This is a genomic window from Amycolatopsis sp. 2-15, from assembly GCF_030285625.1.
Classification (GTDB): domain Bacteria; phylum Actinomycetota; class Actinomycetes; order Mycobacteriales; family Pseudonocardiaceae; genus Amycolatopsis; species Amycolatopsis carbonis.
In genome coordinates this window covers 3,314,149-3,423,877 of sequence record NZ_CP127294.1, presented here as the reverse complement: position 1 = coordinate 3,423,877, position 109,729 = coordinate 3,314,149, and the positions used below count along the sequence as shown (strand labels likewise).

Genomic DNA, 109,729 nt, shown 5'->3' with positions numbered 1-109,729 from the left:
GAATTGCTGCAGCGGGGTCCTTGGGGTCCATAGTGGACGTTTGCCGGCGTCCGGTGGCGAGGTTTGTGCGCTGGAGCCAGTCGAGCGCTGGGCTCGGATTGTCAGGCTGCAGAGGCCGGGCTTCGGGGCCACAGCTCTGCGCTGCGGGTGTCGGGGTCGTGCTGCTGGCGCCCAGGCTCCAGGCGTCGGCTTTGGCGCCACGGCCCGACGCTCTGGCTCTGGCTTCGGCGCCTGGCTTCACGGCTTCAGGGCTTCGGGGCTTTAGGGCTTCGGGGCTTCAGACGCCGAGGCGACAGCCCTGCGCTGCCGGGCGCCGAGCTCCGAAGCCACGGGGCTCCGGACACCCGACCAAAGCCTCACCCCAGCGGCAGGCACCACCGACGGTGGCGGTGGGGCAGCCGGTCCCCTGAACACCTCAGGTGCTGCAACGATCGCCAGCACGGAAGGAGGGCGCGGGTGTTTCTGCCGGGCCGTGTCACTCAACGGCCCGGACGACGACGAAGCCCGCGCACCCCTACTCCCCGAAGTTCGACTCCACCAATCCGGTCACCTTGGCGAGCGCGTCCGAAGCCTCCGGCCCCCGGGCGCGCACCAGGATGCGGTCGCCCTGGCGGGCGCCGAGGGACATGAGGGCCAGGACGCTGTGGGCGTCGGCTTCCTGGTCGCCCAGGCGGATGGTGACCTCGGCTTCCACGGAGGCCAGGCTGCGGACCAGGACGGCGGCGGGGCGGGCGTGGAGGCCGACCTCGTTCGTCAGCGTGAGTTCCTTCTCCTGGGAGTCACTGGGAGAGTCCACGGCGGCGAGGTCGGGGGCCAGGCCGGCGCCGGCGGCAGCGGAAGCCACCGCTTTGCGGTCCGCCCCGCCCTGGGCGGCGACGGCGGCCGCGATGGCGCCTTCCACGAGGGGGCCGTCGGCGACCACCGCGGCGAGGCCGCCGGACAAGGACTCCACCGCGAGCTCCGCCGTCATCTGCGCGCTGCCCAGGTCGTACAGCAGCACCACACCGTCGCCGGCGTCGGCGCGTTGGGTGGCGGCCACGACTTCGTCGTAGTCGGTGCCGATGCCGCCGTCGTCGGGGAGGCCGCCGGCGGGGATGATGCGGACGTCGGGGGCCATTTGGGCGGCCAGGTCGGCCAGGCCTTGGGCCAGTTTGGCGCTGTGCGAGACGAGCACGATCCCCACGGTCACCGGGCGGCCTCCGCGAACGCGCGCAGCAGCAGCGCCGTGGAGCGGGCGCCGGGGTCCATGTGGCCGACGGCGCGTTCGCCCAGATACGAAGCCCGGCCCTTGCGGGGCACCAGGTCCACTGTGGACTCGGCGCCGCGGTCGGCCGCGTCGGCGGCCGCGGTCAGCACGTCGGCGATCGAGGCGTCCGCGGGGCAGGCTTCGGCCGCCGAAACGGCCGGGATCAGGGCGTCGACCATCGTCGCGTCGCCGCCCACCGCCTTACCGCGGGCCTGCACACCGTCCAAAGCGGCCTGCAGAGCGGCCACCAGCAGCGGCACGTCAAGCGAATCCGCGTCTCCCAGACGGGTCGACGCACGCAGGAAAGCCGTGCCGTACAACGGTCCCGCCGCGCCGCCGACCTTCGAGATCAACGTGGTGGCCGCCAGCTTCGCGACGCCCGCCGGGGTGGCGGGCACCTCCGTCTCCAGGGCGGACACGATCGCGGTGAACCCGCGGCTCATGTTCTCGCCGTGGTCGCCGTCGCCGATGGCGCGGTCGAGCTCCACCAGCTCGGAGCGGTGCTCGGCCACGACTTCGGCCGCGGCTCGCAACGCAGCCGCGACTCCTTCGGAAGAACAACCCATCAGATCCCCCATCGCAGCGCGGGCGTCCACACGGGCGCGTCCCACAGCTCGGTCAGCTCGTCGTCCAGCTTCAGCAGCGTCAGGCTCATCCCCTGCATCTCGAGACTCGTGATGTACGGCCCGACCAGCCTGCGCTCGACCACGATCCCACGCTCGGCCAGCAGCCGCTCGGCGATGCCGTGGGCGAGGTAGAGCTCCAGCAACGGCGTGGCGCCCATGGAGTTCGTGAACAGCAGCACCTTGTCGCCCGACTCGTACGGCAGGTCCGAAACGATGGCCTCGACCATGCGCGCCACCAGCGCGTCGGCAGGCTCGGCCGGGATGCGCTCGCGGCCCGGCTCACCGTGGATGCCGATGCCGAACTCGATCTCGTCCGGCCCCAGGTCGAAGCTCGGCTCGCCGACGTGCGGCACGATCGGCGCGCTCAACGCCACCCCGATCGACCGCACCTGCCCGACGACCTTGCGCGCCAGCGCCTCCACCGCGTCGAGCGAGTCGCCTCGCTCCGCGGCCGCGCCCACGATCTTCTCCAGCAGCACAGTCCCGCCGACGCCACGGCGGCCGGCGGTGAACGTGGAGTCCTTCACCGCGACGTCGTCGTCGATCACGACGCTGCGCACGTCGAGGTCCTCGGCCGCGGCCAGCTCGGCGGCGGTCTCGAAGTTCAGCACGTCACCCGTGTAGTTCTTCACGATCAGCAACGCACCGGACGGCCCGGTCGTCGCGGCGACCGCGGCCTGCACCGCGTCCGGCGTCGGCGACGTGAACACCGCGCCGGGCACAGCGGCGTCGAGCATGCCGCGGCCGACGAACCCGCCGTGCAGCGGCTCGTGGCCGGCGCCGCCACCCGAGATGACGGCGACCTTGCGCGCCACCGGAGCGTCGGCCCGCACCACGACGGCCGGGTCGTCCCGGACACGGAGGATATCGGCGTGGGCGACGGCGAGGCCTCTCAAGGACTCCGCGACCACGGTCGCCGGATCGTTGATGATCTTCTTCATGGCGGGCCTCCGACACATCGGCGTGGTGGGTGCTCCCAACCTAGCCGCCGAGACCGGCCCGCCGCCAAGCTTCAGGGCCGCGGCAAGTTCCCCGCGACGCTTTTCGCCAGCGTCGTCGCCGTCGCACACGGGTCGCCGGCGCCCGGCTTGAGGTCGTAGTCGGTGAACCCCACCTGGACGACCTCCACGTGGTCGCCCTGCCACGGCCGGTGCTGCCACTCGACCTTGCAGTCCGTGCCGGCCGTGCCCTTCTTCGCGTACGCCTGGTTCGCACCGCCGACGTCGGCCTTCAGCCAGCCGTCGCCCTCCAGCGGCGGGAAGGCCGGGAAGAACATCACCGTGAGGTTCGGGCTGTTGCCCCATTGGCAGCTGTGCAGGCCGGTCGCGCCCCCCTTCGTGCCCTTCAGCACGGCGTCCACCGCGGACTGGTCGAGCACCGCGCACGCGTCGGCCGTGAGCACGGATCCCTTGACTTCCGGGTATTTCTGCGGGGAGTTGTGGAGCTTGTCCACGGCGGGAGCGAGCAAGGTTCGTCCCGCACGACACGGATCGCCACCCGGGTAATCGATCTCGAACGCCACCCCGAGACTCGGGTCGCGCGAGGTGAGGGCGCTGACCTCGCACGAACCGCCGGTGGTGTCGGGCACCTCGACCTGCGGCAGGCCGCCGACCTGGCCCGTCGTCTTGTCCGACGCGAACAGCACGATCGCGCCGAGCTGCACGTCGACCGAAAGCTCCTTGCCGCCGGCGTCGCGCACCTTGGTGCTGCACTCGTCGAACCGGACGCTCGACGCCATCGGCTCACCCTCGGGCGTGCCCAGTGCGGAGAGTGACGTGTTGTCGAGGAACTGGCACGGCAGCACCGGGCGCAGCGCGCCCGTGGTGACCGCCGCGTCGGTGATCGGTCCGCTGCCACCGTCCCCGCTCGCGGCGGGGACGGTGGTGCGAGGGAAGTTCTCCTTGCCCAGCTGCGGGCCACCACAGGCCGTCAGGACGAGAACACCGGCCACCACCAGGGGAAACAACCGGCCGAGTTTGAGATCGTGCGCCACGCGGAGCACGGTAGCGGCAGCCGGCCCCGGCTGTCCGGACAACCCGCTTATCCGGCTGCCGGCGGCTCGCCGGTGACGCCCCCGTCACCGTCGTCGCCCTCGTCGGGCTGGTCGGTCTGCTCCGGCACGACGATCGGGCGCAGCCGCGCCCACAGGATGAACAGCGCCGTGAAGATCAGCAGGGCGATGCCGGACCACAGGTTGATGTTCACCCCGGACGACTTCACGCGGTCGGCCTCGGTGTCGAACGCGGCGCCCATGACCGTGAGGATGATGCCGTAGACGCCGGTCAGGAGGGCGATGATCAGGCGGATGTCGAACGCACCGGCCTTGTGCGCCCGTGGTGTGGATTCGGTTGCCATGGCGGTCGTCCTCCTAGAAGGCGAAGTTCAGGACGAGGGTGATGACGGCCGCGATCCCGGCCAGCAGCACCGGCTTGCGGTACCAGCCCGCGTCTTCGCCGGTGGTTTCGGTCTTGAGCGAGCCGCGCGGCGTGAGCGAGTAGACCAGGCCCACCAGCTCCGACTCCGGCTTGGGCGGCGTGAAGTACGTGACGCCCACGCTCACCACGATGTCGACGAGGAACGCCACGATCGCGGCCACAAAACTCACGCCCTGCCCCGGCAGGGTGAACACCTCGAGCTTGCTCATCACGAAGATCGCGATGGCCGCCAAGGTCCCGAACACCAGGCCCGACCAGCCGGCCGCCTTCGACATCCGCTTCCAGAACATGCCGAGGATGAACGTGGCGAACAACGGCGCGTTGAAGAACGAGAACAGCGTCTGCAGGTAGTCCATCAGGTTCGCGTACGTCGACGCGATGAACGCCGTGCCGATCGCCAGGACTGTCGCGACCATGGTCACCACGCGGCCGGTGTTGAGGTAGAACTTGTCCGGCCGGTTCTTCACGATGTAGGTCTGGAACACGTCGTAGGTGAACACCGTGTTGAACGAGCTCAGGTTCGCCGCCATGCCGGCCATGAACGACGCGAGCAGACCCGCGATCGCCACGCCGAGGATGCCGTTCGGCAGCACGTCGCGCATCAGCAGCAGGAGCGCGTCGTTGAACGTCGCGCCGCTGGGCGCGGGCTTGCCGTCGAGCAGGGCCTGCTTGTTCGCACCCTGCAGCTCGGTCACGGTCACCGCCGCGACCATGCCCGGGATGATCACCACGAACGGGATGAACATCTTCGGGAACGAGCCGATGATGGGCGTGCGCCGCGCGGCCGACATGCTCTTCGACGCCATCGCGCGCTGGACCTCGACGAAGTTCGTGGTCCAGTAACCGAACGAGAGCACGAACCCGAGGCCGAACACGAGACCCAGCACCGACAGGAAGTTGCTGCCGAAGCCGGTCAGCTGGTTGCCGGGCCACGAGTGCGTCTGCGCGACGCCGCCCGGGCTGTTGGTCACCTTCTCGATGAGGCCGTTCCAGCCGCCGACCTTGTACAGACCGACGATCGTGAGCGGGATCAGCGCCGCGAGGATGACGAAGAACTGCAGCACTTCGTTGTAGATGGCCGCAGACAGGCCACCGAGCGCGGTGTAGGTGAGCACGATGACGGCCGCGATGATGATCGAGACCCAGATCGGCCAGCCCAGCAGCAGGTTCACGACGCTGGCCAGCAGGTACAGGTTCGCGCCGGCGATGAGGATCTGCGCGAGCGCGAAGCTGGCGCCGTTGACCCAATGGGCGGCCGGACCGAAGCGGCGGAGCATGAACTCGGGAACGCTGCGCACCTTTGAGCCGTAGTAGAACGGCATCATCACGACGCCGAGGAACAGCATCGCGGGGATCGCGCCGATCCAGAAGTAGTGCGCCGTCGGCAGGCCGTACTCGGCGCCGTTGGCGGACATGCCCATGACCTCGATCGCGCCGAGGTTCGCCGAGATGAACGCCAGGCCGGTCACCCATGCCGGAAGCGAGCGCCCGGACAGGAAGAAGTCGAGACTGCTCGACACCTGCCTGCGGGCGAGATAGCCGATGCCCAGCACCAGCACGAAATAGAACGCCAGCTCGATGTAGTCGATAGCACTCGCGTCGAGCCGCAGGTTCGCGTCGGCAAGGACCTCCACGCGAGCCACCTCCGAATCAAACAATTTCCCACAGGAAACACCAGCGTCCTGTCAGATCCGGACAGTACTGCATGGATTCCGAAGCGGCACCCCGACACGGGGGATCGGCGAAAGAGCCCTCGGCTCACGCCGGTGAGCTGAGGAAACGCCGGTTTCCGACGAGTGTGATCTTGACAGCTCCCGTGCCGGTGACCGGTTCCCCACGAACGCGCAGGCGCGATCACGGGCCGACGACGCGGTCTGTTTAGGACGGTCGCCGCTCACGAGACGTGATAGTGGCCCCGGTGGCTCAGAACAGGCGGAACTCGTCGGATTCGATGCCGCGCAGGGCGTCGTAGTCCAAGGTCAGGCAGCGGATGCCGCGGTCTTCCGCGAGAACGCGGGCCTGGGGCTTGATGATCTGCGCGGCGAAGACGCCCTGCACGGGGGCGAGCAGCGGGTCGCGGTTGAGCAGCTCGAGGTAGCGCGTGAGCTGCTCGACGCCGTCGATCTCGCCGCGGCGCTTGATCTCCACGGCGACCGACTTGCCGTCCGCGTCGCGGGCCATGATGTCGACCGGGCCGATGGCGGTGGGGAACTCGCGGCGCACGAGGGTGTAGCCGTCGCCGAGGGTCTTGATGTGCTCGGCGAGCAGTTCCTGCAGGTGCGCTTCCACGCCGTCCTTCTGCAGGCCCGGTTCGGCGCCCAGCTCCTGCTCGTGGTCGTGGTAGATCTCGTCGATCGAGATCACGAGCTTCTCGCCCTGCTTGTTCTCGACGATCCACAGCTTGCCGTCCTCGATGAGCCAGCAGGGCGGGCTCATCCAGTTCAGGGGCTTGTACGCGCGGTCGTCCGAGTGCACGGACACCGAACCGTCCGACTTGACGAGGAGCAGGCGCGTGGCCATCGGCAGGTGGGCGGTGAGGCGGCCGGCGTAGTCGACCTGGCAACGAGCGATCACGAGACGCACCCGCCGAGGGTAGGACAGGCTCGGCGATACTGGGCGAGTGGACCCCATTCAGCGTGTCGCGACCCGCGAGGTGTACCGGAACAACTGGATGACGGTGCGAGAGGACGCCATCCGCCGCGCAGACGGCAGCGAAGGCATCTACGGCGTGGTCGACAAACCGACCTACGCCCTGATCATCCCGATGGACGGCGACCGCGTGCTCCTGGTCGACCAGTTCCGCTACCCCGTCAGCGAGCGCCGCTGGGAGTTCTGCCAGGGCACCGCCCCCGACCTCGCCGAGACACCGCCCGCCGAGCTCGCCCGCCGCGAGCTGCGCGAGGAAACGGGCCTGCGCGCCGAGACCGTCACGGAGATCGGGCTCCTGGAAGTCGCGCCCGGCATGTCGAGCCAGCGCGGCCACGTCTACCTCGCGACGGACCTGACCGAAGGCGAGCCGGAACGCGAGCTCGAGGAACAGGACATGACCACGGCGTGGTTCACCCGCTCGGAGATCGAGAAGATGATCTCGACGGGCGGCATCACCGACGCGCAGTCGATCGCCGCGTACACACTTCTGCTGCTCCACAAGCGTCGTTGAGCCCCAGCAGTCGAACCCTCAGTCCGGCCACTCCGCCTTGCGCTTCTCCAGGAACGCCGCCATGCCTTCCCGCGCGCCCGGGAGCTGCGACGCCGAGGCCATGACCTCCAGCGCGATGGCGTAGGCGTCGGCTTCCGGACGGTCGAGCTGCGCGTACAGGGTCTGCTTGCCCATGGCCTTGCTCGCCCGGCTGCCGCGCGTGGCCCGCGCGAGCAGGGCGGCGACGGCGTCGTCCAGCTCCTCGTCCGGGACGACGGAGTTGACCAGGCCCCAGTCGAGCGCGGTGGCGGCGTCGACGACGTCGCCGGTCAAAGCCAGCTCCATCAAGCGTTTGCGGCCGATCGAGCGCGCCACCGGGACGGCCGGGGTGTGGCAGAACCAGCCGCCTTTGCCGCCGGGCAGGGCGAAACCGGCGGACGACGCGGCGACGGCGAGGTCACACGAGGCCACGAGCTGGCAGCCCGCCGCGGTCGCCAGGCCGTGCACGCGCGCGACCACGACCTGCGGCAGCGACTGCATGGTGCGCATCAGCTCCGTGCACAACGTCAGCAGCTCGCGCACGCCCATGAGGTCGCGCGCGGCGACGTCGCCGAAGTCGTGGCCCGCGGAGAAGACCGGGCCGGCGCCGGCGAGGACGATGCCCGTCGCGTCGGTGGTGCCGGCTTCGCGGAACGCCGCGAGCAGCTCGGTCAGGTGGTCGGCGGACAGCGAGTTGCGCCGCGCGGCGCGGTTCATCGTGACGGTGATCGTGTCGCCGTCACGCTTCACGAGGATGTGCTCGTATTCGGCCATACCCCGACCGTAACGCCGCCGGGCGCGGAACGGAACGTGCGCCGGTACGAATCGGGCCCGACGCCGACCTCCGCGCGCAGCCGGCGGCGCAGGTTCGCCGCCGTGCCCAGCCCCGACCGCTGCGCGACGCGCTCCACCGGCAGCTCGGTGGTCTCCAGCAGGCGTTGCGCCAGCCGCACCCGTTGCACGCGCAGCCATCGCCCCGGCGTCACGCCCGTGGCCGCGGCGAACTCGCGGTGGAACGTCCGCTCGCTCATCCCGGCGTGGCCACACAGCTCGGCCACACCGATCTCCTCGGCCAGCCGCGCCAGCGCCCAGTCCATAGTGGACGACAGACCCGGCCGGGCAGGTGCCGCGGGCAAGGGATTCTCGACGTACTGGCGCTGGCCGCCTTCGCGGGCGGGCGGCATCACGAGGCGCCGCGCGAGTTTCGCCGCGACGTCCGCGCCGTGGTCGCGGCGCACGAGGTGCAGGCAGAGGTCGAGACCGCCGACCACGCCCGCCGAGGTGAGCACGCCGTCGGCCTCGGTGTAGAGCACGTCGCGCTGCAACCGAGCGAGGGGCGCGGCGACGGCGAGTGCGTCGAGGTCCCACCAGTGGGTGGTCGCGGGGCGGCCGTCGAGCAGGCCCGCGACCGCGAGCGTGAACGCGCCGGAGCACAACGCCGCCACCGTCGCGCCCGCCCGGTGGGCCCGGCGCAACGCGGCCGACGCGGCGGGCGGCACCGGGGTGTGCGGATCGTCGCGTCCGGGGGCCAGCACGAGGTCGCAGCCGTCGAGTCCGGACAGCCCGTGCGTCGGCGTGACCTCTCCGAACGGGGACAACGAGGTGCGCCGCCGGCCTGCCCCGCACAGCCGCACGGTGAACGGCTCGATCCCGCTCTCGCTGCGGTCCTGCGCCCAGACCTCGGCGATCACACCGAGGTCGAACGCGCGGGTACCCGGCAGGAGCAACACCCCGATCGTCCGCATGGCAGAAAAGTACCGGATCGCGCACCTTCTGCCACTCCCCTCTGAACCGCGCACCCGACGAAACTCAGGGACATGGCCGCACTCATCCTCATCGACGTCCAGCGCGGGTTCTCCGACGCCGAGTACTGGGGCCCGCGCAACAACCCCGGAGCCGAGGCGAACATCAAGGCCCTGCTCGACGCGTGGCAGCAGCGCCGTCTGCCCGTGGTCCTCGTGCACCACGACTCCGTACACGCCGATTCGCCGCTGCGCCCCGGCCAGCCCGGCAACGACTTCCTGGCGGAACTCGACGGCGCCCGCCCCGACCTGGTCTTCGGCAAGAAGGTGAACTCGGCCTTCCTCGGCGACGTCGACCTCGACGCGTGGCTGAAGACCCACGGCATCACGGACTTCGTCCTAGCCGGCATCCAGACTAACTTCTGCTGCGAAACCACGGCCCGCATGGGCGGCAACCTCGGTTACGACGTGACCTTCGCGCTCGACGCGACCTTCACGTTCGACCTGCCCGCCCTCGACGGCACCACCGTGACGGCCGAAGAGCTCTCCCGCGTCACCGCGGCGAACCTGCACAACCGGTTCGCGACCGTGCGCTCCACCAAGGAGATCCTGGGCTAACGACGATCGATCACGGCCCGGAGGAACTCCTTCGTGCGCTCGTGTTCGGGAGCGGTGAACAGCTTCTCCGGCACTGCGTCCTCCAGCACCCGGCCGTGGTCGAACATCATCACCCGGTCCGAGACGTCCTGCGCGAACTGCATTTCGTGCGTCACGCACAGGATGGTGATGTCCGTGGTCGTCGCGATGTCCCGCAGTACTCGCAAAACGTCGGCGACGAGCTCCGGGTCCAGCGCCGACGTGACCTCGTCGAGCAGCAGCACGTCGGGTCGCATCGCCAGCGCCCGGGCGATCGCGACGCGCTGCTGCTGCCCGCCGGACAGGCGCGTCGGGTGCGCGTCCGCCTTGTCCTCGAGCCCGACGAGGCCGAGCAGCTCACGGGCGCGCTGCTCGGCTTCGGCCGGTGCCAGGCCCAGCGAGCGGACCGGCGCCTCGGTGATGTTGCGCAGCACGTTCATGTTCGGGAACAGGTTGAACTGCTGGAACACCATGCCGATCCGGCGCCGCATCACCCTCAGGTGCTTCTCGTCCGCGGGCACCCGGCGCTCGCCGCGGCGCACGTGGCTCAGGCACTCACCGCCGACGTGGATGGTGCCTCCGTTCACCTTCTCCAGGGTCATCAGCAGCCGCAGGATCGTCGTCTTGCCGGACCCGCTCGGGCCGATCAGCGACACGAACTCCCCCGGCGCGACGGTGAAATCGAGCTCGTCGAGCACCACGTGGTCCCCGAACTTCTTGACCACACCCGAGAACCGGATCATCGCGTCAGACTCGTTCGGCACGGCGTTCCCATCGTCGGACCAGCACGGAGGCCGGCAGGCTCACCAGCAGGAACAGCACGCCGGCCAGGGTGTAGGGCTCGACGACGCGGAACGTCTCCGCGCCGACCTCCTTGGCGCGGTTGAGCACGTCCAGCACGCCGATCGCCAGCAGCAGCGGCGTTTCCTTGAACATCGAGATGGTGTAGTTGCCCAGCGCCGGCAGCACCCGCGGTATCGCCTGGGGCAGCACGACCGCCGTCCACACGCGCGACCGTGGCAGGTTGAGCGCGACCGCCGCCTCCCACTGTCCTTTCGGGACGGCTTCGATCCCGGCCCGGTACACCTCGGCGGTGTAGGTCGCGTAGTGCACGCCGAGCGCGATGACACCTGTGACGAAGGCCGACAGCGTGATCCCCGTCAGCGGCGGCACCAGCCAGTACAGCACGAAGACCTGGATCAGCAACGGCGTGCTGCGAATGAACTCGATGAACAGCCACGCCACCCGCGACAGCACCGGGATCCGGGCCCGGCGCAGCAACGCCAGCACCAGCCCGAGCGCATACGCGAGAGCCGAGCCGAGCAGCGTCAGCTCGACCGTGACCAGCAATCCCTCCAGCAGCAGCGGGATCGCGTCGGCGGCGGCCTGCCAATCCCAGTTCACCCGGCACCTCCGCCGCCGACGGTGAGATCCAGTTCCGTGCGCGCCACCGGCGCGCGGCCGAGGCGGCGCCCCGCCCAGCGCTCCAGCGCCCGCATGCCGGTCGTGATCAGTACGGCGAGCAGGAGGTAGAGCACCAGCTCGGTGCCGTAGATCCAGCCGATGTCCGCGCCGAACACCGGCCGCAGCAGCTCACCGCGTTCGGTGATCTCGCCCGCCGAGATGAACGACAGCAGCGCGGTGCTCTTCAGCAGCTGGATGAACAGGTTGTTGAACGGCGGCAGCATCTCGGCGAACGCCTGGGGCAGGAGCACCCGCACCATCCGCTGCGTCGGTGAGAGGTTGAGCGCGACCGCGCCTTCGTACTGCGCCTTCGGCACCGACCGCAGGGCGCCGCGCACGACCTCGGCCCCGTACGCGCCGTGGTTCAGACCCAGGACCAGGATGCCGGCGAACAACGGCACCAGCTGGAACCCGACCAGCACCGGCAGCACGAAGTACAGCCAGAACAGCTGCACGGCCTCGGACGTCCCGCGGAAGACCTCCACATACACCCGCGCGACACCCCGGACGAACCGCCTCGGTGACAGCAGCGCGAGCCCGGCGATCAGGGAAAGGACGATGGTGACGATGATCCCGCCGACCGCGGCCTCGATGGTCGTGGCCAGGCCGGCGAGGATCGCCGAGACGATGTGCGGCACGTTCGACACGGCGCACCACCCGTCACGCGGCGCAGAGCTTCTCGGTGGTCACGTCCGGCTTCGGCAGGTTCGCCTGCGTGAAGCCGAAGGGCGCGACGATCCTCGTCCACTCCCCGCTGTCGTGCAGTTTCTTCAGTTCTGTGTTGAACGCGTCGACCAGCGACTTGTCGCCGGTGCGGAAGACGAACCCGCCCGCCGAGATCACCGGCTGGCCGTTCTCGACCGGGTCGAACCCGGGCGTCACCTCGGCGGCCGCACCGGGGTTCTTCTTCAGCACGTCCTTCAGCGAGATGTCGGTGAGCGCCGCCGCGTAGACGCGCCCGTCGGTGACCGCGCGCAGCATGTTGTCCTGCGAGTCCAGCGTCTCGATCTGGCTCTCGGGCACCCCGGCGCTGGTCGCGTAGCCCTTCTCCACCGCCGCGGAGAGCACCGCGACCTTCACCTTCTTCGCCGCGATGTCCTCGAACTTCAGCACCTGCTGCGGGTTGCCCTTCGGCACCAGCAGCGCCGTCAGCGCCGAGTAGTCCGGGATGGAGAACGCGGCCTGGCCGCAGCGTTTCGCGGTGATGTTCATGCCCGCCGCCACCACGTCGTACTGCTTCGCGTTGAGCGCCGGGATCAGCTGGTCGAAGGAGACCGCGCTCGCCTCGACGGTGTCGATCCCCATGTTCCGGAATACGACTCTCGCAACTTCAGGGGCCTCGCCGGTGACTTTTCCGCTTTGATCAGTGAATCCGTAGGGGGATTCGTTGGCGATTCCGATTTTGATCTTCTTGGCGGACTGCGCCGCCTGCAACGTGTCTCCGGACGACGTCGACGTACACGCGGAAAGCAACACCGGACCACCCAGTACGGCTGCTCCCACCAGTGCGGATCTCCGGAACAACTGCCGTCGCGACCATTCGTCGTGCTTCATCACAGCACCTCGTCTCGATCACATTTCCGTGCGTCGAACGTAGGTGTCCTCCGCGAACGAGGCACGCCAAGCGCAGCAAATAGGTACCGGCCGTTACCGTAAATTGACCAGGCGGAACAATGCGTGTTCGAAAGCTCTCAGTCCGTGGCCCGCTTGTCCTGGTTCGCGGGACGCACGATCGCCACCCCACGGTCCAGGTCGATCATTCCCAGCGGCGGCGCGCCCTGCGCGTCCTGGTCGAGGGTCATCTCCACGGAGTCGCGATGCTCGAGCTCGTTGCGCTTGGTGCCGTAGAGGAACGAGGTGACCTCGTCGAGGTACGTCGAGGACAGCCGCCGCTTCAGCCGCGACGGCTTGCGGCCCGGCCGCACTTCCCATGCGCCCACGATCACCAGCAGCAGCGTCGCGGCGGGCAAGGCGATCGACATGATGACCTGCACGTCTCACCCAACGTACGACGGGCGGGCCGCGTTCCGCGCGATCAGGTCCGCGACCTGGGCGGCATCTCGGACGGCGACCAGCTCCGGCAGCATCGGGTGCCACGCGGGCCGGGGCCGGTACTCCTGGTCCTTGACCCACTCCCACCAGGTCGGGCTGAAGTCGATCGTGCCGAGGCCGTCGCCGAGGTCGTGCACCCGGGCCGCCCCGAGCGCCGCGAGCGGCACCCAGCGGAACTCCGACCCCGACCCACCGTGGGCGGCGAACACCAGCCGACGGTCGGTGACGAAGTAGGTCGTAACGGCCAGCAGCTCGCGGCGTTCCTTCGGACGTTCGACGGCGAACCCGGCCACGAGCGCGATCACGATGCCCCACGGGTACAAGGCCACCTTCAGCACGTCGAGCACGGCGATCACGAAGCTCCCGCCCACCACGAGGACCGCGAGCACGACCCACCAGTAGTAGTCGCGGAACCGCCGGTGACAGCGCTGCGGCCGGCCGGACCACAACACCGTCTCGCCCTCTTCGATCGGAAACATCGCGCCCTCCCTTTCCCGAAATGAGCACGCTGCCCGGATCGCCGGGGTTGCCCCGCGCGCAAACTCACTCGCGGATCGAGGCCTGCCCGGCGTGGCGCTCGATGAGCTCGGCGACCTCGTGCGCGTCGCGGATGGCCACCAGTTCCGGGTAGATCGGGACAAGGGTCGACTGCCGCCATGGATCCAGCCTCAGCGTCGCCCGCAAGACAGACTTCTTGAAATCGACGGTGCCGAGCCCGTCGTGCAGCTCGTGCACGCGCGGCGTGCCGAGCACGGCCATCGGGACCCACCGGTAATCGACGCCGTGGGCGAAGTGCATGGCGATGATGAGCCGCCGATCGGTCACGGGGTACGACGTCGCGGCGTGCCGCTTGGATCGAACCGAACCGGAGTGGATCGCCACACCGACGGCGAGAGCGATCATGTAGAACCAGATCATCCACAGGGAGAAGTCCGCGTAGAACGCCAGCACCACACCGTCGCCCACGATGAGAACCACGACCACCGCCCACGGCAGGTAGTCGTGGAAGCGACGGTGCCGTCGCTGCGGGCGGCCGGTCCACAACACCGTCTCGCCGTCTTCGATCGCATTCATCGCGGCCTCCCCCAGTCCCCGCACTGAGCACGCTGCCCGGTTCGCCGGGGTTGCCCCGCGCCGCGAAGGGCTGTGACCGAAATCCGCGAGACTCAGCCGTGAGCGGCGATTACCGTGGAACAACGTGACTTGGAGTGGGTACGGCAGTTATCTCGTCATCGTGGTCCTCATCGTCCTGGCGCCAGGGCCGGACACGATGGTGATGCTGAAGAACGCGCTGTCCGGTGGTGCCCGCGGTGGGCTGCTCGCGACGGCCGGGATCTTCGCCGGCAACGCGTTGCAGGGCACGGCCGCGGCGCTCGGGCTCGGGGTGGTCATCGCGCGGTCCCAGCCGGTGTTCATCACGCTCAAGTGGCTCGGCGCGGCGTACCTCGTGTTCCTCGGGTTCCAGGCCCTGCGCGGCGCGTGGCGCGGCAACTACGCGACCGTCGAAGAAACGCAGCGCAAGCGGACGAGCAGCTTCCGGCGCTGGCGCGAAGGGTTCCTGTCCAACGTGACGAACCCGAAGGTCCTGGTCCTCTACTTGTCGGTGCTACCGCAGTTCCTCGACCCCGTGCGCACCACCACGTGGGACGCGCTCGTGCTCGCCTACACCGTGGCGGTGCTGGGCACAGTGTGGCTGCTGGTACTGCTGTTCTTCGTGCACCGGGTGCGCGCGTGGCTCAAGCAGCGGAAGGTGCGGCGCGCGCTCGACGGTGTGACCGGCACCGCGCTCGTCGGCTTCGGGGCGGCCCTGGCCCTGGAGTCCTGACCCGGGTTAACGTTCGCCGCATGACGTGGGGTGTGTACGGCGGGTTCCTCGCCATGATGGTGGTGCTCGCCGTGGCGCCCGGGCCCGACAGCATGGTCGTGCTCAAGAACGCGCTGTCGGGCGGCGCCCGCGGGGGTGCGTGGGCGTGTGCCGGCATCGCCGTCGCGAACTTCCTGCAGGGCACCCTCGCCGCCCTCGGCCTCGGGGCCGTGATCACGAACTCGCGCCCGATCTTCGAAACCGTGAAGTGGCTCGGTGTCGCCTATCTCTGCTACCTCGGTTTCCAGGCGCTGCGCGGCGCCTGGCGTGGTGACTACCAGTCGCTCGCCGAGGCGAAACGCGCCCGCCAGAGCGCGTTCCGCCGCTGGCGCGAAGGATTCCTCTCCAACGTGACCAACCCGAAGGTGCTGGTCCTCTACCTGTCGGTGCTGCCGCAGTTCCTCACGCCCGGCGTCACCACCACGGGCGACGCCCTGCTGCTCGCCTACACCGTCGCCGCCGTGGGCGCGGTCTGGCAGGTTCTACTGCTCCTGCTGGTGCACCGCGTGCGCGGCTGGCTCGAGCGCCGCCGTGTGCGCCGCACCCTCGACGGCGTGACCGGCACAGTCCTGATCGGGTTCGGCGCCGCGTTGGCCCTGGAGGGCTAGATGTGATGTTCAGGCAGGTTGGTTAGTCGGGTGATGGGTGGGTGGCCTCCGAGGGCGGAGTGGGGTCGATGGTGATTGTAGAAGTGAAGCCAGCCTGGTAGGGCTGCTCGGCGTTGCTGGTCGCGGGTGTAGAAGCGGGCGTAGGCCCAGCCGTCGGCGAGGGTGCGGTGGAAGCGTTCGATTTTGCCGTTCGTTTGGGGCCGGTAGGGGCGGGTGTGTTTCGGTGTGATGCCGAGCTCGGCGCAGGCTTGATGCCAGGCGTGGGAGCGGTAGGCCGAGCCGTTGTCGGACAACACACGCTCGACGGCGACATGGTGCTGGGCGAACCAGGCGACGGCGCGGTGCAGGACACCGATCGCGGTGGCGGAGGTTTCATCGGTGCAGATTTCTGCGTAGGCGACGCGGGAGTGGTCGTCGATGACGGTGTGCAGGTAGCTGATGCCGGGGCGGGGTTCGTAGCGGTGGTTGCGTCGGCCGGTGCGTTTGGCGGTGGCTTCCCGGTTGCGTTTGCCCTGACCGCGTCCGACGAAGCGGTGGCCACCGCCGTCGGGAATGTTGCCGAACTTGGTGACATCGACATGGATCAGCGAGCCGGGGTGGTCGTGTTCGTAGCGGCGCAACGGCTCGCCGGTGACCCGGTCGATGCGGGAGAGGCGGTTGATCCGGCAGCGCACGAGCACCGCGTGCACCGTCGAGGCCGGTAGTCCTGTCCGGCCGGCGATCTGGACGGGGCCGAGCCGGTGGCGCCACCGCAATCGTGCGATCCGGCGCACGAGTGTGGGTGCGGTCTTGGTGGGGCTGTGGTGCGGGCGGCTGCTGCGGTCGGTCATGCCGCCTGGGCCTTCGTCGCGGTAGCGGGTGGCCCATTTCTTTGCGGTGGGCGCGGCGACCATGAACATTTTCGCTGCGGCGGTGTAGGTCCATCCGTGGTCGACGATCAGACGGGCCAGCCGCAGACGAGTGATCGGGGTCAGCGTGGCGTTAGGGTGGGACACGAGGCCCTCCAGCTGGTGAAACGGTTCCTAGGCAGTTCCACTTCACAACCGGAGGGCCTCACCTGTCAGGTGACACCACCCTCGAACTGCTGAACAACGTCCCCGGACATCACAGCTAGAGCGTCTCGTCCAGCCAGTCGAAGACGCGGGCCGTCACGAGCCGCTGCGCGCCGACGTGGCAGTGGGCGGCCGCGCCTTCCTCGGCGGTGAACGAGAGCAGCGTCTTCGGGCCGGTGAGCCGTTCGTGGAGGCGGCGGGGTTCGGGCTGGGTTTCGCCGTCTCCGTTGAAGAACAGGTCGTCGGTGGCCTCGCAGACGAGCGCCCGGCACTTGATGCGCTCGGCGACACCGCCGTCGAGCGTGTAGGTCAGGTACTTCGCGAGGAACTCACGGTCGGTCGCCGCGCCCATCACGTACCGGCCGTGGTCGGTGGCCAGCGCAGCGTGGGGCTCGCGGCCCGGCCGGCGGCGAGCAGCTTGTCGAGCTCCTCGTCCTCGACCGCGTTGGCGCGACGTTCGATCTCCGCGCGGTCCCACGGCAGGAAAGCCGTCACCGCCGAGCCGGCGTCGAACACCCCGTCCACGGCGACGACGGCCTTGATCCGCGAGTCGAACGCCGCCGCACGGGGCGCGAGCATGCCACCGAGGCTGATGCCGAGCAGCGCGACCTTGTCCGGGTCGACGCCGGGGTCGGCGAGCACGAAGTCGAGCACCGGGCCCACCACGTGCTCCCAGTCGGGCCGGAAGACGAGCCCGTCGCGGTGGATCGCGCTCGGCTGGCCGGGGCCGTCGAACGCCAGCACGTGGTAGCCGCGCTCCTGGCCGCCAGCCGCGCCGAAGAAGTGCACCTCCTCCGCACTGCCGTCGAAACCGTTGTGCGCCAACAGAATCGGGCGACGACCCGTGCCGGGCGCGCGGTAGAAGTAGCCGCGCAGCACGTGGCCCTCGTACGGAATCTCGACCCGCTCGACGCCCGCGAAGCCTTCGATCGCGCGGTGGAAGCACTCGACGCTGCGGTCATAGGCATAGGCGATGCGCGAGTCGGCGGGGTTTCCGTGCAGGAAGAACTCCGCCGAGCGGTAGTAGGTGGACGCGCGCAGGTAGGCGTCGCGGGCGCTGATCGGGTGCACCGCGGCCACCCGGTCGGCCTCGGCCGCGAGACGCTCGGCCGCGGCGAGCCACTCGTCGTGCCAGCTGTCGTAGTCGCCGGGCTTGATGCGCGAAGCGGTGGCGGCGACTTCGCCGAAGTCCGAGCCGCCGTAACTCGCGTGGCCGAACACGCGAAGCGTCTCGAACCAGAACTGGGGGTCGTCCTCGAACAGCAGCTGCTTCATCGGGCCCTCCTTGGCGTAGGACGATACGGTACCGTCCCGTCGGGAAGCTACACGGAACGGTACCGTCCCGTCCACCCGCTAGGATGCGATCATGACAACCCGCCGCACGCCCACCGGGGCGGCTGTGCTGCAGCCCGACGTCACGCAGGCGATCACGGAAGCGGTGCTCGACGAGCTCGCGGAGGTGGGCTACGGCCGCCTGTCGATGGAAGCCGTGGCCAAGCGCGCGGGCGTGGGCAAGAGCGCGCTGTACCGCCGCTGGCGCTCGAAGCACGAGATGATCTCGGCGGTGGTCTCGGAGTTCAGCGTGAGCCGCGCGCCGACGTCCGACACGGGATCTCTACGCGGTGACCTGCGCGAATCGATACAAGCCGTCTACGACTGGCTCACGCACCCACGGTTCGCGCGGATCCTGCCGGACCTCATCGCCGAGAGCGCCCGCGACCCCGAGCCGGCCGACGACCTACGGTCTCGCATCGGCGGCCCGCGCCGCGACGCCGCGCGGCCGCTGTTCGAGCGCGCGATCCAGCGTGGTGAGCTCCCGGCCGACATCGACGTCGAGCTGGCCATGGACCTGCTCGCAGCGCCGATCTACTGGCGGCTGGTGGTGCGCCGGGAGCCCCCGAGCCCTGATTTCCTGGACCAGGTCACCGAGCACGTGCTCCGCGCGCTCGGCGCCCGGCCCGTGGACTGACTACGCGCGTTCGGGCTCCCCCGCCACGCGCTCGATGCGCGCGCCCAGGCGGTTGAGGTTCTCGACGAAGTGCGGGTAACCGCGGTCGATGTGGAAGACGTCCCAGACCTCGGTGACACCCTCGGCGCACAGGCCGGCGAGCACGAGGCCGGCGCCGGCGCGGATGTCGGAGGCCCAGACCGGGGCGCTGGAGAGCTGCTGGACCCCTCGGACCACGGCGTGGTGGCCGTCGGTGCGGGCGTCGCCGGAAAGCCGGATCATCTCTTCGATGAAGCGGAACCGGGCTTCGTAGACGTTCTCCGTGATCATCGACGTGCCCTCGGACACAGCCGAAAGGGCGACCGCGAACGGCTGCAGGTCCGTGGCGAAACCGGGGTAGGGCAGCGTCACCCAGTCGACCGCCTTCGGCCGCTCGGGCTGCACGACGCGGAAACCCTTCTCGTCGAACGTGGTCACGTCCGCGCCCGCGAGCCGCAGCTTGTCCAGCACCAGGTCGAGGTGGTGCGGGTTGACACCACGCACGGTCAGGTCGCCCCGCGTCATCGCCGCGGCGAACGCCCAGGTGGCGCCGACGATCCGGTCGCCGATCACCCGGTGCTCGGTCGGGCGCAGCTGCTCCACGCCGTGCACGGTCAGCGTCGACGTGCCCGCGCCCTCGATCTTCGCGCCCATCTCGATGAGCATCGTGCAGATGTCGGCGATCTCGGGCTCGCGCGCGGCGTTGTCGATCACGGTCGTGCCGTCGGCCAGCACGGCGGCCATCAGGATGTTCTCGGTGGCTCCGACGCTCGGGAAGTCGAGCCAGATCTGGGCGCCGACGAGGGATTCGGCGTTCGCGACCACACAGCCGTGCTCGATCGTGCTGGTGGCGCCGAGCTTGCGCAGGCCGTTCTGGTGCATGTCCAGCGGCCGCGAGCCGATCGCATCACCGCCGGGCAGCGCGACCACGGCCTTCTTGAGCCGCCCGACCAGCGGCCCGAGCACACAGACGGACGCGCGCAGCTTGCCCATCGCCGCCGAGTCCGCGCGGTGCGACAGCTCGGCGGGTGTGGTGATGCGTGCCGTGTCGCCGTCGATGTCGACTTCGCAGCCAACGCTGCGCAGGACGTCGCCCATCAAAGGCACGTCGAGGATCTGCGGGCAGTTCGTGATGGTGGTGGTGCCCTCGGCCAGCAGGGCCGCGGCCATCAGCTTCAGCACGCTGTTCTTGGCTCCGACCACGTCGACCTCGCCGACCAGCCGTGCCCCGCCGTGCACGTCGAAGTGCTCGCTCATGGCCGCCAATCATGCCCTCTCGCCCAGTTTCGGCACACGCGGGGCCGGTAGAGTCGAGTGCATGGTCGTTCGCATCAACCGCGTCTACACCAAGGTCGGCGACAGCGGCACCACGGCGCTCGGAGACGGCTCGCGGATCCCCAAAACCTCGCCCCGCCTGGGCGCTTACGCCGACACCGACGAGGCCAATTCCGTCATCGGGCTGGCCATCGCGATGGGTTCCCTCGGCGATGAGATCGCCACCGTGCTCAGGCGTGTGCAGAACGACCTGTTCGACGTCGGCGCCGACCTGTGCCTGCCGATTCAGGAAAATCCCCCGTACGAGCCACTGCGCATCACCGAGGCCTACCTCGAACGCGTGGAGGGCTGGTGCGACGAGTTCAACGAGCGGCTGCCGAAGCTCACGTCGTTCATCCTGCCGGGCGGTACGCCGGGCGCGGCCTATCTGCACCAGGCGCGCACGGTCACGCGGCGCGCGGAGCGGTCGGCGTGGGCGCTTGTCGAGGCGGAGCCGGACACCACGAACCCGATCGCCGTGAAGTACCTCAACCGGCTGTCCGACCTGCTGTTCATCCTCGGCCGGCTCGCCAACCCGGACGGCGACGTGCTGTGGAAGCCGGGCGGCTGAGCAGCGCTCAGCGCATCTCCCGAGCGGTCCAGTACCGCTCGTAGTCGACGTCCCACGTCGAATCGGCCCCCGGCTCGACGTCCTGGGCCGTGGTCATGTCCTCGAGCCGCACGTGCTCGGGCAGCTTCGCCCAGCGACGCTTGCGGTCGGCCTGCTCCTCGGGCTCCATCACCCCAGCGTAACGCGCTATCGGTTACCAATCCGACCACAGTCACGGCGGGAATAGTCGCCATCCGCAGAAACGTCCGGCCCGTTCCCGCCTGCTTTTGGCCGGATTGGTAACAGGGATCAGGACGCGTGCGGCAGCATTCGTCCCGGCGGAGCCGACTCCAGCCAGGACAGGAACCCGGTGAGCGCACCGGGCCCCATCGCGATCTCGATCGCCTCCTGCGTGGGCGACTCACACCGCAGGACAGTGGCTCCTTCCGGCACCGCGTACGCCTCCGTGCCGGACGGGTCCCGCCGGTCGGCGATCTGCATGCTCTCGCGCTGGAACACGCGGTCCGGGCCGCTGCGCAGGCTCCACACGCGGTACCAGACGAACTCGTCGCCCTCGTAGCGCCCGAGCCCGAGGTGCCAGCTGGCGCGCGGGTTGTCCGGACGCCACCGCAGCGCGACGCTCACGCCACCGCCGCGGCGCATCCGGATCCACCGCTGGCCGTACCAGGCCGCCAGCACGGCGAGCACGATCAGGAGCCCCAGCACCACGATGGCGATCTTCACGGCCCGGCTCCTGCTCGTCGCTCGATCAGATCAGACCGACTGACCGGCTGCGCGGAGCTGGGCTGTTGCCCTCGTCCGCTCTGCCTCGTCGTCCGCGGACAGCGCCGCCTTCGCCGCGTCGATGTCGATCTCGTCGGAAAGCTCGGCGCTCTCGGCGAGCACGCTCACCCCGGTGGCGGTCACCGACAGGAAACCACCGTGCACGGCGGCGGTGAGGATCTCGCCGTCGGTCGTGGTCACCTTCACCACGCCACCCTCGACGAGCTGGCCCAGCACCGGCTCGTGGCCGGGCATGATGCCGATCTCGCCCTCGGTGGTCTGTGCCACCACGAAGGTGGCGGTACCCGACCAGAGCCGGCGCTCCACGGCCACCAGCTCCACGGACATCTCAGCCACGTAGCACTCCTTCGCTCGGGGTGTCACCACCGAGTGTAATAGGTCCGGCTTCGGTTACGAGAACGGCGGGGGCGGGTGTCCACAGTGGACCCAGCCCCCGCCGCGCTCAGAAGATCACTTCTTGGTGATTTCCTTGTACTTCTTCTCGAGGTCCTCGAGGCCACCGATACCCAGGAACGCCTGCTCCGGGTAGTGGTCGAAGTCGCCCTTCGAGATGCGGTCGAACGACTCGATCGTCTCCGCCAGCGGCACGGTCGAGCCCGGGATCTGCGTGAACGCCTCGGCGACCAGCATGTTCTGCGACAGGAACCGCTCGATGCGGCGCGCGCGCTGAACGGTGAGCTTGTCCTCTTCCGAGAGCTCGTCCATACCGAGAATCGCGATGATGTCCTGCAGTTCCTTGTACTTCTGCAGGATCCGGATGACCTCGGAAGCCACGCGGTAGTGGTCCTCACCGACGATGGCCGGGTCGAGGATCGTCGACGTCGACGCCAGCGGGTCCACCGCCGGGAAGATGCCCTTCTGGAAGACACCACGCGAAAGCTCGGTGGTGGCGTCCAGGTGGGCGAACGTCGCGGCCGGGGCCGGGTCGGTGTAGTCGTCCGCGGGGACGTAGATCGCCTGCATCGAGGTGATCGAACGACCACGCGTCGAGGTGATCCGCTCCTGCAGCTGACCCATTTCGTCGGCCAGCGTCGGCTGGTAACCCACGGCCGAAGGCATGCGGCCCAGCAGGGTCGACACCTCGGAACCGGCCTGGGTGAACCGGAAGATGTTGTCGATGAAGAGCAGCACGTCCTGGTTCTGCACGTCGCGGAAGTACTCCGCCATCGTCAGCGCGGACAGGGCGACGCGCATACGCGTGCCCGGCGGCTCGTCCATCTGGCCGAACACGAGGGCGGTGTCGTTGATGACGCCGTCCTCGGACATCTCCAGGAAGAGGTCGTTGCCCTCACGGGTGCGCTCGCCGACACCGGCGAACACCGAGGTACCACCGAAGTTCCGGGCGACGCGGGTGATCATCTCCTTGATGAGCACCGTCTTGCCCACGCCGGCACCGCCGAACAGGCCGATCTTGCCACCCTGCACGTACGGGGTCAGCAGGTCGACGACCTTGAGGCCGGTCTCCAGCATCTCCGTCTTGCCCTCGAGCTGGTCGAAGGGCGGCGGGTTGCGGTGGATGCCCCAGCGCTCGAGGTCATCGCCGTAGCCGGGCTCGTCGAGGCACTCGCCGAGGGCGTTGTAGACGTGGCCCTTGACCTTGTCGCCCACCGGCACGGTGATCGGGCCGCCGGTGTTGGTGACCTCGGCACCGCGGACGAGACCGTCCTGCGGCTGCAGCGAAATGGTGCGGACAAGGTTGTCGCCCAGGTGGCTGGCGACCTCGAGGGTCACCGTTTTGCGCAGCTGCTCGAACTCGATCTCGACCTTGAGCGCATTGTACTGGTCGGGCACGGAACCGCGCGGGAACTCGACGTCGACGACCGGCCCGGTCACCGACACGATGCGCCCCTTGGCACGCGGGGTTTCAGTACTGGTCATCAATCATCACTTCCTGCTGCAGTGAGCGCGTTCGCGCCACCGACGATTTCGGAGATCTCCTGGGTGATCTGCGCCTGGCGGGCCTGGTTCATCTCCCGCGTCAGGTTGCCCACCAGATCGTTCGCATTGTCCGACGCGGCCTTCATCGCCGTGCGGCGGGCTGCCAGTTCGGACGCGGCCGACTCCAGCAGCGCCGAGTACAGACGCGTGTTGATGTACTTCGGCAGCAGCGCACCCAGCAGCTTGTCGGCGCTCGGCTCGAACTCGTAGCTGGGGAGCAGCTCGCCCGTGGGCTTCTGCTCCTCACCCTCGGTGTACTCGACCTCGAGCGGGGCGACCCGCTTCGCGATCGGGCGCTGCGTCAGCATCGAGACGAACTCGGTGTAGACGATGTGGATCTCGTCGACTCCGGCGAGCGTGCCCGGCGCGCCCGCGTCGGTGCCGCCGAGGAACGACTCCACCAGCGTCTCCGCCGCCGCGACCGCGTTGGTGTACGCCGGCTGGTCGGAGAAGCCCGTCCAGCTGTCGACGACCTCGCGGCCCCGGAACCGGTAGTAGTTCAGGCCCTTGTTGCCGGTGACGTAGACCTCGGGCTCCTTGCCCTCCTCACGGAGCAGGGCGAGGAGTTCCTCGGTCGCCTTCAGCACGTTGGTGTTGTACCCACCGCACTGGCCTTTGTCGCTGGTGACGACGAGGACCGCGGCCCGCTTCGGGTTGGGGCGCTCGACCAGGAGCGGATGGTCGAGGTTCGCCGCCGCACCGGCCAGCGCCGAGAGCACCTTGGTGATCTCGTCCGCGTACGGCCGGGAAGCGGCGACCTTCGCGCGCGCCTTCGTGATGCGCGCGGTGGCGATGAGCTCCATCGCCTTCGTGATCTTGCCGATCGACTTGGTCGCCTTGATGCGCGACCGAAGTTCCCGGAGTTGTGCGGCCATGAGCTATCAGCTCACTTCTTCGGGGCGGGCTTGTTGACCTTGACGGTCTCCTGCCCGACCTTGTCGGCGTCCATCGCGTCGGCGTTCGCCTCGAGGGGCTTGCCCTCGGAGGTGGTGAACTCCTTCTTGAACTCGTTGACCGCGGCCACAAGCGCGTCGCGGGTGTCGTCCTCGAACTTGCCGCTGTCGCGGATCGCGCCGAGGACCTCGGTGTGCTTGCGCCGGGCCGAGTCCAGGAACTCCTGGTTGAAGCGGCGCACGTCCTCGGTCGGGACCGAGTCGTAGTGGCCGTTGGTACCCAGCCACACGGTGCAGACCTGCTCCTCGACCGGGATCGGCGAGTACTGCGGCTGCTTGAGCACCTCGTACAGGCGCGCGCCACGCTCGAGCTGCGCCTTCGAGGCGTCGTCGAGGTCCGAGGCGAAGGCGGCGAACGCCTCCAGCTCGCGGTACTGCGACAGGTCGATGCGGAGCGAGCCGGAGACCGACTTCATCGCCTTGACCTGCGCGGCACCACCCACGCGGGACACCGAGATGCCCACGTCGATGGCCGGGCGCTGACCGGCGTTGAACAGGTCCGACTGGAAGAAGCACTGACCGTCGGTGATCGAAATGACGTTCGTCGGGATGTAGGCCGACACGTCGTTGGCCTTCGTCTCGATGATCGGCAGGCCGGTCAGCGAGCCGGCACCCAGCTCGTCCGACAGCTTGGCGCACCGCTCGAGGAGACGGGAGTGCAAGTAGAAGACGTCGCCGGGGAACGCCTCGCGGCCCGGCGGGCGGCGCAGCAGCAGCGAGATCGCGCGGTAGGCGTCGGCCTGCTTGGTCAGGTCGTCGAACACGATCAGGACGTGCTTGCCCTCGTACATCCAGTGCTGGCCGATGGCCGAGCCGGTGTAGGGGGCGATCCACTTGAAGCCGGCCGAGTCGGAAGCCGGGGCGGCGACGATGGTCGTGTACTCCATCGCGCCCGCGTCCTCGAGCGACTTCTTGACCGACGCGATCGTCGAGCCCTTCTGGCCGATCGCGACGTAGATGCAGCGGACCTGCTGCTTCGGGTCGCCGGTCTCCCAGTTGGCCTTCTGGTTGATGATCGTGTCCACGGCGACGGCGGTCTTGCCCGTCTTGCGGTCACCGATGATCAGCTGGCGCTGGCCGCGCCCGATCGGCGTCATCGCGTCGATGGCGGTGATGCCGGTCTGCAGCGGCTCGGACACCGGCTGACGCTCGACCACCGAGGCGGCCTTGAGCTCCAGCGGACGCCGGGTCGTGGTCTCGATCTCGCCGAGCCCGTCGATGGGCGCGCCCAGCGGGTCGACGACCCGGCCGAGGTAGCCGTCGCCGACCGGCACGGACAGGACCTGGCCGGTCCGCTTGACCTGCTGGCCCTCTTCGATCGTCTCGAAGTCGCCGAGGATGGCCGCACCGATCGAACGGGCGTCCAGGTTCAGCGCCACACCGAGGACGCCGCCCGGGAACTCGAGCAGCTCGTTGGCCATGGCCGAGGGGAGGCCCTCGACGTGGGCGATACCGTCACCGGCGTCGGCGACCACGCCGACCTCTTCCCGGTTCACATCCGGGGCGTAACTCGAGACGTAGTTCTCGATCGCACTGCGGATCTCGTCCGAGGAGATCGTCAGCTCCGCCATTTCGTTCCCGCTCTCGCTTCTGTTCTGTCCAGTGTGCAAAGTCTGTGGTGCGGGCGCACCCGTCAGGCGCGGCTCAGCCTGCGGCGGACCGCTGCCAGCTGGCCGGCCGTGCTGCCGTCGATGACCTCGTCGCCGACGCGGACGACGAGCCCGCCGCCCAGCCGGGGGTCCACCTCGACGTGCAGCGCGAGGGTCCGCCCGTAGATGCCGTTGAGCCTCGACCCGAGCTGGGTCTGCTGCTCTTCGGTGAGAGCGTTGGCGCTGGTCACGTATGCGACCGAACGCTCACGCCGTTCCGCAGCCAGCGCGACCAGCTTGTCGAGCCCGTTGCCGACCCCGCGCCCCTTGGCGCGGCGCACGACCTGCTCGACGAGGGTCTCGGTGACCACGTCGACCTTGTCCGCGAACAGCCCGCGGACCAGGGTCCGCTTGGCGTCGGCGGGAGCGGCCAGGTCGGACAGCGCGGCCTCGAGTTCCGAGGAACCCGAGACGATCCGCGCGACCTGGAACAGCTGGGACTCGACGGTCTCGACGTTCCCGGTCTTCTCGGCGGAGGTGAGCAACGCCGAGCGACCGAGGGACTCGATCCCGTCCACCAGCTCGCGAGGGCTTGACCAGCGGCTGCCCGCCACGGCGTCGAGCACCTTCAGGGCCGGTTCGCTCAGCTTCCCGTCGAACAAGCGGCGGACGAGGCCCTGGCGGCTCTCCGGGCTGGCCGAAGCGTCGCTGACCGCCCGGCGCAGGCCGATTTCGCGGTCAAGGAGGTCGACGACCGAGAGCAGCTCGTCCCCGGCCGTCGCGGGGTCGGTACCCGCGTCGGCCAGAACCTCGCCGAGACGGGTCTCGGCGAGGTCGAGCGCTTCACGGCTCGCAGCATGCAGCGTCATCTCTGGTCTACTTCCCCGCTCCGTTGGTGGCGGTCTCCAGCTCCGCGAGGAACCGGTCGACCGTGCCGCGGCGGCGCACCTCGTCCTCGAGCGACTCGCCGACGATGCGGCTCGCCAGCTCCACCGCGTTGCGGCCCATGTCGGCCCGCAGCTCGGCGATGATCTGCGCCTTCTGGGCCTGCAGCTGAGCCTGCCCCTGCGCGACGATCCGCTGGGACTCGGACTCGGCCTCGGCCCGCAGCTCCGCCTTGATCTGCTCGGCTTCGAGCCGGGCGTCGTCGCGGATCTTCGCGGCCTCGGACCGGGCCTCGGCCAGCTGCGCCTTGTACTCGGCCAGCGCTTCTTCGGCTTCGGCCTGGGCCTTCTCGGCCTTCTCGATGCCGCCTTCGATCTTCTGCGCCCGTTCCTCGTACGCAGTCTCGAAACGCGGGACCACGTACTTCTTCAGGATGAACAGCAGGATCAGGAAGGCGACGATGCCGAGGATCAGCTCCGGGATGTCCGGGATGATCGGGTTGACGTGCTCCTCGGCCGCCAACACCAATTCGGTCTTCAGCACAGCGTCTCCTTAGATGGCGAGAGTGGGATGACTCAGGCCGCGGAGGCGATGAAGTAGATGACGATACCGATCAGCGCCAGAACCTCGGTGAGCACGAAGGTCGAGAACCCGATGCCCTGCAGCTTGCCCTGGGCCTCCGGCTGACGAGCGGTGCCGTTGATGACCGCGGCGAAGATCAAGCCGATGCCGATGCCCGGGCCGATCGCGCCCAGACCGTAGCCGATGGCGGCGAGGCCGGGGTTGATGTTGACAGCCTGCTCGGCAGCCTGGGCCAGAACGATGTTGCTCACGTGCGTTTCCCTTCACTTCGGTCCGCGCACTCACGCGGATCGGGGGCTTGTGCGTTTCTCAGTGGTCCGCGGAGAGCGCGGCGCCGATGTACCCGGCCGACAGCAGGGCGAAGATGTAGGCCTGCAGCACCTGGATGAAGGCCTCGAGGAAGGTCATCAGGATCGCCAAGACCCAGGCCAGCAGCGAAACCGGCTTGAGGGCCCAACTCGAGGTCTCCGTGAGCAGGAAGGTGCCGCCCAGCGTGAACACGATGATGATCAGGTGGCCGGCGAACATCGCGGCGAAAACACGGATGGCCAGCGTGATCGGCGTGATGAAGAACTTCTGGAAGAACTCGATCAGGCCGTAGAGCGGAAGCACGAACTTCGGGATCCCCGCCGGCGCCAGCTGGTTCTTCATGTACCCGCCGAGGCCGTACTTCTTGATGCCCACGTAGTGGTACACCGGGTAAACCACGAGAAGCGACATGGCCAGCGGGAAACCGATCCGCGCCATGGTCGGGAACTGGAAGAACGGAATGATCCCGAAGAGGTTGTTCACCAAGATGAAGGTGAACAACGCGAGAACCAGCGGGATGAACGGCTTGAACTCTTTCGAGCCGATCTGGCTCCGCGTGATGTTGTTGCGGCTGAAGTCATAGAGCGACTCCGCGATGAACTGGCCCTTGGTCGGCACGATCTTCAGCTTGCGCGACGCCACCAAGAAGTAGACGGCGACGATGACCAAAGCGATGATCACCAGCAACTTCGGTTTGTTCAAGGCCCACTCGCCAGACCCCAAAAACGGCGGCAGCTCGAAGGCATCAGTACCAGGGGGCGTGAAAACTGCACCCTCGGTCAGTACCAGCGCGATCACTGCGCTCCTCCCGGTTCTCCCGGCCGGCGTTCACTCCGCCGGGGGAATCGTCACGATCTGGACTTAACGTACCCGATGCACACGAGCACGCTGGAGGCGGCCGGACCCACCGCGCAGTGAATGATTTTCAAGCCCTGCACTGAGGTCGTCTCGCGTGAGCACTGCCCTGCAATCCACTTCGGACCAGCGGATGAGAAGGCGGAACCATCGGATCGCCACACTGCTGGTCGCGGTTCGTTTGAGGGAGTACGCGGGCGAGGCCGCCACCCTTGACGCGGACCCTACCAGCAGGTCAATCGGTGCCGTACAGGCGTACTTCATACCAACCGATCAGCTCAGGACTTAGGTCCCGAGTCCATCCAGGACCCAAGTCCGGGACGCGCGCGACCGGTTTCGCAACACCACAGGTGAGCGCGTCGCCCGACTGCGGCGAGCACCCGGAAGTCGGTCAGCGTGTTTCAGGTCACACTCGATTGCCGCAGTGCGCTCTCACTGCCAGTAGCCGAGGGCCCGAGCGCCCCGTCAGGACGGGAGGATCGTCGGGATCTTGGTCTTGCGGAAGGCCGCGAACTCGGCCGCGGCGGACAGCAGAATGGCCACGATCATCGTGAGCCCCAGCGACAACGGGTGCAGCGCGGTCACACCCTTGAGCAGCGTGAGCGCGCCGAACAGCAGCACGACCTTGACCACATACCCACCGAGCGCGATCACCATGACGAACATCGGGTCCTGGCCCGCGCTGAAGCGCATCAGCCCCAGCGTCGACAGCATCGCCACCATCGCGAGCACCGCGCCGACCAGCGACCCGAGAAATCCGGGCAGGCCGAACACGATGCTGAACACCACGATGCACACGAGCAACGCCGGCGGTGTGACCAGCAGCGAAGCCTTCGTCATCGCGCGAGCGGCCTGCAGCACCACCTTGGCGTGCGGGTTCTCCGTCGCGTCGGTCGAGGTTTCGGTTTCGCTCACAGCTGGGCTCCCTACTCGGTTCGACATCGAGTGTAGAGAACCTGGTGAGCGGCGGGCCAAGCCCCCAACCTGCCACTTCCGGTGGACGCGACCTGCCCCGGGTTCGCGAAAACGCGAACCCGGGGCAAGCACCATCGAATTCGGCCGCTTTCCGGCGAGATTTTTTCCCGAAGGTCCACTTCGATCACCGATTCACGACAATTCCCGGCGACCCGAAATCAAGCCGCCCACGTTTGACCCGGATTGGTGCACGTCTGACCGTTCCAGTCCATGCTGTACGTCCTGGTGACCTTGACCGTCACCGTCTGGCCCGGGCCGACACACGCATGGTGTTGCCGACGAACACGAATCGCGCCAGGACCTGGATCGGCCGTCCGTCGTTCGTGCAGTGGTGATAGTAGCGGTCCCAGCCCGCCACGGTCGCCCCACAGCCGCGACCATCGGAGGACACGTAGGAAACGATCCCGTTCCTCAGGTTCGTCACCGGCTTCGTCGGCTCCGACGTGGCCGCGGAGCCGACGCCGGGAACAGCCGTCATCATCGCGCCGGCAGCAAGCAGACCCAGCGCAGCCTTGGACACGTTCTTCATTTCGATTTCCCTCCCCATTCGACAACCGAAAGGAGGCAAAAAGAGAAAGGCCAAAACACGCCGAAGGCGCGCCGAAAAGGCACCCCTTGGACTCCCCAGTCCCCCTCAAACCCTCGGGTCGAAGATTAGCCGCCGAAAGTGATCATGGTCAACACTTCACCGGCTTTCACCCGATCGGGGAGCCTTTACTGAAAGCGAAACGAACTCGCGAGGACGTCAGCCCGCTCGGTGTCGCGCCCTCAACCTGGGCACCAGCGACACCAGCACAGCCGCCACCAGACCCGCCCCGATGACCCAGAACACGGCCGTGTCGTCGAACAGCGTCACGGACACCGCGCCGAACGCCAGGATGCCGGCCCACAAGTAGATGAGCAGGACGGCGCGGCGCTGGGAATGGCCGATCTCGAGCAGCCGGTGGTGGAGGTGCATCTTGTCGGCCGCGAAGGGGCTTTCGCCGCGGCGGGTGCGGCGGATGACGGCCATCACGAGGTCCAGGACGGGCACGAAGAGCACCGCCACGACCACGACCAAGGGCGACAGCAGGGCGAGCGCGTCGGAAGCCGAGAAGCGCGTGTAGCTGACGCGGCCGCTCGCGGACGTGGTCGCGCCGGCGAGCATGAGGCCGATCATCATGGAGCCGGAGTCGCCCATGAATATCTTGGCGGGTTGGAAGTTGTACGGCAGGAAGCCCAGACAGGCACCCGCCAGCGTCGCGGCGATCAGGGCCGGCGGGTAGGTGCCGAAGTCGCCGCCGGTGCTGTCGAGCAGGCCCAGCGAGAAGGCGCACGTCGCCGTCGCGGCGATGAAGCCGAGGCCGCCTGCGAGGCCGTCGAGGCCGTCGACGAAGTTCATCGCGTTGACCATCACCACGACCATCACGACGGTCAGCAGCGCGCCCTGGTTCTTGTCCAGTACGAGCACCGAACCGAACGAGTCGCCGGTGCCGCCCCACGGCACCCAGAACGACACCCACTGCACGCCGAACAGCACGAGGATCCCCGCGCACATGACCTGGCCGGCGAGCTTCGTCCACGCGTCGAGCTCGAACCGGTCGTCCAGCGCGCCGATGAGCGAGATGACCCCGGCCGCCAGCAGCACGCCGACGGAGTCGAGCGAGGCGTCGAACCCGTGGCTCAGCGCGGGCAGCTGGTGCGCCAGGCCCATCGCCGCGGCCACGCCCAGGTAGATGCCGACGCCGCCCATGCGCGGGATCGGCGTCACGTGGACGTCACGGGCGCGCGGGTTGGCGATCGCGCCGATGCGGATCGCGACGCGGCGGACCACGCCGGTGAGCAGGTAGGTCACCGCCGTCGCGGTCAACGCGACGAGGAGGTACTCCCGGATGGGGAGAAGTCCTTGCACAGGGGGCATGACCGCGTCACGCCTGCCGAAGGGTCCGAGTCACCGCGTCACGCTACCGCGACCGGATCGGGCACTCGTCAACGGAGCCTCCCGCGCGAGGGCCACTGTGGACCGCTCAGGCGAGCGACTCGATGGGCACGCCCATGACCTCGGCGATCGCCGCGCGCGTGACCGCGCCTTCGCGCAGCACCACCGGATTCTCGCCCGTGAGGTCCACGATCGACGACGCCACGGCCTCGCCGCTCGAACCACCGTCGAGGTACACCGACACCGAGTCGCCCAGCTGGTCCTGCGCCTCGGCCGCGGTGGACGCGGGCGGGCGGCCGGAGACGTTGGCGCTCGACACGGCCATCGGGCCGACGTCGCGCAGCAGCTCCAGCGCCACCGGGTGCAGCGGCATCCGCAGCATCACGGTGCCGCGTGACTGCCCGAGGTCCCACTGCAGGCTCGGCGCGTGCGGGAGCACGATCGACAGGTCGCCCGGCCAGAACGCCTCCACGAGCGCCCGCGCCTGCGGCGGCAGGCCGAGGACGAGACCGTCCACTGTGGACCACGAACCGACGAGCACGCCCACGGGCATGTCCGGGCCGCGGTTCTTCGCGCGCAGCAACGCCTGCACGGCGCCCGCGTCGAAGGCGTCGGCACCGATGCCGTAGACGGTGTCGGTCGGGAGGACCACCAGCCGGCTCGACCTCACCGCCGACGCCGCGGCGGCCAGCCCTTCGGCCCGGGATTCGCGCTTGCTGCAGTCGTACACCGCACTCATGCCGCGAAGCCTAGCCCTCGTCCCCGGCACCCGAATGCGGTGGTCAGGTGCCGGGGACGCGGGGTCAGAACCCGATGGCCGTGCAGGTGGTGGTGCTCGTCTTCGCCGGATCGCTCACCGACGTGGCGGTGAGCTTGACCCGCGCCGTGTACGGCGCGCCCGGTGCCCGTTTCGCATAGGCGGCGATCTGGGCGGTCTGCCCGAACTTCGCCGTCGCCAGCTCGTTGGGCAGCCGGACCTCCCAGCCCTTCGCGTCGGTGCTCGCGCTCAGCCGGTAGGTGTCGCTGTCGTACGGTGCCTTGGCCCCGCGCGCGGAGCCGGTGTTGAGCAGCCGGAAGTCGCACGTGGCGAGCCCGCCCTTGGTGAACGCGGGCAGCGCCGGCCGCAGGTGCGCGCCGCGCACCTGCGGGCCCGAACCGTCGAGCGAGGCGACGGTGACCGTGTACGACAGCACGCCGCTGTGCCCCTGAGAAGAGTGGTCCCGTGCGAGGTCGGTGACCAGGAAGTGCAGCCGGTTGGCCTCGTCGGTGTACTCGTAGGCGCCCGAGGAGCCCGTGCCGGCCTTGAACGCCGCATCGTTGAGCTGCCGGTAGTCGCCGACGGTGATCTTCACCGGCGTGCCGTCCGGCTTCACGTAGTCGGTGAGGCCGATGTCCTGCGGGTTCGCGTCGACGACCCACTCGAACGGCGCCGCGTCCTTGTTCTTGGTCTTGGCCAGCAGCACGCCGGAGTCGGGCGCGAAGGAGTCCGAGCCCATCCGGTCGACGACCTCGAGCGTGTAGTTGTCGTAACCGCCGCCGTCGCACAGCGGGTCGGTGTTGCGGTCACACTTCGGGGACTTGTCGCCGCCCGGCAACGCGATGTTCAGCCCGGTGTACGAGCCCGGTTCCGGCGCCGCTTCCCGCGCGGTGATCCGAGCCGTGACGGGACCGGTCTCGGCGAGCTGGTCGCGGTCGAGCTGCAGCACGTCGGCGGGGTCGACGATGCCGAGCTTGAGCTTGTTGCGCAGCATGTGGTGCGCGCCCATCGAGCCGCCCTCGGTGGCCGGGATCTGCCAGCGCGTGTGCGGGCCGCCGGGGCCGTTGAAGCTGCCGCGCGAAAGCATCTCCCACGGGCCGGTGTACGCGCGCTGCGGCGGGACACCGAACGGGTTGTTGTAGTTGTCGCCGATGCCCAGGATGTGGCTGAACTCGTGGGCGTAGGTGCCCTGGCCGGACGATTCGGCCTGCGTGGAGGAGCCGTTCTGCGCGTTGGGCCAGATGCTCGACGCCGAGGCCCACGACGTCCACGGGACGTAGCGGGTGTCGGCCCAGTTGGGCAGGCTCTCGTCGCCGGGCGGGCCGAACTCGTCCGGCACCGCGTCCTGGCTGCCGAACTTCATCTCGCCGAACTCCTGCCACGTCGAGCTCTCGTCCTGGCCCGCGGAGAGGAAGAAGACGAAGTCGAACTGGTCGGCCAGCGCGCCGACGTCGGCCTTCCACGCGGCGCGCGCGTCGGTGCGCAGGTCGCGGTCGCACGTCGAGCCCTGCGGGCACGCGTTGTCCTGGAACTCCATGCCGTACTCGAAGGACTTGCCCGGCATGCGGTAGGGCCCGAACGCGGTGAGGTCCACGCCGAAGCGGCCGCCGGAGTCCTCCATCCAGTACTCGTTGATGGTGTGGCCGTGGTTGAGGGTCTCGGGCTTGTTGAGGAAGTCCTGGTAGTACTGCGCCACGTTCTCGCGGGCGAGGTTGCTCGCCGACGGGCCGGGGTTGCCGAACACGGTCGAGTGCGGCGGCTTCGTGACCACGAAGTCCTCGTCCGGGTAGTCCGCGAGCACGACGGCGCCCTTGAAGGTGCGCTCGGTGGGCTTCCGCGACGGGTCGGCCCAGTTCGTGCCGGGGACCTTGCGGTAGTCGTTCCACGTCATGGCCGCTTGGTCGGCCCAGTGCGCGGAGTCCAGCGGCACGGGCCAGCCGCGGGTGAACGTGTCGGCGTTCGCCGTGCCGGCCGCCAGCCCGGGCAGCAACGCGACGGCCGCGACGACCGCGGCCACCTTCGAGACGCGCCGCGTCGTGCGCCGGACAGGGATCCAGGAGGGTCTCATCCACACTCCCCTTCACGATCGGGCCGCCCCGGGGCGGGCGGGCCCGAAGATCGACGGTATTCAGTCGACCGCGGATCGTTAGGGTTGCGAACGAAATCCGCCCCATTGCCTCACGACGAAAGTCGGACAGAGGTGGCGTACCGGCCGAATGTGTCGTTCGAACGGCAGACGGGGACGAGCCGGGCGGGCTTCGGGGCAGTCGCTCCAGGCCGGATCAGTCGGCGGCGCCGGGGCTGTCCACCGCGTCGACCCGGCGGCGGAGCAGGCAGAACTCGTTGCCCTCCGGGTCGGCCAGCACGTGCCAGGACTCCTCGCCCGTCTGCCCGACGTCGGCTGGGCGCGCGCCGGCAGCCAGCAGGCGTTCGAGCTCCGCGTCCTGGTCGCGGTCGGTGGGGTTGACGTCGAGGTGCAGCGGCAGTTTCCCGCGCTTGGGCTCGTCGCTGCGGCTGAGCACGAGGGTCGGCAGCGGCCCGCCGAAGCCGCCGGGCGGGCCGATCTCCAGGTCGGCGCCGTCCCAGCCGAGTTCGACGTAACCGAGGACCTCGCACCAGAAGTCCCCCAGGCGCTGGGGGTCGGCGCAGTCGATGACGAGTTCGGTGATCCGGCAGGCCATGCGCGAGAGACTACGGCGAACCGCACGGCTTCAGCCCAAGCGGCGGGCCGTGACGTAGCGGGCCCGGCCTGTGAAGTCGGGGTGGTCCTCGACGGCCGTGAGCACGCGGCGGGCCCGCACGAGCGCCGGGACGGCCGACCCGTGGGTGTCGTCATGCTCGATGGCCAGGCCGCCGCCGGGACGCAGCAGGCGGGCGCCGGCCGCGATGGCGTGGCGGATCACCGCCAGGCCGCTCTCCTCGGCGAACACCGCGCGTGCCGGGTCGTGCTCGGCGACCTCCGGGGGCACGGGCGTGCCTTCGGGGACGTACGGCGGGTTGCAAAGCACCAGGTCGACGAGGCCGTCGAGCTCGGCGAACATCGTCGGGTCGCCGATGTCACCCGAGTAGAGGCGCACGGGGGTGTCTCCGGCGTCGGAGTGCACGTCGGCGTTGTGCCGGGCCCAGGCGAGCGCCTGCGGGTCGACGTCCACGGCGTATACGACCGCGTCCGGCCGCTCGTGCGCCAGCGCCAGGGCCAGCGCGGCGGACCCGGTGCACAGGTCGACCACCACGGGGAACTCGCGGCCGTGGAGGAACTTCAGGCCCCAGTCCAGCAGCAGCTCGGTCTCCGGCCGCGGCACGAACACGCCGGGGCCCACGTTCACCGTGATGTTGCCCAGCGCGGCCCACCCGGTGAGGTACTGCAGCGGGATCCGCTTCGCGCGCTGCGCCACCAGCTGCCCGATCGCCTCGATCACCGGCGGGTCGACCAGCGGCACCATCGGCAACCGCCCGCGATCGACCCCGAGCACGTGCGCGGCGATCAGGTCCGCGTCCGTCCGCGGCGACTCCACGCCCGCCTCGGTGAGGATCCGGGTGGCCTCCATGATGGCCAGGCGCAGCGGCTGCCGATTCACAAGTCGTCCTTCACGTCGTCGAGCCTGGTGTCCAGCGTATCCACCCGGCGGCCCGCACCGGTGGCGCCGGGCCGCGAAGGCCGGCCGGGGCCTGTGACCAGGAGCGGGCGACGCGGGTGCCGGAACCCCTTTACCTGAGATCTCCTAAGATGCCGATGTTCCCCGGGCCGCGGATCATGGCCGTTCGCCCGCTTCTCCGAACAGCCGGAGCCCCAGTGCCGACGAGTCCTCTCACGCTGCCCCAGCGACGCCGGATCGCGTTCGTGTTCCCGATCTACAACGAAGAGGGGAACATCGACCTCCTGCACCGCACGGTCGCCGAGGTCACCGCTCCCCTGGCCGACCGCTACGACTTCAGCTTCCTCTACATCGACGACGGCAGCCGCGACACGTCGCTGGAGAAGCTCACCGAGTTGTCCCGGCGCGACGAGCGGGTGACCGTGATCGAGCTCGCGCGCAACTTCGGGCACCAGATGGCCGTGACCGCGGGCCTCGACCTGGTCGACGCCGACGCGACGATCATCATGGACAGCGACCTGCAGGACCCGCCGCGCGTCGCGCTCGAGCTGATCGAGCGGTGGGAAGAGGGCTACGACGTCGTCTACGCGCAGCGCCGCTCCCGGCAGGACAGCGCGTTCAAGAAGTTCACCGCCGGCGCGTTCTACTGGTTCCTGCGCAAGATGGCGGCCGTCGACATCCCCAAGAACACCGGCGACTTCCGGCTGATCGACCGCAAGGTCGTGGACGAGCTGCGCAAGTACCGCGAGCGCGACCGCTTCCTGCGCGGCCTGGTCTCCTACATCGGGTTCCGCCAGACCGCGGTGCTGTTCGACCGCGACAAGCGCCACGCGGGTGTCACCGGTTACCCGCTGCGCAAGATGCTGCGCTTCGCCGCCGACGGCATCCTCGGTTTCTCCGTCACGCCGCTGCGCATGATCAGCCGCCTCGGCTACCTGATCTCCGCGCTCAGCTTCGTCGGCGTGCTCTACGTGATCGGCGTGAAGCTGTTCGCGCCGTCGACCGCGGTGCCCGGCTGGGCGTTCATCACGATCGCGATGTTCTTCCTCGGCGGCATCCAGATCATCATGCTCGGCGTGCTCGGCAGCTACATCGGCCGCACGTACTCGCAGGTGCAGAACCGGCCGCTCTACGGCGTCGCCTCGGTGCGGACGGGTCTCGCCTCCGACGCTCGCGTCCCCTCGAACCCGGCCGGGCGCGGCGTGGACACAGTGGACACGGTCGACACCGTCGACCGTGTCCAGGCGGAGAGCAGGGCCTGATGAAGCTCCTCACCGCGCAGCAGATCCGCTTCGGTGTGGTAGGCATCGCCAACACGCTCGTCGACGCGGTCGGCTTCGCGTTGTTGTACTCCAGCGTCGGGCTGCCCCTGTTCGTCGCGAACCTGTGCTCGACGACCGCGGGCATGCTGCTGAGCTTCGTGCTCAACCGCAACTTCACCTTCCGCGCCCAGGACGGCGACGTCCGCAAGCAGGTGGTGCTGTTCTTCGCCAGCACCGCGTTCGGGCTGTGGGTGGTGCAGGCCGCGGTGATCTTCGCGGTCGGGTCGCTGCTGCCCCACGTGACCGTGCTCGTGCCGAAGTTCGCCGGCATCGCCGTGGGTCTGGTGTGGAACTACGTGCTCTACCAAAAGGTCGTCTTCCGGCAGCGGACCGCGGTCCCGGTTGCCGCCACCGAACCGCCGGGAGGCACGGTATGACCGCCACGGTGACCGCCGAGGAGCTCAGCTCCGAGGACGAGCCGAAGCAGCCCGTCGCTGCCTCGCGCGTGCCGCGCTGGCTCACAGGCGACTTCGCCCGCGTGCTGGCCGTGGTGCTCGCGTGGAACGTGGTGCTGATCGCGGTGGCGTGGCTGTTCGGGCCGTCGTCCCCGGTGAGCGAGGGCGTGCCGAAGACGGGCATCGGCTCGACGTGGAGCCTGCTCGCGCACACCTACCGCTGGGACGCCGGCAACTACGGCGACATCGCGCAGCACGCCTACACCAGCAGCTACGTGCCGCTGCGCGCGTTCTACCCGGTGTTCCCGATCTGCGTGTGGCTCGTGCAGACGATCAGCTTCCACCTGATCGGGATCCTCGTCGCGGGCTTCCTGGTGAACGTAGTCGCGACGTGGCTCGCGACCACGGCGCTGCTCAAGATCGCCCGCTTCTACTTCACCGGCGCCCGCGCCCAGTGGCTCGTGGTCGCCGCGTTCCTCACCGCGCCCACGGCGTTCTTCCTGCACTCGTTCTACAGCGAGGCGGTCTTCTGCGCGCTGGGCTTCTGGGCCTACCTGTTCGCGCTGCGGCGCCAGTGGCTGTGGATGGGCCTGTGCCTGATCCCGCTCACCGCCTCGCGGATCACCGCAGCCGTGTTCGTGGGCCTGTGCTTCCTGGAGTTCTGGCGCTCGAAGGACTGGCAGGTGCGCGGCCTGCTGAACTGGCGGCTGCTGTGGTTCCCCGCCGCGTTCCTCGGCCTCGGCGCGCACATGCTGTACATGAAGATCCAGACCGGCAGCGCCATGGCGAGCTTCAACGCGCTCAAGGGCGTGGCGACCTGGTCGTACCACAAGTTCAACCCGAACATCTTCGCCACCGGCTGGACCGAGGCGAAGCTGACGGCCCACGCCCTGCTCGGCGACATCCCGATGGACGGGTGGACGCTGATGAGCCACGTGCTGCCGACCATCGGGCTGGTGCTGCTGCTGGTGTCCTCTGTGTACATCTTCATCGCCTTGCGCGCCAAGGGAATCCCGCTCGCGGTGTTCGGCATCGCGTCGATCGTGATGCTGACGATCAACAACAACGTGGTGTCGGTACACCGCTACCTGCTGCCGTGCCTGGTGATGTACCTGTCGCTGGTGCTGTTCGCCGAACGCCGGCCGAAGCTGCGCGGCGTGGTCTACGGCGTGCTGTACGCGAACACGACGATCGGCGCGCTGATCTTCCTGCGTTTCGTGTCGGGGTACTGGGCCGGCTGACCGCGGGGCGCCCTGGTACGGCCTGGTGGCGGTGGCGGTGACCGGGGTGCCTGCACACGCTGCGCCCCGGCACCGCCCTGCCTACACTCGGCCGGGTGCGAACCAAAGACCTCCGCTTCGGTCTCGCGATCTTCGGCGCTTCCCTCGCCCTGCTCCTGGTCCGTTTCCTCGTCCCCAGACCCATCGGCATGGCCGACAACGGCGACGGCTGGCGGCTGCTCTGCAAACTCGGCGGCAAGCAGCTCGATCGCCCGTCGGAGGGCTTCGTCCGGTTCGGCTACGGCGCCGGGGTCCCCTGCACGAGCGACTACGTCTCGAGCCAGACCTGGCTCGACTGGCTCGCGAACAAAGCCGGTCATCTCTTCGGCTCGAGCGCCATCCTGAACCTGCTGGTACTCGGCGTCGGTACCTGCGTGCTCGTCGCGGTGGCCATCACCGCGACGGTCACCGGCCTCGACCTGGAGCGCCGCGGCAAGGTCGTCGCGACGGTCCTGCTGCTGCTCGTCATGGGCGACTCCGCGTTCTTCGGCTACTTCGCCTCCACGCTCAGCGAGGGCGCGGCCTTCCTCGGCATACTGCTGATCGCCGGCGGCCTCCTGCTGATGCACCGCGACCGCGCCCGGCGCTACGCCGGCGCCGTCATCACCGTCCTCGGTGGACTGATCGGCATCAACGCGAAGTCGCAGACCCTGTTGCTCATCCCCGTTTTCGTGCTCGTGGTGCTGCTGGTGAAGCCCAAGGGCGAGCGCGGCAAGGCCCGCTGGGCGCTGCCGCTCGCGGTGCTCGTGCTCGTGGGCGGCGGGACGCTCGCGGTGCAGTCACACGGCGACCCGGCCAACGCGGAGTACCGCGAGGCCAACGTGTACAACGCGATCTTCGACTCCATCGTGGACGGCAAGCACGACACGAACGCCGACCTGGCCGCACTCGGGCTTCCACAATCGTTCGCGAAGTACATCGGCACCGGCTGGTGGACCCCGGGCGCGGCCAGGACCGACCCGCTCTACCCGCGGTACCGCGACAAGATCAGCCGCCGCAACGTGCTGGCGTACTACGAGTCGCACCCCGTGCGCGTCGCGCAGATCCTGCAGCAGGGCGGTGTGAACACGCTCACCGCGCGCCCCGACAACCTCGGCAGCTTCGGTGAGCTCTCCGGCCAGCCGCGGCTGTCGAAGGAGTACCGCGTGCCAGTGTTCTCCGGGCTCGCCGCGCCGGCCGCGCCCATGGGGCTGTTCGTACTCGTTCCCCTGTGGCTGCTGATGATCTGGGCCGCGGTGCGCGCCTTCCGGCGCGGGCGGCGCGAGTACGGCCTCGTGGTGCTGATGCTGACGTTCTTCGCCATCGGGCAGCTCGGGCTGTCCGCGCTCGGCGAAGGCGTGGAAGGCGTGAAGCACCAGCTGCTCACGCTGTTCCCGACCGTGCTGGCGCTCGCGTTCGCGAGCCTCAGCCTGCTGCCGCGCGCCGAAGAGCCGCCGAAGCCGCAGGGAGAACGCGAGGACGACGAGCCGCTGACCGAGGAGATCGCGGCCGCCGTCTGAGGCGTCTGAGGCGTCTGAGGCGTCGGGACAGGCTCAGCCGGACTGCGCGGCCAGCCGCTCCTCGCGGTCGGCGGTCGCCAGGGCGTCGAGGACGCCGTCGAGGTCGCCGTCGAGGACCTGGTCGAGGTTGTAGGCCTTGTAGTTCACGCGGTGGTCCGAGATGCGGTTCTCGGGGAAGTTGTACGTGCGCACGCGCTCGGAGCGGTCGACGGTGCGGACCTGCGAGCGGCGGGCGTCCGAGGCCTTCGCGGCGGCCTCTTCCTCGGCGATGGCCTGCAGGCGGGCCTGCAGGACCTGCAGCGCGCGGGCGCGGTTCTGGATCTGGGACTTCTCGTTCTGGCACGAGACGACGATGCCGGTCGGCAGGTGCGTGATGCGCACGGCCGAGTCGGTGGTGTTCACGCTCTGGCCGCCGGGGCCGGAGGAGCGGAAGACGTCGATGCGCAGGTCATTGGGGTCGATCTCGACCTCGACCTCTTCGGGCTCCGGGTAGATCAGCACGCCGGCGGCGGACGTGTGGATGCGGCCCTGCGACTCGGTCGCCGGCACGCGCTGCACGCGGTGCACGCCGCCCTCGAACTTCAGGCGCGACCAGACGCCGTCGACGTCCGCGGTCTTGCTCTTGATCGACAGCGTGACGTCCTTGAAGCCGCCCAGGTCGGAGTCGGTGGAGTCGAGGACCTCGGCCTTCCAGCCGTGGCGCTCGGCGTAGCGCAGGTACATTCGCAGCAGGTCGCCCGCGAACAGCGCGGACTCCTCGCCGCCTTCGCCGGACTTGACCTCCATGACCACGTCGGTGCCGTCGTACGGGTCGCGCGGCAGCAGCAGCTCCGTGAGGCGGGACTCGAGGTCGGGGATCTTCGCGGCCAGCTCTTCGGCCTCTTCAGCGAACGCCGAGTCCTCGGCCGCCAGCTCCTTGGCCGCGGCGAGATCGTCGCGCGTCTGGTCGAGCTCACGCACGGCGCGCACGACGGGGCTCAGCTCCGCGTAGCGGCGGCCCAGCTTGCGGGCCTTGGCCTGGTCGGCGTGCACGGCCGGGTCCGCCAGCTGCTCTTCCAGCTGGGCGTGCTCGGCGAGCAGCCCCTTGAGCGAAGTCGAATCCACTTCCGCGCCTTCTTCCCGGCCTAGTACCACCAACGACAGAATTTCACCGACAGACAGCAAACGGCGCCCACTCGCACGTGCGAGTGGGCGCCGTGGGCGAAGCTACTTGGCGTCGTTCTTCTGCCGCTTGCCGTAGCGCTTCTCGAAGCGCGCAACCCGGCCACCGGTGTCCATGATCTTCTGCTTGCCGGTGTAGAACGGGTGGCAGTTCGAGCAGATCTCGACGTGGATCTCGCCGGAGTCCTTGGTGCTGCGGGTGGTGAAGCTGTTCCCGCAGTTACAGGTGACCTGAGTCGTCACGTACTCAGGGTGAATACCGCTCTTCATGGTGTCCTCTCTCGTTGGCCCCGGGTCCCCAGGAACGGGGTGAACCGGTGCCGGACTTCAGCGGGTCATTCTGCCAGACGGGCTGACGGTGAGTTCAACCAACCCTCCTGGCCTGGTATTCCTCGGCCCCGGCGCCGTCGGCCCCCAACGCCGTGAAGGGCACTTCGAGGGAACTGGGTCCCCTCGAAGTGCCCTTCACGGACGGTGAATCGGTGGAGCTCAGTCCTCGTCGTTCGCCCCGAGGGCCGTCTTCGAGACCTGCATGAGGAACTCGATGTTGGTCTTCGTCTTGCGCAGGCGCGAGATCAGCAGGTCGATGGCCTGCTGTGAGTCCAGCGCGTGGAGCACGCGGTGCAGCTTGTGCGTGACGGCGAGCTCGTCCGGCGAGAGCAGCAGCTCTTCCTTGCGGGTACCGGACGGGTTGACGTCGACCGCGGGGAACACGCGGCGCTCGGAGATCTTGCGGTCGAGCTTGAGCTCGGCGTTGCCGGTGCCCTTGAACTCCTCGAAGATCACCGTGTCCATCGTGGAGCCCGTCTCCACCATCGCCGTGGCGAAGATGGTGAGCGAGCCGCCGTTCTCGATGTTGCGCGCGGCACCCAGGAAACGCTTCGGCGGGTACAGCGCGGTCGAGTCGACACCACCGGACAGGATCCGGCCCGACGCGGGCGCGGCCAGGTTGTAGGCGCGGCCGAGGCGGGTGATCGAGTCGAGCAGCACCACCACGTCGTGGCCCATCTCGACCAGGCGCTTGGCGCGCTCGATCGAGAGCTCCGCGACCGAGGTGTGGTCGGCCGGCGGGCGGTCGAAGGTCGAGGCGATGACCTCGCCCTTCACGGACCGCTGCATGTCCGTGACCTCTTCCGGCCGCTCGTCGACCAGCACGACCATGAGGTGGGCCTCAGGGTTGTTCGTGGTGATCGCGTTGGCGATGTCCTGCATGATCGTGGTCTTACCGGCCTTCGGCGGGGACACGATCAGGGCGCGCTGCCCCTTGCCGACCGGCATGATCAGGTCGATCACGCGGGTGGTGAGCTTGTGCGACTCGGTCTCGAGACGCAGGCGCTCGTTGGGGTAGAGCGGGGTCAGCTTGGTGAAGTCGGGGCGGCGCTTGGCCTCGTCCGGCTCCAGGCCGTTGATCGAGTCGACGCGCACCAGCGGGTTGAACTTCTGCCGCTGCTGCTCGCCGTCCCGTGGCTGACGGACGACACCGGTGATGGCGTCACCGCGGCGCAGGCCGTACTTGCGGACCAGCGAGAGCGAGACGTACACGTCGTTCGGCCCGGCGAGGTAACCCGAGGTGCGCACGAACGCGTAGTTGTCGAGCACGTCCAGGATGCCGGCGACCGGCAGCAGGACGTCGTCCTCGCGGATCTCGGTGTCCGGCGAACCGCCTTCGGCGCGCCCGCCCCCGCTGCCCCGGCGACGGCGGTCGCGGAAGCGACGGCCGCGACGGCCGCCCTCCTCGTCGTCCTCCGGGCCCTGCGAACGGTTGTCCTGCTGGCCGCGGTTGCCGCTGTCCTGCTGGTTGTTGCGCTGGCGGTTGTCGCGGTTGTCCCGGTTGTCCGAGCCACCGCGGTTGTTGTCGCGGCCGCCCTGACGCTCAGCGCGGTCACCACGGTCCCCACGCTGTTCACGGTCACCACGCTGCTCACGGTCGCCACGCTGGCCACCGTCACGCTGCTGGCCACCGTCACGCTGCTCGCGCGGCTCACGCTGGCCGTCGGGCGCGCCCGCGGCCCGGTTCGAGCCGCGGCGGCGACGGCTGCGGCCGCCTTCCTCCTGCTGCCCGTCGGAGTTCTGCTGGCCGCCGTCGCGGTCCTGGCGCTCCTGCTGCGCGGGCTTCTCGGCCGGCGCCTCGGCTGCGGGAGCCGAACCGTTGGTCTCGGCCTGGGGAGCCGGCGCCGCCTCGGCGCTCGGGGTCTCCCCGCGCTTCTTCTCGGCCCGGGCCGGCTCTTCGGTCTTCGCGGCCTTCGAGGCCTTGGGAGCCGGAGCGTCGCCGACGCCGTCGAGCGGGAGAGTCTCCGCCGTCGCGGTGCGCTTCTTGGTCTTGCCCTGCCGCTCGCGGATCGCGGCGATCAGGTCACCCTTGCGCATCCCCGTGGTCTCGCCCACACCCAGTTCGCCCGCCAGCTGGCGGAGCTCGGCGATGACCATTCCGGAAAGGCCCCCGGTGCGGCGCTTCGGAGCGGCCGCGGCCCCATTCGTCTCAGCGGCCGCGGCGGGGGTCTCCACGTCGCCGCTCAACAGATCGGTGTTGCTCACACATGTCCTTCCTGACCGATCCACGCCTCCAGGTGGATCAGCGGACTGCCGCCGATCGCGTCTGATCGCGAAACGGCATTTGCTTCCGATGCGGGCGAGTCGCGCCTAGCCGTGCGGAACACAGCGAGAGCGTCGCCAGCACAGGATGTTTGCCTCCCCCAAACGGAGGAAACGGAATTCGGCACCGCGCCGAAACCGGAAACCCGCCTGCGTCCCTCCGCGTCCCGCTTGCCAGGCGGAGCGGATCTGGCGGATCGACGAAGGATGCGGACCGGAGGCTCGCGAGGAGCGAACAGGACCGGCATCGGGTGCGGAAACGCACGGTGATCGAACGCCCCCGAGGGTAGACCGCCCTGTGGGTAGGTGCAACAACCACCCCCCGCGTGGCGCACGTTCCGCCCGCCACGTGACCGGGGCTTTACTGAGCCGCAACCTGAACACCCGTCAGGTCCACGCCCAGCTCGGCGACGTCGAACCCGTCAACGTCGCATTCCGGCGGCAATATTCCCGTCGTGGTGAGGGCGAGCACCGTGGGACCGGCACCGGAGATCGTCGCCGCCACCCCGTGAGCACGGAGTGTGCGCACCAGCTCGGAGCTCGCGGGGTACGCGCTGGCGCGGTATTCCTGGTGCAGCCGGTCTTCGGTGGCGGCCAGCAGCAGCTCGGGTTTGGTCGTCATCGCGAGCACCGAAAGGGCCGTGCGGCCCGCGCTGTGCGCGGCGTCGGCGTGCGGAACGTGCTGGGGCAGCAGGCCGCGCGTGGCGTCGGTGGACGACTTCAGCGCCGGGATCGCCACCACCGGACGGATCTTGGTGCTGGGCTCCACACGTTCGGCGTGGAAGCGCCCGTTTTCGCACCACGCCACCACGAGCCCGCCGAGCAGGCTGGCGGCCGCGTTGTCCGCGTGGCCCTCGAACTCGGCCGCGAGCTGCAAAGCCTCGTCGTCGAGCGGAACGCCCGCCAGCGCGTAACCCAGCGCCACGCCGGACACCACGGCGGCGGCCGACGAACCGAGCCCGCGCGCGTGCGGGATCTTGTTGAAGCAGCGCAGGCGCAGGCCCGGCGGGCGCACGTCCAAGTGCGCGCACGCGCGGCGGATCGCCCGCACCACGAGGTGCGTCTCGTCGGTGGGGACATCGGCGACCCCGCCGGCGCCGGCGTCGACCACCTCGACCTTGAGGCCGTCCTCGGTCACCTGCAGCTCGACGACGTCGTGGCGCGCCAGGGCCAGGCCCAGCGCGTCGAATCCCGGGCCGAGGTTGGCCGTCGAACCCGGCACCACGGCCCGGAACGACGCGCCCACCGGCAGGCCCGAGGAGCCCGTCACCGCAGGTCCAGTGCGGCGGCGACCGCCGAAGGATCGACGGCCAGCGGCTCGACCTCGACGTTGCCCTCGAGCGCGGTCGCGGGGTCCTTGAGGCCGTGGCCGGTGACCGTGCACACGACCGTGCTGCCCTTCGGCAGCCGGCCGTCGGCGGCGGTGGCGAGCAGGCCGGCGACGCTCGTGGCCGACGCGGGCTCCACGAACACGCCCTCGCGCCCGGCCAGCAGGCGGTAGGCCTCGAGGATCTTCGCGTCGGTGATCGCCTCGAACAGGCCGGCCGACTCGTCCTTCGCCTTCACTGCACTGGCCCACGAAGCGGGGCTGCCGATGCGGATCGCCGTCGCGATGGTGTCCGGGTCGGACACCGGTTCGCCCAGCACGAGCGGCGCGGCGCCGGCCGCCTGGAAGCCGAACATCCGCGGCGTGTTCTTCACCACACCGTCTCCGGCGTACTCCGAATACCCGGCCCAGTAGGCGGTGATGTTGCCCGCGTTGCCCACCGGCAGGCAGTGGATGTCGGGCGCCTGGCCGAGCGCGTCGCAGACCTCGAACGCCGCGGTCTTCTGGCCCGCGATGCGCACCGGGTTCACGGAGTTCACCAGCGTCACGGGGTAGTCGGCCGCGGTCTTGCGCGCGAGTTCGAGGCAGTCGTCGAAGTTGCCGTCGACCTGCAGGATGCGCGCGCCGTGCAGCACGGCCTGCGCGAGCTTGCCCATCGCGATCTTGCCCTGCGGCACGAGCACCGCGCAGGTGAGCCCGGCGCGCGCCGCGTAGGCGGCCGCCGACGCCGACGTGTTGCCCGTCGACGCGCAGATCACGGCCTTGAGCCCGCTCGCCAGCGCGTGAGTGATGGCCACGGTCATGCCGCGGTCCTTGAACGAGCCGGTGGGGTTGGCGCCCTCCACCTTGAGGTACACCGTGCAGCCCGTGAGCTCCGACAGGTGCGCGGCGGGCAGCAGCGGGGTGTTGCCCTCGCCGAGCGTCACCACCTGCGCGCCGTCCGGCACAGGCACCCGGTCGCGGTACGCCTCGATGATCCCGGGCCAGGCAGTCAATCCGGCTGCATTCACGCCGCCACCTCAATTCGGAGTTGCACGCTCGTTACTGGTGAGGCGGCGGCGTGAATAGCGATGATTCGCTTGCAAGCTGCGCTCATTGGTCTTCGCCTTCCACGCGCATCACGCTCACGACTTGGCGCACGACATCGAGCTTCGCGATTTCGTCCACAGTGGACTGCAGCGCCGCGTCGGGCGCCAGGTGAGTGACCACCACGAGGCTCGCCGTGTCGTTGGCGTCGCGCTGGCGCACGGCGGCGATGCTCACGCCGTGGCCCGCGAACGCTTGCGCCACCTGGGCGAGCACGCCCGCGCGGTCGGCGACGTCGAGGCTCACGTGGTAGCGCGTGGGCGTCTGGCCCATCGGGCGCATCGGCAGCGCGGCGTGCGCCGACTCGCGCGGGCCGCGGCCGCCGACCACGCGGTTGCGGGCCACGGCGACGAGGTCGCCCAGCACCGCGCTCGCCGTGGGGGCACCGCCGGCGCCCTGGCCGTAGAACATCAGCTCGCCGGCCGCGTCGGCTTCCACGTACACGGCGTTGAACGCGCCGCTGACGCCCGCGAGCTGGTGGCTGCGCGGGATCATCACCGGGTGCACGCGCGCCGAGACGGACTCGGCGCCGTCGTCGGCCGTCACGCGCTCGCAGATGGCCAGGAGCTTCACCGTGCGGCCCAGCACGCGCGCGGCGACCAGGTCGGCCGCCGTGACGTCGGCGATGCCCTCACGGTGCACGTCCTTCGCCGTCACGCGCGTGTGGAACGCGAGCGAGGCGAGGATCGCGGCCTTGGACGCGGCGTCGTAGCCGTCGACGTCGGCGGTCGGGTCGGCCTCGGCGTACCCGAGGCGGCCGGCCTCGTCGAGCGTCTCGGCGTAGCCCGCGCCCGTGGTGTCCATGGCGGAGAGGATGTAGTTGGTGGTGCCGTTGACGATGCCCATCACGCGCGTGATGCGGTCGCCGGCCAGCGATTCGCGCAGCGGGCGCAGCAGCGGGATGGCGCCGGCCACGGCGGCCTCGAAGTACAGGTCGACACCCGCGGCGTCGGCGGCTTCGAACAGGTCCGCCGAGTGCTCGGCGAGCAGCGCCTTGTTGGCCGTGACCACGGCCTTGCCGGCGCTCAGCGCCGCGAGCAGCCAGCCGCGCACCGGCTCGATGCCGCCGACCAGCTCCACGACCACGTCGACGTCTTCGCGGACCACGAGCGCGGCCGCGTCGTCGGTCACCAGCTCCTGCGGCAGCTCGGGGTGCTTGTCGGGGCGGCGCACGGCGATGCCCGCCAGCTCCACCGCCGCCCCGGCGCGGGCCGCCAGCTCGTCCGCCTGCTCGGTGAGCAGCCGCACGACCTCACTGCCGACCGTGCCGCAGCCGAGGAGGGCGACCTTGATCGCTCGTCGGTCCGATGGAGACATGCCCGTCGGAGACACGCCTTTTGGAGACACTGTGGACACTTCTCAAACCTCCAGGCGCAGCATGTCGTCCGTCGTCTCCCGCCGCAGCAGCACGCGGGCGCTGCCGTTGCGCACGGCCACCACCGCCGGGCGCGGCTGCCGGTTGTACCCACTCGCCATCGAGTAGCAGTAGGCACCGGTCGCCGCGACGGCCAGCAGGTCGCCGGGAGCAAGAGTGTCGGGTAGCCAGCAGTCTCGGACGACGATGTCGCCGGATTCACAGTGTTTTCCCACGACTCGGGACAGAGTGGCGAGAACGGGCTCGTCACCTTCGCTCGCGGAGCGGGAAACCACCCGGCAGTCGTACACCGCGTCGTAGAGCGCCGTGCGGATGTTGTCACTCATGCCGCCGTCGACGCTCACGTAGCGGCGGGTGCTGTTGTCACCCAGGGCGACGTCCTTGATGGTGCCGACCTCGTACAGCGTGATGGTGCCCGGCCCGGCGATCGCGCGGCCCGGTTCGCCCGCGATGCGCGGCACGGGCAGGTCGGCGTACGCGCACTCCTTGCGGACGATCTCGCGGATCTGCGTGATCATTTGCGCGGGCGGCGGCGGGTTGTCCTTCTCGGTGTAGGCGATGCCGAAGCCACCGCCGAGGTCCACGAGGTTGAGCTGGTCGAGCAGCTCACGGCCGTGCTCCTTGGCCAGGTCGGCAAGCAGGCCGACCACCCGGCGGGCGGCGACCTCGAAGCCGTCGGCGTCGAAGATCTGCGAGCCGATGTGGCTGTGCAGGCCCACGAGCTTGAGCGACGGCGCGTTGAGCACGCGGCGCACGGCCTCGGCCGCGTCGCCGGAAGCCAGCGAGAAGCCGAACTTCTGGTCCTCGTGCGCGGTCGCGATGAACTCGTGCGTGTGGGCCTCGACGCCGACCGTCACGCGCACGAGCACCGCCTGCACGACCTCGCGGCGCGCGGCGATCTCGGCCAGGCGGGCGATCTCGTAGTACGAGTCGACGACCACGGTGCCGACGCCGGCCTCGACCGCCGCGTCGAGCTCCGCGAGCGACTTGTTGTTGCCGTGGAAGGTGATCCGCTCGGCCGGGAAGTTCGCGCGCTGCGCCACGGCGAGCTCGCCGCCGCTGCACACGTCGAGGCTCAGGCCCTGTTCGGCCACCCAGCGGGCGATCTCGATGGACAGGAACGCCTTCGACGCGTAGTGCACCAGCGCCGGGTCGTCGAACGCCTCGGCGTAGTCGGCGCACCGGGACTTGAAGTCGGCCTCGTCGACCACGAACAGCGGCGTGCCGTAGGTCTCGGCGAGGTCGCGCACGTCCATGCCGGCAATGCGCACGATGCCGTCGCCGGCGCGATAAGTGTTGCGCGGCCACACTTTCGCGGGCAGCTTGTCGAGCTCTTCGGCGCTCGCGGGCGGGAACCCGGAGGCGTCGGCATGGGGGTAGACGTCGGCGTGGCGAGGGCCCGCGGGGTGCGCCATTTCTTACATCCGTTCCGGAGCTGAGACACCGAGCAAGGACAGGCCGTTCGCCAGCACCTGGCGCGCGGCCTCGCACAGCGCGAGCCGTGCGAACGTGAGCGGGGTGGCCTCTTCGTCACCCTGTGGCAGAACCCGTCCCACCGTGTAGAACTTGTGGTACGCGCCGGCCAGCTCCTCGAGGTAGCGGGCGATGCGGTGTGGTTCCCGCATCTCGGCGGCGCGGCGGACGGTGGCGGGGAACTCGCCGATGGTGCGGATCAGTTCGCCCTCGGCGGGAAGAGTCAGTAGTCCGAAATCGACGTTCGCGGCGTCCTTTTCGGACTTCAGCCCGAGGTCGGCGGCGTTGCGCTGCAAGGAAGACAGCCGGGCGTGCGCGTACTGCACGTAGTAGACCGGGTTGTCGTTGCTGTGCTTGCGCAGCAGGTCGAGGTCCACGTCCAAAGTGGAGTCGACGGAGTAGCGGATCAGCTCGTAGCGCGCCGGGTCGACGCCCACGGCCTCCACGAGGTCCTCCATCGTGATCACGGTGCCCGCGCGCTTGGACATGCGCACCGGCTTGCCGTCGCTCACGAGGTTCACCATCTGGCCGATGAGGACCTCGACGGTGTCCGGGTCGTCGCCGAACGCGGCCGCGGCGGCCTTGAGGCGCGCGATGTAGCCGTGGTGGTCGGCGCCGAGCATGTAGATGCACAGGTCGAAGCCGCGGTTGCGCTTGTCCTTGAAGTAGGCGAGGTCGCCGGCGATGTAGGCCGGGTTGCCGTCCTTCTTGATGACGACGCGGTCCTTGTCGTCGCCGTACTCACTGGACTTGAGCCACCAGGCGCCGTCGGCGAAGTAGAGGTTGCCGGAGTCCTTGAGCTGCTGCACGGCGGCGTCGACCGCGCCGGACTCGTGCAGCGAGTTCTCGTGGAAGTACACGTCGAAGTCGGTGCCGAACTCGTGCAGGCTCTGGCGGATCTCGGTGAACATGAGCTCGATGCCGACGCGGCGGAACGTCTCGTGCCGCTCGGCCTCTGGCAGCGACAGCGCGCTGGGCTCCTGCTTGAGAACCTCGGCGGCGATGTCGTTGATGTAGCCGCCGGCGTAGCCGTCCTCGGGAGCGGGCTCGCCCTTGGCCGCGGCGATCAGGGACCGGACGAACCGGTCGATCTGGGCGCCGGCGTCGTTGAAGTAGTACTCGCGCGTGACGTCGCCGCCCTGCGCGGCCAGCACCCGGCCCAGCGCGTCGCCGACCGCGGCCCAGCGGGTGCCGCCGAGGTGGATCGGGCCGGTCGGGTTGGCGGAGACGAACTCGAGGTTGATCTTGCGGCCGGTGAGCGCGTCGCCGCGGCCGTAGGCCTCACCCGCGGCGAGCACCTGGCGCACGACCTCGCCCTGCGCGCCGGCGGCGAGGCGGAAGTTGAGGAACCCCGGACCGGCAACCTCGGCCGCGGTCACACCGTCGGCGGCCGCCACGACCTCCGCCAGCGCCTCGGCGAACTCCCGCGGCTGGAAGCCGGCCTTCTTGGCCACCTGGAGCGCGAGGTTCGTCGCGTAGTCGCCATGATCGGGGTTACGCGGGCGTTCGATGGTCACCTGCTCCGGCAGCACGGCGGCGTCGACGCCTCGGGCGTCGAGCACCTGCACGGCGGAGGCGCGGACCAGGTCGGCGAGAGCGGCGGGAGTCACTCGCCGAATTCTAGGTGTGCCCAGGTCGGACGCTTACGCCGGTCCGACCTGCGGTTGCCCGCGTCACCCGGGAGTGATCGTGAGAGGCGTTCACGGTGATCAGACGCCAGGTCTCTACACTGGCCGACGGGCAGGGTCCGTCCGGATCCCTCCATCATCTCACGAGGAGATCGCGGCAAACCATGGCGAAAGGGACAACCAGTAAGAAGGGGACGTCCGCCGGCAAGTCCGCGAACGCGGTGAAAGCCGCGCGCGGCAAGTCCGTCGTCGGCAAGAAGGGCACTCCGTGGGGCACCATCGTCGGTGTCGTCGTGGTGGTGGCCCTCCTGGCCAGCGTCGTCACCTATTACATGGTCAAATCCGCTCCGCAGCGCGACCAGAAGTCCCGCGAGGAGGCGGCCTCGTCGTTCGCACCGACGGCCACCAACCCGGACCCGTCCAAGAAGATCCCGGGCGTGATCACCGCGACCTACACCGGTTCGGTGCACGTGCTGCCCACCGAGCGCGTGGCGTATGACCACAGCCCGCCCTTCGGCGGACCGCACGACGGCAACTGGGCGGCCTGCAACGGCGTCGTCTACCCGACCGCGGTGCGCACCGAGAACATGGTCCACACGCTGGAGCACGGCGCCATCTGGATCGCCTACAACCCGGACCTCGTCAAGGGTGACCAGGTGGACCTGCTGGCCGCTCGCGTCAAGGGCAAGACCTACATCTCGATGTCGCCCTACCCCGGCCTGGACAAGCCGATCTCGCTGCAGTCGTGGGGCCACCAGCTCAAGCTGGACAAGGCCGACGACCCGCGCATCGACGAGTTCATCGCCGCGCTGCGGACGAACCCCAACGGCGTGTACCCCGAGATCGGCGCCTCGTGCGACGCGCTCGGCCCGGGCCAGTTCGACCCGAGCAACCCGCCGCCGTTCGACCCGAGCAAGCCGGGCCCCGACGCGAAGCCGATGAACTACGGCGGCAGCTCCGGCGCCGTGCCGGAGGGCGGTATGCAGCAGGGCGCCCCGGGCCAGCCCAGCGCGCCCGTGACCGCGCCGTCGGCCCCGGCGGGACAGTGATCTCACGGTGAGCACCGAAGCCGACTTCGAACCGGACGTCGACGAGCCCGGCGAGCGCCCCACGTGGTCCCGCTGGGTCGTCATCGGCGGGTCGATGCTCGCCGTGCTGCTCATCGGCGTGGCGATCGGCGTGTTCGCCTCGCGGCTCACCGACGGCAGCGACGCTGCGCCGGCGACCCCCGGCGCGGGTTCGGTCGAGGTCGGCTTCGCGCAGGATATGTCGACGCACCACCTGCAGGCCGTAACCATGGCCAACTGGGCCCGTGACCACAGCACGGACCCGGAGGTGCGGCAGCTCGCGTTCGACATCGAGTCGTCGCAGACCGAGCAGGTCGGGCGCATGAAGGGCTGGCTCATGCTGTGGGACCAGCCTGAGCAGGCGCCCGGCGCGTACATGACGTGGATGACCGAGCCGATGGGCCATGCGGGCATGCAGATGCCCACCAGCTCGCCGGCCAACGGCGCCCCGATGCCGGGCATGGCCACCGACGCGGAGATCGCCAAGCTGCGCTCGCTCACCGGCCGCGCGATGGACGTCGACTTCCTCCAGCTCATGCTGCGCCACCACAAGGGCGGCACGGCGATGGCGGAGTACGCGCAGGACCACTCGAACCTGCCGGCGCTGAAAGCGTTGTGCCGCAGCATCCTCGTGTCGCAGGGCGCGGAGATCAACCAGATGAAGCTGATGTTGCAGGCGCGCGGGGCGGCTCCGCTTCCCGCGTCCTGAGGTAGTTCTTTCCGGGGGCCGCTCCTTCTTGGGGTGGCCCCCTTTTTATTACCGGTTCCAGTCGGCGAACCGGATGCGCGAAATCTCCTTGACGTCGCCGACGGTGCCCCACTCGTCGCCGCCGAGGCGCGCCAGCGGCCGCAGCCGCCCGATCACGGGGTGGTCGCCGTCGAGCATCTCCTCGGCCACCGCGACGTGCACGACGCGGCCGAACACCACCGTCGACGTGCCGAACCCGACCGTGCTGTGCAGCTCGCACTCGAACGCCACCGGCGACTGCGCCACCCGCGGCGGCTTGACTTTCGTGCTGGGCTCGCGCGTGAGGCCCGCGGCGTCGAACTCGCTGTGGTCGGGCGGGAAGTCGGTGCCCGTGTCGTTGATCTTCTCGAACAGGTGCTCCGGCGCGAGGTTCACCACGAACTGCCCGGTGGCCTCGACGTTGCGCAACGTGTCCTTGCGCCCGACCGACGTGAACTGCAGCACCGGCGGCGCGGCCGAGGCCACCGTGAAGAACGAGTGCGGTGCGAGGTTGTCGACGCCGCTCGCCGAGGTGCTCGACACCCACGCGATCGGCCGCGGCACCACGGTGGCGGTCAGCAGCCGGTAGAAGGCGAACGGGGCGACGTCGGCGGGATCGAAGTCCTTGCGCATGGCCATTGGTCTACCAGGTCGCCGCTAAGCTGCCGAACGCCGATCGATGGGGGTGCGTGTGGATCCGATCGCCTTGTACTACCCGTACATCCACGTCCGGGACGACCGGTGGCTGAAGTACGCCGCGTTGTACTGGCCCAAGCTGGCGCGGCTGCGGCCGGCCGGCTATCCGACACTCGATTCGCCGGTGTCGCGGGCGCTGCGCTCGGAGGCGAACTGGCTGGTGGACGTCACACCCCCGGCGTGGGCGGCGCAGGAGGTCGGGCGCCCGTTCCTCGAGTTGCTGGAGTCGCACGAGCAGAGTCTGCGGGACCGGTTCGCCCTCGACCGGATCCACCGCCGGGTCGGGTACCGAGGTTCCCGCCGGAGTGTGCGCAGGACGTCCCTGTCGGCCGGCTCCTACGGCCGGGACCTGCCCGATTGGCTCGACTACGTCCACGTCGGCAAGATGTCGCCCGAATGGCTCGGCGCCGCAATGGTGGCCGACCTGGCCTCGACGTACGAAGGCCGGGGCGAGACCTGGGTGGGCATGCACCCGGAGCTGGCGGCGGTCTACACGTGTGCGCTCGTCGAACGCATCGCGACCGAGAACCGACTCCACCCGGTCACCGACCAGGAGCTCCCCCACACGGCCGCGTCGGGCTGGACACTCGACCGCCTCGCCGACGTGCTTCTCGGCACGGCGCCGACCTCCGCGGCCCGCCCGGACGCCGAAGACGGGTTCGTGTTCTCGGCTTTCGAGACCGTCGTGCCCGCCGGGCTCGACACCGTGCCGGTCGAGAAGATCATCGAGGTCCGCACGAAGTTCGGTGCCGAGCTCGACGCCTTTCGCCGGTACGTGACGGAGCAGTCCGAAAAGCTCGCGCAGTTGCAGGACGTACGGGATGTGGAGGTGTTCCGCGAGTACCTTCGCGACGAGGTCGACCGCGCCGTGACGGATCAGCTGAAACAGCTGCGCGATCGCTTGCGCAGCGTCGGCCTGGAGTCGGTGCGCGGGGTGGTCAATGTGAAGTCCGTGGCCCCGCCCGCGCTGGTCACGATCGCGGCCGACACCGTCGGGCTGTCGCCGGCCATCGCCGGCTCCGCCACGATGGCCGCGTGCGTGGTGGCCGCGCCGGCGCAGTGGCGTCGGCAGCGGCGAGCCGCCATCCGCGAGTCACCGGTGGGCTATCTGTTCCAGCTCGACCGGGAGCTCAACCCGACCGGGCTGATCGATCGCCTGCGGCGCGCCTGGCCGGGGTGATCGCTCATCGTGAGGCCGGCGGACACGACGACCGTGGCGCGGGCCCGGCGAACGAAGCGCGCTCGCTCACCGGGCCCCGCTCGGAGCAAGAAACCGTCAGGACTGCTTGCCCACGACGTTCCACTCGCCCGGCTCGGCCAGCGCCAGCACGTGGGCCAGGCCGGCGTCGTCGAAGGCGGGCCGGAACGTGTCGATGCCCTCGGAGAAGTGGGCCCAGCCCTGGATGTGGGCGGGCAGGACGGTCTTCGCGCCGAGCACCGCGGCCACGGCGGCGGCGCGCTCGGAGGTGAGCGTCAGGGGACGGCCGTCGAACTTCGCCGCGACGCGGGCAGCGCCGGCGAAGAGGACCGCGACGTCGATGGGCTGCACCTTGTTCGCGATCTCGGCCGCCACGCGGACGGACGCGTTGTCGCCGCTGAGGTACACCGTCGGCAGGTCGGTACCCGAGAGCACGAAGCCGATCACCTGGGAGTTGATGTAGCCGCTGTCGTCGCGGTCGCCGTCGGAGGGGCCGTGTTCGGCCGGAACGGCCTGCACGGTCAGGTCGCCGTCGCCGTCGCCGCGGGGGATGGTGATGGTCTCCCAGGCCTCGAGGCCCCGGGCGTTGTCGCCGAGCAGCTTCGCGGAGTTGACGCCGGTCAGGAGCGTCTTGGCGGCGAGGGCGTATTCCTTGCCCTTGGCGTCCAGGTTGTCGGGGTGGGCGGCGTGGCTCACGAGCACGACGTCGACGTCGCCGAGCCCGGCTTCGTCGACGGCCGGACCCTCGAGCTTCGTCAGGTAGGCGTGCGGGCCCGGCTCGTCGAACGTCGGGTCCACCACGAACCGCAGGCCCGCGATGTCCACGACGGTGGTCGGCCCCCCGATCACGCCGATCCCGAACTCCTGCCGCTGCGAACTGATGCGCTCACTCACGAGCATTCCCCTCGATGGTCTGTTCCGCAGGCGCACTCATGCCCGCCTGCTTATCCTTTGCGCCGCTTGAAGATTGCCCCGAAGCGCGGGAACCGGCCACCGGTGAACGGGTCAGATCCCGCCGGATTCGGCTCAGCGCCAAGGCAGGCGTTCGCCCATCCCGGATGAAACCGACTACCAGGACAGTTCCTGACACCGGCGCGCGCACTGCGGTCCTTCGACCTGCAGCGTCGCGTGGTTGATGGAGTACCGGGCCGCCAGGAGGTCCTGCGCCTTGGTGAGCACGGTGGACTGCTCGGCCTCGTCGTTCATCGTGAGGTGCGCCGACGCGACCTCCATGCCGGAGGTGAGAGTCCAGACGTGCAGGTCGTGGACGTCGGAGACGCCCGGCAGGGCCGCGAGCTCCGTGCTGATCGCGCCGACGTCGACGGTGTTCGGGGCGTGCTGGAACAGGATGCGCAGCGCGCGGCGCGCCAGGGTCCACGTGCGGGGCAGCACGAACAGGCCGATGGCGACACCGATGATCGGGTCGGCGTAGCGCCAGCCCGTGGTCAGGGTGATCGCGCCGCTGATCAGCACGCCGACGGAGCCGATCAGGTCGGCGAGCACCTCGAGGTACGCGCCGCGGACATTGAGGCTTTCGCGCGCGCCCGAGCGCAGCACGAAGAACGACACGATGTTGGCGACCAGGCCCGCGCCGGCGGCCAGCAGCACCGGCAGGCCCGCCACCTCGGGCGGGTCGGTGAGGCGGCCGATGGCCTCCACCAACACGTATCCGGCGACGCCGAACAGCAGCACCGCGTTGCCCAGCGCGGCGAGCACTTCGGCGCGGTACATGCCGAACGTGCGGCTGAGCGTCGGCCCGCTGCGGCGCGCCAGGACGATCGCGGCGAGCGCCATACCGACGCCCAGGACGTCGGTGAACATGTGGGCGGCGTCGGAGATCAGGGCCAGCGAGCCCGTGGTGAAGCCCACCACGAACTCCAGCACCATGAAGCCCGCGCCGATGACGAGGGCGATCAGCAACGCGCGCAGGTAGCGGCCGGACGCGCTCGCCGGGGCGGCGGTGTGCCCATGTCCGTGGCCGTGGCCCATGACTTCGCCTCCCGTCGTTGCCGCAGGTCACCACTGGTACAGGGCCTGTCGCCAGGCCCGCTCGCAATATATAGTCGCATGCGCATATGTGCAATACAGGTAAGCCTAAGTCACTGTAATCGGACACACCGGCGGATACCCATCCCCCGGATGAGCACTCCCGTCTGGTGGGATCAGCGCACCAGGCGGAAGAACCCGCGCACCTGCTCGACGAGCGACTCCGGCTCCTCCATCGCGGCGAAGTGCCCGCCGTGCGGCAGCTGTTCGAACCAGCGCAGGTCGGTGAACCGCAACTCGGCCTCGCGGCGCGACGGCCGCGTGATCTCCTTGGGGTACAACGAGATCCCGGACGGCGCGGTGATCTTGCCCCGGAACCCGGTGCCGAAGCTCTCCCAGTACAGCCGCGCCGACGACGTGGCCGAGGCCGTGAACCAGTACACGGAGATCGCGTCGAGGATCTGGCGGCGGGTGAGCGCGTCTTCCGGGTGGCCGTTGTTGTCGGTCCACGCCCAGAACTTCTCGGCGATCCAGGCGGCCTGGCCGGCGGGCGAGTCGGTGAGGCCGTAACCGAGCGTCTGCGGGCGCGTGGACTGCTGGCCGGAGTACCCGCGGCCGGTGCGGCCGAACTCCTGAGCTGCGGCGAGCGCCGCCTGCTCCTCGGGCGTCGGGTCGTCGAACTGCCCCAGCGGCGCGGCCGCCATGTTCACGTGGACGCCCGCCACCCGCCCCGGCGCGACTTCGCCGAGCACGCCGGTCACGGCCGAGCCCCAGTCGCCGCCCTGGGCGCCGTAGCGTTCGTAGCCCAGGGAAACCATCAGGCTGTCCCAGGCCCGCGCCGTGCGCTCCACACCCCACCCGGCCTTCACCGGCTTGTCACTCCACCCGTACCCGGGCAGCGACGGCGCGACCACGTGGAACGCGTCCGCCGGGTCTCCCCCGTGGGCGCGCGGGTCGGTGAGCGGGCCCAGCACGTCGAGGAACTCGAGCACCGAGCCGGGCCACCCGTGCGTGATCACCAGCGGAAACGCGTCCGGCTCGGGCGAGCGGACGTGCAGGAAGTGGATCCCGAGCCCGTCGACGGTGTCGCGGAACTGCGGGAACGCGTTCAGCCGGGCGGCGAAGCCGAAGTCGTAGTCCTCGGCCCAGGTGCGGCACAGCTCCTGCGCGTAGGCCAGCGGCAACCCCTGCGACCAGTCGTCCACGGTCTCGGCCTCGGGCCACCGCGTGCGGCGCAACCGTTCCCGCAGGTCCGCGATGTCGGCCTCGCTCACGTGGGCCTCGAACGGTTCCGCAACCACCCCTGCTCCCTCCGTCGGCAAGATCAACGCTAGCAGTGTCGACCCGAAGGTGACCCCCTGCGGAACACCGGGCGAACCGGGGTGCGCTAAGCTTGCCTCGTCGCGCAGCGATGCGCCCTTGTAGCTCAGGGGATAGAGCACTGCCCTCCGGAGGCAGGTGTCGCAGGTTCGAATCCTGCCAAGGGCACATTCTTCAGAAACAAATCGGCGGTTCCCACTCGCGAGTGGGAACCGCCGATTTTGTTGTGCGGTCGTCAACCGCCGAGGGTTTCGAGCACCGTGCGCGCGACGCCGGTCGCCTTGTCCAGCACCGAACGGGTGAGCGCCAGCATGTCCTCACCGGACGCGCGGGCCGGGCCGACGCCGGCTTCCAGGGTTGCGAGCATCGCGGTGCGGAGCTCGGTGTTGACGTTCACCTTGCCGACACCGGCGGCACCGCAGCGGCGCAGGTCGGCCGGCGACAGACCGGACGCGCCGTGCAGGACGAGCGGGACGGGTCCGGCCTCGGCGCGGATGCGGGCCAGCCGCGGCCAGTCGAGGTCGGGTGCGCCGCGGTAGCGGCCGTGGACGTTGCCGACGCCGCACGCGAGCAGCCGGGCCCCCGAGGCCGCGAGGAACGGCCCGACCTGCGCCGGATCGGTTTTGCCGGACACCTCAACGGCTTCCGCTCGGTCTTCGGCGCCGGGAACGCTGCCGAGCTCCGCTTCCACGACGACGCCGCGCGGCGCGGCGAAATCCCGGACCGCGCGGACGAACGCCGCATTCGCTTCCGGCGGCAGGTGGGAGCCGTCCGCGAGCACGGCGTCCACACCGTGCTCGATCGCCATGCCGATCAACGCCTCGTCCTTCGCGTGCTCGAGCTGCACGCACACCGGGACGGCCGCCGCGTCGGCGATCGCGCGCAGCGTCCGGATCAGGCGCGGCTCGGCGGCCGAGGGCGCCACCAGCAGGATCACGGGCAGGCCGGGCTCCTCCGCCGCGCTCACCACCGCCAGCGCGGTGTCCGCCCCGTAGCAGGTGAACGCGGGAATGGCCGCCTGGTCGGCGTGCGCGAAGTGTCGCCCCAGGAGGTCGAAGACCTCTTCGAAGTCCGCCTCGGCCTGGAGACGATCGCGGCGCGGCGGCTGTGCGAGCGGCGCGACCGGTCGTCGGTCGTCACCGAGCTGACCGAACACCTGGAGCGGCTTCGCCGGCCGGAGTCCCTCGCCGCGGACCTCGACGCCGACCTGGAGTTCCACGGCACCATGTGCCGGCTGGCCGGCAACCAGCTGCTGCTGCAGTCGCGGGAGGGCATCAGCAGCCTGGCGCGCATCACGATGCTCGCGGCGGGGCCAACATGGCCTACGAGCGCCACGCGCCCATCGTCGACCTCATCGCCCGCGGCGATTCGGCCGCGTGCAGCGAGTTCCTGGCCGACCACATGGCTTCCGCACGAGATCGGCTCATCCGGAGCATCTCGACCCCAGCCGTGAACGAAGCCGAAGTTCGTTCGTAGCGCGGGAAAACACCGCACGCGCCCGTGACACAAACGGCGCCGCCGGGCGAGTTCACCCCGGCGGCGCCGTTTGTGTGTCGGTCAGCTGTGCGAGATCGTCAGCCCGTAGAAGGCGACGCGAGCGCCCTTCGTCGTGCTGCTCGACGAGGACTGGTTGTACGAACCGGCCTTGAAGTACTGCTTGTACGCCTTGAACGACGACGGAATGCTGTAGTGCGTCGTGCTTCCGTTCACGGTGAGGTCGATGGTGTTGCCGCCGGAGATCCCGATCGTGTAGGTCCAGGTCTTGCCCACCGCGACGTGGCCGACGGTGTGCAGGGTCTGGCCGCCGTCGGGCGAGTTCTCCGTGCCCAGCACGATGTCGCCGCTGGAGCGATAGTACAGCTCCAGCAACGGTTTCGTCGACGAGCCGCCGGTGCCGAGGTGGACCTGACCGACGCACACGTTCGACGTCACCGACACCACGCGCAGTGTGGCGTTGAGCTTGTGGGATCCGCTCAGCGACCAGTTGGCGGCCGAACCGTCGCGGTTCATCTCCCTCAGCTCGGATCGGGCGTAGTTCGAATTGGGGGTGGTGACGCCCTTTTCCGGCGCCCAGAACGTCATCGCGCCATCGCGCGTGTCGGTGTAGAAATAGCTGTCCTGAAACCCGTTCGGCCCTTGCAGCCGGGACGACGAGATGGTGGTCGGCGAGCCCGGTGAGCCGACGGGCTCCTGGAGCTGCCAGGTCGACAGGTCGAAGTTGCCGCCAGGAGCCACGGACGGGCTGCCCAACACGGACTGACCGGTGGCCGGCGCTGCCTCCGCGGACAACGCGGTTGCAGCCACGAAGGCGGGAATCGCCAGCACGACGAGCGCGGCGCGCATGCGCATCGCAGTTTCCTTTCGCACGGTGGGGACCTCTGTGCCATTTATTCAGATATGTGAATTAATGTTGCGGAAACCCGGCGGCGAAAGGAAACGTTAAGGTTGTGATCGCATCAAGTCAAGGATTGACCTGATGCCCGACACGCCTCGGCGGCCCGTCACGACAAGGCGACGGACCGCCGGGTTCCGATTACCGGAACAAGCTAGAACGCGTTGCCCGCGTCACGGGCGGCGACCAGGGCCGCGTCGCGGTCCTGGTTGCGGGTGCCCGTGAGGATCGTGGGCTGGAAGCGGACCTCGGTGACGTCGGTGACGCCGACGAAGCGCAGCCAGTCCTTCACGTACGTGGAGTGGAAGTCGGCGCCGAACTGGATGGGAACGCCTTCGGAGTAGACGCCGCTGGTGTAGATCGTGGCGGCCTTCTTGCCGTTGACCAGCCCCGAGTAACCGGCGGCCGGGTCGAAGCCGAAGACCGTGCCGCGCTGAGTGATGATGTCGACCCACTGCTTGAAGACGTACGGCACGCCCGCGTTCCACATGGGAATGCTGAAGACGTAGGCGTCGGCCGAGGTGAACTGGTCGGTGAGCGCCTGGGCCTGCGCCCACACCTCGGCCTGCTCGCCTTCGGGTGCCCCGCCGGCGAACACGGCGAGCTTGGCACTCGCGCCGGCCGGTCCGAACTGCGGCAGCGAGCCGTCCCAGAGGTCCAGCGTCTTCACGACCGTGCCGGGGCGGGCGTCCTGGTACGACTCCAGGAACGCCGCGGCCAGCGCACCCGAATCCGACGCGGCACCTCGCGGACTGGCCGAGATGTGCAGAACGGTTGTCATGACAAGCCTTCCTGATGTGTTTGCCCACCGGTCCGGGGCGATGACTGTAACCGATAAAAGAGCCGATCAACAGTTACAGCGGGCCCGGTAACCTCTCAACGAAGGCGGACCGGACGGACAGGAAAGGAGGGCCGATGGAGCCGGAAGTGTTCCCGCTCGGGTTGAGCGACCATCCGGCCCTCGCGTTCCTCAACACCGCGGCCACCGCCGAAAGCCGCGAGCTGATCCCCCACGGAGCGGGTTTCGTGCAGTGGCTCGAGCTCACCCGGCTGATCGACGAACAAGACCGGAACGCGGTGCTCGATCACTTCGCCCCCGCCGAACTCGACGCCGCGGCCCGCGAAGCCGTCGACCTGCGCGAGCGCCTTCGTCCGGTGGTCCAGACGTGGGCGGGCGGCGATCCCACCGCACCGGACGAGCCGTTTTTGGCCGCGTTGAACGCCATTCTCGCCGAAAGCGGCCGCAGCCGGCAGGTCCGCCGATCCGGCGCCGACCTCGATCTGCAGGACCGGTGGACGTGGACCACGCCCCGGTCGCTCCTCTCCCCCGTCGCGGAAGCGGCAGCCGACCTGTTCGTCCACGGCGACCGGTCCCTGGTCCGCAACTGCGAGGGCCCGGAGTGCCCCCTGTGGTTCTACGACCGCACCAAGGCGCACCGCCGCCGCTGGTGCTCCATGGCGACGTGCGGGAACCGGGCCAAAGTGCGGGAATTCCGAGCTCGGGCCACGAAGGAAGTCCCGTAGCCTCACCCGGATCTTCGACGAGCCAACCGTTTCAGCGTTCCACCGGCGTGATGCGGGTGTTGCGCAGGTGTTCGTAGACGATCGACGTGCGGACGTCGGCCACTTCGGGGCGCGCGGTGAGCTGGTCGATCACGAAGGCGTAGAGGCTGGCGTTGTCGGGGACCGCGACGTGGAGGATGAAGTCCTCGGTGCCGGTCGTGACGTAGAGGCCGAGGATGTCGGGCAGGGTGGTGACCCAGTTGCGGAAGCCTTCGATGACGCGGCGCGACGGCGGGCGCACGCGGACCGCGACGAGGGCCTGAACCGAGCGGCCGATGGCGGGCAGGTTCACGTCGAGGGTCGCGCCCTGGATGATGCCACGCTGGCGAAGCGCGCGGGTGCGGTCGAGGGCCGTGGTGGGTGAGACGCCGACGGCGGCGGCGACGTCGCGGTTGGTCTTCCGGACGTCTGACTGCAGTTCCCGCAGGATCGCCTTATCAAGTTCGTCCACGTCCACCTCCAGGAAACCCAGTCCGATACTTGTACGGATTCTAAGCGATCCTGCTGGTTGTTCGTCTAACTTGCTGAAGCAAGAGCAGTACGAACAACCAGGGAGGCCCGGCTTTGACCGAGGAAAGTTCGCGGATCGGGTTCGCTCCGGACGAGGTCGATCCGACCGTGTCGACGCGGGCGGCTCGCTTGAAGTGGGTGGTCGTGGTCGACCGCGGTCTGCCGCCGGGGCGCGCGATGAACGCGGCGATCTGCGCGGCCGCGGCGACGGCGACGAACGTCACCGGGCTGCTCGGGGACGACGCCGTGGATGCCGACGGGCAGGCGCACCCCGGGCTGCCGTGGGCGGGGTGTTCGGTGCTGGCCGCCGACGGTCCGGCGCTGCGCACCATCCGCGCCAAGGCCATGGCGTCGCCCGGGTGCTTCGTGGCGGACATGCCGGCGGTCGCGCAGCACACGCTGGTGTACGCGGAATACCTCGCCGGTGTCAAAGAAACCACCGGCGAGGCACTCGACTACTACGCGGTGAGCATCATCGGCCCGCGCAACCGGGTCGCCAAGATCGTCGGGAAGCTGCCGTTGCTCCCGTGACCCGCTAGCGCACAGCGGCCGAGGCGTAGTCCCACAGGCGATCCGCCGCGACCGGGTCGAGGGCCCAGCGCGCGACGCCGGCCATCGCGTCCACGCCGCCGGCGGCGAGGTGCGCGCCGCCGTCGATGACCGGCGACTCCTGGTTGTCCTCGAAGTAGCGGCCGGTCACGCCGTCGAGCAGCGGCGACACGGCGAGCAGCGTGGGAGTGGCCGCGCCCTGCTCGGGAGTCTTGAAGTAGGCCGGGGTGATGGCGTTGCCGTCGGCGTCGAGGGCGCCGAGCAGGCGCAGGGCGTCGGGAGCGAGGTGGCGCAGGAGGTTCGTGCGGATGACGCCCGGGGCACACGCGTTGGCGTAGATCCCTTCGCCGGCCCAGCGGCGGCTGATCCCGACGGCGAGCAGCACACTGGCGGTCTTCGACTGCCCGTAGGCGACGAGCGGGTCGTAGGGCCGCCGCTCGAAATGCGGGTCGGCGAAAGAGAAGTCGGTCAGCAGGTGCGCACCGGAACTGAGGACGACGATGCGGGCTCCGCCGCCGGAGCGCAGAGCGTCCCACAGGCCGGTGACAAGCGCGAAGTGGCCCAGGAAGTTGATGCCCAGGTGCATTTCCCAGCCCTCGGCGATGACCTCGCGCTCGGGCAGCGCCATCACACCGGCGTTGGCGACCAGCGCGTCGACCGGCTTTTTCCACTGCGCGCAGAAGGCCCGCACCGAACCGAGGTCGGCGAGGTCGAGCGCCGCGACGTCGACGCGCGGGAACTCCTCGACGAGCTGCTTGGCGTGAGCCGGCGTGCGGGTGGCGATGGTGACGTGCGCGCCGGCCGTGGCGAGCGCGCGGACCGTCTCGGCGCCGAGGCCTGAGGCACCGCCGGTGACGATCACGCGGCGGCCAGTCAGGTCCACTCCGGCGAGGACCTCGGCGGCCGTGGCTCGCGCGCCGAACGGGGTGGTGATGGTGGTCATGGAGTCCTTCGCGGGAAGAGTCCGGTATGGACGGTGAGAGGCACGCCTGCGCGGGGGAAGGCGGCAGCGAGCCGGCGTCAGGACGCGGTGGGCGTGTAGTGACCCGGCACCATGCGGGTCGACACACCGAAGCGGTTGAACGCGTTGATCGTCGTGATCGCCGCGATGAGGTGGGCGAGCTCGGTCTCGTCGAACTGCTGCGCCGCCTTCGCGTAGACCTCGTCGGGCACGAAGCCGTCGGTGAGCACGGTGACGGTCTCGGTCAGCTCGATCGCCGCGATCTCGCGCGCGGTGTAGAAGTGCTTCGACTCGGCCCACGCGTCCAGCTGCAGGATGCGTTCGGCCGACTCGCCGGCGGCCAGGGCGTCCTTGCTGTGCATGTCGAGGCAGAACGCGCAGTGGTTCAGCTGCGACGCGCGGATCTTGACCAGGTTCACCAAGCCCTCGTCGAGGTGCTTCTTCGCCGCGGTGTCCAGGCGCAGCATCGCCTTGAACACGTCGGGGGCGAGCTTCATCCAATCCAGGCGCGGGGTGTGCTCGGGCAGGCGTTCAGTCGTCATGAGACCACGCTAGGCACCGTCGCCCGCGCGGACGTGGTCCAATTCCGGCTGCGCATCGTGGGCCAATCACGGGTGGCGCGGTGCACAGTGGACGGGCCCGGAATCGTCCCTACAGTGGGAAGAACCGACTCCCCTGGAGGATCCCGTCATGACCGCACCGTCCTGGAAGGACACCGGACCGTGGCTCGTCGCGCTGGACATCGACGGCACTCTGATCCGCGAGGACGGCTCGCTGAGCGAAGCCGTGGTCACCGAGGTCCGCCGGCTCGACGCGGCCGGGCACCACGTCGTGCTCACCACCGGCCGCTCCGCCGTGAGCACCGTCCCCGTGCTCGACCGACTGGGCATCACACCGCGGTTCCTGGTCTGTTCCAACGGCGCCGTCACCCTGCGCGAGTCCGGATCCGGCTTCCGGCGCCACTACGTGGAGTCGTTCGACCCGGCCGAGTCCCTGTGCGCCATCCGCACGCACCTGCCGAACGCCCGCTTCGCCGTCGAGGACGAGCTGGGCCGCTACCGCTGCACCGAACCGTTCCCCGACGGCACGACCGGCCTCGACGACGCGCAGGCCGCGGTACCGTTCGAAGCCCTGCTGACCACGAAGGCCACACGCGTCGTCGCGTTCGCGCCAGGCCACGACATGGCCGATTTCCTCGCTCTGGTACCGAAAATGAACCTGCGCGAGGTGAGCTTCGCCCTCGCCTGCACCCCGTGGCTCGACCTCGCCGCCGAGGGCGTGAACAAGGCCGCGGCGGCCGAACGCGTCCGCGCCGAGCTGGCGGTCCCCCGCCACCGCGTGCTCGCCGTCGGCGACGGCCACAACGACATAGAGCTCCTCACCTGGGCCGCCGAACGCGGGCGCGGTGTCGCGATGGGACAGTCCCCCGCCGAGCTGATCGCCGCCGCGGGCGAGCTCACCGGCACCGTGCTCGAAGACGGCCTCGCGCAGGTGCTCGCGACACTATGAGCGCGGCAGCACCGAGCACAACGCCGCCAACGCCCCCGACCACGCGCTGTCCGACGGAGTCGCGTACCCGACGACCAGCCCGTCGCGTCCGCTGTCCGGCCGCGCCGACGGATGCGCGAAGTCGCCCAGTCCGTCGAGCGCCAGGCCCACCCGCGCACCCGCGGCGATCACCGAACGCTCGGTGCCCGGCGGGAGGTCGAGCACCGCGTGCAGCCCCGCCGCGATCCCGGAGACGCGGATTCCCGGCGCGTGCTCCGCGACGGCCGCCACCAGCTGGTCGCGCCGGCGCCGGTAGCGCAGCCGCATCGCGCGGACGTGGCGGTCGTAGTCGCCGGAGGTGAGGAACTCGGCGAGCGCCAGCTGGTCGAACGAACCCGGCGCCCAGTCGACGTGGCCCTTCGCGGCGATCACCTCGGGCGTCACCGAACGCGGCAGCACCAGCCAGCCGAGCCGCAGCCCCGGCGCCAGCGACTTGCTCGCCGTGCCGAAGTAGCAGACGCGCTCGGGATCGAGGCCCTGCAACGCACCCACGGGCTGGCGGTCGTACCGGAACTCCCCGTCGTAGTCGTCTTCGAGCACCAGCCCACCCGTCGACCGGGCCCAGTCGACCACGGCCGCGCGGCGGTCCGGACGCAGAGCGCCCCCGGTCGGGTACTGGTGCGCGGGCGTGAGCAGAACCGCGCCCGTGTCGAGGGAACGCAGCCCTTCGGTGCACGTGCCGCCCTCGTCGAGCGGCAACGCCGGGGTCTCCAGGCCGGTTTCGGTGAGCAGGTCGTTGTACTGCGGCACGCCGTAGGTCTCGACGGCGACCGTGCTGACCCCACGCGCCCGCAGCACGCGGCCGATCAACCTCAGCCCGTGCACGAACCCCGCGCAGATCACGATCCGCTCGGGCGAGGCGTAAACACCGCGGGCGCGTGCGAGGTAGTCGGCGAGCGCCGTGCGGAGTTCGACTCGGCCACGCGGGTCGCCGTAGCCCAGGGCTTCGTGGGGCGCGGCCATGATCGCGCGCCGGGACGCCGCGAGCCACTGCGCGCGCGGGAAACTCGCCAGATCCGGGTTGCCGGGCAGCAGGCTGAACCGCGTGTCCGACGTGCGGATCGGCGTCGGACGGCGCAGCGCGACGCGGTCGGAGCCGGGCGTCGGCGCGCGGCGGGGCTCCGCCCGACGAGCGACGCGCGTACCCGAACCCTGCCGGGCGGTGAGCCAGCCTTCGGCCACGAGCTCGGCGTAGGCGTCGGCCACGGTGTTGCGCGCGATCGACAGGTCGGCGGCGAGCGTGCGTGACGAAGGCAGCTGCGCGCCGGGCAGCAACCGGCCCGTGCGCACGGCTTCGCGCAACGCGTCCATCAGCGACGTCCGCAGGCCGTGGCGGCCGCGAAGGTCCAGGTGGTCGAGGTGCAGGTCGGCGCCGAGGCCCTCGGTGGAGCGCCTGCCCTCGGGTGAAGTGGCCCGTGTTCCCACCATGGAAATGGACCATACACCTGACCCAATCGCAGCCTAGCGTGGGTTTTGAGCCCAGCGCGCGGGCCACCGAATCTGGTTGCGATCTACTACCACTATGGCCCGATACTCCTTAGGAACGCCATGACCTCCCTCGACGTCCGGAAAACCCCCGGACCACCACGCCCCGGCATCAGCACCGGGTTCGCCGTCCTGCTCGCCGTCGTCTGCGGCATCGCGGTGGCCAACATCTACTACGCCCAGCCGCTGCTGGAGGACATCGGCCACGACCTCGGCGTCGGCGCGGCCGGGCTCGGCTACGTGACGACCGTGACCCAGGTCGGCTACTTCGCCGGCCTGATCCTGCTCGTGCCGCTGGGTGACCTGCTCAACCGCCGCGTGCTCATCCCCGTCGGCTCGGTGATCGCCGCGCTGGCGCTGCTCGGCGTGGCCGTGTCACCCGGGCCGGTGCTGTTCTTCATCGCCAGCGGCGTGGTCGGCCTCGCGACGGTGGTGCAGCAGGTGATCATCGCCTACTCCGCCGTGCTGGCCAGTCCCGAATCCCGCGGCCGCGTGCTCGGCATCGTGACCAGCGGCGTCGTGATCGGCATCCTGCTCGCGCGGACCGTGGCCGGTCTGCTCGCCGACGCGTTCGGCTGGCGCTCGGTGTTCGTCGTCTCCGCGGTGCTGATGCTCGGCGTCGCGGTCCTGCTCGGCCTGCGGCTGCCCCCGGAGCTGCCGGACCGGCCTTCGGTCTCGTACCGCAAGCTGATCGCGTCGATCGTCACGCTGACCGTGCGCGAGCGCGTGTTCCGCGTGCGGAGCCTGATCACACTGTTCATGTTCGCCGGCTTCGGCGCGCTGTGGGGCTCGATGGCACTGCCGCTTTCCGCCGAGCCGTGGAACTTGTCGACGTCGGCGGTCGGGCTGTTCGGCCTCGTCGGCGCCGCTGGCGCGTTCGGGGCCGCTCGCGCCGGCTCCCTGGCCGACCGTGGCCGGGCGCAGTGGGTCACCGGCATCACGCTGGTGCTGTTCGCGGTGTCCTGGCTGCCGATCGCGTGGCTGCCGAAGTCGCTGATCCCGCTTATCATCGGCATCATCGTGATCGACTTCGCCGGCCAGGCCATCCACGTGACCAATCAGCACCTCATCGTGGGCCTCGACCCGAACGCGAGCAGCCGCCTCATCGGCAGCAACATGGCGTACTACTCCGTGGGTTTCGGCGGTGGCGCCGTCGCGGCGACCACCGTGTACAGCGCGTTGGGCTGGACCGCGGTCTGCGTCCTCGGCGCCGGGTTCAGCCTGGTGGCCCTGCTGGTGTGGGGCGTCGACCGGCTCTCCACGGCCCGCCTCGCTCCGGCAGCGGCCTGAGTGTCCTCTGTGGAATTTCGGAAAAAAAGGAGAAAGTGATGAAGGTATTCCTCGCCGGCGCCTCCGGTGTGCTCGGGCAGCGGCTGATCCCGCGGCTGGTCGAGGCCGGGCACGAGGTCGGCGCCATGACGCGGTCGACCGGCAAGCTGGAATCGTTGACCGACCTCGGCGCCGTCGCGATCCTGTGCGACGTCTTCGACCGCGACGCGCTCGTGCAGGCCGTCCGCGACTTCAAGCCGGACGTCGTGCTCAACGAGCTCACCGATCTGCCCGACGACTTCGCCAAGATCGGCGACCACACCGAGCGCAACGCCCGCATCCGCACCGAGGGCAACCACAACCTGATCGAGGCCGCTCGCGCCGCCGGCGCGCCGAAGATCCTCGCGCAGAGCGTGGCCTGGCAACTGCCCGACGGCCCCGACGCCCTCGCGGTGAAGGACCTCGAACAGTCGGTGCTGGCCGAAGGCGGTGTCGTGCTGAGCTACGGCCAGTTCTACGGCCCCGGCACCTACAACGAGGGCGCCCTGCCCGCGGAGCCCCGCGTGCACCTCGACCGCGCGGCCGAGCTCACGGTCGAAGCGCTCGACGCGCCGACGGGTGTCGTGACGATCGTCGACTGACCTGGGCAAGCGCCGGCCGGGTCAGCCCGGCCGGCGTCCGCCGAGGCCGAGTCAGGCGAACGACGAGTCCAAACCGTTTTCCTGCGCGTACGCGATCAACGCTCGCGGCGCGCGTTCGATGTGCGCCCCGAGCAGTTCCGCGGCCTGGTCGGCGTCGCGGTTCAGCGCGAAGTCCTTGAGGCGGCGGTGTTCACCGGCGATGTCGCGCTGGTGGTCGTCGGCCAGCGCCCAGTACCAGCGCCGGTAGAGCTCGGCGCTGTCGCGCAACGACGTGGCGATCGCCTCGAGCCGCGGACTGCCGCAGCCGGCCAGCAACGCGCGGTGGAAGTCGCGGTGGGCCAGCGTCCAGTCTTCGTTGTAGGAACCGTCTTCGAGGATCACCGGCGTGCGTTCCAGCGTGTGGTGCGTGCCGAGCACCGACGTCTCCCAGCTGAGGTCGCCGAGTTCGAACGACTGCCGCAGCGCCAGGGACTCGATCTGAACGCGGACCTTCGTGAGGTCGGCCAGATCGTCGACGGACAGCGGGCGCACGGTGAACCCGCGCTGCGGCGTGGAAACCAGCAGGCCCTGCTCCGCCAGCCGCGTCAATGCTTCGCGCACCACGGACATGCTCACGCCGAAGCGCGTGCTCAGTTCCTGGGACTTCATGCGCTGTCCCGGCTCGAAGCGGCCGCCGAGGAGGTCGGCCCGTAGCGTCTCGAAGACTTCCTCGGTCCGGCTGGCGGTAGGTTTCGTCACCACTCGAACATTCTACTATAAATCGATATTCGACGGCCATAACGGCGACCCCGGCCGGGCAGGCCGGGACCGCGGCCGGCCTCAGTCGGCAACCAGGTCGTTGCGCAGCCGGCCGATGCCCTCGATCTCACTGACCAGCGTGGTACCGGGAACCAGGTAGCGCTTGGGGTCCCGGCCCATCCCGACGCCCGCCGGCGTACCGGTGAAGATCACGTCTCCCGGCAGCAGCGCCACGACCGACGACAGGTACGAAACCAGCGCCGGCACCGAGACGATGAGGTCACGGGTGCGGCCGTCCTGCAGCACCTCGTCGCCGACGGAGCAGCTCAGTGCGAGGTCGTCGCGGTCGGCGAGCTCGTCGGGCGTCACGATCGCGGGGCCGATGGGGCTGAAGCCGGGGTAGGACTTGCCGAGCGAGAACTGCGGCACCGGGCCCGCGAGCTGAACTTCGCGTTCGGACAGATCCTGTCCGATCGTGAGGCCCGCGACGTGGTCCCAGCCCTGCTCCTTGGTCACACCCTCGGCCCGCTTGCCGATCACGACCACGAGCTCCACCTCCCAGTCGACCGACGCGCTGGGCAGCCGCACCGCGTCGTACGGGCCGGTGATGCTCGTGACGAACTTCGTGAACACCGGGGGCGCGGTCGCCGAGGCCTGCATGCCCGATTCGGACGCGTGCGCGTCGTAGTTCAGGCCGATGGCGAAGATCTGCGCCGGGCGCAGCACCGGCGGGCCGACCTCGACGTAGGTGAACGGCACCGCGTCCTCGAACGACTGCCCACGCGCCCACGCCGCGAACTCGTCCCACTTCTCGTAGACGCCGTCGGGGTCCGGGCCGAACCGGCCGTCGCTGGCCTTCTCGACGTCGAGGGCGAGGTCACCGGAGAGCAGGGCGACGCGGCCGTTGATGTTTCCGTAGCGCATGGTTTTCCTTGTCTGCGAAAAAGGTCAGCGGGGGCTGTGCGTGCCGGTCATGAGCGCGGCGAGGTCTTCGGGCTTGAGGAACGACGGCGGCAGCGGCGGGCCCCAGTTGTAGACACCACGGGTGCCCTCGACGACCGAGGGCTTCCAGAGCGCGTCGTCGACGATGCAGTCGAGGTCGCTGTAGTACTCGGAGAAGTTGCCGGCGGGATCCTTGAGGTACCAGAAGAAGTTGGACCCGATGTGGTGGCGGCCCAGGCCCCAGACGTGGCGCTCGGGGTTGCCTTCCAGCATCTCGGTGGCGCCGCGGCCGACCTCGTCGACGTCGTCGACCTCCCACGCGGTGTGGTGCAGGAAGTCGACCGGTGCCTTCTGGATCAGCAGGTTGTGGTGGTCGGTCGAGCAGCGCAGGAAGCTCGCGAGGCTCGGGACGTGGTCACTGGCCTTGAACCCGATGCCCTCGGTGAAGAACTTCTGCGACGCGTCCTGATCCTTTGACCCGATCACGACGTGGCCCAGCTTCTTCGGCCGCACCTTGTTGGTCCGCTCCACGCCGGGCGCGCGGCCGTCCGGCCGCGATACCCGGCCAGGACCGTTGTACGGCACCTGCTCCACCGGCACCTGCACCAGGTGCGGCGCGATCTCCAGCACCACCAGCGTGTTCGAGTTCGGGTCGAGCACCCGCAGCGACGTCTCGTCGCGCTTCCCGGCCACGTCGAGCTTCGCCAGGCTCGCCTCGATCCGGTCCAGGTCGTCGGGGTCGTCGACCCCCACCCCCAGCTCCACCAGCCGGCGCAGCGGCGAGTGCGTGATCTTCAGCTGCTCGCCCCCTTCGGCGGTGGCGAACCGGTTCTCCGCCTTCTCGCCCACCGGCGTCAGGCCGAAATCCTCGTAGTAACCAGCGGTCGCCCCCACATTGGGCACACCCAGCGTGATCGACGTCAAACGATGCAGCGGCATCGGCTTGCCTTCCTGTCCGGGACGACTCGGCGGCTCGACGGACTCACCAGACCCGCCATCGTCAGAGTAGCAAAATATCGATACTTTGGAAGTCTATCGCGCAAACTGGTGACCCACGGCACCCTCATTCGTGCTTCTCATTGGACGAGAAGCGCATCGCGACGCCGAGTTCGCCCGACTTACGTTGAGTTCTCCCCACCGGTGAGGAGGAGCCGAATGACCGACGTCGAGGTGCTGGAAGTGGCCGCGATCCGGGAGCGGGCCGAGGGCGTGCGCGAGCTGACCCTGGCGCGGCCGGACGGCGGGCGGCTGCCCGACTGGACGCCGGGGTCGCACATCGACCTGGTCCTCCCGAACGGGCTCACGCGCCAGTACTCGCTGTGCGGCGACCGCTGGGATTCCCGCACCTACCGCGTCGCCGTGCTGCGCGAGCCGGACGGGCGAGGCGGTTCGGCGTACGTGCACGACGTCGTCGGAGTCGGCGACCGCCTCGGCGTCGGCTGGCCACGCAACAACTTCCCGCTGGTGCCCGCCACCGAGTATCTGTTCATCGCCGGCGGCATCGGGATCACGCCGGTGCTGCCGATGATCCACCAGGCCGAGCTGCTCGGCATCGAGTGGCACCTCCTCTACGGCGGGCGGCGCCGCGCGTCCATGGCCTTCCTCGACGAGCTGGCCACCTACGGCGACCGTGTGCACGCCGTGCCGCAAGACGAACGGGGACTGCTCGACCTCGCCGCGTGGCTCGGCGAGGCGAAATCCGCCGCGCGCGTCTACTGCTGCGGCCCTGCCCCATTGCTGGACGCCGTCGAAGCCGCCTGCGCGCACTGGCCGGCGCACGCGCTGCACACCGAACGCTTCGTCGCGGCCGAACGCACCCCCGCCCGCGACGAGGCCTTCGAGGTGGAACTGCGCCGCTCCGGCAAGACGATCCGCGTGACGCCGGAGATCTCCGTGCTGGAAGCCATCCGCAACGCCGGCGTCGACGTCCTCTCCTCGTGCGAGCACGGCACGTGCGGCACCTGCGAAACCGTGGGGCTCGACGGCCTGCCCGACCACCGCGACTCCCTGCTCGCCGAGCACGACCGCGAGACGGCGGACTGCATGTACGTCTGCGTGTCCCGCTCCCGCACCGACCGCCTCGCCCTCGACCTCTGACCCGCTCGAAGATCGGAGACTCCCATGACCACGATGCTCGACGTACCCGTCGTCGACCTGGATCCGTTCGGGCCCGAAGCTCTGGAAGATCCGGCCCGACTGCACGCGACGATGCGCGACGCCGGACCGCTCGTGCACCTGTCCCGCTACGACGTTTACGCCATGGCGCGGTACGAACAGGTCCGCACCGCACTCGTGGACTGGCAGGACTTCGAGTCCGGCGCCGGCGTCGGGCTCAGCAACTTCCGCCACGAAAAGCCGTGGCGCCCGCCGAGCCTGCTCCTCGAGAACGACCCGCCCCACCACGACGCTCCACGGCGCGTGCTCACGTCCGTGATCGGGCCGCGTGTCCTGCGGACCTTGCGGGAACAGTGGTTCGCCTCGCGCAGGCCGAGCGCCCGCGGCGCCATCGCGGCGATCTCCCAGAACCGCGCGCCGACGTGCACGCGGTGACCTTCGCCGCGTTCGAGCAGGCCCAGCTCGACGAGCTCGGCGACGATCCGGTGCGCCGTCGGCGTCGACAGCCCCGCGCGGCGCGCGATGTCCGACGCGGTGAGGGAACCGTGGTCGAGGTCGAACGCCTCGAGCACCGCCACCACCCGGGCGAGCACCGACTGACCGGCCGATCGGTGGGCCATGGTCCCCTCCTCGCGCCGGGACAGGAGTCCTTGAGAATAAAACGGGTCCGCCAGGCCGGCCCGCGGTCTTCTCATTCAATGAGAAAGTTCGGCCTCCAGGTCGGCCAGGACCTGGTAACCGGGGAGCACCGCCGCGGCGCTCGATTCGGGCTCACGGCCTTCGCGGATGGCGGCGACGAACTCGCGATCCTGGGCCTCGATACCGTCGGCCACTCCGTCGAGCGTGACCTTTTCGCCTTTTCCGGTCACGAGGTCGTCGTAACGCGCGAGGTAGGTCCCGTTGTCGCAGATGTAGCGGAAGTCGGTACCGAAGGGCCCGTCGTTGTTGAAGCTCAGCGAAAGCGTGCAGATCGCGCCCCCGGCCGCCCGCAGCTGGATCGAGAGGTCCATCGCGATCCCGAGCTCAGGATGCAGTGGCCCCTGCACGGCGTGGGCGGCCACGATCTCCTCACCGGTCTGGAACCGGAACAGGTCCACGGTGTGCGCGGCGTGGTGCCACAGCAGGTGATCGGTCCAGCTGCGGGGTTCGCCGAGCGCGTTGAGGTTCGCGCGGCGGAAGAAGAACGTCTGCGCGGTCAGCTGCTGCAACGTCAGCTCTCCGGCAACCACCTTCCGGTGTACCCAGCGGTGCGACGGGTTGAAGCGCCGGGTGTGCCCGGCCAGGCACACCAAGCCGGTCTCACGCGCGGTGGCGGCCACGCGTTCGGCGTCGGCGCGGCTGTCGGCGAGCGGGATCTCGACCTCCACGTGCTTGCCCGCCCGCATCGCGGCGACGGCCTGCCGTGCGTGCAGCTGCGTCGGCGTGGCCAGGATGACCGCGTCGACGTCGTCGCGCGCGAGCACGTCGGCCAGCTCGGTGGTCGCGTGGCCGATGCCGTAGCCGGCCGCGACCTCGCGTGCCTGCTCCAGCCGCCGGCCGACGACCGCGGTGACCTCGACGCCGTCTATGCGGGCGAGGGCGTCGAGGTGCTTGATCCCGAACGCCCCCGCTCCGGCGAGCGCGACGCGCAGTGGCTGAGCCGTCACTGCGCCGGCTCCAGCACGAGGTGTCCGACGGCGGTGTTGGAGGCGGGCACGTGGTAGAAGCGGTAGAGCTCCTTCACGTCCTCGCCGAGCGCACCGCGCATGATCAGCCACATCACCATTTCGATGCCTTCCGAACCGGCCTCACGCAGGTACTCGATGTGCGGCAGCTTCCGCAGCGCCTCGGGGTCGGCGGTCAGGCGGTCGAGGAACGCCGCGTCGAACTCGGCGTTGATGAGCCCGGCGCGCGGGCCCTGCAGCTGGTGGCTCATGCCGCCGGTGCCCCACACCTGCACGTCGAGGTCCTCGTCGTAGGCCAGCACCGCGCGGCGGATCGCCTCGCCGAGCGCGTAACAGCGGTTGCCGGTCGGCGGCGGGAACTGCACCACGTTCACCGCCACGGGGATGACCTTGACCGGCCACGCCTCGGGCTGCCCGAACATCAGCGACATCGGCACGGTCAGGCCGTGGTCCACGTCGAGCTTGTTCATGATCGTGATGTCGAATTCGTCGCGGATCAGCGATTCCGCGAGGTGCCAAGCGAGATCCGAGTGGCCCTGCACGCGGGGCACCGGCCGCGGGCCGAACCCCTCGTCCGCCGGGGCGAACGAATCCGCGCAGCCGATGGCGAACGTCGGGATCATCTCCAGGGAGAACGACGTCGCGTGGTCGTTGAACACGAGCACCACCACGTCGGGGCGCTCGCGGGCGATCCACTTCTTCGTCCACTCGTACCCGTCGAACACCGGCTTCCAGTAGTCGTCGCCGGACTTCCCGTGATCGAGCGCCGCGCCGATCGCCGGGACGTGGCTGGTGGTGACACCAGCGGTGATCCTCGCCATGGCTACCGTCCTTCCTTGATCGAGCGCTGGCCCTCGGGTGAGCGCCCGCCGGCGATCATCATCGCCACGTACTCCTCGGCTGTCATGCCGACCATCGTGCTCACGGCCGCGGGAAAACTGGTTCCGTCGGTCGCGAAAATCTTGGCCAGGAAATAGATGTTGCCACCCTCGGCGATCGCGGCGTTCCAGTCGCGGTCCACCACGGCTTGGCACTGCGCCGGGGTCAGCGGCCACTCGTCGAGGTAGGCGCTCTCGTCGGCCTTGAACCGCTCCCGGTTCTCGGGTTTGAGCAAGCTCATGCAGAACTGATTCAGTGCGAAGCCCTTCCTGCTCTGCTCGCCGGTGAACACCGTGGTCCCCGGGATGTCGTCCAGTTCGGGATCTTTCACCTGTGCCTCCGCACTCGTCATCGGTAGGACCAGCCGCTCTCGTAGGGCAAACCCGTGTAGTTCTCCGCCAGCGCCGTGGCCTGGCTGCGTGACGACGCGATGAAGGCCAACTGCGACAACGCCAGCTGCTGCTCGATCGCCGCGCCACTGGGCGCTTTGTGCAGCGTGGTCGTCATCCACCACGAGAAGTGCGTGGCCCGCCAGACGCGCTTCAACGCCTTCTCGGTGTACGCGGCGAGGAGGTCTTCGCGGTTGCCGTAGTAGAAACCGCCGAGCGCCCGGGAAAGCAGGCGGACGTCGGCGACGGCGAGGTTCATCCCCTTCGCGCCGGTCGGCGGCACGATGTGCGCCGCGTCGCCGGCGAGGAACAGCCGGCCGTGCTGCATGGGGGCGGCGACGAAGCTGCGCATCGGGGTGATGGATTTGTCGAAGATGCGGCCTTCGGTCAGCTCGAAGCCGTCGACGTCGGTGAACCTGAGGTGCAGCTCCGACCAGATCCGGTCCTCGGGCCAGTTCGCGACGTCCTCGTCGGGGTCGACCTGCAGGTAGAGCCGCGTAACGCGTTCGGAACGCATGCTGTGCAACGCGAACCCGCGCTCGTGACGGCAGTAGATCACTTCCGGGTCCGACGGCGGAGCCTCGACCAGGATCCCCAGCCACGCGTACGGGTACGTGTGCTCGTAGTGCACCAGCCCCGGCACCTGGCCGCGCGAAATGCCGTGGAACCCGTCGGCGCCGATCACGAAATCGCAGTCGAGAGTCTCGCCGGCCCCGTTCTCGACGAAGGAAATCCTTGGAGTGCCGAGGTTTTCGATCCGCACGTCCGCGACCCCGAACCGCACGTCGCCGCCGTCGTCCAGCCGCCGCGCGATGAGGTCCTTCACCACCTCTTGCTGGCCGTAGACCGTGACACCGCGCCCGACCAGATCGACGAGGTCGATGCGGTGCGTCCGCTCACCGAAGCGAATGTTCAGGCCCGCCTGGAAAATCGACTCCGCGTCCAGGCGCTTGCCCACACCCGCTTCGCGCAACGTGTCGACCGTGCCCTGTTCGAGGATCCCCGCACGCACCCGGCCCTGCACGTACTCGCGCGGCCGCGCTTCCAGCACCACCGACTCGATTCCCTGCAGGTGCAACAGGTGCGAAAGCAGCAGCCCCGCGGGCCCCGCGCCGATGATCCCCACTTGCGTGCGCATGAACGTCACCTCCCGGTCAGTCACCGAATGGCGGGAGCCTAATGACGGGAAACGCGTCGAGGAGCCACGTTTCCACGCTGAGGAAAAGTTGTTGTCCTGCTCAGCTGCCGATGGGCAGGGAAACAGTGACGGTCGTGCCCGCACCGGGCGTGCTGTCGACGGTGACGGTGCCGCCACCCCACCGCGGCGCTGGCGACAACGTGATCACCCCGCCGGTTCCGGTGCCCACGGGTGCCGGAACCGGGCGCAGGGCGATGCCTTCCACCGCCGGCCAGCCAGTAGTAAACTGCAACCAGACTGGTTTCAGCAGTAACCGGAGGTGGTCGCGCTGAGCGAGCGCACGTGGACGAGCCCGCAGTGCCCCGTCGCGCGGACGGTCGACCTCGTCGGCGACAAGTGGTCACTGCTGATCATCCGCGACGCGTTCGACGGCATCCGCCGGTTCGGGCAGTTCCAGCGCAACCTCGGGGTGGCCAAGAACATCCTCACCGACCGGCTGCGCAACCTCGTCGGCGCCGGCGTGCTGTCCGTCGAACCGGCCTCGGACGGCAGTGCCTACCGCGAATACGTGCTGACGAAGCGCGGCGAGGACCTGTTCGACCTCGTGGTCAGCCTGCGGCAATGGGGGCAGGACCACGCGTACGAACCGGGCGAGGACCACGTGCTGCTCGTGGACCGGGAGACGGAAGAGCCGATCCCGCGGCTCACCTACGTGACACCCGACGGCACACCGATCCACGCCGCCGACACGCGCGTGCTCAAGTAAACCGTCCACTTCGGACGGATCAGTACACCTCGGCCAGGCCGGCGAGCACTGCATCGAGGAACCCCGGGAACCGCGCGTCGAGATCCTCGCGGCGCAAGCACACGAAGTAGTTGCGGCCTTCCAACTTCGTCCGCGTCAGCCCGGCCTCGCGCAGCACTTTCTTGTGGTGCGACAACGTCGACTTGTGCAGTGCGGCCAGCAGGCCTTCCGGCCCGCACGGGTGGAACTCGCCGTCGGCGAGCGTGACCAGCACGCGCATCCGCGCGTCGTCCGCGATCGCGTTGAGCACGTCGTCGAACCGGATGCCGGCGACAGCCGGTTCCTCCAGATAGCGAGCCACGGCACCTCCTCGGCGACCTCAGTCACAACGGTACCAGATTCATCAAACTGTCCTTGACGGGAACCGTTTCACCTTCCTATGGTTTGACGTATATCAAACCTTCCTCGAAGGGATCTCCCGTGTACCGACGCCTGCTCGTTCTCGCCCTCGGGACGTTCGCCGTGGGAACGGACGGCTTCGTGATCGCGGGCATCCTGCCCGAGATCTCGCGCTCGTTGCACACGAACGCGGCCGCGACCGGCCTCCTGGTGACGATGTTCGCCTTCACCTACGCGGTGTCGTCGCCGATCATCGCCGCCACCACCGCACACTGGCCGCGCAAGCGGCTGCTGATCGCCGGGCTGCTGATCCTGGCGGTCGGCAACGTCCTCACCGCCACCCTGCCGCTCTACGGGCTGGTGCTCGCCGGCCGCGTGATCGCCGGCCTCGGCGCCGGGATGTTCACCCCGACCGCCAGCGCGACAGCGGCGTCCCTTGTGGAACCCCACCAACGCGGGCGCGCCCTCGCCGTCGTCATGGCCGGCCTCAGCTCCGCGACCGCGCTGGGTGCGCCGATCGGCACGGTGATCGGTTCGCAGACCAACTGGCAGACGACGTTGTGGTTCGTCGCCGCCCTCGCCGTGCTGGGCGCCGTGGGCGTCGCCGTGCTGCTGCCCGCGGTCCCCGCCGCGCACGTCGCCGGGCTGCGCGAGCGGCTGGCGACCATGAAGGACGCGCGCATCGGCTTCACGCTGCTCACGACGTTGCTGGTGTTCACCGGCCTGTTCACCGACTACACGTTCGTCGGCGAATCGTTCGGCCGCGCCACCGGCGGCAACGGCATCGCGCTCGCCATCCTGCTGTTCCTCTGGGGCGCGGGAGCCACCGTCGGCAGCGTCACGGCCGGGCACCTCACCGACCGCATCTCCGGCCAGCGCATCATCGCCGTGGCGGTCGTGATCGTCGGCCTCGACTTCGCGCTGCTTCCCTTCAGCAGCCGCACCTTCGCCACGGCGGCCGTCGCGTTGTTCGTCTGGGGTGTCTGCGGCTGGGCGACGCTGGTGCCGCTGCAGCACCGGCTCATCGAGGTCTCGCCCGAGCACGCGCCAGTGAGCATCGGCCTCAACGCCTCCGCCACCTACCTCGCGACGGCGGCTTCGGGACTCACGGGCGCGGCCGGGATCGCCGCGTTCGGCGCCTACAACCTCGGTCCGTTCGGCTTGATCTTCCTCGCGCTGGGCCTGGTCGCGTCGATCGTGTCGGCCCGGTTCGTCCACACCCGCCGGCCGGCCCCGGCAGTCCCGGTTCCCACCGCGGCCGAGCACTGAGAAGCCCGAATGACCCCGCGAACATCCGGGGTCACTCGGCTTTCCCGGCCTCCGGGGGCTCAACCGCGTCGAACGCCGCCTGGTTCCCGCGGATCTGCGCCTGGTGCTCGGTCGACCACGTGCCGAGCGCCAGCACCGCCGACAGCAGCGACGAACCCAGCTCCGTGATGGTGTATTCCACGCGCGGCGGCACCTCCGGGTGCGACGTTCGCTCCACAAACCCGGCGCGCTGCAGCTGTTTCAGTGTCAAGGTCAGCATTCGCTGCGAAATCGCCGGCACGGCGGCGATCAGGTCCGAGTAGCGCAGCGGGCCGCTCGCGAGCGTGCCGAGCAGCAGCACGCTCCACTTGTCACCGACGAGGTCGAGCACCTCGCGCACTAAGTCCGCGTCGCGGTTCGCCCAGTGCGCGCACGGCTCGGGCGCTTGCGCGACCCTCAGCCGCACGTCGGTTCCCACGGTTCTCACCCCTCCAGAATGGCGCTTCGACCGGCCTGGTCACGAACATCGATGTGCCTTTTGTAAGCCCCTCGAATCTGTTGCACCATCGGTGGAAAGCGGACCTCGAAGGGACCGATTTCGAAGGGAACACAGTGGACGTCGAATTCTGGTCGGACGTCGTCTGCCCGTATTGCGGGCTGATGGACCACCGGCTGCACACCGCGCTGGAGCGGTTCGAGCACGGCGCCGAGGTGCGCCTGGTGCACCGTTCGTTCCAGCTGCACCCGGACCTGCCGCGCGAAGGCGTCAGCCAGCGGCAGCTCCTCGTCGAGCACGGCCTTCCCCAGGCCGAGCACGACGTCCTGCGGCCGCTGGAACTCCTCGCGCAGGCCGAGGGCCTCACGCCGTACCACGTCCTCGACCGCACTTTGGGGCCGACGGATCTGGCGCACGAGCTGCTCGCCTTCGCCACCGAACAGGGGCGCGGGGCCGAGATCTGGACCGCGATGTTCCGGGCCCACTTCGGCCACGCCCGCAAACTGTGGACCCGCGCGGAAGTCCTGGATTTCGCCGCCGAGGCCGGCTTGGACGTCGACGCCGCGGCGGACGCGCTGGACAGCCACCGCCACCGCGCCCGCGTGCTGGCCGACCAGGCGATGGCCCAGCGCCTCGGCGCCCGCGGCACGCCGTTCCTCGTCCTCGGCGGCACCCACGCGCTCGCCGGCGCCGTCTCCACCGACCACCTCGTGTCCGCCTTGCAGACGGCCTGGACCGCCCGCCGGCCCGCGCCGCTGGGTGTGGGCGACGTGTGCACCCCCGACGGCTGCGCCGCTCCTTCCGCCTGACCCCCCACTTCCGGAGAAACCATGTCGTGCCTCTTGCGCGTCAACGCTTCCGCCACCCCGGACACGTCGTTTTCCCGGCGCGTCGCCGACACCTTCACCGAGACCTGGACCGGTGACGTCGTCACCCGCGATCTAGCCCACAGTCCGGTCGCCCACCTCGATGCCGCCGGCATCACGGCGCGCGCCACCGCGCCCGGCGAGCGCACCGCCGAACAGGCCACCGCCGCGGCGCTGCAGGACGAGCTCGTCGAGGAGTTCCTCGGCGCGAGCGCGTATCTGTTCGCGGTGCCGATGTACAACTACTCGATCCCGTCGGTGTTCAAGGCCTGGCTGGACCAGGTCATGGTTCCCGGCCGCACGATCGGGCTCGGCCCGGGCGCCGCCCCCACGGCCGGGCGCACCGCGGTCGTCGTCTCCGCCCGCGGCGGCGGCTACGGTCCGGGCGCCCCGCAGCACGGCAAGGACCACCTCGTGCCCGCGCTGCGCACCATCCTCAGCGACACCGTCCTCTTCGGACTCGACCTGCACTTCATCACGCCGGAGCTGACCTTCGCCCCCACCGTCGACCAGCTGCGTCCCCTGCTGCACCTGCACGAGGAATCGCTCGCCGACTCCCACGACCTCGCCCGCCGGCACGCCGAGAAGCTCAATCACGCGTAGCCACCGTTGCGAACTCAACCGCCAACCGCGGCCGGCAGCTCACGCCTGATAGATCCCGGCTGCCGGCTGCGTCGCCACCCCGAGCTCCACCGCGACCAAGTCGACGGCTTCCTGGGCCACCGCGAGGTCGACGTGGCCGTCGGCGGAGAAGTACGGGCCTATGTACGTGTCGAAGTGCCGCACCGCTTCGTCGCGGGTGAGCCGCGTCAGGAAGGAGGCGAGGTAGTCGACGGCGAGGTCCGGGCGTGCCGCGATCGTCGCGAGCGCGCGCCGGTTCGCCCGGACCAGGCCCTGCACCGCGGGACTTTCGGGCGAGTGGTGCGCGGGATCCACGGCGACCCCGACGGTCGGGATGCGGAAGTGGTCCCCGACCCACGCCAGCACGCGCAGGCCTTCCTCCTCGGCGACCTGCTCGGGCGCGAGGGTGCTGCCCACGTACGCCGCGTCGATCGACCCTTCGCGCAGCATCCGCAGGTCCATGCCGTAGTCGCCGGGCGCGCGCACGACGCACGTGAGGTCGTGGTCCGGGTCGAGCCCGTGGCGCCGCAGCACGATCCGCGCGAAGCAGCCCGGCGCGGTGAAACCCGCGTGCACGGCGAGCCGGCGGCCGCGCAGGTCTTCGAGGGACTCCAGGCCGGGCCGGCCGAGGAACCAGAACAGCGGGCGGTGGGTGTTGACGCTGAGCATCGTCCAGTCGATGCCGTCGGTCAGCCGTGACAGCACCGCGCGGCCGAGTCCGATGGTGGCGGCGCCGCGCAGGCGCCGGATGTCCCAGTCGATGCCGTCGCGGATGGCGACGTGGAGGCCTTCGTCCGCGTAGTAGCCCTCCTGGTCGGCGACGTGCGCGACGAGCTCCTCGTGGATCCCGCGCCCCACGTAAGCCAGATCGATGGTGTGCAAGGCAAACCTCTCAGTCCATTGCGGCGCCGCCGTTGACGGGCGCGTAGGTTCCGGTGGTGAAGCCGGCTTCGTCGCCGGCGAAGAACGCGATGGTGCGGGCCACTTCGGCGGGCCGCACGAGCCGGCCCATCGGCGTCGCCTCGCCGAGCCGGAGCACGCGCTCCGGCGACAGGCGCCGGATGCCGGTCGTCTCGTCCACTGTGGCCGGTGCGACGAGGTTCGCCGTGACACCGTGCGGCGCGAGCTCCTGCGCCACGAACCGCACGAACTGGTCGAGCGCGGCCTTCGCGGTGCCGAGCGTGATCATGCCTTCGCGCGGGCGTTTGGACAGCCCGGTGCTGAGGTACACGAGCCGGCCGTAACCACGGGCAACCATGCCCGGCGTCACGGCTTTGGTCACGAGGAACGCGGCCCGCAGCTCGCGGTCGAGCTTGCCGCCGAGCTGGTCCCAGGTGAGCTCGGCGTAGGAGGTGATCGCGAACGGCGTCAGTGCATTGTGGACGAGCGCGTCCACCCCGCCCCACCGGCGTCCGATCTGCTCGGTCATCGCGGCCACGTCGTCGGCCACGGTGACGTCGGCCCGGATCACCACCGCTTCCCCACCACGTTCGGCGATCTCGGCCGCCACCTTCTCGGCTTCCTCGGCGCTGTCGCGGTGGTTCACGACCACGCGAAAACCCCGCTCGCCCAGCAGTCGCGCGGTTGCCGCGCCGATGCCCCGGCTCGCCCCAGTGACGAGGGCGACGCGCGTCACCGGGCACCCGCCAGCACCTCGGCCGTGGCGACCGGACCGGTGGCGTCGCGGGAGAAGAAGTTGTCCAGCAACAGGCTCGACACGAGCAGCCGGGCCATCGTCGTGCACGCCCTCTTGCCGGGCGCGTCCGGCGCGGCGCCCAGGTGCCGCGCGACGTCACCGGTCGACGACTCGATGAGCCGCAACGCCACTTCCCGTACCTCGGGCTGTGTCCCGGCTTCGCGGAACACGATCACCTGCGAGTCGCGGTGCCGCTCGAACACCCCGGCCAGCTGGGCGGCCGCCGCGGCGAGCACTTCGCCGACGGTCGCCCCGGCCGGCACCGAAAGGGTGCCGCTGTACGCGCGCTCGCGCACGGTCGTGAGCAGCAAGTCCAGCTTGGTCGGGAAGTAGTAGAACACCGAGCCGGTCGGCACGCCCGCCTCGGCGGCCACCTTCGCCGTCGCGGTCGCGGCGTACCCGTGTGCTGCGAAAAGCTTCTGTGCCGCGTCGACGATCCGTTCGCGTGCCTTCCGATCGCCCGTCCGGGCCTGCGCTGTCATGCGGCTCCCTTCTCTTGATCGACTGGTCAATCGAATCGCGGCGCGGGCCGGTCTGTCAGCGCGGGAGCACGCGGTGTGCGCGCAGCGGACAGCTCCGTGCGCCTGGCAGCGATGCCCGGCGCACCCCGCGTGACTAACGTCCGGAGCACTCCGGAGTCGGCGCCGACCGGCCGTGCCGGCCGATCGCCGCTACCGGGCAGCGCGGATCAGAGGCGCCGACGAGTGGGCCGCCGCGGCGACGGCCGCCGCCGAATCGACCGGGATCGCGCTCGACGTGCACCGGGTCGGCCGCGCCGACAGTTTCACCGACACCACGGGCGGATTCTGCGCCGCGTATGGCATCGGCTCCACCGGCCTGGTCCTGGTCCGCCCCGACGGAGTGGTCGCGTGGCGCGCTTCGGACGAGACTCAGGTGGCGGCCGGAACGGTCGTCACCGCGTTGACTTCGGCGCTCGGTCACGCGGAGCTGCCCCGCGCCGCCGAACCAGCGGTCCACAGCTGAGCCCGCCGGTCACACCCGGCACCCACTTTCCGGAAAGGAATCCCATGGCCCACATCGAAGGCAGCCACCACGTCACGTTGTCCGTCGGCACCGCGCAGGAAGACGTCGACTTCCACGTGAAGACACTCGGAATGCGCTTCATCAAGCGAACCGTGCTGTTCGACGGCTCGACCCCGATCTACCACCTCTACTACTCCAACGCGGCGGGCGATCCGTCGTCCGTGGTGACCACCTTCCCGTGGGCGCAGGCCGGCCTGTTCGGCAAGCGCGGCACGAACCAGGCGCGGGAGGTGCAGTTGTCGGTGCCCTCGACGTCGCTGTCGTACTGGCACCAGCGCCTCACCGAGCACAACGTCGAGGTGCACGACGGCGAGCTGTTCGGCGAACGCCGCCTGCTGTTGCGCCACCCCTGCGGCATCGAGTACGTGCTGGTCGGCAACGGCGGCGACCCGCGCGTGGGCCACCCGGGCAACGGTGTGCCGCCCGAGCACGCGATCCACGGCATCCACGGCGTCGGCGTGCACGTGGCGACGCCGGACCGGATGGTCGAGTTCAGCCAGGAGACGTTCTTCGGCGACAGCGCGCTGACCGAAGAAGGCGACCGCGTGGCGTTGCGCATCGGCGGCGAGAAGATCGGCAACAACGTCGAGCTGATCGTCAACAACACCGACGAGCAGGGCACGTGGCGCTATGGCGCCGGCACGATCCACCACTTCGCCTGGAACCTCGGCACGCTGGCCAACCAGGACGAGGTGAAGTTCCAGGTCGAGGGCGCCGGCTACACGGACATCAGCGAGCTGAAGGACCGCAAGTACTTCAAGTCGGTCTACGTCCGCACCCCCGGCGGCGCGCTGTTCGAGCTCGCCGTGACCCACGCCGAAGGCGGCTGGACCTGCGACGAGTCGCCGCAGGAGCTCGGCACGGCGTTCCAGCTGCCCGAGCAGTTCGAGTCCCGGCGCGCGGAGATCTTCGGCCGGCTCGAGCACATCGAGGTCTGACGCGACGGCCCTCCGGCTGGACACCCCGCCGGAGGGCCGCCGTGTTTTCCGGGGTGCGTTTCGGGGCGAGAGGAACGAAGGTTTGTCCGACAACAAGCATCTGACCAGGCCCGTGCAGCAGTGGGGCGAGCCAGGTGAACACGCCCGGGTAGCCGTTCTCGCCGTGCACGGCCGGCAGCAGACGCCGGACTTCATGCGCGGCGTCGCGAAGGACATCGACGCGCCGGGCGTGCGCTACTACGCGCCCCATGCAGGAGGCGACACCTGGTACCCGCGGCGTTCACCGCTCCGCTTCAGGACAACGAACCCGACCTGACCCACGCGCTCGCGACCGTGCGGGCCACGCTCACCGCCATCGAGGCCGACGGCTTCGACCGGCGGCGGATCGTGCTGTGGGGGTTTTCGCAGGGCGCTTGCCTGCTCGCGCAGTTCGCCGTACACGAGCACCCGCGGGTGGGCGGTCTGGTCCTGTTCACCGGCGGCTACCTGGGCCCGGCCGAGGTCGAGGCCGCGCCGGGAAATCCGTTCGACGGGGTCCCCGCACTGATCCGCAGTATCGAGCACGACCCGTGGGTCGCCGTGGAGCGGGTCCTCTGGACCGCCGAAGCGCTCACGCGGCTGGGCGCGTCGGTCGACCTGCGCATCGACCCGGGCGACGAGCACGTGATCACCAGCGAAGCGACCACCTCGGCGGCCGCGCTGCTGGCCGGGCTTGCGGGCGCGTGAGCCCGGTGGAGTTCGGCTACCGCGCGTTGCCCGTCCGCGTGCGGTTCGGGGGCGGTGCGGCCGCGGAACCTCGCGGCCGAGGTCGCGGAGCTCGGCCTGGGCCGGCTCCTGGTGATCGCCGACGCGCCCGCAGCCGACGAGGTGACGCGCGAAGTCCCCGGCCGAGTGGTGGCGCGGTTCCGCGACGTGCGGCCACACGTGCCGGTCGAGGTGGCCGAGGCCGCCCGCCGGGCCGCCGCGCTGCACTCGGTCGACGGGGTGGTCACGATCGGCGGCGGCTCGACCACCGGGCACTGGCAAAGCCGTCGCCCTCACCACCGGGCTTCCGCTGGTCTGCGTGCCGACGACGTACGCGGGCTCGGAGGTGACGCCGGTCTGGGGGCACGACGAGCGCGGTTCGCAAACAGACCGGGCGCGACGACCGCGTGCTGCCCAGCGCCGTCGTCTACGACCCGGACCTCACGGCCACGCTGCCGCGGCCGGCCGCGGTGTCCTCGACGCTCAACGCGGTGGCGCACTGCGTCGAGGCGTTCTGGGCACCCGGCGCGAATCCGGTCACTTCGCTGGTGGCCGCGGAAGGCGTCCGGGTGCTCGCCTCCGGGCTCCGCGCGTCGGGTGCGCGCAGCGTGAGCAGCTGCTCTACGGCTCCTACCTGGCCGGTTCGGCGTTCGCCGTGGCCGGGCTTCGGGCCGTGTACCGGCAGGTGGGGACGGTGGCGGACCTGCGTTCGGTCGGGTTCCCGTTCGACCGGCTCGACGAGGCGGTCGCCGCCGTGTGCGAGCTGCTGCCGATCCCCAACCCGCCGCGGCCGGTGGACGCCCGCGCCGTCGAGGGCCTGCGGGCCGCCTGCGCCTGACGGCCGTCAGCCGGCTGAGGCCTCGCGGCGGAACTCGGCCGGCGTCACGCCGTACTCGTCCTTGAACGCGCGCCCGAAGTGCGACGGCGTCTTGAACCCCCAGCGCCGGCTGATGGCCGCCACCGACAGCTCACCGGACGAGACGAGGTCGCGCCGGCCCCGTTCGAGGCGGCGCGTGCGGATCCAGGCCGAAACCGTGGTGCCATTCTGCTGGAAAATGCCCTGCAGTTTCCGCAGTGAGATGAATTGCGCGGAGGCGATGGCGGCGGGGGACAATTCCGGGTCGCCGAGGTGTTCGTCGATGTATTCCCGGATTTGTCCGGGAATGACGTTCCTCTCAGTTTTCCCGCCATCGCCGGATACGTCCAGAATGCTTTCGAACATCGTCGAGACGAGGTCGAGCGCGTTGCGGACGGCGAGGTACCGCGTGCGGCCGGAGATGTCCTCCATGACGTGACCGAGCGTCATCAGCAGCGCGCCGGTCGCGGGGGCCAGCCCGTCGCGTGCGCTGATGCGGGCCGCGGTGAGCTGGTCGACGTGCGAGCGCGGCAGCCGCAGCAGGCGCTGGGGGAACTTGATGCAGACGTTGCGGTACTCGGCGCTGCTGACCACCGTCGCCGGGCGAGTGGCGTCGAAGACCGTGAGGTCACCGGGCTGCAGCACGGCCGTGCGGCTGCCCTGGTGGAACTCGCCCACGCCCGCGACCTGCAGGCACAGCACGTAGTCGGGGCGGCAGTCGCGGGCGATCGTGTCGGCGCTGCGGTGTGCGACGTGGCAGCCGGTGGCCATCTCGATGAAGTCGACGTCGGCGATCTTGCGGTTGCGCAGGTACCCGCGGAAGTGCTGCGGATCATCGGACTCGACGTTGAACGCGAGCAGCGACTGGGCGAGCAGCGCGCTCCAGCCGGAAGTGCCGAGCGCGTTGTACTCAGGGTGAGCGGCGGTGGTAGTCGAACGTGCTTCGCCGTGTCGCATCCGCCACCTCAAAGCCGCCTACTCCGAAATCGGTGCCGGACACCTGAACCGGAACCGAACGGCGCTATTCCACCTCGCCGTCAGAGCATATTTCCGTCATCGTGCGCCCCATTCCGGAGTTTGTCAACTCGTCTCGCGGGCCGGCGGTTTTCGCCCCGCGCCGGACCCGTCCATGAGTCCTCGGCCGGTGTCCCTTCGGGCCCCCGCCCGGGGTCGGCTGGACCGCGGCGCGGCGGAAGGGTGGCCCCCGTGGCGGGGCCCGGAAGGGGTTCGCTAAGCTCGTTTCCCGACAGCGCGCGATTAGCTCAGCGGGAGAGCGCTTCCCTGACACGGAAGAGGTCACTGGTTCAATCCCAGTATCGCGCACGTAGTCCGATGTGGACTCACCTGGAGGGCGATTAGCTCAGGGGGAGAGCGCTTCGTTCACACCGAAGAGGTCACTGGTTCGATCCCAGTATCGCCCACCACCACGATGGCCCCGGATCACTCGATCCGGGGCCATCGTGCTGTCGAGGGCACCGGCGTGACGGCCGCCGGCGCGATGTTGTGGTTGACGCGGAACAGGTTCTGCGGGTCGTGGCGCCCTTTGAGCTGCGCAAGCCGCTCGTAACGCGCGGAGCCGTACGCGGCGCGCACCTCGGCGACGGTCGTGGCCTGGCCGGCGGCCAGCAGGTTGGCGTTGCGCTCGTCCTGCGACCAAGGAGCGAGCGTGGCCACGAGGGCGTCCAGCTGAGCACCGGCCTCCCGCCCGCCGGCCCCGACGAGGGCCCACCGCACGCCGCGGCCGGCGACGGCGTTCGGCACGGCGGGCTCGTCGGCCAGCGCCCCGCCCAATGCCCGCAGCTCCACGAAACCCGGCTCGGTGCCGGAATCCGGGCCCGCCACCGCGAGCAGCGCGTCGGCCGCCCCGGCCGGGAACGATCGCAGCGCGGCCGTGCGCTCCAGCCAGCCCACGGGCGCCGACGGGTCCAGGTGCAGGCGGTGGCCGTCTCGGTACGCGGTCTCGGCGACGGTGTCGCGCACGGCCGGGGCCAGCGCCCGCAGCGGCGCGAGCGCGGCTTCCGCCTCGGCGGACGGGCCGAGGGACGAGAACCGCACGTGGACCACGACCTCCGCCGGCCGCGAGCGGCGCCGGAACGCGATCGACGACGACATCTCCCGCGGCAGAGCCGTCACCCACTCCCGCCAGGCGTGCAGGATCTTCGAGGCGTGCTCCCCCGCGAAGAACAGGCCGCCGCAGTAGAAGGACCGCACGGAAAACAGCGAGAACTCCGTCGACGTGACCACACCGAGGTTCCCCTTGCCACCCCGAAGGCCCCAGAACAGCTCCGGCTCGGCGTCAGCAGTCACCTCGCGCAACGCACCGTCGGCCGTGACGAGCCGCAACGCGCGCACGTGGTCGGCGGCGTATCCGTGCGTCCGCCCCAGAATCGGGCTGTGCCCGCCACCGAGGTGGTAACCGACGACCCCCACCGTGGGTGACGCGGCGCTCACGCCCGCGAGCCCGCTGTCGCCGGCCCGTTCGGTGACCTGGCTCCAGCGCGCACCGCCCTGCACGCGGGCGATCCCGGCCACCGGGTCGACCTCCACGGCGTCCATTCGCGACAGAGTGACCAGCACCGCGCCGCGCGCCCGGTTCACGACCTGGTGCCCGGTGGTGAGCACGGCGATCGGCAGCGCCCGGTCGGCGGCGAACCGCACCGCCGCCCGCACGTCGGCCACCGTGGTCGCCCCGATGGCCACGGCGGGCCGCAGCGGCGTGGCCAGGTTGAAGGTCGCGCACTCGGCTTCGAACCCCGCGTCGCCGGGCAGCACGACGGGACCGGTGAGCCGCCTCGACAGCCCGGCGACCTCGGCCGGGGTCAGTGACTCCGACGCCACCGTCTCATAAGGGCTCATCCGCATCGCCTTTCGCGTTCGACGGACCCAGCCTCACCGGGCCCGTGAAACGTGAATCAGACTTGCGACGCAGGTCACCGTCGCAAAGGGACGATGGGCACCGCGGCTCGTATCCTTCACCCGGAGTTCGTCCGTATCCCGACGACCGGTCCGCGGGCGGGGATGTTCGGCGATGGCGAAGTCCGATCCGGTCGAGTTCGACCTCTACGGGATGATCGGGCACCTACCGCGCACCACCCAGCAGCTGCACGTCGCCATCTGGTCCGACGTGTTCCCCGGCGGCCTCACCTCGCCGCAGTTCGCGGTGCTGCACGCCCTGGCCCGCGAGGGCCCGCTGACCCAGACGACGCTGCGCTCCCGCGCCCGCCTCGACCGCTCGACGGCCGCGGGCTCACGCTGCCCGCACTGTCCGCTGCGGACATCGCGGTGTGGGACCTGCGCGCACGCCGCGCGGGCTTGCCGCTGTTCCGCTCCTCGGCGCGCACCACGACGACGTCGAGATCTACGGCAGCCGCCGCGCCACGCACGCGATGTCGGTCGGGCAGCTGGTCGACGGCACGCGCGCGTACCTCGACGAGGGCTACCACGCCGTGAAGCTGCGCGCCGGCGCTCGGCGGGCGGAAGAAGACGCGGCCCGCGCGCGCGGTGCGCGAGGCCGTGGGCGACGACGTGCGGATCATGATCGACGCCAACGAACGCCTCGACCTCCCGACCGCGCTGTGGACCGGTGCCCGGCTGGCCGACCTCGGCGTTTACTGGCTGGAGGAACCACTTTCGTCCGACGACGTCACCGGCCACGCGCCGCTCGCCGCCGCCGTGGTGATGCCCGTCGCGGTCGGCGAGCACCCGCACGGGCGTTTCGAGTTCGCGGCCTACCTGCATGCGTGCGCCGCCTCGGTGCTGCAGCCGGGCGGGCCGCTGACGGGTGGCGTCACCGAATGGCTGCGGATCTCGGCCATCGCGGAGGCTTTCGGCGCGACGCTGAGCCCGCACTTCCTGCCGGAACTGCACGTCCATCCGGCGGCGGTCGTGCCGAATGCCCGTACGTGGAACACTTCCCGCTGATCGACGACTTGCTCCAGGAGACACTGACCATCCAAACGGACGCGTGGCCCCGCCGGACCGGCCGGGCCACGGGACGGTGTGGGACCTGTCCGCTTTGGACGATCTGCGCGTCCGGTGTGACGTGGTCAGAAGACGAGCACGCCCTGGGTGCTGGGCTGCAGCGTGCCGACCTTGACCGAGGTGACGTCGAACTCGGGGTAGCCGACCTTCTTGCCGTCCGTGCCGATCACGTCGACGACCGTCGTGCTCGTGCCGTGGGGCGGGATGAGCTTGAGGGTGGTCGCCACGAACGTGTCGGTGCTGCCTTTGTCGCCCGTTTCCCATTTGATGCCGGCGAACGCGTTGGTGCCCGGGCGCAGTGTGATGGACGGGCCCGCGCCGGGGATGTCGACGTTCTGCGTCGGCACCTTGAGCGGTGAATCGTCGGCGGCGAGGAACTGGAGCGCCGGCCAGCCCTGGATCGTCACGGGGTCCTTGCCGGTGTTCTCCAGGGCGAGCAGGCCGAGGCCCTCATTCTGGATGGTGAGTTCGGCGTGGAAGGACTGCTGGGTTTCTTGCTGGACCGCTGGTTTGTCCGCGTTCACCGCCGCGTTGTGGGTCGGCTGCGGCGCGCCGGCCGGTGGTGGCGTGGTGTTCGAACAGGCCGCCAGCGCGAACAGCACCGCGATACCCGGAACGATCGTCTTACCCTGCATGCGCACTCCCCTTCGTGGACGGCTCGTCACTACCCAGGACGGCCGGCCTCGAAACAGGTTCCGGTGCGCTGAGGCAATTTCCGTGCCCGGTTCACTCCATAGAGGACACCAGCCGCGTCACCAGAGCCGTGAGGCTCTCCTCGTCGAGCGCCGCGAGCTCCGGCAACGCACCCGACGTCCGCCCGATCAGCACCCCGGCGAACGCCGCCGTCAGCAACTCCGCGCGCGCCTGCGCCTGTTCGACACCTTCGGCGGCCAGCCGACGCGCGAGCGGCGTGACAATCCGTCGATGCAGCTCTTCCCGGGAAAACTCGTTGGCCTTCACATCGTCATGCGACTGCAGCGCGACCTGGTACAACGGCCCCGGTCCCTGCCTCACGGCCCGCCCGACCAGCCCGCGCAACCGCTCGGCGTCCCCGAGGTCGGGCAGCTCCTCGTCGCCGGTCTCCTCCTGCAACACGGCGACATACAGCTGCGCCTTCCCCCCGAAATAGCGCGCGATCATCGCCGGGTCGACGCCCGCCCGCTCGCCGATGTCGCGGATCGTCGCCTGCGCGTAGCCGCGCTCCGCGAAGAGTTCCGCCGCGGCTCCCAACAGCGCGGCCCGCGTCCTTCCGGCGTCCCGGCGCCGAGGGGTGGCTTGGTCCGTCATCCGCGCGCTCCTTCTGTTTCTTGCCGGGCGGCAGCCACCGGCAACGCGGCCCAGGTGCGCACGGCACCACGCGGCTGGTCCGTCATCCGCGCGCTCCTTCGGTCGTTTTTCCGGGCAGCAGCATGCCGAACAGCGCGGCGAGCACCCACACCGCCACCCCGGCGAAGGCGGCGACCGTGTAGCCGAGCGCGTTCGGGAAGTGCTGCCCGTCCGGCGTGTGCGCGACGAGGATCGCGGCGCTGAGGGCGCTGCCGGTGGAGTAGCCGACGTAGCGCAGCACCTGGTTGAAGCTCATCGCGCTGCCGGTCTCATGCGGGGGCGCGCCGCGCGTGATCATGCCGGGCAGCACAGCGAAGATCGTGCCGACGGCGAGCCCCGTGGCCGCCATGACAACGGCGAGCACCACGTAGTCGTGCCGCACGAAGCCGAACACGCCGACGCTCACGAGCCCGACCAGCGAAGCCCCGGGAATCAGCCCGCGCCCCCACCCCCGCCGGATCACCGACGGCGCGATCCGGCCGGCAAGCAGGCTCCCGATCGAGAACGGCAGCAACACCAGCCCCGCCACGACCACGGACCCGCCGAGCCCGCCGTCGGCCGGCGGCGTCTGCACGAACTGCACCATCAACGACGTCAGCAAATACATCCCCGTGCCCGACAACAACGCCGCGACGTCCGCCGCGAGCACCCCCGGCAGCCGCAACAACCGCAGCTCGACGAGCGGGTGCCCGCTGCGTCCCTCGTGCCACACCCACGCCACCAGCGCGCCCACCGCGACAAGCACCGAACCGACCGACGCCGCCGAACCCCAGCCCCACTCCTCACCCTTGCTGATCCACAGCAGCAACGCGCCAAGCCCCACGCCCAGCAGCACCGCCCCCGGCACGTCCAGCCGCTTCGCCTCGGCGTTCACGGCGTGGGGCACGACCTTGATCGCCGCCACCAGCGCAACCGCCGCCACCGCGGCCCCGAACCAGTACGCCGCCGGCAGCCCACCCAGCTCCGTGATCAGCCCGGTGACCGGGTACCCGAGCCCGACCCCCGCGACCGTCGTGATCGACAGGATCGCCATCGTCGGCCTCGCCTTCGCGGGCACCAACGCTTCCCGCGCCACCACGATCGTCAGCGGCGTCAACCCCAGCCCGGCCCCCTGCAACCCCCGACCCACCAGCAACGCCACAAACCCGAACGGCAACGCCGCCAGCACACACCCCAGCACCACGAGCCCCAGCCCGGCCAGCATCACGCCCCGCCGCGCCCGCCCGTCGCCGAGCCGCCCCATCACGGGCGTCACCATCGCCCCGACCACCAACGTCACCGTCAACGACCACTGCGCATCCCCCAGCGACACCCGGTGCACCACGGCCACTTCCGGAATCAGCGGCGCCCCCAGGCTGCTGATCACCGCCACGACGAGCCCGAGGAACACCAACGTGGGCACCAACCCCCGGGCAGTTCGCTCAGCCGCGCTGCTCTCGGCTACCTCGGTCGCTGCCTGCCCGGGCCGCGCGCGTGGCCCGCCAAGAACAGGCGTGTCCCATCCCGACGCCGCCGCCGGACCACGCGGCTGTTCCTCAGCCCTGCCACCCTCGGCGACCTCCCGCGAGGCGCGCGCGGACCCCGCGGTCGGCACACCGACGACAGGCCCATCCGATCCCGGCGCCAGCTTCGGACCACGCACCCGCCCCTCGGCTCCGGCAAGCTCCGGCGCCTTGCTCTCGGCATGGGCGGACCGCCCGCCTGCGGCGTCGAGCACCGGCGGCGCGCCAGGACCGTGTCCTTGCGAATCAGCCTCGCCCGCGCCGGCCGCGGAGCACTGCGATGCTTCGCCGGCCTCGTACGCACCGCACTCCGACACCTCGCCCGAGGCGCGTACGGGCGGCTTCTGCGGCCCGCTCACAACCGGCCCGCAGCGCGCACGCAGGCTGCCCACAGGTCCGCCAAGTTGCCGAGACCGCATCCGGATCGCCCAGGCGACCGCTGCCCACCAGGCAAGAATCCGGGCGCCATCACCTCGCCGGCACACCCCGGCAGCGCGCCCGGAGCGGCCCGCCAGGGTGTGCCACGCAATTCGCCCACAGCGGCCATTTCGAACATCGCGGCACACCTCAGTCATCAGTTGATGTCATCACCTGATGACTTACTCTACCCGCAGGGCAGTCGCGCAGCAGCGGTGATCTCCCTCAGCCGAAGTGGACCACCTCGCTCGAGGCCAGCGAGGCGCCCGCGGTGGCCAGTTCGGCGGCGACCGCGGCGGAGGCTTCCGCGGCGGGAGCGGAGCCGTCGTAGGTGGCGTGGGCGTCGGTGACCAAGGTGACCGGGTGGCCTCGCCGGAGGGCTTCCAGGGTGGTCTCGCGAACGCAGAAGTCGCTCTGCATGCCGGCGACGACGAGGGGCGCGCCAGTGGGCACGAGGGTCGACAGCGGGGTGCCGGCGAAGGAGTCGGGAGTGGTCTTGTCCACCACGTATTCGCCCGGAAGCACGTCGTGGACCAGAGCCCAGCCCGGTGTTCCGGGCACGTCGGGATCGTCGCCGGTGCCGTTGTTGCGCACGTGCACCACCGCAGCACCGGCGGCCCGCGCGCGGGAAAGCACCGCCTCGATCGCCGGGGCGACGGTCGCCGCGGAAGGCACCGGTTCGGGCGGGAGGAGCATGTTGTTCTGGACGTCGATCAAGATCAGCACGGGGACCATGCCGGAAGCATCGCACCCAGCCCCGACAAAATCCGTCGGTGCCGTAGCCGGAAACGATCAGCCACGTCACTCCCTCGGGAAGACACATCAGCCGATCGGCCGGGTTTCCGACCCGATCGCCCGAGGCTCCACGCTCCGTGCACCGCGATCATGATCATCATGAAGAAGCTCGTCCCCTTGCTGGCGGTCGCCGTCGCGCTGCCTGCGGTCGTCGCGGCCTCGCCCGCGCACGCGGCGCTCGCCTGGAGCCCGTGCCGCACCCTCATCAAGGAGTGGGACCAGACCGACGCGCGCACCGAGTGCACGAAGGTCTCCGTCCCGCTCGACTACGCCCACCCCGACGGCCGCCGCCTCGACCTGATGGTCAGCCGGCTGAAGGCGACCTCGCCAGAGAAGCGCCAGGGCGTGATCGTGGTGAACCCCGGCGGGCCGGGCAACTCCGGGCTCGACATGCCACTCACGCTGAGCCACACGACGGTGGCGGGCATGGGCGCGGACCACGACATCGTCGGCTTCGACCCACGCGGCGTGGGTTTCAGCGACGGCAAGGAATGCGACGTCGCACCCGAAGACGGCCCGGGCCCCGACCCGAGCGCGCCGCCCGCCGAGCAGTACCGGCAGGGCTACGAGCAGACGGCCAAGCAGAACGCCCGCTGCACCGCGTACGACCCGGAGTTCATCGCGAGCCTCTCCACCGACGTCGTCGCGCGTGACCTCGACCAGATCCGGATCGCCTTGGGCGAGCAGAAGATCAGCTTCTACGGCGTGTCCTGGGGCACCGCGCTCGGCGCCGTGTACCGCAGCCGCTACGACCAGCACGTCGACCGCATGCTGCTCGACTCCGTGATGCCGCCCGACTTCAGCCTCCGCACGATGAACAACGGCCAAGTCGACGCCGCCGAAGCCAACTTCTCCCGCTTCGTCGGCTGGCTCGCCGCGCGCGACGGCCAGTACCACTTCGGCACCGACGCCGCGAAGATCCGCGCGGACGTCACCGCCCTCGCCGCCGACCTCGACGCCCACCCGCGCCAGGTCACCGCCGACGGCAAACCGCTCACGTTCAGCGGCGGCAACCTCCGCACTGTGCTGACGTACCAGCAATCCCACTGGCCCGCGATGGCCGACACCCTCACCGATCTGCGCGACGGCAAGAACCCGCCGCTCGTCGGCGACGAGCCGGAGTTCACCGGATTCGGCCTCGAGAACAGCCAATTCGCCGGCTTGCTCATGCAGGTTTCCGTGCTGTGCAACGACCAGGGCGCCGACCCGAGCGAACCTGCCATGTGGCGCGAGGAGCAGCAGCGGCAGGCGTCGTCACCGCTGTTCCACGGCATGGCCGGCTACCAGCACTGGTGCGCCGGTTGGCCGCTGCCGAAACAGGCGTGGCACCTCGCCCGCGGCACGAGCCCGCTGCAACTGGTGGGCCACCGCACGGAGACGACCACGCCCGCGTCGTGGGCGGCGGACATGCGCCGCCACATCGGCGGTTCACTCCTGACCGTCGACAACGGCGCACACGGCTCCCTCGACCTCGTGGCGTGCGGTTCGAAGGCGGTGGAGTTCTTCCGCACCGGCCGGACTGCCACGGGCACCTGCCCGGGCGAGCCGACTGTTTCGTCCACATAGGACTGTGGCAGGGCCGGGCCCCGCAATGGGGGCCCGGCCCGCGCCCGCCGCCGCAGAGGTGGGGGAGGGACCACAGCGGCGGGCTATCCCTTACGTACCCGGCCGTCGCGCCCGTCAATCATCCGGGTGACGGCAATCTCCGGGGCGCGGATCTTGAAGGCTCTGATCTCGGCTGACCTTCCTCACGACACCGCCGGCGGACCGCCGAACAGCGCGCAATTCCGATCGCCGCCGATGCAACCTCGGCGCCCAGATTACGGAGCCCCTGGCTCCGGCCGCCGTCAATCACTCGAGCGGCTCCGGACTCCCGGGCCGCAGAGTTCCAAGGCTCCGATCTCGGCCCGACCTCCCTCACGACACCACCGGTCAGCCACCGAACAGCAAGCGATTCCGATCCCGACCGACGCAACCTCGGCGCCCAGGTCAAGAAGACCCCGGTTCCAGCCGCCGTCAATCACTCAAGTGGCTCCGGTCCCCCGGGCGGCAGGGATTCAAGGCTCCGATCCCGGCCGACCTCCCTCACGACACCACCCGCCGGCCGCCGAACAGCGCGCAATTCCGATCCCCGCCGCCGCGACCTCGACGCCCAGATCACGAAGACCCTGACTTCGGCCGCCAATCAATCGCCGGAGCGGCGCCGATCTTCTCGCAACACCCTGGCCAATGCCGATCGTCTAAGGGACACGCAGCTCCACGGCACCGCTCCGAAGCCCGGGTCATCACGGCCTCGGCCCAAAACCCGTTGTCAATCGCTGGAAGGGCGGTGATCTCCGCGCCATCCGGGCCAACACCGATCGCCGAAGCGGCATTCAGCCCCACGCCCCTGCGCCGAAGCCAGGGCCGCCCGCGGCCGGGAACTCGTTGTCAATCGTCGCGGCGGTCGCGGTTTCGGCGGGTCGGCCGGGCGCGCGGTTCCCGGTCCCGTCCGGACGGATCGGGAGCCGCCGGGCGGGACCGGGAGACCGGGGGTCCCGGCCAGGCCGGGTCGGTGATGATCTTGCCGGGGCGGTTGCGGCGGCGGGTCGGCGGGGTGGGACGCGGGGGTGCGGCGGCGGGCCAGTTCCGCGAGTCCGTGTTGCGGTTGCGGGGCTGCGGGAGCGCGAACGGTTGCGTCGGCGTCGAGTCCGGTCCGCCGAGGCGCTGGGCGACGGCGTTGGGCACCGGGCGTTGCCGGGCCGCGGGGTAGCGCGCCAGCGGGTCTGCTTCCCCACGAGAGCGGGTGGCCGGCGCCAAGCGGTGGCGGGCCCGGCCGCGCTGCGCGACAGCCAAGGGCCGTTCAGGAGACAGCAGCCGCCGGGTCGAAGGCGCCGCGGCCGGCTGCCTGGTGCCGTGCGGCAGGGCCGAGCGGCGCAGGTGCACCAGGGCGAGCGCCGCGAACACCGCGGCGACCGTCGCGAGGGGCCACCAGGCATGCATACGAGCTGCTCCCGTCGTGGAGGGTCCGCAGCAAGAGTGCCCGTTCCGCCCGGCGCCGAGCGGATGACCACACGCGTGGGTGTCACCCGGACCGGGGGTGCTCACTCATACACGACGTATGCGGGCTTCGGCGTGAGCGCGAGTACCTCGGACGGGGTCATCAGCGCGGCGCCGTGGCGCGTGTCCTCCTCGTAGAACAGCTTGAAGCCCGCCAGCACGTGCGCGGGTTTGGCCGCCATGAGCGTGCGCCAGGTCGCCTTCTTCGCGGCCGCGCTGCCGATGCCGTCGACGACCTTCACGATCGACACGCCCGGGTGCGGCCGCAGCGCGGCCTCGTCGCGGACGATCGAAGCCGCGACCTGGTGGTAGGCCATGATCTTGTCGGGCAGCCGACGGTCGTGTGCGAGCTGCGCGAGGTAGGCCGCGACGTCGTCGAGCTCGGCGCCCGTCGTCCGCCCGAACTTCTCGCCCGGCACCACGCCCGGCTCGACGGCCCACTCCGGATCGAGCGCGACGCCGACGTCCGGCTCTCCCAGCCACCGCTCGTACGCCCGCACCTCGGGCAGGAAACCCGCGCGGCCGGGCTGGATGTTGAGCAGCAGCACGCCGTTGAGCGCCCGTGCTTCGGCGAGGTAGTCGGCGATCGTGCCGTCGGACGCGCGGGTGCGGTACATCCCGTCGGGCCCTGGCGTGCGGTGGGCGGCCGTCGCGATGAGCTCGACGACGGGCGTCACCGCCTGCCGATACGCCCGTGACTGCCCGACGAGCTTGCGCCCGGCCGCCGCGAGATCGCCGGTCATCTCGCCGAGGGCTTTCGCGTGCGGCGCGCCGCAGAAGCCGACGAGCAGGCTCGTGGCCAGCGCGTTCGGCGGCGGAGGGGGTGGTGGCTGCGGTGGCGGTGGCGGCTGCGTGGTCGAGGACGGCTGTGCCCCGGCCGGCACTCGCCGCGACACCGCCCCGCAAGCACTCACGACCATCCCCGCGAACGCCACCGTGAATACCGCTCGACGGGTGAACCTCGGCTCGTGACGCATGCATCCTCCAAGCCGGCGGCGGTGGGGAATCCTTTGCCAGCGCCGGAAAAGTACCCGCGTGATCGACTTCCGAACCGGCATCGGAGCACCGGATTTCCCTTGACCCACAACGAATCAGCCGATTTCCCGGTCACCGGAACACTTCCCCGAACAGCCCTATTACAACAGCACTTATATAAGCCCTGTTACAATCCCCTCATGCCCGAGTTCACCGACCCCACCGAGCAGAGCCTCTGGCGCCCCATGCGCCTGCTCCAGCACGCCATGGACGACGACATCGGCCGCCTCTACACCGAGCGCGGCATCGAAGGCCTCAAACCGAGCTTCGTCATGGAGCTCCTGCGCCTGCACGCGCGTGGGCCGATGACGATCACCGAACTGGCGGCATCGGTCGAGCGGACCCACTCGGCGTTGAGCCAGAAGGTGGCCGCCATGCGCAAAGCCGGCCTGGTCACGACCACGGTGGGCGACGACGCGCGCAGCAAGAAGGTGGTGCTCACGCCCAAGGCGGAGGAGATCGTCGGCCGGCTCGCGGCGGAGTGGCGCGCGACGGAGGCGGCGCTGGCCGACCTCGAGGCCGAGATCCCGTACCCGTTGAGCAAGGTGGTCGTGGACATCGAGAAAGCGTTGGCGCGCAAGCGCTTCCACGACCGCATCGCCGAGAAGCTCGAAGGCGACGAGGCCTGGCGATGAGGGCGCAGCTGCTCGACGCGACGCCGTTGCGCAGCTCGCCGCAGTTCCGGCGGCTGTGGATCGGGCGCACGTGCTCGGTGCTCGGCGCGCAGCTGACGCTCGTGGCCGTGCTGTTCCAGGTCTGGGAACGCACGGGCAGCACGGTGTGGACGGGCACGGTCGGGCTCGCGCAGGCGTTGCCGATCGTGGTGTTCGGGTTGTTCGCGGGCACGCTCGTGGACCGCGTCGACCGCCGGCGGTTCTACCTGGTGATGACGGTGGCACAGGCCGCGTGCTCGGTGTTGCTGGTCGTGCAGAGCGCGGTGCCGGGGTTCCCCGTCGGCGGGGTGCTGGCGATCCTCGCGGTGCAGTCGGGTTTCGTCGCGGGCAGCGGGCCGGCGTCGCGCACGTTCATCCCCCGGCTACTGCCGCGCGAACAGCTCGCCGCCGGGCTCGCGCTCAACCGGATCTCCTTCCAGGGCGGCATGTTGCTCGGCCCCGCGATCGGCGGCGTGCTCATCGGCTGGGTCGGCGTGACCGGCTGCTACGCCGTCGACGCCGTGACCTTCGCTTGCGCGTTCTACGGCGCCTTCGGCCTCCCGGCCATGCAACCCGACGACGCTGCGCGCCCCGGCCTGCGCGGTATCGCCGACGGCCTCGCGTTCCTCGTCCGCACGCCCGCCGTCCGCGGCGCGCTCCTCACGGACCTCGCAGCGACGGTCCTGTCCATGCCGACGAGCCTCTTCCCGCTCGTCAACGCCGAACGCTTCGGCGGCAACCCGCGCACCCTCGGCCTGTTCCTCACCGCGATCGCTGTCGGGGGCGTGGCGGCGTCGGTGTTCTCCGGCGCCTTCACCCGCCTGCCGCGGCCGGGGGTGGTGATGCTGGTGGGGTCGGCCGCGTGGGGCCTTGCGCTGACACTGTTCGGGCTCACCACGAATCCGTGGCTGGGCCTGGGTTTCCTCGCGCTGGCCGGTGCGGCGGACACGGTTTCGGTGGTTTCGCGGAGCACGGTGGTTCAGCTGCACACGCCCGACGAGCTGCTGGGCCGGGTTGGCGCCGCTGAGCAGATCGTCGGACATGCAGGGCCGGATCTCGGCAACCTGCGCGCGGGGCTGGTGGCGGCGCCGACGTCTGCGTTGGCGTCGCTCGTCAGCGGCGGGTTGCTGTGCGTGGCCGCGGTCGCCGCCGTCGCCGTGACGACACCGAGCTTGCACCGGTTCGCCGTTCGCGGCTAGGACAATCCCTTGCGCAGAGCCGAAATCCGGTCCACCGACGCGGTGAAGTCCGGAATGTCGCCGAGGTTCCCGGCCAGAGCGTCGGCCGCCGCGTCGCCCTGGTTGACGTCACGGCCCGAGGCGAGGATCAGGTCGACGCCCGCCTTCGCGGCCAGCACGGCGCGGTTGCCGGTGTCGCCGTAGTCCTGAAGCGCGCCCGCCTCGAGGGCGTCGGTGATGGTGACGCCGCGGAAGCCCTCGTGCTGCCGCAGTTCCTCCTGGACGACTGTCGGCGAGAGTCCCGCCGGGAGGCTCGCGTCGAGCGCCGGGTACACGGCCCACGACAGCATCACGAGCTTCGCGGCCGTCCCCGTGTACGGCGCTTCATCCTTCGTACGCAGCTCCGGAAGCGGCACGTTCACCGTCACCGGTGCGACGTCCGTGTTGCTCCCCGCCGGCGCCGCCCCCAGCCCGGGGAAGTGCTTCGCCGTCGACGCGACACCCGTGGCCTGCTCCGCTGCGACGAAGTCCCGGCCCAGCGTGCCCGCCGTGGTGGCGTCGCTCGAGTACGAGCGGCCGTACTCGTCGATAAAGTTCCCGGCCTGCCGGTAGACGTCGAGCACCGGCGAGAGGTTGACGTTCATCCCCACGCCCGCGAGGTTCTGCCCGGCGCCCGTGCCGGCTGCCTTCGCCGCCGCCTCCGGGTTCGCCTGCTGCCCCACCTGCTTCTCCGACAGCGTCGGCTCGCCCGGCAGCCGCCGGACCTGCCCGCCTTCCTGGTCGGTCATCAACAGCAACGGCTCCTGCACCGGACTCTGCGCCGCCGCGTCGCGAAGCTGCTTCACCACGCCCGCGATCTGGTTGCTCGACGAGATGTTCTCGCCGAAGAAGATCACCCCACCCGCCTCACCCGCGCGAATCCGCTGCAGCAACTGCTCCGGCGGCGTCAACCCCGCGTACGAGTAAACGACCCGCTGCCCCGCCAGCTGCCTCGGCGTGAGCTCCCGAGCACCCGCCGCACCGGGCACCGCCCCCACCGTCACCACCGCCACCGCGACGGCGGCCACCACCTGCACGACTCGCTTCATGGCACTCCCTCCGGTGCGCCCACGGTAACGCCTGCGCGTGACAGGCGGAAACTTTCCGACCGAAGGGTGCGCGATGTCCGAAATCTGCCAGTGCCCCGGCCGCGACCACGGTTGACTCAGCGAATGATCCAACGCTTCCTCCACGCCGGCACCGAGTTCGGCCGGCGTCTGCGTCTGGTGGCCGCCGACCAGTGGTCGGCTCCGACCCCTTGCGCCGACTGGAACGTGCGCCAGCTCGTCAACCACGTCACCCGCGGAAACCTCAACTACATCGCCCTGCTGCACGGCGCCTCCGCCGGCGACTTCCGCCACCTCCGCGACGCCGACGCGCTCGGCACGGACCCGGTCGCCGCCTACACCGCTTCGCTCACCGAAACCGCCGCGGCGTTCAGCACACCCGGCGCCCTGGAGCGCCTCGTCGACTACCCCCTCGGCCGGATCCGCGGCGCGCAGGCCCTCGCCGTCCGCACCACCGACACCGTCATCCACACCTGGGACCTTGCCCGCGCCACCGGCACTGACGAAGCCCTCGACGCCGACCTCGTCACCTGGATCACCACCCACCTCGAGACGATCTACGCCGACCTCGCGGAAACCCCCATCTCGGCCGAGAGCACGCACCGATTCTTCGCCTCGCCGCACGGAACACCGGACCCGTCGCCACAAGGATTGTTGCTGCACCGCATGGGCCGGAGCACGTAGGGCTACCGTGCCGCAAGTGAGCTACTTCCTGACCCGCGTCCTCTCCATGCTCGACCAGGGCGGCGACACCGTGCTCTTCCACCACGAAGGGCGCGCCACCACCTACGGCGAGGCAGCCGACACACTCCGCCGGATCCACTCCGGCCTCAGCACCAAGACCGGCATCGTGGCGATCGACTCGCCCAACCGGCCCGAAGTGGTCCTCGCGCAGGTCGCCGCGCAGCTGCGGGGGCTCGAAGTCCTCCTCGTCGCGGCGTCGGCGAGCAAGCCGGCCCGGGAAGCAGCCCTCCAGCAAACCGGCGCGAGCCTCCTCGACCTCGACGAGCTCACCACCGGCCAACCGTCCACTCCGGACACCCTCCCCGACCGGGCCACCGCGATCTTCCCCACCGGCGGCACCACCGGCGCTCCGAAGCTCATCCGCCACACCGGCATCTACGACGGCATGGCCCACATCTTCGCCCCCGACGGCGCCCAAACCGTCCTCATCACCGCCCCGCTCACGCACATGACCGGCAACGCCGCGGCGCTCGGGGCGCTCCTCGGCGGCAACAAGGTCGTCCTCCGCACAAGTTTCGACGCCGAAGAGCTCCTCCGTGACATCGAAACCCACCGCGTCACCAGCCTCTCCCTCACGCCACCCAGGCTCGCGAAGCTCCTCGACAGCCCAGCGCTGGCGAGCACCGACGTCTCCAGCCTGAAATCCCTCTCCCTCGGCGCCGCCCCGCTTCCCCCAATGCGGCTCAGCCAGGCGCTCGATACCTTCGGCCCAATAGTCGGCCAGGGATACGGCCTCACCGAAGCACCGATGATCGCCGGCATCTCCGCAGAAGAACTCACCGAGGACCACCGGCTCGGCTCCGTGGGCCGCATCGTGCCCGGCATGGAAGCCCGCGCGGAAAACGGCGAGATCCTCGTCCGCGGGCTGTCCATGATGGACGGCTACCACGGCGAACCGCCGATCGCCGACCGCTGGCTCCCCACCGGCGACCTGGGTCACTTCGACGACGAGGGCTACCTCTACCTCCACGACCGCATCGCCGACGTGATCATCACCGGCGACCACGGCACCAAGGTCGCCTCCACCGCCATCGAGCACACCCTGCTCACGCATCACGCCGTCAAAGCCGCGGCCGTCTTCGCGGTTCCTGGACAAAACGGTGAGGGGGAACTGGTGCATGCCGTAGTCGTGACGCACGCGAAAACAACAGAAACCGAACTCCGCCACCACGTGCGTGAAGAACTCGGCGGAGACCACTTCGTACCATCCACAGTGGGCTTCACCGACGAACTCCCCCTCACCCCCGTGGGCAAAGTGGACAAACGAAAACTGGCCGAACCGTTCTGGTCCGGCCACTCGCGCCACATAGCGTAAAAGAAGAGCCGGTGTGCGCACCCCCCGTCGGTGCGCACGCCGGCTCTTCGGCTACTGATTACTTCACTTGTCGCCGAAGCGGATCGAGGCGACCTGTTTGTCGAACCCGATCTTGCTCAGGTCGGGCACGCTGGCCGTGATGACCATCGACTGGCCGGTGCAGTTCGGGCCCTTCCAGAGCTTCACCGGGCCACCGCTGAGCTGGATCGAGGAAACTTGCGTCGGCTGCGGGTTGGCGACACAGCCCGGGCCCGAGACCCCGAAGGAACCGTTGGGCTCGGCGAAGTTGACGCCGCTGTCGAGGATCGCGCTGCCGTTGCCGAGGGTCACGCCACCGGGAGGAGTCGTGGTGCTCGAGGACGGCGGGGTCGCGGTCGAGGAAGACGACGCGGGCGGGGCCGTCTGGCCGCTGGAGGCGGGGGCGCCACCCTTCGGCAGGACCTTGCCGCCGGTCGGCGAGATGGCGAACCAGGTGCCGCCGACGCCTTCACCGTTGATGTCGCCCGGCTTCTTGTCGCCGGAGAAGCGGTAGATCGCCCAGCCGCCGATGGTGACCTGGCGGGTGCCGTCGGCGCGGGTCAGGATGCCGATCTTGGCGGCGGGAACACCGTTGACGAAGATGCGCGAGCCCGGCTTCACGAGCACCGGCGGCCACTTCACAGCGCAGTCACCGTTGCAGGTGGACGTCGGGGGCTTCGGGCTGTCCTTGTCGAAGCGGTAGAGCGTCATGCCGGCACCGTCGTGGACGATCGGGTTCAGGCCACCGGCCGAACCGCGGGTCAGCTGCACCCACTTCATCGCCGCGTCGTCGGTACGCGGGCCCTTGTAGTCGTCGCCCTGGGTCATGTCCGCGCCGTTTTCCTTGGCGGTACCGGTCTTGTAGTCGACCCCGGTCGTCGGGTCGGTGCCTTCCTGCGAGGTCTGCGCCTTGCCACCCTCCGGCGTCACGCCGAACCACGTGCCCTGCACGCCCTGGCCCTTGGCCTGGCCCGGCTGCGAGTCGCCGCTGAACTTGTACACGGGCCAGTTGCCGATCGTGACCTGCAGCGTGCCGTCCTGGCGCTTGACGAAGCCGACGTCGTTCTTGTCGACACCGTTGAGGAACACCTTGCCGCCCGGCTTCACCGTGACCGCCGGCCAGGTCTTGGCGCAGTCACCGTTGCAGTTGGACGTCGGCGGCTTCGGGCTGTCCTTGTCGAAGCGGTAGAGCAGGAAGCCCTTTCCGTTCAGCACCACCGGGTTCAGGCCGGACGCGGAACCGGCGTCGAGCTCCACCCACTGCTCGGCCGCGTTGGTGTCGGCCGGGTCGGCGAGGTCGCCGGTGTTCTGCGGCGCGCCGTTCTCCTGGGCCGTGCCGGTCAGGAAGTTGACCGACGAAGCCAGGTCCGCGCCCCCGGCACCGGCCGGAGCGGCACTCGGCGTGCCGGCGGTGGAACCGCACGCCGTCAGCGCCGCCACACCCGTCGCCACCAGGGCGGCGAGCATCGCAACTCGAGTACGCAACATTTCGGATTTCTCCCTGTCAGAGCCGGCTGCCGGAGATGGCGAGCCTTCGATGACCGGTACACGGGTGTGGTCCCCGTGAGGGTTCACCGAAGTTTCGTGACGGCTGTCACACCGGCCCGAAACGGGAACTCCTTGTCAGGACAGCAGAAAGGCGCTGCCCGTTCGTCCAGTCCACACTGGACGAACGGGCAGCGCCTTTCGAAGAACCTACAGCGAGGCCGACACGAACTGGTGCCCGTCGGTGTTCTCCACGAGCACCGACGCGACGTTCGCCGGGTCGACGAGCGCCGAACCGTCGAGGTTCACGCCGTCGCTCGCCGCTTTGTCCGACACCAGCCAGTTGCCGGCGATCTCGCGGCTGCCGTCCTTGCCGACCACCACGAGCCGGCACTTCTGCCCCTCCGGGATGCCGGTGACGGACGCGTTGAGCCGCACCCAGCCGGCCGCCGGGGTGACCGCGACGTTCAGCCGTGCTCCCGAGGCGGATTCCCCCGTCGCGTTGCGGGTTCCCGGTGCCACAGTGGCCGGCGCGGACACCGGCGGCGCGGCGACGGCCGTCCCTGCCCCACTGTCGCCCGACTTGCCCACGAGCACGCCCGCGCCCAGCGCCGCCGCGGCGACGATGACCGCCGCCGACGCGGCCAGGATCCGGCCCCGGCCGCGGGCACCCGCCGACTCCGACCTGATCTGCCGCAAGGTGCGTTGCAGCAACAGGTCCGCGTCGTCCGGCGGCCCGTCGAGCAGCGCCTCGGGCGGCAACGCGCCCAGGAACTCCTGCATCTCACGCAATGACTCCACCTCCTCCCGGCACTCCGCGCAGGTCGTGAGGTGCTGCTCGACGTCCTGCTGGTCGGTTGTGCCCGCCTCGCCGGCCACGTAGGCCTCGAGGTCGAACCGGTCGCTGTGCGAAGTGTTCATCAGGCGGCCCCCACTCCCAGTCGCTGCGACCGGAACTGCTCACGCAAAGCGCGCAACCCGTAGTAGGAGCGCGATTTCACGGTGCCCGGTGGTATGCCCAATCTCTCGGCGGTCTCGCCGACCGTCCGCCCGTGCAGGTACACGTGTTCGAGCACTTCGCGGTGCTCGGCGCTCAGGTCGTCCAGCGCCGCGAGCACCACCATCGAGTCCACGACCTGGTCTGAGTGGTCGCGCGCCACCGGCACGGTGGTCGGCGACTCAGCCACCTCCGTGGGCCGCGCGGCCCGCGCCCGGATCTTGTCCGTGACCAGGTTCCGCACCACGGTCAGCAGCCAGCCACGCACCGAGCCCTTGCCGTTGACCAGGCTCTCGGGGTGTCGCCAAGCGCGCACCAGTGCCTCCTGCACGACGTCTTCCGCCGCCGCTCGATCACCGAGCAGCCTTGTGGCGTACGCCAGCATCGCCTTGCCGTGCTCCTCGAACAGCGAGCGCACGAGAGCCTCGTCGGCGACCTGCTGGCGATGACGGGTCCTAAACCCGGCCATCCGCTACCACCCTCCCGAGTCCCGCAAGGTGCGGGAACTCCTCACCTCCACAAGGGGCACACGGATGGCGAGCGGGGTTCAGTTCAGTGGATACCGGACCGTGACGAACGCCACAGTCCAGCCTCCGGCGTCACGCTGAGCAGTGCTTACCGGAGTTCACGCAGTCGACGACGGTCGCCATCAGCGCGTCCGGCATCACGTCGATGAAGTCGGAATGGTCGGAGACGGGGTTGTTCAGCTCTTCCGGGAACGAGTCGATCGCGTACTCCGCGCCGGTCGGCACGGTGTAGGAGATCTCCAAGTGCAGACGCGGAACGGCGAACGTGCCGGCCTGGCACGCGCCGTTCGGGGCAGGGAAGACCAGGTGCGACTTGTGGTTGGCGCTGTCGGTGGTCCGGCCGTTCCAGCAGCTCGGGAAGTCGAACAGCCGCACGACCTGCTGCCCGGCCGGACAGCGCGGGTACTGGCGCCCGACGTGGTCGCGGCTGCCGGAGCACGTCCACTGCACGTGGTCGGTGCCGACGCCGGCCTGCGTGTACCCGTGCGGGTTGCCGGTGTTGGCACGCAGGAAGCGAGGCATGGGCACGACGTTGGTGACCGGGCTGCCCTGGTACTCGATCAGCACCGAGTCCGGCACGAGGACCCGCCCGAACACGGTCTGGCGCGCGTCGCCGCGGGGCAGGCGCAGCACGGGCCAGTAGTAGGTCGACTTGTCGCCGGCCTGGCAGGTGGTGCCGGCGGCGGCGAGGGAGGCGTCGGTGGAGAACGCGGTGGTGGAGTCGTTGCCGACGTAGTCGTGCAGATGGTGCGCCCCGCCGGCCACGCCGGGGCTGATCACGACGTTGTCTGAGTTGTGGCGGCCTTCCTCGTCGCGCCCGCAGTCGATGCGCCAGGTGCCGCTGGAGCCGCCGGGCTGCCCCGCGGGCGCCGGCGGCGCGACGGGCAGCGCCGACACGTCGGCGAAGTAAGCGGGCGAGACAGTGTGCTCCTCCTCGTGCGCGCCGGCCGTGAGCGTGTTGTAGCCGACCACGCTCGCCGGCACGGCGATCAGCACCAGGACGATGGTGAACACGATCCACCCGGGCGACCAGCGCCGCCGCGATTGCGAACCCACGTGGATCATTTTCACACTGTCAAGATCGGCGCGTTCGCGGGGCTGTCAGTCCGGGACCATGACCCGCATCGGCAGCACGCGCTCCCGGTGGTGCTCCTCGTGCAGGTCACGTCTGCGCGCGTGCAGCAGCTGCGCGAGGGTGACGACGCCGAGCACCTTTTCCGGGTCGTCGCGGTCCACCACACGGGCGCGGGTGACGTGGCCGAGCGCGAGCTTGTTGGCGACCTCGCGCAGCGTCTCGTCGGGAAACGCGTTGACGCGCGCGGGCGCGGCCGGCCCCGGGGTCATGACTTCGTGGACGAAGAACGTCTCCAACGGGTCGGTCGTGTACTCGCGCGTGAGGTGCAGGCGCCGCCGCGCGATCTTCTCCGTGAGTACGGAACGCTTCAGCAGCAACACGGACAACGCGTACGCGGAGACGGAGGCGACCACGAGCGGCAGCAGGTAGCTCCACGCGTGGGTGAGCTCGAGCGTGAAGACGATGCCGGTGAGCGGCGAGCGCATCACGCCACCGACCACGGCGGCCAGCCCGCACGTCGCCCAGAACCCGGCCGCGAAGTGCGGCAGCACCGCCCCCTCGGCCGCACCCAGCGCGGCGCCGATCATGAACACCGGCGCCAGCACGCCGCCGGACGTGCCGGAGCCCAGTGAGAGCGCCCAGATCAGCGTCTTGACCACGAGGATGCCCACGATCAGCTGTGTCGTGGCCTGGCCGGTGAGCAGCTGGTCGATCACGTCGTAACCCACGCCCAGCGCGTGCGGCTCGATCAGCCCGCCCGCGCCGATGATCAGGCCACCGATCGCCGGCCACCACATCCAGTGCACAGGTACGCGCGCGAACAGGTCTTCGGCGAAGTAGACGAGCGCCGTCGCGCCGATGGCCAGCAGGCCGCCGGTGATGCCGGGGATCAGTGCCAGCCCGTCGGCGAGCGGCCCGGTGCTCGGCGGCGCCTGCACCCCGAACACCGGCCCGGTGCCGAGAAGGAAGCCCCTCAATACGGTGCTCACCGCGACAGCCGCGGCCACGGGCACGAAGCTGCGCGGGCGCCACTCGAACAGCAGCAGCTCCACCGCCAGCAGGATCGACGCGAGCGGCGCGTTGAACGTCGCCGCCATGCCACCCGCGGACCCCGCGACCAGCAACGTCTTGCGCTCATCCGCACTGAGTTTCAACAGCTGCGCCAGGATCGACCCGACGGCGCCGCCGGTCATGATGATCGGCCCCTCGGCCCCGAACGGTCCCCCGGTCCCGATGCTCACCGCCGCCGACACGGGCTTGAGCACCGCCACCCGCGGCGCCACGCGGCTCTCGCCCGTGAGGATGGCCTCGATCGCCTCGGGCATGCCGTGGCCGCGGATCTTCTCGGAGCCGTACCGCGCCATCACGCCGATCACGAGCCCACCGACGACCGGCGCGCTCAACACGAGCCACCACGGGTGGTGCACCGCCCCCGGCGCCACCAGATCCGTGGCGACACGCTGGTAGAAGACGAGATTGGTGATCAACCCGATCAGCTTCAGCAACGCGAACGCCGCCACCGCGCTCGCCGCCCCCACGAACAGCGCGAACGCCGTGATCAGCAACATCCGCGGCCGCACACTGAAGTCCCCCAGGTGCGTCGCCCTCCCCGGCGCGCTCACAGCCGCCCCGGCCCGGCCGACGGCACCAGCGGCGCCTTCTCCGCCGCCGCCAGCAAGTCCTCGACGCTCGCCGCTGCTCGTTCTCGTCGGGCCGGATCGAGCTGCCCCAACAACTCCCCGAGCGCTTCATGCCTGCGCGCGAGCACGTCATCCACCACCGCCTGCCCAGCTTTCGTGACCTCAACGGTGACGACGGTGCGCCGACGCTCGTCCTCCCCGCGGCGCACATAACCGTGCGCCTCCAGCTTGTCCGCCAACCGCGTCACCGACGACGCGTTCACACCCATCGCCGCCGCCAACCGCGAACACGGCACCCGCCCCACACTGGCCAACACGACCAACAGCCTCACCTGCGGAAACGTCACCCCTCGCGGCGCGGCGTGCGCACTGTCCCACGCCACCGCCACGAGCACCCGTGTCAGCCGCTCCAG

121 protein-coding genes and 3 tRNA genes are annotated in these 109,729 nt (G+C 70.0%); 39 read left to right on the top strand and 85 right to left on the bottom strand.

The window, feature by feature from the left end; translation table 11 throughout:
* Positions 1-514 precede the first annotated feature (514 nt).
* The 7 genes from dhaM to nucS all read right to left on the bottom strand — a co-directional run bounded on the left by dhaM (position 515) and on the right by nucS (position 6,890).
* Positions 515-1,189, bottom strand: coding sequence for a dihydroxyacetone kinase phosphoryl donor subunit DhaM (dhaM, locus tag QRX50_RS16795; RefSeq protein ID WP_285972872.1), 675 nt, complete (start codon positions 1,187-1,189; stop codon positions 515-517).
* Positions 1,186-1,812 carry a dihydroxyacetone kinase subunit DhaL gene (gene dhaL, locus QRX50_RS16790; protein ID WP_285972871.1) on the bottom strand — a complete coding sequence of 209 codons (627 nt, stop codon included), beginning with the start codon at positions 1,810-1,812 and terminating at the stop codon, positions 1,186-1,188. The genes dhaM and dhaL overlap by 4 nt, the downstream gene beginning before the upstream one ends.
* Positions 1,812-2,813 (bottom strand): dihydroxyacetone kinase subunit DhaK, encoded by a 1,002-nt coding sequence (dhaK, locus tag QRX50_RS16785; protein ID WP_285972870.1) that lies wholly within the window; start codon positions 2,811-2,813, stop codon positions 1,812-1,814. The genes dhaL and dhaK overlap by 1 nt, the downstream gene beginning before the upstream one ends.
* A 71-nt stretch (positions 2,814-2,884) precedes the next feature.
* Positions 2,885-3,865, bottom strand: coding sequence for a hypothetical protein (locus QRX50_RS16780; protein ID WP_285972869.1), 981 nt, complete (start codon positions 3,863-3,865; stop codon positions 2,885-2,887).
* A gap of 47 nt (positions 3,866-3,912) precedes the next feature.
* The gene (locus QRX50_RS16775; RefSeq protein WP_285972868.1) at positions 3,913-4,227 is read right to left on the bottom strand and encodes a hypothetical protein; all 315 of its coding nucleotides are present in this window, start codon (positions 4,225-4,227) and stop codon (positions 3,913-3,915) included.
* Between the two features lie 13 nt (positions 4,228-4,240).
* Positions 4,241-5,941, bottom strand: coding sequence for a sodium:solute symporter family protein (locus QRX50_RS16770; RefSeq protein ID WP_285972867.1), 1,701 nt, complete (start codon positions 5,939-5,941; stop codon positions 4,241-4,243).
* Between the two features lie 289 nt (positions 5,942-6,230).
* Positions 6,231-6,890, bottom strand: coding sequence for an endonuclease NucS (nucS, locus tag QRX50_RS16765; RefSeq protein ID WP_285972866.1), 660 nt, complete (start codon positions 6,888-6,890; stop codon positions 6,231-6,233).
* 37 nt (positions 6,891-6,927) lie between these two features.
* On the opposite strand from nucS, the gene QRX50_RS16760 reads away from it, so the two are divergent.
* The gene (locus QRX50_RS16760; protein ID WP_285972865.1) at positions 6,928-7,467 is read left to right on the top strand and encodes an NUDIX domain-containing protein; all 540 of its coding nucleotides are present in this window, start codon (positions 6,928-6,930) and stop codon (positions 7,465-7,467) included.
* An 18-nt stretch (positions 7,468-7,485) separates the two neighbouring features.
* On the opposite strand, the gene QRX50_RS16755 is transcribed toward QRX50_RS16760, so the two are convergent.
* Positions 7,486-8,259, bottom strand: a complete 774-nt coding sequence (locus QRX50_RS16755) for an enoyl-CoA hydratase-related protein (protein ID WP_285972864.1) — start codon at positions 8,257-8,259, stop codon at positions 7,486-7,488.
* Positions 8,232-9,230 (bottom strand): GlxA family transcriptional regulator, encoded by a 999-nt coding sequence (locus tag QRX50_RS16750; protein WP_285972863.1) that lies wholly within the window; start codon positions 9,228-9,230, stop codon positions 8,232-8,234. Before QRX50_RS16750 ends, QRX50_RS16755 begins: the two co-directional genes overlap by 28 nt.
* Positions 9,231-9,302: 72 nt before the next feature.
* Here QRX50_RS16750 and QRX50_RS16745 point away from each other — a divergent pair, with 72 nt between their 5' ends.
* Complete coding sequence (locus QRX50_RS16745; protein ID WP_285972862.1) at positions 9,303-9,845, top strand: cysteine hydrolase family protein; 543 nt, start codon at positions 9,303-9,305, stop codon at positions 9,843-9,845.
* On the opposite strand, the gene ehuA is transcribed toward QRX50_RS16745, so the two are convergent.
* The 7 genes from ehuA to QRX50_RS16710 all read right to left on the bottom strand — a co-directional run bounded on the left by ehuA (position 9,842) and on the right by QRX50_RS16710 (position 14,453).
* The gene (ehuA, locus tag QRX50_RS16740; RefSeq protein WP_285974484.1) at positions 9,842-10,606 is read right to left on the bottom strand and encodes an ectoine/hydroxyectoine ABC transporter ATP-binding protein EhuA; all 765 of its coding nucleotides are present in this window, start codon (positions 10,604-10,606) and stop codon (positions 9,842-9,844) included. The two genes, QRX50_RS16745 and ehuA, sit on opposite strands and share 4 nt — an antisense overlap.
* A 4-nt stretch (positions 10,607-10,610) precedes the next feature.
* Complete coding sequence (ehuD, locus tag QRX50_RS16735; protein ID WP_285972861.1) at positions 10,611-11,267, bottom strand: ectoine/hydroxyectoine ABC transporter permease subunit EhuD; 657 nt, start codon at positions 11,265-11,267, stop codon at positions 10,611-10,613.
* The gene (ehuC, locus tag QRX50_RS16730) at positions 11,264-11,974 is read right to left on the bottom strand and encodes an ectoine/hydroxyectoine ABC transporter permease subunit EhuC (RefSeq protein ID WP_285972860.1); all 711 of its coding nucleotides are present in this window, start codon (positions 11,972-11,974) and stop codon (positions 11,264-11,266) included. Before ehuC ends, ehuD begins: the two co-directional genes overlap by 4 nt.
* A 13-nt stretch (positions 11,975-11,987) precedes the next feature.
* Positions 11,988-12,881 (bottom strand): ectoine/hydroxyectoine ABC transporter substrate-binding protein EhuB, encoded by an 894-nt coding sequence (ehuB, locus tag QRX50_RS16725; RefSeq protein ID WP_285972859.1) that lies wholly within the window; start codon positions 12,879-12,881, stop codon positions 11,988-11,990.
* A gap of 137 nt (positions 12,882-13,018) precedes the next feature.
* Complete coding sequence (locus QRX50_RS16720; protein ID WP_255638406.1) at positions 13,019-13,309, bottom strand: DUF6191 domain-containing protein; 291 nt, start codon at positions 13,307-13,309, stop codon at positions 13,019-13,021.
* A 15-nt stretch (positions 13,310-13,324) separates the two neighbouring features.
* Positions 13,325-13,858 (bottom strand): hypothetical protein, encoded by a 534-nt coding sequence (locus QRX50_RS16715; protein ID WP_285972858.1) that lies wholly within the window; start codon positions 13,856-13,858, stop codon positions 13,325-13,327.
* A gap of 64 nt (positions 13,859-13,922) precedes the next feature.
* Positions 13,923-14,453, bottom strand: a complete 531-nt coding sequence (locus QRX50_RS16710) for a hypothetical protein (RefSeq protein ID WP_285972857.1) — start codon at positions 14,451-14,453, stop codon at positions 13,923-13,925.
* 124 nt (positions 14,454-14,577) lie between these two features.
* On the opposite strand from QRX50_RS16710, the gene QRX50_RS16705 reads away from it, so the two are divergent.
* Both QRX50_RS16705 and QRX50_RS16700 read left to right on the top strand, forming a co-directional pair.
* Positions 14,578-15,204, top strand: a complete 627-nt coding sequence (locus tag QRX50_RS16705; RefSeq protein WP_285972856.1) for a LysE family translocator — start codon at positions 14,578-14,580, stop codon at positions 15,202-15,204.
* Positions 15,205-15,224: 20 nt separating this feature from the next.
* The gene (locus QRX50_RS16700; protein WP_285972855.1) at positions 15,225-15,851 is read left to right on the top strand and encodes a LysE family translocator; all 627 of its coding nucleotides are present in this window, start codon (positions 15,225-15,227) and stop codon (positions 15,849-15,851) included.
* Here QRX50_RS16700 and QRX50_RS16695 read toward each other — a convergent pair.
* The 3 genes from QRX50_RS16695 to QRX50_RS16685 all read right to left on the bottom strand — a co-directional run bounded on the left by QRX50_RS16695 (position 15,848) and on the right by QRX50_RS16685 (position 18,178).
* Positions 15,848-16,846: an IS481 family transposase gene (locus QRX50_RS16695; protein ID WP_285972854.1), complete on the bottom strand. Its 999-nt coding sequence runs from the start codon at positions 16,844-16,846 to the stop codon at positions 15,848-15,850. The two genes, QRX50_RS16700 and QRX50_RS16695, sit on opposite strands and share 4 nt — an antisense overlap.
* A 115-nt stretch (positions 16,847-16,961) precedes the next feature.
* Positions 16,962-17,255, bottom strand: a complete 294-nt coding sequence (locus QRX50_RS16690; protein WP_285972853.1) for a hypothetical protein — start codon at positions 17,253-17,255, stop codon at positions 16,962-16,964.
* Positions 17,255-18,178 (bottom strand): alpha/beta hydrolase family protein, encoded by a 924-nt coding sequence (locus QRX50_RS16685; RefSeq protein WP_285972852.1) that lies wholly within the window; start codon positions 18,176-18,178, stop codon positions 17,255-17,257. The genes QRX50_RS16690 and QRX50_RS16685 overlap by 1 nt, the downstream gene beginning before the upstream one ends.
* 91 nt (positions 18,179-18,269) lie before the next feature.
* Between QRX50_RS16685 and QRX50_RS16680 the strand changes: the two genes are divergently transcribed.
* Positions 18,270-18,872, top strand: a complete 603-nt coding sequence (locus tag QRX50_RS16680; protein WP_285972851.1) for a TetR/AcrR family transcriptional regulator — start codon at positions 18,270-18,272, stop codon at positions 18,870-18,872.
* Here the strand turns inward: QRX50_RS16680 and murA are convergent, their stop codons facing one another.
* A complete protein-coding gene (murA, locus tag QRX50_RS16675) occupies positions 18,873-20,147 on the bottom strand; it encodes a UDP-N-acetylglucosamine 1-carboxyvinyltransferase (protein WP_285972850.1) in 1,275 nt (424 codons plus the stop codon).
* Between the two features lie 61 nt (positions 20,148-20,208).
* Here murA and QRX50_RS16670 point away from each other — a divergent pair, with 61 nt between their 5' ends.
* Positions 20,209-20,775 (top strand): cob(I)yrinic acid a,c-diamide adenosyltransferase, encoded by a 567-nt coding sequence (locus QRX50_RS16670; RefSeq protein WP_285972849.1) that lies wholly within the window; start codon positions 20,209-20,211, stop codon positions 20,773-20,775.
* Between the two features lie 7 nt (positions 20,776-20,782).
* Here the strand turns inward: QRX50_RS16670 and QRX50_RS16665 are convergent, their stop codons facing one another.
* From QRX50_RS16665 to prmC, 17 genes are all read right to left on the bottom strand, one after another.
* The gene (locus QRX50_RS16665) at positions 20,783-20,944 is read right to left on the bottom strand and encodes a hypothetical protein (RefSeq protein WP_285972848.1); all 162 of its coding nucleotides are present in this window, start codon (positions 20,942-20,944) and stop codon (positions 20,783-20,785) included.
* A 119-nt stretch (positions 20,945-21,063) separates the two neighbouring features.
* Positions 21,064-21,498, bottom strand: a complete 435-nt coding sequence (locus QRX50_RS16660; RefSeq protein WP_285972847.1) for a DUF2550 domain-containing protein — start codon at positions 21,496-21,498, stop codon at positions 21,064-21,066.
* 30 nt (positions 21,499-21,528) lie between these two features.
* On the bottom strand, positions 21,529-21,894 hold the full coding sequence (locus QRX50_RS16655) for a F0F1 ATP synthase subunit epsilon (RefSeq protein ID WP_285972846.1): 366 nt from the start codon (positions 21,892-21,894) through the stop codon (positions 21,529-21,531).
* 114 nt (positions 21,895-22,008) lie between these two features.
* Positions 22,009-23,436: a F0F1 ATP synthase subunit beta gene (gene atpD, locus QRX50_RS16650; protein WP_285972845.1), complete on the bottom strand. Its 1,428-nt coding sequence runs from the start codon at positions 23,434-23,436 to the stop codon at positions 22,009-22,011.
* On the bottom strand, positions 23,436-24,371 hold the full coding sequence (locus QRX50_RS16645; protein ID WP_285972844.1) for a F0F1 ATP synthase subunit gamma: 936 nt from the start codon (positions 24,369-24,371) through the stop codon (positions 23,436-23,438). Before QRX50_RS16645 ends, atpD begins: the two co-directional genes overlap by 1 nt.
* Positions 24,372-24,382: 11 nt before the next feature.
* Complete coding sequence (gene atpA / locus QRX50_RS16640; RefSeq protein ID WP_285972843.1) at positions 24,383-26,020, bottom strand: F0F1 ATP synthase subunit alpha; 1,638 nt, start codon at positions 26,018-26,020, stop codon at positions 24,383-24,385.
* 62 nt (positions 26,021-26,082) lie between these two features.
* Positions 26,083-26,907 carry a F0F1 ATP synthase subunit delta gene (locus QRX50_RS16635; RefSeq protein WP_285972842.1) on the bottom strand — a complete coding sequence of 275 codons (825 nt, stop codon included), beginning with the start codon at positions 26,905-26,907 and terminating at the stop codon, positions 26,083-26,085.
* A 7-nt stretch (positions 26,908-26,914) separates the two neighbouring features.
* Entirely contained in the window at positions 26,915-27,466 is a 552-nt protein-coding gene (locus QRX50_RS16630; protein ID WP_285972841.1) for a F0F1 ATP synthase subunit B, read from the bottom strand.
* Positions 27,467-27,498: 32 nt separating this feature from the next.
* Positions 27,499-27,756: an ATP synthase subunit c family protein gene (locus QRX50_RS16625; RefSeq protein ID WP_285972840.1), complete on the bottom strand. Its 258-nt coding sequence runs from the start codon at positions 27,754-27,756 to the stop codon at positions 27,499-27,501.
* A gap of 58 nt (positions 27,757-27,814) precedes the next feature.
* Complete coding sequence (gene atpB, locus QRX50_RS16620; RefSeq protein WP_285972839.1) at positions 27,815-28,612, bottom strand: F0F1 ATP synthase subunit A; 798 nt, start codon at positions 28,610-28,612, stop codon at positions 27,815-27,817.
* 522 nt (positions 28,613-29,134) lie between these two features.
* Complete coding sequence (locus tag QRX50_RS16615; protein WP_285972838.1) at positions 29,135-29,584, bottom strand: Cg1360 family ATP-synthase-associated protein; 450 nt, start codon at positions 29,582-29,584, stop codon at positions 29,135-29,137.
* Positions 29,585-29,882: 298 nt separating this feature from the next.
* Positions 29,883-30,173: a hypothetical protein gene (locus QRX50_RS16610; protein WP_285972837.1), complete on the bottom strand. Its 291-nt coding sequence runs from the start codon at positions 30,171-30,173 to the stop codon at positions 29,883-29,885.
* A gap of 216 nt (positions 30,174-30,389) precedes the next feature.
* Positions 30,390-31,544: a glycosyltransferase family 4 protein gene (locus QRX50_RS16605; protein WP_285972836.1), complete on the bottom strand. Its 1,155-nt coding sequence runs from the start codon at positions 31,542-31,544 to the stop codon at positions 30,390-30,392.
* A gap of 106 nt (positions 31,545-31,650) precedes the next feature.
* A complete protein-coding gene (locus QRX50_RS16600) occupies positions 31,651-32,301 on the bottom strand; it encodes an L-threonylcarbamoyladenylate synthase (RefSeq protein WP_285972835.1) in 651 nt (216 codons plus the stop codon).
* Positions 32,302-32,365: 64 nt separating this feature from the next.
* Positions 32,366-34,387: a M6 family metalloprotease domain-containing protein gene (locus QRX50_RS16595; RefSeq protein ID WP_285972834.1), complete on the bottom strand. Its 2,022-nt coding sequence runs from the start codon at positions 34,385-34,387 to the stop codon at positions 32,366-32,368.
* Between the two features lie 214 nt (positions 34,388-34,601).
* A complete protein-coding gene (locus QRX50_RS16590) occupies positions 34,602-35,000 on the bottom strand; it encodes a VOC family protein (protein ID WP_285972833.1) in 399 nt (132 codons plus the stop codon).
* Between the two features lie 30 nt (positions 35,001-35,030).
* Positions 35,031-35,897 (bottom strand): peptide chain release factor N(5)-glutamine methyltransferase, encoded by an 867-nt coding sequence (gene prmC / locus QRX50_RS16585; RefSeq protein ID WP_285972832.1) that lies wholly within the window; start codon positions 35,895-35,897, stop codon positions 35,031-35,033.
* A 215-nt stretch (positions 35,898-36,112) separates the two neighbouring features.
* Between prmC and QRX50_RS16580 the strand changes: the two genes are divergently transcribed.
* From QRX50_RS16580 to wsfD, 4 genes are all read left to right on the top strand, one after another.
* Positions 36,113-37,177 (top strand): glycosyltransferase, encoded by a 1,065-nt coding sequence (locus QRX50_RS16580; RefSeq protein ID WP_285972831.1) that lies wholly within the window; start codon positions 36,113-36,115, stop codon positions 37,175-37,177.
* Positions 37,177-37,614 carry a GtrA family protein gene (locus QRX50_RS16575; protein WP_285972830.1) on the top strand — a complete coding sequence of 146 codons (438 nt, stop codon included), beginning with the start codon at positions 37,177-37,179 and terminating at the stop codon, positions 37,612-37,614. Before QRX50_RS16580 ends, QRX50_RS16575 begins: the two co-directional genes overlap by 1 nt.
* A complete protein-coding gene (locus QRX50_RS16570) occupies positions 37,611-38,873 on the top strand; it encodes a hypothetical protein (protein WP_285972829.1) in 1,263 nt (420 codons plus the stop codon). Before QRX50_RS16575 ends, QRX50_RS16570 begins: the two co-directional genes overlap by 4 nt.
* Before the next feature lie 95 nt (positions 38,874-38,968).
* On the top strand, positions 38,969-40,411 hold the full coding sequence (gene wsfD, locus QRX50_RS16565; RefSeq protein ID WP_285972828.1) for a glycan biosynthesis hexose transferase WsfD: 1,443 nt from the start codon (positions 38,969-38,971) through the stop codon (positions 40,409-40,411).
* Positions 40,412-40,444: 33 nt separating this feature from the next.
* Here wsfD and prfA read toward each other — a convergent pair whose 3' ends face one another.
* The 8 genes from prfA to argS form a co-directional block, all read right to left on the bottom strand.
* Positions 40,445-41,515, bottom strand: coding sequence for a peptide chain release factor 1 (gene prfA, locus QRX50_RS16560; RefSeq protein WP_285972827.1), 1,071 nt, complete (start codon positions 41,513-41,515; stop codon positions 40,445-40,447).
* Between the two features lie 102 nt (positions 41,516-41,617).
* A complete protein-coding gene (gene rpmE, locus QRX50_RS16555; protein WP_285972826.1) occupies positions 41,618-41,842 on the bottom strand; it encodes a 50S ribosomal protein L31 in 225 nt (74 codons plus the stop codon).
* Positions 41,843-42,061: 219 nt separating this feature from the next.
* Positions 42,062-44,107, bottom strand: coding sequence for a transcription termination factor Rho (gene rho / locus QRX50_RS16550; protein ID WP_285972825.1), 2,046 nt, complete (start codon positions 44,105-44,107; stop codon positions 42,062-42,064).
* A 418-nt stretch (positions 44,108-44,525) separates the two neighbouring features.
* A complete protein-coding gene (gene thrB, locus QRX50_RS16545; RefSeq protein WP_285972824.1) occupies positions 44,526-45,434 on the bottom strand; it encodes a homoserine kinase in 909 nt (302 codons plus the stop codon).
* On the bottom strand, positions 45,431-46,501 hold the full coding sequence (gene thrC, locus QRX50_RS16540; protein WP_434533278.1) for a threonine synthase: 1,071 nt from the start codon (positions 46,499-46,501) through the stop codon (positions 45,431-45,433). The genes thrB and thrC overlap by 4 nt, the downstream gene beginning before the upstream one ends.
* 82 nt (positions 46,502-46,583) lie before the next feature.
* A complete protein-coding gene (locus QRX50_RS16535; protein ID WP_285972823.1) occupies positions 46,584-47,894 on the bottom strand; it encodes a homoserine dehydrogenase in 1,311 nt (436 codons plus the stop codon).
* A gap of 42 nt (positions 47,895-47,936) precedes the next feature.
* Positions 47,937-49,367 (bottom strand): diaminopimelate decarboxylase, encoded by a 1,431-nt coding sequence (lysA, locus tag QRX50_RS16530; protein WP_285972822.1) that lies wholly within the window; start codon positions 49,365-49,367, stop codon positions 47,937-47,939.
* A 3-nt stretch (positions 49,368-49,370) separates the two neighbouring features.
* Positions 49,371-51,035, bottom strand: a complete 1,665-nt coding sequence (gene argS / locus QRX50_RS16525) for an arginine--tRNA ligase (RefSeq protein WP_285972821.1) — start codon at positions 51,033-51,035, stop codon at positions 49,371-49,373.
* Positions 51,036-51,217: 182 nt separating this feature from the next.
* On the opposite strand from argS, the gene QRX50_RS16520 reads away from it, so the two are divergent.
* Both QRX50_RS16520 and QRX50_RS16515 read left to right on the top strand, forming a co-directional pair.
* On the top strand, positions 51,218-52,102 hold the full coding sequence (locus QRX50_RS16520; RefSeq protein ID WP_285972820.1) for a thioredoxin-like domain-containing protein: 885 nt from the start codon (positions 51,218-51,220) through the stop codon (positions 52,100-52,102).
* Positions 52,103-52,109: 7 nt separating this feature from the next.
* Positions 52,110-52,829 carry a DUF305 domain-containing protein gene (locus QRX50_RS16515; protein ID WP_285972819.1) on the top strand — a complete coding sequence of 240 codons (720 nt, stop codon included), beginning with the start codon at positions 52,110-52,112 and terminating at the stop codon, positions 52,827-52,829.
* A 48-nt stretch (positions 52,830-52,877) separates the two neighbouring features.
* Here the strand turns inward: QRX50_RS16515 and QRX50_RS16510 are convergent, their stop codons facing one another.
* Positions 52,878-53,480, bottom strand: coding sequence for a flavin reductase family protein (locus tag QRX50_RS16510; RefSeq protein ID WP_285972818.1), 603 nt, complete (start codon positions 53,478-53,480; stop codon positions 52,878-52,880).
* 58 nt (positions 53,481-53,538) lie between these two features.
* On the opposite strand from QRX50_RS16510, the gene QRX50_RS16505 reads away from it, so the two are divergent.
* Positions 53,539-54,723 (top strand): DUF6236 family protein, encoded by a 1,185-nt coding sequence (locus QRX50_RS16505; protein WP_285972817.1) that lies wholly within the window; start codon positions 53,539-53,541, stop codon positions 54,721-54,723.
* A gap of 96 nt (positions 54,724-54,819) precedes the next feature.
* Here QRX50_RS16505 and QRX50_RS16500 read toward each other — a convergent pair whose 3' ends face one another.
* From QRX50_RS16500 to QRX50_RS16490, 3 genes are all read right to left on the bottom strand, one after another.
* Positions 54,820-55,635, bottom strand: a complete 816-nt coding sequence (locus tag QRX50_RS16500; RefSeq protein WP_285972816.1) for an MBL fold metallo-hydrolase — start codon at positions 55,633-55,635, stop codon at positions 54,820-54,822.
* A gap of 174 nt (positions 55,636-55,809) precedes the next feature.
* Positions 55,810-56,730, bottom strand: coding sequence for a cation diffusion facilitator family transporter (locus tag QRX50_RS16495; RefSeq protein WP_285972815.1), 921 nt, complete (start codon positions 56,728-56,730; stop codon positions 55,810-55,812).
* A gap of 173 nt (positions 56,731-56,903) precedes the next feature.
* Positions 56,904-58,028 carry an epoxide hydrolase family protein gene (locus QRX50_RS16490; RefSeq protein ID WP_285972814.1) on the bottom strand — a complete coding sequence of 375 codons (1,125 nt, stop codon included), beginning with the start codon at positions 58,026-58,028 and terminating at the stop codon, positions 56,904-56,906.
* Between the two features lie 114 nt (positions 58,029-58,142).
* Between QRX50_RS16490 and QRX50_RS16485 the strand changes: the two genes are divergently transcribed.
* A tRNA-Arg gene (locus QRX50_RS16485) sits at positions 58,143-58,215 on the top strand.
* Between the two features lie 67 nt (positions 58,216-58,282).
* Here QRX50_RS16485 and QRX50_RS16480 read toward each other — a convergent pair.
* Positions 58,283-59,266, bottom strand: a complete 984-nt coding sequence (locus QRX50_RS16480; protein ID WP_285972813.1) for a class II fructose-bisphosphate aldolase — start codon at positions 59,264-59,266, stop codon at positions 58,283-58,285.
* Here QRX50_RS16480 and QRX50_RS49515 point away from each other — a divergent pair.
* A complete protein-coding gene (locus QRX50_RS49515; protein WP_353074156.1) occupies positions 59,153-59,500 on the top strand; it encodes an FCD domain-containing protein in 348 nt (115 codons plus the stop codon). The two genes, QRX50_RS16480 and QRX50_RS49515, sit on opposite strands and share 114 nt — an antisense overlap.
* 104 nt (positions 59,501-59,604) lie before the next feature.
* Here QRX50_RS49515 and QRX50_RS16470 read toward each other — a convergent pair whose 3' ends face one another.
* Both QRX50_RS16470 and QRX50_RS16465 read right to left on the bottom strand, forming a co-directional pair.
* Positions 59,605-60,414, bottom strand: coding sequence for a polysaccharide lyase family 7 protein (locus QRX50_RS16470; protein ID WP_285972811.1), 810 nt, complete (start codon positions 60,412-60,414; stop codon positions 59,605-59,607).
* 179 nt (positions 60,415-60,593) lie between these two features.
* Entirely contained in the window at positions 60,594-61,220 is a 627-nt protein-coding gene (locus tag QRX50_RS16465; RefSeq protein WP_285972810.1) for an FMN-dependent NADH-azoreductase, read from the bottom strand.
* 134 nt (positions 61,221-61,354) lie between these two features.
* Between QRX50_RS16465 and QRX50_RS16460 the strand changes: the two genes are divergently transcribed.
* On the top strand, positions 61,355-61,963 hold the full coding sequence (locus QRX50_RS16460; protein ID WP_285972809.1) for a CGNR zinc finger domain-containing protein: 609 nt from the start codon (positions 61,355-61,357) through the stop codon (positions 61,961-61,963).
* Positions 61,964-61,994: 31 nt separating this feature from the next.
* On the opposite strand, the gene QRX50_RS16455 is transcribed toward QRX50_RS16460, so the two are convergent.
* Positions 61,995-62,453, bottom strand: a complete 459-nt coding sequence (locus QRX50_RS16455) for an Lrp/AsnC family transcriptional regulator (protein WP_285972808.1) — start codon at positions 62,451-62,453, stop codon at positions 61,995-61,997.
* 113 nt (positions 62,454-62,566) lie between these two features.
* Between QRX50_RS16455 and QRX50_RS16450 the strand changes: the two genes are divergently transcribed.
* A complete protein-coding gene (locus tag QRX50_RS16450; protein ID WP_285972807.1) occupies positions 62,567-63,043 on the top strand; it encodes a DUF2000 domain-containing protein in 477 nt (158 codons plus the stop codon).
* Positions 63,044-63,047: 4 nt separating this feature from the next.
* On the opposite strand, the gene QRX50_RS16445 is transcribed toward QRX50_RS16450, so the two are convergent.
* Positions 63,048-64,004 (bottom strand): SDR family NAD(P)-dependent oxidoreductase, encoded by a 957-nt coding sequence (locus tag QRX50_RS16445; protein WP_285972806.1) that lies wholly within the window; start codon positions 64,002-64,004, stop codon positions 63,048-63,050.
* A gap of 77 nt (positions 64,005-64,081) precedes the next feature.
* The gene (locus QRX50_RS16440; RefSeq protein WP_285972805.1) at positions 64,082-64,564 is read right to left on the bottom strand and encodes a carboxymuconolactone decarboxylase family protein; all 483 of its coding nucleotides are present in this window, start codon (positions 64,562-64,564) and stop codon (positions 64,082-64,084) included.
* Between the two features lie 148 nt (positions 64,565-64,712).
* Here QRX50_RS16440 and QRX50_RS16435 point away from each other — a divergent pair, with 148 nt between their 5' ends.
* Positions 64,713-65,531, top strand: a complete 819-nt coding sequence (locus QRX50_RS16435; protein WP_285972804.1) for an HAD family hydrolase — start codon at positions 64,713-64,715, stop codon at positions 65,529-65,531.
* On the opposite strand, the gene pdxR is transcribed toward QRX50_RS16435, so the two are convergent.
* Positions 65,526-66,998, bottom strand: coding sequence for a MocR-like pyridoxine biosynthesis transcription factor PdxR (pdxR, locus tag QRX50_RS16430; protein WP_285972803.1), 1,473 nt, complete (start codon positions 66,996-66,998; stop codon positions 65,526-65,528). The genes QRX50_RS16435 and pdxR overlap by 6 nt on opposite strands.
* Positions 66,999-67,118: 120 nt before the next feature.
* Here pdxR and QRX50_RS16425 point away from each other — a divergent pair, with 120 nt between their 5' ends.
* The gene (locus tag QRX50_RS16425; RefSeq protein WP_285972802.1) at positions 67,119-68,345 is read left to right on the top strand and encodes an MFS transporter; all 1,227 of its coding nucleotides are present in this window, start codon (positions 67,119-67,121) and stop codon (positions 68,343-68,345) included.
* Between the two features lie 38 nt (positions 68,346-68,383).
* Complete coding sequence (locus QRX50_RS16420; protein WP_285972801.1) at positions 68,384-68,965, top strand: SDR family oxidoreductase; 582 nt, start codon at positions 68,384-68,386, stop codon at positions 68,963-68,965.
* Between the two features lie 51 nt (positions 68,966-69,016).
* On the opposite strand, the gene QRX50_RS16415 is transcribed toward QRX50_RS16420, so the two are convergent.
* The 3 genes from QRX50_RS16415 to QRX50_RS16405 all read right to left on the bottom strand — a co-directional run bounded on the left by QRX50_RS16415 (position 69,017) and on the right by QRX50_RS16405 (position 71,584).
* Positions 69,017-69,706 carry a GntR family transcriptional regulator gene (locus tag QRX50_RS16415; protein WP_285972800.1) on the bottom strand — a complete coding sequence of 230 codons (690 nt, stop codon included), beginning with the start codon at positions 69,704-69,706 and terminating at the stop codon, positions 69,017-69,019.
* Positions 69,707-69,784: 78 nt separating this feature from the next.
* Positions 69,785-70,627 (bottom strand): fumarylacetoacetate hydrolase family protein, encoded by an 843-nt coding sequence (locus QRX50_RS16410; protein ID WP_285972799.1) that lies wholly within the window; start codon positions 70,625-70,627, stop codon positions 69,785-69,787.
* 24 nt (positions 70,628-70,651) lie between these two features.
* Entirely contained in the window at positions 70,652-71,584 is a 933-nt protein-coding gene (locus QRX50_RS16405) for a VOC family protein (protein WP_285972798.1), read from the bottom strand.
* 216 nt (positions 71,585-71,800) lie between these two features.
* Between QRX50_RS16405 and QRX50_RS16400 the strand changes: the two genes are divergently transcribed.
* Positions 71,801-72,742 carry a PDR/VanB family oxidoreductase gene (locus QRX50_RS16400; RefSeq protein WP_285972797.1) on the top strand — a complete coding sequence of 314 codons (942 nt, stop codon included), beginning with the start codon at positions 71,801-71,803 and terminating at the stop codon, positions 72,740-72,742.
* Between the two features lie 155 nt (positions 72,743-72,897).
* Here the strand turns inward: QRX50_RS16400 and QRX50_RS16395 are convergent, their stop codons facing one another.
* The 6 genes from QRX50_RS16395 to QRX50_RS16370 form a co-directional block, all read right to left on the bottom strand.
* Complete coding sequence (locus tag QRX50_RS16395; protein WP_285972796.1) at positions 72,898-73,380, bottom strand: helix-turn-helix domain-containing protein; 483 nt, start codon at positions 73,378-73,380, stop codon at positions 72,898-72,900.
* A 75-nt stretch (positions 73,381-73,455) separates the two neighbouring features.
* Positions 73,456-74,406, bottom strand: a complete 951-nt coding sequence (locus QRX50_RS16390) for a Gfo/Idh/MocA family oxidoreductase (protein ID WP_285972795.1) — start codon at positions 74,404-74,406, stop codon at positions 73,456-73,458.
* On the bottom strand, positions 74,403-75,245 hold the full coding sequence (locus QRX50_RS16385; RefSeq protein ID WP_285972794.1) for a class III extradiol dioxygenase subunit beta: 843 nt from the start codon (positions 75,243-75,245) through the stop codon (positions 74,403-74,405). The genes QRX50_RS16390 and QRX50_RS16385 overlap by 4 nt, the downstream gene beginning before the upstream one ends.
* A gap of 2 nt (positions 75,246-75,247) precedes the next feature.
* Entirely contained in the window at positions 75,248-75,634 is a 387-nt protein-coding gene (ligA, locus tag QRX50_RS16380; protein ID WP_285972793.1) for a protocatechuate 4,5-dioxygenase subunit alpha, read from the bottom strand.
* Between the two features lie 17 nt (positions 75,635-75,651).
* Positions 75,652-76,830, bottom strand: coding sequence for a 4-hydroxybenzoate 3-monooxygenase (locus QRX50_RS16375; RefSeq protein WP_285972792.1), 1,179 nt, complete (start codon positions 76,828-76,830; stop codon positions 75,652-75,654).
* A 100-nt stretch (positions 76,831-76,930) separates the two neighbouring features.
* Entirely contained in the window at positions 76,931-77,095 is a 165-nt protein-coding gene (locus tag QRX50_RS16370; protein ID WP_285972791.1) for a hypothetical protein, read from the bottom strand.
* 54 nt (positions 77,096-77,149) lie between these two features.
* Between QRX50_RS16370 and QRX50_RS16365 the strand changes: the two genes are divergently transcribed.
* A complete protein-coding gene (locus tag QRX50_RS16365) occupies positions 77,150-77,596 on the top strand; it encodes a winged helix-turn-helix transcriptional regulator (protein ID WP_285972790.1) in 447 nt (148 codons plus the stop codon).
* Positions 77,597-77,615: 19 nt separating this feature from the next.
* On the opposite strand, the gene QRX50_RS16360 is transcribed toward QRX50_RS16365, so the two are convergent.
* Positions 77,616-77,936 carry an ArsR/SmtB family transcription factor gene (locus QRX50_RS16360; protein ID WP_285972789.1) on the bottom strand — a complete coding sequence of 107 codons (321 nt, stop codon included), beginning with the start codon at positions 77,934-77,936 and terminating at the stop codon, positions 77,616-77,618.
* A gap of 119 nt (positions 77,937-78,055) precedes the next feature.
* On the opposite strand from QRX50_RS16360, the gene QRX50_RS16355 reads away from it, so the two are divergent.
* On the top strand, positions 78,056-79,243 hold the full coding sequence (locus tag QRX50_RS16355; protein WP_285972788.1) for an MFS transporter: 1,188 nt from the start codon (positions 78,056-78,058) through the stop codon (positions 79,241-79,243).
* A 31-nt stretch (positions 79,244-79,274) separates the two neighbouring features.
* On the opposite strand, the gene QRX50_RS16350 is transcribed toward QRX50_RS16355, so the two are convergent.
* On the bottom strand, positions 79,275-79,709 hold the full coding sequence (locus tag QRX50_RS16350) for a winged helix-turn-helix transcriptional regulator (RefSeq protein ID WP_285972787.1): 435 nt from the start codon (positions 79,707-79,709) through the stop codon (positions 79,275-79,277).
* 125 nt (positions 79,710-79,834) lie between these two features.
* Between QRX50_RS16350 and QRX50_RS16345 the strand changes: the two genes are divergently transcribed.
* Complete coding sequence (locus tag QRX50_RS16345; protein WP_285972786.1) at positions 79,835-80,527, top strand: DsbA family oxidoreductase; 693 nt, start codon at positions 79,835-79,837, stop codon at positions 80,525-80,527.
* A gap of 21 nt (positions 80,528-80,548) precedes the next feature.
* Positions 80,549-81,187 carry an FMN-dependent NADH-azoreductase gene (locus tag QRX50_RS16340; protein ID WP_285972785.1) on the top strand — a complete coding sequence of 213 codons (639 nt, stop codon included), beginning with the start codon at positions 80,549-80,551 and terminating at the stop codon, positions 81,185-81,187.
* A gap of 39 nt (positions 81,188-81,226) precedes the next feature.
* On the opposite strand, the gene QRX50_RS16335 is transcribed toward QRX50_RS16340, so the two are convergent.
* From QRX50_RS16335 to QRX50_RS16325, 3 genes are read right to left on the bottom strand one after another with little or no spacing between them, the layout of a single operon-like run.
* Complete coding sequence (locus tag QRX50_RS16335) at positions 81,227-82,087, bottom strand: ABC transporter substrate-binding protein (protein WP_285972784.1); 861 nt, start codon at positions 82,085-82,087, stop codon at positions 81,227-81,229.
* Positions 82,088-82,097: 10 nt separating this feature from the next.
* Positions 82,098-82,841 carry an SDR family oxidoreductase gene (locus QRX50_RS16330; RefSeq protein WP_285972783.1) on the bottom strand — a complete coding sequence of 248 codons (744 nt, stop codon included), beginning with the start codon at positions 82,839-82,841 and terminating at the stop codon, positions 82,098-82,100.
* The gene (locus QRX50_RS16325) at positions 82,838-83,383 is read right to left on the bottom strand and encodes a TetR/AcrR family transcriptional regulator (protein WP_285972782.1); all 546 of its coding nucleotides are present in this window, start codon (positions 83,381-83,383) and stop codon (positions 82,838-82,840) included. The genes QRX50_RS16330 and QRX50_RS16325 overlap by 4 nt, the downstream gene beginning before the upstream one ends.
* 172 nt (positions 83,384-83,555) lie before the next feature.
* Here QRX50_RS16325 and QRX50_RS16320 point away from each other — a divergent pair, with 172 nt between their 5' ends.
* The 6 genes from QRX50_RS16320 to QRX50_RS16300 all read left to right on the top strand — a co-directional run bounded on the left by QRX50_RS16320 (position 83,556) and on the right by QRX50_RS16300 (position 86,465).
* A complete protein-coding gene (locus QRX50_RS16320; RefSeq protein ID WP_285972781.1) occupies positions 83,556-83,885 on the top strand; it encodes an aromatic-ring hydroxylase C-terminal domain-containing protein in 330 nt (109 codons plus the stop codon).
* Between the two features lie 44 nt (positions 83,886-83,929).
* Positions 83,930-84,883 (top strand): VOC family protein, encoded by a 954-nt coding sequence (locus QRX50_RS16315; RefSeq protein WP_285972780.1) that lies wholly within the window; start codon positions 83,930-83,932, stop codon positions 84,881-84,883.
* An 82-nt stretch (positions 84,884-84,965) separates the two neighbouring features.
* Positions 84,966-85,199 (top strand): alpha/beta hydrolase, encoded by a 234-nt coding sequence (locus QRX50_RS16310; RefSeq protein ID WP_285972779.1) that lies wholly within the window; start codon positions 84,966-84,968, stop codon positions 85,197-85,199.
* A 17-nt stretch (positions 85,200-85,216) separates the two neighbouring features.
* Complete coding sequence (locus QRX50_RS16305) at positions 85,217-85,609, top strand: alpha/beta hydrolase (RefSeq protein ID WP_285972778.1); 393 nt, start codon at positions 85,217-85,219, stop codon at positions 85,607-85,609.
* A 54-nt stretch (positions 85,610-85,663) separates the two neighbouring features.
* On the top strand, positions 85,664-86,239 hold the full coding sequence (locus QRX50_RS50305; RefSeq protein ID WP_434533277.1) for an iron-containing alcohol dehydrogenase: 576 nt from the start codon (positions 85,664-85,666) through the stop codon (positions 86,237-86,239).
* 82 nt (positions 86,240-86,321) lie between these two features.
* On the top strand, positions 86,322-86,465 hold the full coding sequence (locus tag QRX50_RS16300) for a hypothetical protein (RefSeq protein ID WP_285972777.1): 144 nt from the start codon (positions 86,322-86,324) through the stop codon (positions 86,463-86,465).
* A 6-nt stretch (positions 86,466-86,471) separates the two neighbouring features.
* Here the strand turns inward: QRX50_RS16300 and QRX50_RS16295 are convergent, their stop codons facing one another.
* On the bottom strand, positions 86,472-87,440 hold the full coding sequence (locus QRX50_RS16295) for an AraC-like ligand-binding domain-containing protein (protein ID WP_285972776.1): 969 nt from the start codon (positions 87,438-87,440) through the stop codon (positions 86,472-86,474).
* Between the two features lie 294 nt (positions 87,441-87,734).
* Here QRX50_RS16295 and QRX50_RS16290 point away from each other — a divergent pair.
* Positions 87,735-87,806 (top strand) — tRNA-Val (locus tag QRX50_RS16290).
* Positions 87,807-87,832: 26 nt separating this feature from the next.
* A tRNA-Val gene (locus QRX50_RS16285) sits at positions 87,833-87,907 on the top strand.
* Between the two features lie 16 nt (positions 87,908-87,923).
* On the opposite strand, the gene QRX50_RS16280 is transcribed toward QRX50_RS16285, so the two are convergent.
* Positions 87,924-89,339 carry an FAD-binding oxidoreductase gene (locus tag QRX50_RS16280; RefSeq protein WP_285972775.1) on the bottom strand — a complete coding sequence of 472 codons (1,416 nt, stop codon included), beginning with the start codon at positions 89,337-89,339 and terminating at the stop codon, positions 87,924-87,926.
* A 657-nt stretch (positions 89,340-89,996) separates the two neighbouring features.
* Here QRX50_RS16280 and QRX50_RS16275 point away from each other — a divergent pair.
* Entirely contained in the window at positions 89,997-90,404 is a 408-nt protein-coding gene (locus tag QRX50_RS16275; protein ID WP_285972774.1) for an enolase C-terminal domain-like protein, read from the top strand.
* A gap of 125 nt (positions 90,405-90,529) precedes the next feature.
* On the opposite strand, the gene QRX50_RS16270 is transcribed toward QRX50_RS16275, so the two are convergent.
* The 4 genes from QRX50_RS16270 to QRX50_RS16255 form a co-directional block, all read right to left on the bottom strand.
* Positions 90,530-91,099: a DUF4232 domain-containing protein gene (locus tag QRX50_RS16270; protein ID WP_285972773.1), complete on the bottom strand. Its 570-nt coding sequence runs from the start codon at positions 91,097-91,099 to the stop codon at positions 90,530-90,532.
* A gap of 91 nt (positions 91,100-91,190) precedes the next feature.
* Positions 91,191-91,751: a TetR/AcrR family transcriptional regulator gene (locus QRX50_RS16265; protein WP_285972772.1), complete on the bottom strand. Its 561-nt coding sequence runs from the start codon at positions 91,749-91,751 to the stop codon at positions 91,191-91,193.
* 82 nt (positions 91,752-91,833) lie between these two features.
* Positions 91,834-93,711 carry an MFS transporter gene (locus QRX50_RS16260; protein ID WP_285972771.1) on the bottom strand — a complete coding sequence of 626 codons (1,878 nt, stop codon included), beginning with the start codon at positions 93,709-93,711 and terminating at the stop codon, positions 91,834-91,836.
* A 223-nt stretch (positions 93,712-93,934) separates the two neighbouring features.
* Complete coding sequence (locus tag QRX50_RS16255) at positions 93,935-94,444, bottom strand: cysteine hydrolase family protein (RefSeq protein ID WP_285972770.1); 510 nt, start codon at positions 94,442-94,444, stop codon at positions 93,935-93,937.
* 159 nt (positions 94,445-94,603) lie between these two features.
* On the opposite strand from QRX50_RS16255, the gene QRX50_RS16250 reads away from it, so the two are divergent.
* Positions 94,604-96,070 carry an alpha/beta fold hydrolase gene (locus QRX50_RS16250; protein WP_285972769.1) on the top strand — a complete coding sequence of 489 codons (1,467 nt, stop codon included), beginning with the start codon at positions 94,604-94,606 and terminating at the stop codon, positions 96,068-96,070.
* 864 nt (positions 96,071-96,934) lie between these two features.
* On the opposite strand, the gene QRX50_RS16245 is transcribed toward QRX50_RS16250, so the two are convergent.
* The gene (locus tag QRX50_RS16245) at positions 96,935-97,486 is read right to left on the bottom strand and encodes a hypothetical protein (RefSeq protein WP_285972768.1); all 552 of its coding nucleotides are present in this window, start codon (positions 97,484-97,486) and stop codon (positions 96,935-96,937) included.
* Positions 97,487-97,587: 101 nt separating this feature from the next.
* Entirely contained in the window at positions 97,588-98,463 is an 876-nt protein-coding gene (locus QRX50_RS16240) for a hypothetical protein (protein WP_434533346.1), read from the bottom strand.
* Between the two features lie 255 nt (positions 98,464-98,718).
* On the opposite strand from QRX50_RS16240, the gene QRX50_RS16235 reads away from it, so the two are divergent.
* Positions 98,719-99,213, top strand: a complete 495-nt coding sequence (locus tag QRX50_RS16235) for a MarR family winged helix-turn-helix transcriptional regulator (RefSeq protein ID WP_285972766.1) — start codon at positions 98,719-98,721, stop codon at positions 99,211-99,213.
* On the top strand, positions 99,204-100,430 hold the full coding sequence (locus QRX50_RS16230) for an MFS transporter (protein ID WP_434533345.1): 1,227 nt from the start codon (positions 99,204-99,206) through the stop codon (positions 100,428-100,430). The genes QRX50_RS16235 and QRX50_RS16230 overlap by 10 nt, the downstream gene beginning before the upstream one ends.
* On the opposite strand, the gene QRX50_RS16225 is transcribed toward QRX50_RS16230, so the two are convergent.
* Complete coding sequence (locus QRX50_RS16225; RefSeq protein WP_285972764.1) at positions 100,427-101,497, bottom strand: glycoside hydrolase family 3 N-terminal domain-containing protein; 1,071 nt, start codon at positions 101,495-101,497, stop codon at positions 100,427-100,429. The two genes, QRX50_RS16230 and QRX50_RS16225, sit on opposite strands and share 4 nt — an antisense overlap.
* Before the next feature lie 123 nt (positions 101,498-101,620).
* On the opposite strand from QRX50_RS16225, the gene QRX50_RS16220 reads away from it, so the two are divergent.
* A complete protein-coding gene (locus QRX50_RS16220; protein WP_285972763.1) occupies positions 101,621-102,199 on the top strand; it encodes a TIGR03086 family metal-binding protein in 579 nt (192 codons plus the stop codon).
* Positions 102,200-102,215: 16 nt separating this feature from the next.
* Positions 102,216-103,574: a class I adenylate-forming enzyme family protein gene (locus QRX50_RS16215; RefSeq protein ID WP_285972762.1), complete on the top strand. Its 1,359-nt coding sequence runs from the start codon at positions 102,216-102,218 to the stop codon at positions 103,572-103,574.
* Between the two features lie 63 nt (positions 103,575-103,637).
* On the opposite strand, the gene QRX50_RS16210 is transcribed toward QRX50_RS16215, so the two are convergent.
* From QRX50_RS16210 to QRX50_RS16185, 6 genes are all read right to left on the bottom strand, one after another.
* The gene (locus tag QRX50_RS16210; RefSeq protein WP_285972761.1) at positions 103,638-105,080 is read right to left on the bottom strand and encodes a hypothetical protein; all 1,443 of its coding nucleotides are present in this window, start codon (positions 105,078-105,080) and stop codon (positions 103,638-103,640) included.
* 207 nt (positions 105,081-105,287) lie between these two features.
* A complete protein-coding gene (locus QRX50_RS16205) occupies positions 105,288-105,998 on the bottom strand; it encodes an anti-sigma factor family protein (RefSeq protein ID WP_285972760.1) in 711 nt (236 codons plus the stop codon).
* The gene (locus QRX50_RS16200; RefSeq protein ID WP_285972759.1) at positions 105,998-106,543 is read right to left on the bottom strand and encodes a sigma-70 family RNA polymerase sigma factor; all 546 of its coding nucleotides are present in this window, start codon (positions 106,541-106,543) and stop codon (positions 105,998-106,000) included. The genes QRX50_RS16205 and QRX50_RS16200 overlap by 1 nt, the downstream gene beginning before the upstream one ends.
* 130 nt (positions 106,544-106,673) lie before the next feature.
* Complete coding sequence (locus tag QRX50_RS16195) at positions 106,674-107,657, bottom strand: DUF1996 domain-containing protein (protein WP_285972758.1); 984 nt, start codon at positions 107,655-107,657, stop codon at positions 106,674-106,676.
* Between the two features lie 45 nt (positions 107,658-107,702).
* A complete protein-coding gene (locus QRX50_RS16190) occupies positions 107,703-109,244 on the bottom strand; it encodes a chloride channel protein (protein ID WP_285972757.1) in 1,542 nt (513 codons plus the stop codon).
* 50 nt (positions 109,245-109,294) lie between these two features.
* A complete protein-coding gene (locus QRX50_RS16185; RefSeq protein WP_285974482.1) occupies positions 109,295-109,633 on the bottom strand; it encodes a MarR family winged helix-turn-helix transcriptional regulator in 339 nt (112 codons plus the stop codon).
* Positions 109,634-109,729: the final 96 nt, after the last annotated feature.

What these genes read in the sequence shown, in the direction of transcription:
- dhaL (WP_285972871.1), bottom strand. Translation starts at nt 1,812, where the DNA reads ATGGGTTGTTCTTCCGAAGGAGTCGCGGCTGCGTTGCGAGCCGCGGCC.
- dhaK (WP_285972870.1), bottom strand. Translation starts at nt 2,813, where the DNA reads ATGAAGAAGATCATCAACGATCCGGCGACCGTGGTCGCGGAGTCCTTG.
- QRX50_RS16775 (WP_285972868.1), bottom strand. Translation starts at nt 4,227, where the DNA reads ATGGCAACCGAATCCACACCACGGGCGCACAAGGCCGGTGCGTTCGAC.
- QRX50_RS16755 (WP_285972864.1), bottom strand. Translation starts at nt 8,259, where the DNA reads ATGGCCGAATACGAGCACATCCTCGTGAAGCGTGACGGCGACACGATC.
- QRX50_RS16750 (WP_285972863.1), bottom strand. Translation starts at nt 9,230, where the DNA reads ATGCGGACGATCGGGGTGTTGCTCCTGCCGGGTACCCGCGCGTTCGAC.
- QRX50_RS16745 (WP_285972862.1), top strand. Translation starts at nt 9,303, where the DNA reads ATGGCCGCACTCATCCTCATCGACGTCCAGCGCGGGTTCTCCGACGCC.
- ehuA (WP_285974484.1), bottom strand. Translation starts at nt 10,606, where the DNA reads ATGATCCGGTTCTCGGGTGTGGTCAAGAAGTTCGGGGACCACGTGGTG.
- ehuB (WP_285972859.1), bottom strand. Translation starts at nt 12,881, where the DNA reads ATGAAGCACGACGAATGGTCGCGACGGCAGTTGTTCCGGAGATCCGCA.
- QRX50_RS16720 (WP_255638406.1), bottom strand. Translation starts at nt 13,309, where the DNA reads ATGTCGATCGCCTTGCCCGCCGCGACGCTGCTGCTGGTGATCGTGGGC.
- QRX50_RS16715 (WP_285972858.1), bottom strand. Translation starts at nt 13,858, where the DNA reads ATGTTTCCGATCGAAGAGGGCGAGACGGTGTTGTGGTCCGGCCGGCCG.
- QRX50_RS16710 (WP_285972857.1), bottom strand. Translation starts at nt 14,453, where the DNA reads ATGAATGCGATCGAAGACGGCGAGACGGTGTTGTGGACCGGCCGCCCG.
- QRX50_RS16700 (WP_285972855.1), top strand. Translation starts at nt 15,225, where the DNA reads ATGACGTGGGGTGTGTACGGCGGGTTCCTCGCCATGATGGTGGTGCTC.
- QRX50_RS16690 (WP_285972853.1), bottom strand. Translation starts at nt 17,255, where the DNA reads ATGGGCGCGGCGACCGACCGTGAGTTCCTCGCGAAGTACCTGACCTAC.
- QRX50_RS16685 (WP_285972852.1), bottom strand. Translation starts at nt 18,178, where the DNA reads ATGAAGCAGCTGCTGTTCGAGGACGACCCCCAGTTCTGGTTCGAGACG.
- QRX50_RS16680 (WP_285972851.1), top strand. Translation starts at nt 18,270, where the DNA reads ATGACAACCCGCCGCACGCCCACCGGGGCGGCTGTGCTGCAGCCCGAC.
- murA (WP_285972850.1), bottom strand. Translation starts at nt 20,147, where the DNA reads ATGAGCGAGCACTTCGACGTGCACGGCGGGGCACGGCTGGTCGGCGAG.
- QRX50_RS16670 (WP_285972849.1), top strand. Translation starts at nt 20,209, where the DNA reads ATGGTCGTTCGCATCAACCGCGTCTACACCAAGGTCGGCGACAGCGGC.
- QRX50_RS16665 (WP_285972848.1), bottom strand. Translation starts at nt 20,944, where the DNA reads ATGGAGCCCGAGGAGCAGGCCGACCGCAAGCGTCGCTGGGCGAAGCTG.
- atpD (WP_285972845.1), bottom strand. Translation starts at nt 23,436, where the DNA reads ATGACCAGTACTGAAACCCCGCGTGCCAAGGGGCGCATCGTGTCGGTG.
- QRX50_RS16645 (WP_285972844.1), bottom strand. Translation starts at nt 24,371, where the DNA reads ATGGCCGCACAACTCCGGGAACTTCGGTCGCGCATCAAGGCGACCAAG.
- atpA (WP_285972843.1), bottom strand. Translation starts at nt 26,020, where the DNA reads ATGGCGGAGCTGACGATCTCCTCGGACGAGATCCGCAGTGCGATCGAG.
- QRX50_RS16635 (WP_285972842.1), bottom strand. Translation starts at nt 26,907, where the DNA reads ATGACGCTGCATGCTGCGAGCCGTGAAGCGCTCGACCTCGCCGAGACC.
- QRX50_RS16610 (WP_285972837.1), bottom strand. Translation starts at nt 30,173, where the DNA reads ATGAAGAACGTGTCCAAGGCTGCGCTGGGTCTGCTTGCTGCCGGCGCG.
- QRX50_RS16605 (WP_285972836.1), bottom strand. Translation starts at nt 31,544, where the DNA reads ATGCCCCCTGTGCAAGGACTTCTCCCCATCCGGGAGTACCTCCTCGTC.
- QRX50_RS16600 (WP_285972835.1), bottom strand. Translation starts at nt 32,301, where the DNA reads ATGAGTGCGGTGTACGACTGCAGCAAGCGCGAATCCCGGGCCGAAGGG.
- QRX50_RS16595 (WP_285972834.1), bottom strand. Translation starts at nt 34,387, where the DNA reads ATGAGACCCTCCTGGATCCCTGTCCGGCGCACGACGCGGCGCGTCTCG.
- QRX50_RS16590 (WP_285972833.1), bottom strand. Translation starts at nt 35,000, where the DNA reads ATGGCCTGCCGGATCACCGAACTCGTCATCGACTGCGCCGACCCCCAG.
- QRX50_RS16575 (WP_285972830.1), top strand. Translation starts at nt 37,177, where the DNA reads ATGAAGCTCCTCACCGCGCAGCAGATCCGCTTCGGTGTGGTAGGCATC.
- QRX50_RS16570 (WP_285972829.1), top strand. Translation starts at nt 37,611, where the DNA reads ATGACCGCCACGGTGACCGCCGAGGAGCTCAGCTCCGAGGACGAGCCG.
- rpmE (WP_285972826.1), bottom strand. Translation starts at nt 41,842, where the DNA reads ATGAAGAGCGGTATTCACCCTGAGTACGTGACGACTCAGGTCACCTGT.
- QRX50_RS16535 (WP_285972823.1), bottom strand. Translation starts at nt 47,894, where the DNA reads ATGTCTCCATCGGACCGACGAGCGATCAAGGTCGCCCTCCTCGGCTGC.
- lysA (WP_285972822.1), bottom strand. Translation starts at nt 49,367, where the DNA reads ATGGCGCACCCCGCGGGCCCTCGCCACGCCGACGTCTACCCCCATGCC.
- QRX50_RS16520 (WP_285972820.1), top strand. Translation starts at nt 51,218, where the DNA reads ATGGCGAAAGGGACAACCAGTAAGAAGGGGACGTCCGCCGGCAAGTCC.
- QRX50_RS16510 (WP_285972818.1), bottom strand. Translation starts at nt 53,480, where the DNA reads ATGCGCAAGGACTTCGATCCCGCCGACGTCGCCCCGTTCGCCTTCTAC.
- QRX50_RS16495 (WP_285972815.1), bottom strand. Translation starts at nt 56,730, where the DNA reads ATGGGCCACGGCCACGGACATGGGCACACCGCCGCCCCGGCGAGCGCG.
- QRX50_RS16465 (WP_285972810.1), bottom strand. Translation starts at nt 61,220, where the DNA reads ATGACAACCGTTCTGCACATCTCGGCCAGTCCGCGAGGTGCCGCGTCG.
- QRX50_RS16460 (WP_285972809.1), top strand. Translation starts at nt 61,355, where the DNA reads ATGGAGCCGGAAGTGTTCCCGCTCGGGTTGAGCGACCATCCGGCCCTC.
- QRX50_RS16445 (WP_285972806.1), bottom strand. Translation starts at nt 64,004, where the DNA reads ATGACCACCATCACCACCCCGTTCGGCGCGCGAGCCACGGCCGCCGAG.
- QRX50_RS16440 (WP_285972805.1), bottom strand. Translation starts at nt 64,564, where the DNA reads ATGACGACTGAACGCCTGCCCGAGCACACCCCGCGCCTGGATTGGATG.
- QRX50_RS16435 (WP_285972804.1), top strand. Translation starts at nt 64,713, where the DNA reads ATGACCGCACCGTCCTGGAAGGACACCGGACCGTGGCTCGTCGCGCTG.
- pdxR (WP_285972803.1), bottom strand. Translation starts at nt 66,998, where the DNA reads ATGGTGGGAACACGGGCCACTTCACCCGAGGGCAGGCGCTCCACCGAG.
- QRX50_RS16425 (WP_285972802.1), top strand. Translation starts at nt 67,119, where the DNA reads ATGACCTCCCTCGACGTCCGGAAAACCCCCGGACCACCACGCCCCGGC.
- QRX50_RS16420 (WP_285972801.1), top strand. Translation starts at nt 68,384, where the DNA reads ATGAAGGTATTCCTCGCCGGCGCCTCCGGTGTGCTCGGGCAGCGGCTG.
- QRX50_RS16410 (WP_285972799.1), bottom strand. Translation starts at nt 70,627, where the DNA reads ATGCGCTACGGAAACATCAACGGCCGCGTCGCCCTGCTCTCCGGTGAC.
- QRX50_RS16405 (WP_285972798.1), bottom strand. Translation starts at nt 71,584, where the DNA reads ATGCCGCTGCATCGTTTGACGTCGATCACGCTGGGTGTGCCCAATGTG.
- QRX50_RS16400 (WP_285972797.1), top strand. Translation starts at nt 71,801, where the DNA reads ATGACCGACGTCGAGGTGCTGGAAGTGGCCGCGATCCGGGAGCGGGCC.
- QRX50_RS16395 (WP_285972796.1), bottom strand. Translation starts at nt 73,380, where the DNA reads ATGGCCCACCGATCGGCCGGTCAGTCGGTGCTCGCCCGGGTGGTGGCG.
- QRX50_RS16385 (WP_285972794.1), bottom strand. Translation starts at nt 75,245, where the DNA reads ATGGCGAGGATCACCGCTGGTGTCACCACCAGCCACGTCCCGGCGATC.
- QRX50_RS16375 (WP_285972792.1), bottom strand. Translation starts at nt 76,830, where the DNA reads ATGCGCACGCAAGTGGGGATCATCGGCGCGGGGCCCGCGGGGCTGCTG.
- QRX50_RS16340 (WP_285972785.1), top strand. Translation starts at nt 80,549, where the DNA reads ATGTCGTGCCTCTTGCGCGTCAACGCTTCCGCCACCCCGGACACGTCG.
- QRX50_RS16325 (WP_285972782.1), bottom strand. Translation starts at nt 83,383, where the DNA reads ATGACAGCGCAGGCCCGGACGGGCGATCGGAAGGCACGCGAACGGATC.
- QRX50_RS16315 (WP_285972780.1), top strand. Translation starts at nt 83,930, where the DNA reads ATGGCCCACATCGAAGGCAGCCACCACGTCACGTTGTCCGTCGGCACC.
- QRX50_RS16295 (WP_285972776.1), bottom strand. Translation starts at nt 87,440, where the DNA reads ATGCGACACGGCGAAGCACGTTCGACTACCACCGCCGCTCACCCTGAG.
- QRX50_RS16280 (WP_285972775.1), bottom strand. Translation starts at nt 89,339, where the DNA reads ATGAGCCCTTATGAGACGGTGGCGTCGGAGTCACTGACCCCGGCCGAG.
- QRX50_RS16270 (WP_285972773.1), bottom strand. Translation starts at nt 91,099, where the DNA reads ATGCAGGGTAAGACGATCGTTCCGGGTATCGCGGTGCTGTTCGCGCTG.
- QRX50_RS16265 (WP_285972772.1), bottom strand. Translation starts at nt 91,751, where the DNA reads ATGACGGACCAAGCCACCCCTCGGCGCCGGGACGCCGGAAGGACGCGG.
- QRX50_RS16260 (WP_285972771.1), bottom strand. Translation starts at nt 93,711, where the DNA reads ATGCGGTCTCGGCAACTTGGCGGACCTGTGGGCAGCCTGCGTGCGCGC.
- QRX50_RS16255 (WP_285972770.1), bottom strand. Translation starts at nt 94,444, where the DNA reads ATGGTCCCCGTGCTGATCTTGATCGACGTCCAGAACAACATGCTCCTC.
- QRX50_RS16250 (WP_285972769.1), top strand. Translation starts at nt 94,604, where the DNA reads ATGAAGAAGCTCGTCCCCTTGCTGGCGGTCGCCGTCGCGCTGCCTGCG.
- QRX50_RS16245 (WP_285972768.1), bottom strand. Translation starts at nt 97,486, where the DNA reads ATGCATGCCTGGTGGCCCCTCGCGACGGTCGCCGCGGTGTTCGCGGCG.
- QRX50_RS16240 (WP_434533346.1), bottom strand. Translation starts at nt 98,463, where the DNA reads ATGGTCGTGAGTGCTTGCGGGGCGGTGTCGCGGCGAGTGCCGGCCGGG.
- QRX50_RS16235 (WP_285972766.1), top strand. Translation starts at nt 98,719, where the DNA reads ATGCCCGAGTTCACCGACCCCACCGAGCAGAGCCTCTGGCGCCCCATG.
- QRX50_RS16225 (WP_285972764.1), bottom strand. Translation starts at nt 101,497, where the DNA reads ATGAAGCGAGTCGTGCAGGTGGTGGCCGCCGTCGCGGTGGCGGTGGTG.
- QRX50_RS16220 (WP_285972763.1), top strand. Translation starts at nt 101,621, where the DNA reads ATGATCCAACGCTTCCTCCACGCCGGCACCGAGTTCGGCCGGCGTCTG.
- QRX50_RS16210 (WP_285972761.1), bottom strand. Translation starts at nt 105,080, where the DNA reads ATGTTGCGTACTCGAGTTGCGATGCTCGCCGCCCTGGTGGCGACGGGT.
- QRX50_RS16205 (WP_285972760.1), bottom strand. Translation starts at nt 105,998, where the DNA reads ATGAACACTTCGCACAGCGACCGGTTCGACCTCGAGGCCTACGTGGCC.
- QRX50_RS16200 (WP_285972759.1), bottom strand. Translation starts at nt 106,543, where the DNA reads ATGGCCGGGTTTAGGACCCGTCATCGCCAGCAGGTCGCCGACGAGGCT.
- QRX50_RS16190 (WP_285972757.1), bottom strand. Translation starts at nt 109,244, where the DNA reads ATGTTGCTGATCACGGCGTTCGCGCTGTTCGTGGGGGCGGCGAGCGCG.